Origin of the sequence: Chryseobacterium phocaeense (assembly GCF_900169075.1) — a bacterium.
Taxonomy (GTDB): domain Bacteria; phylum Bacteroidota; class Bacteroidia; order Flavobacteriales; family Weeksellaceae; genus Chryseobacterium; species Chryseobacterium phocaeense.
The window spans coordinates 1,441,789-1,557,131 of record NZ_LT827015.1 but is presented as its reverse complement, the minus strand read 5'-3'; the positions used below and the strand labels follow the sequence as shown (position 1 = coordinate 1,557,131).

Sequence of the window (115,343 nt, the reverse complement as noted above, 5' to 3'; positions counted from 1 at the left end):
GCCCAGCTCCCAGGGATAATGATTGTTCTTTAAAGTGAAAGCTACAGCATAACTGCGGTAGGGAGCATTGGTAAAATGCAGCAAATTAATGCCGGGCGGGATATGGGTGGCATAGACTGCCCATCCTGCCTGGATCTCGCCTTTTGATGTTTTTAAAATAACCTGCTGGTCCTGTTCCCGATGGCTTTCACACAGGCAGTCTTCAAGGATTACTCCACCTGCTTCCAGAAATGCTTCACAGAGGCCATTCACATATTTTACCGGATGAAAATATCCCTGATTGGGAATATGCACAGCTTCTTTAAAGGGAACCGGAAAAGGAATTTCATTAACGTACGTCATTTCATGACCAACCTTTGAGGCACCCTCTACAATATCTTTCAGGGTCTTTTCCTGCTCTTCATCAAGTGCAAACAGATAGGCCGATTTTCTGGTGAAATCGCAGTGAATTCCGAGCTCCCTGATATTATTTTCAATAATGCTGATGGCTTCTTGCCCTGCTCCGGCATACAGTCTCGCATCATCAGATCCGAAATCCCGGATGGCTTCGTTGAATGTAGTATCGAAAAAATCATTAAGATGGGCCGTAGTTCCACCCGTCGCTCCAAAAGCAATATTATTGGCTTCCAGAATAATACATTTTTTACCGGACAGCTGCAGTTTCAACGCGGTAGAAACACCCGTAATGCCACCACCAACAACGGCTACATCAAATAAGGCCTGTGGATCTTTACCGGATGGGAATTTCCTTATTTCTTCCTGCCATATACTTTTTCTTGCTCCGTCTCTGTACATGATCTGGGTATTTGGAATTAAACTTATCTGATCTGAAGCGTATCACTTTCTGAACCAGGCTGTCCGGTTCCCCTGCTTTTACTTTGTGCTGCGTTTTTGTATTTGTTTTTCGGCTCGTCTTCTTCAATATCACATTTGCATGATGTAAAAGTAAATGCACCTATAATTCCTAAAATCAATGCTGTGGCTTTCATAATTTCTATAGTTTTAGTGGTTTGATTTATCCATTAACAATCAGGCCTCCGTTCGGGTGAAGGACCTGTCCGGTAATCTGTGCTGCCCCGTTTCCGGCCAGAAAGAGAAAAGTTGACGCTATTTCTTCAGGGGTTGCATTCCTTTCAAAAGGCGGTTTATTCGGATCTTCTTTTTCTTCCCCAAATGTTGCTTCGGTAAGCGGAGTCGCAACAGGACCCGGCGCAACGGCATTGATCCGTATTCCTTTGGGTTTAGCCTGAAGGGCGAGTGATCTTGTGAATGATACAATAGCACCTTTGGTTGCAGAATAGTCCAGCAGCTCAGGATGCCCCTGGTAAGCAGTGGCCGAAGTAGTGTTGATTACGCTGCTTCCTTCTTTGAGATAAGGAAATACAACCTTTGTCAGCAGGATCATGCCGATAATATTGGAATCAAAGGTTTTGCGGATATTCTCCTCTTCCAGGTCTTCAATTTTTTCCGCCGGAAACTGTACTCCTGCATTATTGATAAGAATGTCTATTCCGCCGAATTCTTCCGTAACTTTTTCCACAGTCTCCTCACAAAAACCGTAATCATTGATATCCCCTTTGAAAATAATACATTTTCTTCCCAGGTTTTCAATTTCATTTTTGGTTTTCTGAGCATCCTCAACATCAGAATGAAAGATAATAGCTATATCAGCACCTTCCCTTGCAAAAAGCAATGCTGTTGCTTTACCTATCCCGCTATCCGCTCCGGTTATAAGAAGTGATTTGCCTGATAATATCTCCATTTTATTTACTTTAAGATCAAAAGCTGATTCATTTCACTTTTAAAGCATCCCAGAATAAATTCCGTATAGTACAACTGCGCATTTAAGGCCTGTGTTTTGGGATGAAGTTCAAGTTTTTTGGTCAGGATAATTTCACCTTTATAAGAAAATGAAAAAAAGGCAAAGATTTTATAGGACGAATTTCTGATCGGCGTGCAGTAGCCTGTAGTTGCAATAGACCAATCCGTATCAAAGACTTTGGCTACGTTCAGGGCCATTGTTTCTGCTATATTTTCGGATACACAGTCGCATTCTTCAGCTTCCTGCCGGTCTACATTCAATAATTTTATTTTTTGGGGTAAGGTATAGGCGGTGATACCTCCGTGATAAAACAGGGAGGCATTCGGCATCTGTGAAAAAGCCAGTTGCAGGCATCCTGAGGTTACACTTTCAGCTATAGAGATGGTTTCACCTGCAGTCATCAGCGACTGACTTATATATTCGAGAAGGTTCTTTTGAAAGTCCATAATATGATATTTTTGAGTGATTGGTTATATAAAAATTTCTGCGTTATATGGCGGACCTGAAATATTCAGGAACCCAAGGCCCTCTTAACAGATCCGCCATAGTTTTAAATATTTAGTGTGATGTGAAGGTGTCTTTTTTATGATCAGGTGTTACGTTCCTGTTCCAGTTCCCAAACCCTATGGCCGGCAACAACTTTTATAAATGCATTTTCAGGCTTGATATTTTCCCAGTTGATGACAGCCGGGTCCTCATGTTTTTTCATACTGACATTGCTGCTGTTGTAGACTGTTTCAGTGCCTTCTCCAAAATATAGGGCTTTACAGTGTTTATAAGTTTCATTGACAAAGTTCAGAACACGGTGTTTATTTTCTTCAGACATCAGCACTTTGGCAGATTTTTCACCTGCGCAGATGTATAAAGCATCAAAACACACACTGGCGGTACTGGTAAGTGAGTGTTTGGGGATAAGGGAAGATCCGTCACCTGTCTTTACAGCAGCCAGGCTTGGTGCAATGAGTTCTACTGTTGCGCCCTCCGTTTCAAGTTTTGTTGCTAAACCGCTAATCGCTTTTCCATCGGCCCCATTGGCTATGATAAACCCTATTTTCCGGCTTTTAATGTTATCTTTAACCGTATTTTTCATACTCAGTGCCGCGGAAGTTTTTGTATTGGGCTCTCTTTCCTCACTTTGAAGTTCTTCGATATTGCTGTCCGCAGGCAGGCTCTGATTGGGATGCTTAAGCTTTTTAACCTGAACACCTATTTTTGTGGCTACTTTTGCGGCCAGATCTTTATCTACGAAGACGAGCTGCCCAACCAGTCTTTCCCTTATTTCCGGGACAGTAACTTTCGAAAGTTCAAATATTAAAGCATTCTGAAGGTGGATCTGCTCAGGAAGTGACTGACTGTTATAAAACAGCTTAGCCTGTGAATAATGATCTACAAAGCTCTGACTTCTCTTTCTGATCTTCTCGCCGGAAACCCTTTCCTGATGGGAAGCAAATCCACCTTCTGACATCATCGCCTGGAAAGGACATCCTCCGCCCAGAGAGTTCGGTTCATAGCTTGTTTTTCCTTTTACGATCTGCTGTCTCATATGACCGTCACGCTGGTTGTTATGAACGGAATTGACCGATCTGTTGATCGGGATTTCATGGAAGTTGGGAGATCCCAGTCTTGAAAGCTGGGTATCGGTATATGAAAATAATCTTCCCTGCAAGAGCGGATCGTTGGTGAAATCAATGCCCGGAATAATATGTCCGGGGTGAAAAGCAATCTGCTCGGTTTCTGCAAAGAAATTATCCGGATTTCTATTTAAAGTTAATGTTCCTATGATCTGTACGGGAACTTCCTCTTCAGGGACAATTTTTGTAGGGTCCAGAAGGTCAAAATCAAACTTATGTTCATCTTCTTCAGGGATCAACTGCACACCGAAATCCCATTCAGGAAAAGCCCCATTTTCAATGGCTTCCCAAAGATCTCTTCTGTGGAAATCAGGATCTACCCCTGAAATTTTCTGAGCTTCGTCCCAGGCAACGGAATGTACACCGAGTTTTGGTTTAAAATGGAATTTAACAAAGTGTACCCTTCCTTCCTCATTGATGAATTTAAAGGAATGCACGCCGAAACCTTCCATCATCCTGAGGCTTCTTGGAATAGCCCGGTCACTCATCAGCCACATGATCATGTGCATGCTTTCAGGCATCAGTGAAATAAAATCCCAGAATGTGTCATGAGCTGATGCAGCCTGGGGCATTTCATGATCCGGTTCGGGTTTTACGGCATGAATAAGATCAGGAAATTTGATGGCATCCTGAATAAAGAATACAGGCATATTATTCGCCACAAGGTCATAATTTCCTTCTTCTGTATAGAATTTAACGGCAAATCCCCTGACATCCCTGGCAAGGTCTGTGCTTCCCCGGCTTCCGGCTACTGTAGAAAATCGCACAAAAACAGGAGTTTCTTTTCCCGGTTCCGTTAAAAATTTTGCTTTGGTGTATTCAGCAAGGCTTGTAGAGAGTTTAAAAACACCATGGGCACCTGAACCTCTTGCATGAACTACCCTTTCCGGAATTCTTTCATGGTCGAAATGAGTGATTTTCTCCCGTAGAATGAAGTCTTCCAATAGTGTAGGTCCCCGGTCTCCTGTTTTGAGGGAGTCCTGGTTATTATTGATCTTCAGCCCCTGATTGGTTGTCAGCTTTTCATTTTCATTGGAAATACTGTGGGTGTCCAGCTGGTCTAACTTTTTATTTTGTTTCTTATTTTTCATATCAATTTATTTTTTGGTGTGGTGCGAAGGATAAAAAAGTCAAACAGATCTTTATGAAATTATCCGGTAGTATTTCGTTCCTGCTCTAAGGTGCTTAAGAGCTTATTAAGATATTCTTCTTCTTTTAATACCTTATAATAGGCTGTTTTGGCATATAAAGTGAAAGACGAACTTTCAATTTTTATTTCGGCATCCATCCCTGCTGCAGGCAGTGTACTTTCTGTGTGGTACTGGCGGATGTGCAGAATATATTCATTAATGTAAGTATCAATTACGTTTTTCAGAATATCGCATGCGGTATTGTTTTTTATCTTTTCCAGTGATTTGATCAGAAAAGCAGTCACTCCGTAAGAATTGATAGCACTTGGAAATAAAGATTCGTTCTCTATCATATTGTTTTTATCATTCAGTGCGGAATGTCTCAAAGTGTCATTTTCAAATATCATATTCTTTACGGTTATTAGTTATCAGAAATTTTCAGGAATCTCTCAAAATAATGGAGATCATCTTTATTCTTGATTGAAAGATAGAACATGATCTGTTCCGGCTCTTTCAGTCCTATACTGCCGAAGCAGTCGAAATGAGCAATTACGGCCTTAATATTTTCAATTTCTATGTCTTTTAAAATCACAAACAAAAGAAATACATTATCCTTGATCTCTTTGGCGTAGACCGCTGCGCCGTCTTCAAACCATTCCCCTTTATTGGAAACTTTTATGAAGTCTTTATGCTTCAGGTTTTTTAGTATTTTGTGGCAATCCATATATTCGAGTGATGATGGTTTTTGTAAATCCCGTAAAATAAGCTGTGAAGCACATTTTCAGGGCTGATTTCCGGTTTCACCCAATTTCCGAACCTCTTGCTTATACAATCAGATTATCCTGTTTTGAGGGTAGAATGATGTATGATATCCTTGTTATTGGATATTAGAAGCTGGAACGGAGCTATGAAATTTAATCTTAAAAGCCGGAAGCTTTATACTGCCTTTATTCAGGTCTTAGGAATTGTAGTGAACCGATATACCAAATATACACTGAAATAATTCACTTTTTTATGACCTTAATCATATTGAAAACTGTCTAATACACAATTCTTCTGTTTTTAAAAGTAACACTTCCAGCTTTTTCCATCTTTTTCAAAACCCTGATTACCGTTTCTACCCGGAGTCCTACCAGGTTGGCCATCTGTTGTCTTGTGAGCTCTACCTCAAAACAGTTTCCGCAGCTGTCATCATAGTAGCTTTTAAGGTAATCCAGGAGTCCGGTGATCCTTGCCACGGGATTCAGAGAGGCCATATTCTGCAACATTATAGATTTAAAATAAAGTCTTTGAGAAAGGCAGGCATTCATTTCGAGAGAAAGATCCGGATAGGTCTTTATCAATTTTAAAAATTTATCTTTTGATACCCTTATGATTTCCGATGGGATAAGGCAGACTGCATTGGTAGGATAAAATTTATCCAAAAAAAGCAAAGAGTCACCAAAGCTTTGTTTTCCTCCAAAAATGTTCTGTATAAACTCTTTTCCTTCACTATCATAATTATTAAGTTTTACTTTCCCTGTCCTGACTTGAAAATAATAAAGTGCATGATCTCCTTCTCTGTATATCAGTTCACCCTTCTTATAGTGCTTGCTTTCTCCTCCCGACGAATAAAGCAGATCTTCGTCAATATTCATGCAGCTTATTGTTTTCATTATGTTGTGTTTAATTTAAAAAAGCAAATTCAGTATCTAATGTTTTTATGATAATTTGATTTCGGGTTGAGCTATTTTTTCAAATAAGGAAGCCTGAAGTATTGAAGTAAAAAAAAACATCAATACTTTGTCATTCATTTTTCGGGCCAATTGAAGCATGAAGCTGTTTTTCCTTTTCCTGATTTTATTTTTCTCAACCCGAAAGCAGGTTAATACAAAATTTTACGATCTATAATCTGGACAATATTATCCTTTTCCATATGCTTAATGGTCCTTATAGCGGTTTCTACACAAAGCCCTGTATGGTCCGCCATCTGTTGCCTGGTCAAAGGTATCGTAAAGGAAAAAGGACTTTCATCTTCCTGGGAACTTTTAAGATAATCCATTAAACCTTTCAGGCGGATGGCCGGATTTTGAGAAGAAATATTCTGCATTTTCACAATCTTATCATAAAGCAACTGAGATAAAAAACTGCTCACCTCGAGACATAACCTTGGAGAGCTGTCAAGCAAATTCATAAAAGCAGATCTTTGCAATCTCAATACAGTACATTCCGTAAGCGTTTCGGCATTTACAGGATAAAGTTTGTCAATAAAAAGTACGGATTCTCCGCAGCTTTGTCCATTAGAAAGGATTGTATGTATGAATTCCTTTCCTTCCTCATTGTAATTGTTCAACTTTACTTCACCAGACACAATCTGGTAATAATAATTCGGGCTGTCTCCCTCACAGAAAAGATAATCCATGGGTTTGTACTGCCTGAGCTCTGCCCCTGCTGATTGCAAAATGTTTTCATCGATAACCATAATAGTAGTAATTTTTTGGTGTTATTCAATCTTTGTCAATCTTTCTTAGTAAAATATATTGGTGATCGAAGTCAATAGATGCATGCAAATATCGAACCTTAACGATTGTTAAAAATGTTAAATAAAGTTAAAATATTTAATTAAAATTAAACATTTGCCCACTATGAATTCAGTTTCAAAAATAATTCATTTTAAATTTTACAATATCAATAAATTCAACGCAAAAATATCCTAACAGGTTTTCTGAAGGATATTAAAACCCGCATATTGCTAAACGGGTTTGTATCAATAATATTCGTTTAAATTATTTTTTGGAAGTCTTCGCTGTATCCATTTTTTTTGCTGTTGCAGTATCAGCAGCACGCATGGTGTCCGAAGGCATAGGATTTGCTGGTGCCGTCATCGTATCAGAGGGCATTGTATCAACAACCGTGGTGTCTGATATCGTTGTAGAATCCACTTTTGTCTCTTTTTTACAGCTTAAAACAGTAATGCCTAAAAGCATTAATACTAGGGTAAATTTCATAACTATATATTTTGTGATGTGTTCCAAAGATAAATCATTCCAGGATGATTGTTTATGATTAAAATCATAATGCATTATTTTTACTTATTTCGCAAATCTCTTGGTTCCCACCACACAGAGAATCACCCCAATCGTAATGCCTATCATTCCCAGACTTACCTGTTCGTGAAGGAAGTAGGCGGCCAGCCCAAGACCAAAGAAAGGCTGTAAAAGCTGCAGCTGTCCTACAGTGGCTATTCCGCCCTGAGCAAGACCTTTGTACCAGAATATAAAACCAATAAACATACTGAACAGTGAAATATAGCCCATTCCAAACCATCCCCGGGCACTTACATCTCCGATATCATCCGGAAGATAAATGAAAAACAGAGGAATCATAACTGGCAAAGCCAATACCAGCGCCCAGGAAATCACCTGCCACCCTCCCAGGGTTTTAGAAAGTTTTGCACCTTCTGCATAGCCCATTCCGCAGAGGATAACTGCGAGCAGCATAAGGATATCACCAACCGGCGATGCCGAAATTCCCTGAGCAACAGCATAGCCTATCACCAGAACACTGCCCGTCACAGAAAACAGCCAAAATGCAGGATGAGGCCGCTCTCCTCCCCGGAAAACACCGAATACCGCTGTAGCCAAAGGAAGCATTCCCAAAAACACAATAGAATGGGCAGAGGTGAGATATTGCAGCGCTAATGCTGAAAGAAGCGGAAAACCTATAACGCATCCTACAGAAACCAAAAGCAAAGGGACCAGCTGACTTTTAACAGGACGCTTTTCCTTACCGATCCATAAGACCAGCAAAGCCAGCAAACCTGCCACCGCAGCACGAACTATCGTTACAAAAGTAGGGCTCATTTCCATCACAGCTAGCTTAGTGGCGGGCAGTCCTCCGCTGAAGAGCACTACTCCTATAAAACCATTAATCCATCCACTTAGATTTTCGTTTTTTGATAATTGTTCAGTCATCATTTTTTTAACTATTCTTTTTAATGATTCAAAATTAAAACGCTTAAATGAATAAACACAGTCTCAGTTTTGTATATTTACATGAGCACAGTTTAAGAATATGAGCAAAGAATTCATTTATACAGAAATCGCGGAAGGGATTGCTTCACAGATAAGAAATGGCGTACTGAAGGCTGGCGATAAGCTTCCTTCCGTAAGAATGATGTGTCAGGAACATCAGGTGAGCATGAATACGGCCAAGCGGGTTTTCCTTGAGCTGGAATCATTATCCCTGATAGAATCCAAACCCCAGTCAGGCTATTTTGTCAGCAGACTGATGTCTGTAAAACTCCCTCTTCCTGAGGTAAGCCGCCCTTCCCTGATTGCGAATAATGATGAGCCGGACGAGCTGATCAGCCGTGTTTATGAAAATATGGGTAAAAAAGGACTTACTTTTTTCTCTATCGGAATTCCTTCAGGAGATCTTCTGCCACAGGCTAAATTAAAGAAGGAAATCATTAATGCCACCCGGGAATTAAGGGATGGCGGAACGGAATACGAAGAACTTCAGGGCAATCTGAAATTACGCAGAATGATTGCTGTACGATCCCTGCAATGGGGCGGAAATCTCAGTGAAAATGATCTGGTAACCACCAATGGCGGAATGAATGCACTCTCCTTTTGCCTTATGGCGTTAGGAAAACCCGGCGATACCATAGCCATTGAAAGCCCTTGTTATCCTGGAATCTTACAGCTGGCCAACGGTCTTGGCCTGAATGTTCTTGAACTTCCTACCCATCCCACAACAGGAATCGAAATTGATGCATTGAGAAAAGTAATTCCACAGATCAATCTATGCCTGCTCATTCCAAATTTTAATTCGCCTTTGGGAAGCTGTATGCCGGATGAAAATAAAAAAGAGATCGTAAAACTTCTTGCTGAACACAATATTCCCCTGATTGAGGATGATGTGTACGGTGACCTTTATTTTGGTTCCAGCCGCCCGAAGTGCTGTAAGTCTTTTGACAAGGAAGGAAATGTCCTGTACTGCAGCTCTATTTCAAAAACACTGGCACCCGGATACCGTGTAGGCTGGATTGCTCCCGGCAAGTACAAAGATAAGATCATGAAGCTTAAACTTTTGCATTCCACATCGTCTATCTCCATTGTCAATGAAGCAGTTGCCAATTTCCTGAAGTCAGGTAAATATGAGAAACACCTTCAGCAGATGCGGAAAGCGCTTCAGAGCAACTATCAGAATTACGTACAGGTTATTGCAGACTATTTTCCTGAAGGAACCAAAACCAGCCGGCCGCTGGGAGGTCTTTCCCTTTGGGTAGAATTTGATAAAAAGATCCGCACCACAGAATTATATGATCTCGCGATAAAGCAAAACATCAGTATTGCTCCCGGCAGGATGTTTACCCTGCAGGACCAGTTTGAAAACTGCATGAGGCTCTGCATCGGTCTTCCATGGACGGATGAAACGCAATTATGCCTTCAGCAGCTCGGAAATCTTGCAAAAAAGATATGATTTATCTGTCCGGAACGAAATTTTTCCTTGCGAGTTCTTTTCTTACCCTGCTTAAACTTTCAGGGGTAATGCCCAGATAAGAAGCAATCATCCACTGTGGAACACGGAGAAGCAGATCCGGGTACATTTTAATGAACTTCATATACCGTTCTTCTGCTGTTTCGCCCAAAAGAGAATTAATCCTGTTCTGCAGGCTTCTGATGTGCTTTTGTAGCAGGAAGTCACTTCTTTCAATACTGTTGGGAAACTGCTCTACCAGCTTGTTAAAGAAATCAGGGTGAAGAAACAGGACTTCCGTATCTTCCACCGCTTCTATATAGTAAATGGATTTTTCGTTAAAATAAAGACTGCTTCGGTCAGAGATCAGCCAGCTTTCAGGGGCAAACTGTATAATGTGTTCTTTTCCGTTCTTGTCAATAGAATACATCTTCAGCAATCCTTTTTCCACAAAGAATATATGCCTGCAGATTTCACCATACTGTAAAAGAAACTGGTTTTTAGGAATTTTCTTTACTTCATAGTGCAGGCTGCACATGTTCACTTTTTCTATGGGAACATTTAATACTTTAGCTAAATAAACATTTATATTCTTCATTATTTGATGTGGCTTATGGATATATCTTCATGCGAAGCGCTGTTAATGACCCTTCCATCTTCGATAATGATCAGTTGCGGGCTCTCATGCCGGATTCCAAGATCTTCAGATATTTTATTTGAAATAGGTCTATGTTCCAGCAAATCTAAGTAATATAAATCCATTTTCTCATCTAAATTATCTATCTCTTTTTCAAAATTATTCAATACTGTCTTGCTGATGAAGCATCGCGTTGAATGTTTGAAAATAGCTATTCTGTGTTGATAAGAACTTTCTATCGCTTTATTAAGATCTTCCTCGGATTCTATGTTTTTCCAGAAAGATTTACGTTCAGGGTTATTGTTTTTTCCGCCAAAAATTTTATCAAAAAAACTCATACATTAAATTGTTTTAAATGATGATCAAGATGTTTATATTCTAAAAATCCCCAGTCTTTTTCAGTCATATTACCAAATAGCCTGTGGCTTCGCGGAAGATCTTTATTTTCAGATACGGTCCGGAATTCCATCAGGGTATCCAGCAGATTGGTTTTTGATTCATCAAAATCACATTCAAAATTAGCAATTAGTTTTTGAAAAGTCGGCATATTTCGGGGAATTCCGTTGTTAAAAATCTGCATCTCTCTTTTGGTAACCTTTCCTATTGTTTTAAAAAGGATATTAATTTCGGGAAGTTCAACTTTACCCAAAGCTACCTGAAGAACAAGGTCACAGTGGGTTAGCATCTGTGAAGCATTCATTTTACCCCATCTTCCGGAAGAACCTCTGGTGAGCTGTGAAATCCTTTGAATGATCTCTTCAAAATCAGCCGGATTGTGCAGACTTTTTCTTACCACCCTTTTTCTTTCTTCAGATTTTCAATGTGAGCATAATGATGGTCACAGTGCCATACGTAAAAGGCAAGATAATGTCTGAGATTATAATCTTTGTTCTGTTCAGGATGGCGGAAAGTTCTTTCAAACTGTTTATTGGTAAGGGTATTTAGAAGGACCGTCCATCTCTGGTGTGTTCCTTTGATCATTCGCATGGCGGGTTTTACCGGCATATTAAGACTGTCTTGAAGTTCCGCCCATTTGGCTTCATCATAGGGCTTGATCACCGGATTATCTTCTGTAAGTGCCAGTTTAAAACGGATAAAACTATTGATATGGCTGTCGGCAATATGATTTACAAGCTGCCTTACCGTCCATCCGCCCTCCCGATATGGAGTATCCAGCTGGTCATCTGTAAAGCTTTCAATAAGATCTCTCAGTTTTCCGGGAAAATTTTTGATGACCTTGATATGCTTATCCAGCGTGATATCACAGATTTTTTCGGGTTCCTCGAACCGGCCGATCGGAAATCTCTTTTGCTCTAAATTATCCATTTTTAATGTCTTGATTAATTATTTTAATACATCCAGCCTCCCTATCTTCTGTTAAAAGCCTGAAGGCCGTAGTTTTCAATGTTTTTAAATTTCCCTAAAATTACTACAAGAAAAGCAACAAGTCAATAAAAAGTTTTGCGTCATTCAAATTTTATCTGCTGAGTATATTTCTTTATAAAAAAACTCCAATCCGCTAAGACTGAAGTTCTGTATTTTAAATGGTTTAATATCCATGAAGGTCAATGCCTTCGATTCTCTGCAAGGTCACCTTCTTCCCCATTTTCTTTTGAATAACCCTGAAATGCTGAAGCTCAGCATCCGTAAGAATACTGATGGCAGTACCCTTTTCATTGGCCCGGCCTGTTCTTCCGATCCTGTGAATATAATCCAGAGGTGAACGCGGTAATTCATAATTGATCACGCACGGTAAAGAATCGATGTGGATTCCACGACCAATCAAATCTGTAGCAACCAGGATCTGAGCGCCATTTACTTTAAATTCCTCCAGGTTATTCCTACGGGCACCCTGCGACTTCTGGCTGTGGATCGCAACCGCCCTTATTTTATTCTTTTTCAGTTTTTCAACTAAATTATCTGCCGATTTGGTAGACGAAACAAAAATCAACGCTTTTTCAACCTTCTTTTCTTTAATTAAATAACGCAAAAAAGGACCTTTATTTTCAGGCGCTACATGGTATGCCAGCTGTTCAATATGATCAATCTCAACTTCTTCTTTTTTGATTTCGATCATTACAGGATTAATGGATAGCCTTTCCTTCATTTCAGCAACCTTGTCATTTAAAGTCGCAGAAAACAGTATGGTCTGCTTCATCACCGGCATTAACCCGAAAAGTTTATTCATCTCCTCCTCAAAACCGAGCTGGAACATTTTGTCCGCCTCATCAATGATTAACTGCCGGATTCCTGAAATACTAACTGCGTTATGCTCAATCAGGTCCAGTAAACGGCCCGGTGTGGCAATAAGAACTTCCACCCCAAACATTCCTTTCATCTGGGGATTGATAGAAACACCACCATATACCGCCATGGTACGGATCTCACGTTTCAGATTATCCGTAAAAGCCCTGAACACTTCATCAATCTGAATGGCTAATTCACGCGTAGGAACCAAAATTAAAACCTGAACATTCCTGTCTTTTTTTACATCCGCATTTTGAAGCTTTTCTAAAACAGGCATTACAAAACAGGCTGTTTTTCCGGAACCTGTCTTTGCAATCCCCATGAGGTCCTTGCCCTCCAGAATAACAGGGACTGCCTGCTCCTGGATGGGAAACGGCTTCAGATATCCCAATTTGTTGACAGAACGAATGATATTGTGTGATAATCCTAACGATTCAAATGACATAAACTACTTATTTCCTGCAAAGATAAGCTATTGAATGCTGGTTTATGGCCATAGCTATTTTCTTTTTTCAAACACAAAGGCATAAGAGACTTTTTTATGGCTTTATCTATATTTCTAATTTAAGTTTTCATGAATATTAAGTTTGAACTTCACTTGAGAGTAAAATTATCAACCACAAAAGTCACAAAAGTCTTTAACACTTTAGTTTTATTTAAAGTTAATTCATCTTGCATAGAAGTGCATTTAAGTTTTTTAAAAATCTCCGATTTTTATTCTTTATCGTGAAAAATACGCTCTATCTGTTTGATTTGCGAGAGATAAAATTGAACTCGAAAGATTCATTTAAGTTTTTAGAATAGTAAGCTTGAACTTCATTTGAGAGTAAAATTATCAACCACAAAAGTCACAAAAGTCTTTAACACTTTAGTTTTATTTAAAGTTAATTCATCCTGCAAAGGAGTACACTTAAGTTTTTTAAAAATCTCCGATTTTTATTCTTTATCGTGAAAAATCCGCTCTATCTGTTTGATCTGCGTGAGATAAAAATTGAACTCGAAAGATTCATTTAAGTTTTTAGAATAGTAAGCTTGAACTTCACTTGAGGGTAAAATTATCAACCACAAAAGTCACAAAGTCTTTAACACTTTAGTTTTATTTAAGGTTAATTCATCCTGCATAGAAGTACACCTAAGTTTTTTAAAAATCTCCGATTTTTATTCTTTATCCTGAAAAATCCGCTCTATCTGTTTGATCTGCGAGAGATAAAAATTGAACTCGAAAGATTCATTTAAGTTTTTAGAATAGTAAGCTTGAACTTCACTTGAAGGTAAAATTATGAACCACAAAAGTCACAAAGTCTTTAACACTTTAGCTTATTTAAGGTTAATTCATCCCGCAAAGGAGTACACTTAAGTTTTTTAACAATCTCCGATTTTTATTCTTTATTCTAAAAAATCTGCTCGATCTGTTTGATCTGCGTGAGATAAAAATTGAACTCGAAAGATTCATTTAAGTTTTTAGAATATAGAGCTTGAACTTCACTTGAGGGTAAAATTATGAACCACAAAAGTCACAAAAGTTTTTATCACTTTAATTGATTTAAGGTTAATTTATCCTGCAAAGGAGTACACTTAAGTTTTTTTTAAAAATTTATTTTGCCGATTTGTCCGATAATTCAGTTTTGGACAGTTTTTTGAGTACATTTATCCAAAATTCGAGAAATCTAAATATGAAAAAAGCGTTAATCATCGTAGATGTACAGAATGATTTCTGTGAAGGCGGCGCCCTGGCAGTTCCTGAAGCCAATGAAGTAATTCCCTATATCAATCTTTTAATGGAGGAAAATGAGTACGACCAGATTGTACTTACCCAGGACTGGCACCCTGCCAATCATAAAAGCTTTGCCAGCAACAATGACAGAAAAGTTGGCGAAAGCATTATCCTGAATGGAATCCCACAGTTTATGTGGCCGGATCACTGTGTGCAGGGAACATTCGGGGCAGAATTCCATAAGGATCTGAACAGGGATAAAGTAACCCATATCATTCAAAAAGGAAAAAATACGGAAATTGACAGCTACAGCGGATTCCAGGACAATAACCATTTTATGAAAACCGGACTGGATGATTTCCTGAAATATCATGAGATCCAGCTCGTGGAAATTGTAGGCCTTGCCATGGACTATTGCGTGAAATTCACCTGCCTGGATGCCGTTGCCAACGGCTACATCACATGTCTTCACTTCAACGGAACAAAAGCGGTTAACGTAAAACCAGATAACGGCCGGGATGCTATTTATGAAATGATTCAGAAAGGAGTTACGGTTCTTGGATAGTTTTTTGAGTGATGAGTTATGAGTTATGAATTATAAGTGATGAGTTGTACAGCCTGGAAAAAGCTTTGCTCTTCAACTTACATTCCTAAAATTAATATAACAAAGGTGCTGAAATTGATTTTTCTGCACCTTTTCTTTTGAATACCCCATTATAAATGCCACTGTGTAATTCTGGACAGCAAATCCGGAACTTATTCCGAATAGCCTATACTCCATGACGATAAATACTTATATTTGAAAGAAATACCCTTCATGAAAAAAAGTATTTTTCTGGCAGCATTTTTCGCTGCTGTTTTGGGAAAGGCACAGAATACCTCAGATGCTCAGTTCAAGTATCTGGAATATGATATTGAAAAGATCCAAAGTCTTTACAAAAGCAATAAAGCGAGTGTAAAAGAAGTGGTGGAAGCCTACCTCAAACGGATCAATGATATTGACAAAAACGGGGTAAAGCTTAATTCAATCATTACTATCAATCCGGATGCTATTAAAATTGCAGATTCTCTGGACCATCTCAGTCCAAAAATGAAGAATCTACCTCTTTTTGGAATTCCTGTTCTATTGAAAGATAATATAGATACCCATGATAAAATGCCCAATACAGCCGGTTCCTTAGCCTTGAAAAATTCTTTCCCGCTACATGACAGTTATCTGGTGAAAAAATTAAGAGATGCCGGTGCCGTCATTATCGGTAAAACCAACCTCAGTGAATGGGCCAATTTCCGTGGAATGAAATCTACAAGCGGCTGGAGCGGACTGGGCGGACTCACCAAAAATCCTTACATTTTAAACAGAAATACCTGCGGTTCCAGTGCCGGTTCAGGAGCAGCAATTTCAGCTAATCTGGGAATTTTAGCCATTGGAACAGAAACCAACGGTTCCATCGTCTGCCCGTCGAGTATTAACGGAATTGTAGGACTAAAACCAACGGTGGGACTGATTTCCAGGCAGGGAATTATTCCTATTTCAAGTTCGCAGGATACGGCAGGTCCCATGGCCAAAACTGTAAAAGACATTGCGATCAGCCTCGGGACAATGGCAGGTGAAGACAGCCATGATGAAAAAACCATAGGAAATACTCCGTTTCTGCATAAGGATTACACAAAATTTCTGAATCCGGGAGGATTAAAAGGTAAAAGACTCGGCTATGTAAAAGGAGTGACAAAAGGAGTCAGTAAAAAGGTGGACGAACTGTTTTTAAAGACTTTAAAAGTCCTGGAAAGCCAGGGAGCGGTGATGGTGGAAATACCAAATGAGATACTTTCCTCAGAAGTACATGAAAAATCACTAGAACTGATGATTGATGAATTTAAAGATGGTTTAAACACTTATTTTTCATCATTAGGTACGAGCTCTCCCATAAAAAATATAGATGAACTCATTACTTTCAATAAAAATAACAAAGAAGAACTGCAGTATTTTGGCCAGGAATTTCTTGAATTAGCCGCTAAGAGCAAAGGCACAAAGGAACCGGATTATGCAAAAGCCGTAAAAATTGCCCGGGAAGGAAGCCGTGAGAAAGGAATAGATTTCGTGATGAAAAAATACAGTCTTGATGCTATTATTTCCCCTACCACAACACAAGCCTGGAAAACAGATCTCAAAAACGGGGATCAGTATTCCTTCGGAAGCGCAGATGCTGCAGCCATTGCCGGATACCCAAGCATTACCCTGACGATGGGTTATATAGACGGGCTTCCCGTCGGGATTTTATTTTCTGCAGAAAAATGGAGTGAAGGAAAACTGATCAACATGGCATACAGCTTTGAACAGGCAAATCCACAGAGAAAGATCCCTCAGTTTTTAAAGGAATAATGGAATAAAAGATACCAATTTTTAAATTTTCAGTTTAAAAATCTATCCTATAATAGTAAAAAGGCGTAGAAATACCAATTCCACGCCTTTTTAATTCCTATTACTTTCTTAAATGATTACAGTTCGGTTTAAATATGATAAGGTATAAAACTCCTCATTCATAATTGATAACCCATCACTCAATTAAAGCATTTTAAGATTATTAACTTCCAGTTCTGTAAGGATTCTCCAGTGTCCTCGTTTGATATTTTTCTTGGTAAGCCCGGAGAACATCACACGGTCTAAAGCTTCCACTTCATATCCAAGTCTTTGGAAAATTCTTCTGATCACACGGTTCCATCCGATATGAATTTCAATTCCGATTTCGTTTTTCGGTTTTCCCTCAATGAAAGAAATCTGATCTACTACGGCTACTCCCTCATCCAGACGGATTCCTTCCGCAATCAGTTTCATATCTTCATGGGTAAGCTTTTTATCCAGCGTCACATGATAGATCTTTTTGGCGTCAAAAGATGGGTGCGTCAGTTTTTTCGTCATATGCCCGTCGTTCGTAAGGAGAATAACCCCGGTGGTGGAACGGTCAAGTCTTCCAACAGGGAAAAGACGGTACGGCGATGCATTGGCTACCAGATCCATTACGGTTTTTCTGGCTTTGTCATCTTTAGTAGTAGAAATATATCCTTTTGGTTTATTTAAAAGTACATATACCGGTTTTTCAGGAGTGATTCCCTGGCCGTCAAAAACTACTTTATCGGTTTTTTGAACCTGATATCCCATTTCGGTCACTACTACTCCGTTCACTTCTACCAGCCCCTGGGTGATCAGCTCGTCAGCTTCTCTTCTGCTGCAGATTCCCGAATTGGCAATGTATTTATTAAGACGGATGGTATCTTTATGAACATCTTTATCAATCTTGTTCAACCTTCTTTTCTGTACAAAAGATTTTGCTTTGTCATCTCTTCTATCATCTCCTGCAGATGGTCTTCTTCCGTATTTCAGGCTGCCTCTTTCGTATTTGTCTCTGGTATCAAAACTCTTTCCGCCTCTCTTTGGTGCAGATTTTCCAAAAGTTTTACGCTCACGTCCTTCACTGGAATTCGTGATATAAGCTCTGCTCTCAGATTTCGAATCCTGATCTCCGTCTCTGGAACTTTCGCTGCTTCTTTTGAAAGGTTTCTGCTCAAACTTTGAATTGCTGCCTTTATGGTCAAAATTTCTTTCACCGGCTTTTGGAAAAGACTTCTTAGAAGGTCTTGATCCTGAAGAATTTCCAGATCTGGAAGCGCGAGAATCATCAGAACTTTTCTTTGTTGAAATTCTGGGTCTTTTGGGTCTGTCTGAATTATTATTATCTCTGCTCATTTCTAAAAATTTCTGCAAAGATAGTAATTTAGTTACGAGTTAAAAATTAAGAATCATAACTTTGCAGAATAGTTCTATTTCAAATTTAAAGAAAGTCCGATAATGATAACACGATTAAACGATGATTTTTCTCAATTAAACAGCTTCTTACACGAAAAATCTTTCAGCAAAATATTTATTTTAGTTGATGAAAACACTCATGAATACTGTCTTCCCATTCTTTTAGGTAATATGGAAACGGATCTGGGTTTTGAGATTTTAGAAATTGAAGCCGGTGAGGAGATGAAAAACATCCAGACGGCCAACCAGCTATGGGAGATTTTAACCGAAATGCAGGCAGACCGGAAAGCACTGGTCATCAATCTTGGCGGCGGCGTGATCACGGATATGGGCGGTTTTATCGCTTCCACTTATAAAAGAGGAATCCAGTTCGTCAATATCCCCACTACTCTTTTATCCATGTGCGACGCTTCTATCGGAGGGAAAACCGGGATAGATCTTATGCATTATAAAAACATGGTAGGAACTTTTGCATTCCCTGAACAGATCTTTATTTATCCTGAATTTTTAGCAACCCTTCCTTTCAAAGAACTGAGAAGCGGTTTTGCTGAAATGCTGAAACACGGTCTTATTGCGAGCAAAGCGCATTGGGAAGGCCTTATTCAGATTCATAAACTGGACGTAGAAGCAGTAGTTCCGCATATCCAGACTTCCATGGACATTAAGCAGGATGTAGTGGAAAAAGATTTTCACGAAAGAAATATAAGAAAAACCCTGAATTTTGGCCATACCATCGGGCATTCCGTAGAAAGTTTGTGCCTGAGCCAGGGAAATCCCATTCTTCATGGGGAAGCCGTAGCCATGGGAATGATCTGCGAAGCTCATCTTGCCCTTCTTGAAGATCTTATTAGTGAAGAAGAAGCAACTGCTATTATTGAAAATATCCAAAGATATTATCCATACCTTGATATCAGTGACTTTACAGATGAAAGCATTACTGCACTTTTAATGAATGACAAGAAAAATACAGACAGTAAAATCAACTTCTCACTCCTTACCGGAATAGGATCATGTACCTATGACCATCAGTGCAGCCAGGAAAACATTTTGAAATCTCTGAATTTTTACAGAAATCTCAATAATGCTGAATAATTTTCCGATCTTTTTCTTTCAGAATCACCAAGGTTTCTGGACAATGAATTATTTGGAATTCATCTAAACAAACGTTTAATAGGCTTGTCAAATCATTGAAAATCAATACTATAAATTTAAAACTACTTGTTAATCAGGTAGTTTTTTTATTGACTTTTATCATGTATTTTGTTTTTGGCAAGCAATTTGAAAGATACTCTGCGTTCAACTGAAAAGCTGAACAGTAGTAAAATTTAAAATTAAGAATAGTAAAATATTAAAAAATTAAAGTTATGAAAAAGTTAATTTTAGGATTAGCAGTAACTGCAAGCTCTCTGGCATTTGCCCAGCAGACACCAACATCTTCTTCTAATCCTGTAACATTCGGTGTGAAAGGTGGAATGAACGTATCTTCATTAACTAACGACAGTGGATTGGAAGATCAAGGTTCTAAGATAGGTTTCAATGCAGGTGTATTTGCCAATATACCAGTCGCTGAATCATTCAGCATCCAGCCAGAAGTACTGTACTCTCAATATGGAGATAAATATGATCGTACGATCAGTGGAAACAGATATTCTTTTGCTAGACACCATGATTATATTGCTGTACCAGTAATGTTTCAGTACAATCTGATCCCTAATCTTTATGTAGAAGCTGGTCCTGAATTTGGTTTTATGGTTAACGCTAAAAACAAATTGAAGAATGAAACTAGTAATAATGTAATTACAGAATCCGGCGATTATAAAGACGATCTAAATAAATTCAACTTTGGTATTGGTCTTGGCGCAGGATACTATTTCACTCAAAACTTTGGAATTACAGCAAGATATGTAGCTGGTTTAACAGACATTGCTAAGGACAGACCTAATGGGTCTGATGCTGTCAGAAATAATGCATTTCAAGTAGGGCTTGCTTTTAAATTTAAATAAGCAACACAACATTCAGTTAACAAATTTGATATTTAATAGAAAGCCGAATTATTGATTTAATCCGGCTTTTTTGTTTTGGTTCATCTTCTTTGGCAAGGAGTTTGTGTATATAATTAAGACTGGAGCACATGATGCAATGAATTGTATCAGCCTGCAAAAGTTTATTCATATACAAATTGATTTCAATAGAAAAGGTCAGGTTTATTCATTTAAACCTGACCTTTTCACGTTGAAATATGATATTTATCAGTTTACTCCCTTTGGCGGGAATTTTGATGCAGTGTCGGAAACAAGTATAAACTTTAAAAATCATGAAAAAACTAATTTTAGGATTAGCATTTGCAGGAAGCCTTTTGGTTAATGCACAAGAGAAAACAAAATCTTCTTCACCGGTTACTTTCGGGGTTAAGGGAGGGTTCAACGCTTCTACTTTGACAAAAAGCGATGACACTTATGATTATGACAGTGATCAGAGACTGAAGCCAGGTTTTAATGCAGGAGTATTTGTAAACATCCCTGTAGCTCAGAAATTCAGCATTCAGCCGGAGGTTCTTTTTAACCAATTAGGATCAAAAACTGAAGAAAAGGACGTGTATTATATCAACTCTGACCGATACACCAGAGAAATTGATTACAAAAAAAACCTGAATTATATTGCAGTACCTGTAATGGTTCAGTACAATATTCTTCCTCAGCTTTATGTAGAAGCAGGTCCTGAATTCGGATTTCTTATAGGTGGAAAAGATAAAGGAGACATTACCCTTTCTCAGACTTCCGGAAATACAACGAGCACTCAAAAGACCTCTTTTTCAGAAAAGATTAATAAAGATTTATACAGTACTTTCAATTTCGGAATCGGGATTGGAGCAGGATATTACTTTACTCAGAATTTTGGGGTAACCGCAAGATTTACTGCCGGAGTTACGGATATCTTTAAACACAACAATGGAGATGCAGTTAGAAATAACGCGTTCCAGGTAGGTGTAGCTTACAAGTTCAAATAATTACATGAAAAAGTTATTCTTAGGATTGGCCGTTTCTTTAGGTTCGCTGGCTTTGGCACAGGAAAAGACAGAAACCAGATCTAAATCCTCTATATCTTTTGGAGTGAAGGGAGGCATGAACGTTTCCTCTCTTACTGACGGAAGTAATAATGCTTATTGGTCAAATTATGAGCGAAAGGCAAAAATAGGTTTTAATGCTGGAGTTTTTGCGAATATTCCGATTTCGGGTCAATTCAGTGTTCAGCCGGAAATATTATATAACGGATTGGGCTCAAAAATAGAAAGTACTATTAATTTTGATATTCCTGAAGCCAGAATGGACATTAAAGAAAACTTGTCGTTAAGCTATCTGTCAGTTCCTTTAATGCTTCAGTATAATTTGTTGCCAGAATTATATGTTGAGGCAGGTCCTGAATTTGGATTCCTGCTTGGGGGAAGAGCTAAAAGTGAATTTACCCAAACCAGCAATACAGACGGAGCAAGCAGTACACAAAGCCATACCGGTAAAATTGTCATGGACCTGTTTAATAAATTCAATTTTGGAATAGGAATCGGAGCTGGATATTATTTCACTCAGAATCTTGCCGTCACCGCAAGATATACGGCCGGAATTACAGATATTTACAAGTATAATACCGGAGATGCTGTCAGAAATAATGCATTACAGGTTGGCTTAGCTTACAAATTCAAATAATATTATATATATTTTCAAAGCTGATGCCGGGTTTCTCAGAAGCCCGGCATTTTGTTACAGACAGTCTGCTTAGCACTTTTACTTTTCCGGGACCATTCCCCTTGTGTGTAGCTTCAGGCATTTTAAAATAAAGCCTCCTACTTAATGTAGAAGGCGCTAAGAATAAATTATTTCATCTCGGATATAATCTGCTTCTGTAAAATCAGCAATATTATTTCCATTATTCTTTAATCCATTTCACTGTTTTATCTATATCTTTGGTTTTAATCTTAATCAGGTAATTTCCTTTAACCAATTGGGTTAAGTTAAAGGTTCCCACCTTATCATGGTCTAATTTGTTATTCACTTTACTGAATACTAATTTTCCGCTGATATCATATACCATCACATCATATTTATCAGTTGGTCTGGAGAATTTAATGTTTACAATCCCTTTACCCGGGTTAGGATATACTGCAAACAGATCTTTATTTTCCGCTATTTCATCTACAGCCAATACGTTGTTGGTAATTGTGAAATTAATAGGATTGATATTAAAAAAGACATTGCCCTCTCCTGCCACCATAATTCTTGCCTGTGATGTGTTCACATTTGGAACGGTAATGGTTTGTGAGCCGTCATTCGGAGTAGAAGCTAAGATGGTGGTAGGATAAGTATAGCCGCCATCCGTAGAAAGTAAAATACTTACATTGGCACAGCTTACGGGAGCTGCAGTGGTACCGGCAACGTCCCATGTTATGGTTTGGGAAGTATTTCCGATCCAGCTTACTGCAGTAGCAGGAGCAGTTACTTTAAATGGTCCTGAATTTCCGTCAACAGTGATAATTGCATCATCATTGGCAACCCCTGCACACCCTGCATTATTGTCTCTTACCGTCAATCTGAATTCCATGGTCCTTGCATACGACGGTAAAATCTCTCCTTTGGTAACCGTGTTATTGATTACGTCTTTAATTTGTGGAAAATATCTGTGATTAACGGTTACGGGGACAAAGGTTCTGAATATCGCGGCATTTCCGGTAGGTGTATTCCAGTCGCCTGAAGGTCCTACGTCATTCTGTTCCCAGCAGTAGGTAAGACCTGTATTTTCAGCATCTGTTGCGGAACCTGTTAATTTAAACGGCGTGCTTTTAGGTATTGTATAGTTGTTTCCTGCATTTACTACAGGAGCAGTATTCGAAACAGGAGTAGTCACCTGGCATGATGTGGATTGGATTTTCGTAGTAATATTCTCGAATGATCTGGTATGAAAAATAGGAATACTATTTCGCGCCAGGTTATTTACATCCCCGCAGATGCCTGCATAGGCCATGATTGTAATTCCGCTTCCGGGTTCCACAGCATTAGCAGGAGCAATATTTGCACAATTAGTTGTGGTCGCATTAAAGGTATGCGGCCCGCCAAACTGATGCCCGACTTCATGACAGACATAATCAATATCAAAAGGATCACCCACGGGATGGGACCTTCCCGTAACTCCTTTGCCTTTGATAGAATTATTGCAGATTGACCCCAGAAAGGCCTTTCCTCCGGCTCCTGTACTAAAGGTATGTCCTATATCATAATTGGCGTTTCCTATTAATGCATCGATCTGGGTCTGGCTTTCATTTAATAGTGTGTTGGCATCATTATTTGCAGTAAAAGGGTCGGTAGCAGGATCTGTAAAGACCAGGCTTGCTTCATTGGCAACCAATATTAATCTTACAGCTACTTCCTGCTCATATACCCCATTTACCCTGTTTACTGATGTGACAATAGCTGATAAAGTTTGAGCAACCGTAGGTGAAGCTAGTCCTGTAGCGGCATGCGCATATTCACCGGTGCACGCTACCGCAAATCTGAATATCCTGATTTGAGTGCCTATGCTTGGTGCCACTGTTTTTTGTGTGCTTTTATTCTCTGATTCGGTATGCTCATCTTCCGACCCGCAAATTCCCGGATCCTTGTCTATTAGATCACTTTTCCTGTAAATAATATAATTGTTTATATCATCCTGTGCATAAGGGTCAATATAAATATCACCTGTTATGGCAGACTTTATCTGGGCATGAAATCCAAGTTCTGTAAAATCCAGTTTTACGGTAGCATACGGGTCATCAATTCCGTACCCTGTAAAGGTAATCAGCTGAGGAAATTGATGAGCCAGCTCCGGAGCCATTACAGAAGACTTCCAGATCCTGAACTTCGCCTTGGTTCCGTCCGGCATAGGAAGCATAATAACCGGAGCATGATCTTTACGGTCGTTATCTGTGAGTTCAGGGATTGAATGAAAATAATCTTTTATGGCGGTTACATCCAATTGACCAGTCAGAAATTTTTCTGGCTGTACCGTTCTTTTTTCGGATCTTGTTTTAATGGGAGTGTCACTTACGGTGAAGTAATCCTGTGCTTTTACCAGAGATAATGATCCAAGAAATATCCCCAGATAAAATAAATTTTTAATTTTCATTTTTTAAGTATTTTACAGTGCAAAATTATAAAACTTTAAATTATATTCAACATAAAAGCCTAAATATTTGAATTTACTATAAAAATATAACACATTTATTAAATTTAATTTATTAATAGATTTCAGGTCTAGCCATATTTTTTTTCTCTTTTGAAATGTTTTCTATGAACAGGATGAAATTCCCGGGAAAAAGATAAACTGCAGAATGAATTAGAATGTAGAAAATCCATATTTCACCTGGCTGGTTTTTCAGATGTTCCATTTTTTTAATATACTTATCCGGGTTTAATGCTATATTAAATTATTAACATAAGAGACATTTTTATTCAGAATGATTTCTAAAAACAGAAATTTCATAACATAATTTTTCATAAAAAACAATTAAAAACGGAAATCAGCCAATTAACGAAACCCCTGAAAAACGCCTTGCAGTAAGGGTTTTTAAAGTTTGGCAAGCATTTTGCAAAATAATTCAAGTCTGATTGAAAAATCGGATGAGAAGTAAATAGTAAAATTAAAAAATAAAATTATGAAGAAGTTATTTCTAGGGTTGGCAGTTACTGCCAGCATGATGACGTTTGCTCAGGAAGCACAAACTGTAAACCAGGAACCAATGAAACAAGATCCAATTAAAAAGGATAAGCAGCCTGTAAGATTTGGTATTAAAGCAGGAGGAAACTCTTCTTACTTCAGTGAGCAGAAATTAAGTCTTGATAACCAGAAACTTGGATTTCATGCGGGGGTTTTAGTTAATATTCCACTATCTCAGAAATTCAGCCTGCAGCCGGAGGTTTTATACAACCAGCTTGGAGCTAAAAGCGTAATTTCATCTACAGACGTTACCACCGGTAATACCAACGTTAAAACTAAAAGTGATTACAAAACCACCATGAACTATATTTCAGTTCCATTAATGGTACAGATGAGGCCTACGGAAAGATTTTATGTAGAGGCAGGACCAGAGTTCAGTTATTTCATTGATGGAAAAAACAAGGGTGAAAGCACCATTACTACGACTACCGGAGGCGTAACCACAACACAGTCTGTATCCAGCTCTGAAGATATCAACAAAGACAACATCAATAAGTTTAACTTAGGTCTTGGTTTAGGTCTTGGATATGATATTACCCAGAATCTGGGCATCAATGCAAGGTATATCAACAGTCTTACGGACATGAGAAACCAGAAACCTGAAGGCACTGAACCATTGAACCACAGAGCGTTTCAGTTAGGTCTGAATTATAAGTTCTAATTAAAATACCAACCAATTTTTAACCCCGCAGTGCAGATTCTGCATTGTATAAAATAGCCGGAGGATTTTTCTTCCGGCTATTTATATGTTTTCAAATTGAGTTGGAAGCGGGATGAGGGAAGCCGGAAGTTATCCTTGTCAAGGTTTTAAACCTTGACAAAGATTAATTACCAAAGCAGCCCACAGTTCAGGATACTATAATCACTTGCTTATTCAAATATCCTCGGATCATCCGTGATAACCCCGTCTATTCCTATCTCTTTTAATTCTTTCAGTCTTTCTTTGCTATTGACCGTCCATGGGATCACTCTCATCCCGGATTTGTGGCATTCCTCTATGAGTTTTGGGGTTACAAGTGTATGCTCAGGACTGTAAATAGTTGGAGTAAAGCTCAGAAACTTCAGATCTCCTGTTACGCCATTCAGATGATCGGGATACTCTCTGAATTTCGCTTCAGGTATTTTTTCAAAATGAGTTTGCTGCTGCGCGCGTTTTTTATCATCTACCTTTTCCACCAGCAAAGCAGTCATAATTTCAGGATATTCCTTATGAACGATTTCCAGAGTTCTGGGATCAAATGACTGAATAATTACCCTGTCCTGGATCCCTTTTTCCAGGATAACTTTCATCATCAGATCCACAAATTCTTTGGGTTCCGGATGAAATATGTTATCGGAAAAAGGACGTGTTTTGGTTTCAATATTATAAAAAGGCAAAGGTCTTTTCAGTTCCCGGGCATAAGTTTCACACGCATCGATTACTTCCGAGAAAAGAGGCTTTTGAGCCTTCATCTTCTTCTGATCCGGATAATTGGTTAATTTTTTTAAGCCAACATCAAATGTTTTAATCCTCGAATAAGGCATTTCATAAATTTTATAATAAAACCCGGAATCTTTCGGAATATAGGTTCCATCCGGCTTTGTGATTAATTCAGGGGAAAGAAAAGCATCATGAGAAAGAATTACTTTTTTGTCCTTCGTTACCGCCAGATCCATTTCCAATGTTGTAACGTTCATTTTCAAGGCATTCTTCATGGCCGGAATTGTATTTTCAGGGTATAAAGACTTTCCTCCGCGGTGAGCCTGCTTATCGAAAGCCTGAGCATAATACAACTGGGTCAATCCCATCAAAGCAGCCGTTAAAAGTACTTTTTTCATATCGTTACATTTTAATTTTAATGCACAAATTTAAAGTTCACTTCTGTACTGCAGGATACACGAATGTTAAGCTTTTGATACATTTACTGTAACCGGATAGGGACGGCTGTGTTTACCCGTGTCAAGGTTTAAAACCTTGACACGGGTAAACAAAAGAGCCAGGCAGTAAGCCTGGCTCTCTATTTATCTAAATCGGTAATATTAATTGAATAATTCTACCTCCTCCCCTTTTCCTACCGGATATTCTTCAGTAAAGCATCCGAAGCAGTGGTTGGAAGATCCTAAAATTTCTTTCAGGCTGTCTGTACTTAAGAACTCTAAAGAATCCACACCCAGATAGCGTCTAAGCTCTTCAGTCGTCATATTCGCAGAAATCAGATCATCTTTTGAAGGGGTATCAATACCTAAATAGCATGGCGCAATAATAGGCGGCGATACACTTCTGAAGTGAATTTCTTTTACTCCGGCGTCTTTCAGGATTTTCACAAGTCTCTTGGAGGTGGTTCCTCTTACGATGGAGTCATCAATGATCACAACTCTTTTGTCCTTGATCTCAGAAATAATCGGGTTAAGCTTAAGATTTACTACCCTCTCTCTCATTTCCTGTGTAGGAACGATGAAACTTCTTCCGATGTATCTGTTTTTAATCAGAACCGGACGGAAAGGGATGCCGGAAGCCTTGGAGAAGCCTATAGCAGCCGGAACACCGGAATCAGGAACCCCGATAACCACATCTGCTTCCACAGGAGCCTGTTCCCAGATTTTTTCACCGGATTTTTCCCTGATCTCATACACATTGATGTTTTCCATGGTAGAGTCAGGTCTTGCAAAATAGATGTATTCGAAAGAACAGATTCTCTGCTTTCCTTTTTCTTCATTCACCATGTATGAGTGAAGTTTTCCAGGCTCATTTTCATTGGTATAAATGATTTCTCCCGGAAGGATATCGCGTACATACTGAGCGCCCACAGCATCCAGTGCCACAGACTCAGAAGCTACCACGTACGTTTTCTCGTCAACAGCTCCCAAAACCAGCGGACGGATCCCGTTGAAATCCCTGAATGCAAAGAATTTATTTCTGGTCATTCCCACTACGGAATAAGCACCTTCAATTTTCTCCATGGTGGCTTTAATCGCTCCACGAAGACCAAGGTCAAGGTTTTTCTGGATCAGTCTTAAAATCACCTCAGAATCGGAAGTGGCCCTGAACACAACGCCTTCAGCTTCCAATTCGGTTTTTAATTCTTTCGCATTGGTAAGGTTACCATTGTGCGCTATAGAAAGTATAATCTGGTCGTACTCATTTTTTGCAAAGAACGGCTGGAAATTATATTTCTTTTTGTCTCCTGCAGTGGTATAACGGGTATGTCCAATTGCAGAATTTCCCATAAAAGTTTCAGGATCCTGAATGTCTTTATAAACATCCAGAACCAGTCCTTCATCCTTCATATTGGTGATTTTCCCGTCTTTTAAAACGGAAATACCACAGGCTTCCTGTCCTCTGTGTTGCAGGGCAAAAAGTCCGAACTGTGAAAGAGAGAACGTATCCAGATCATTATCCGAATACAGTCCGAAAATACCGCATTCCTCATTGGGAGCATCCAGTCTTTCCTCTTCCTGCGTTCTGAAAAGATTTCTTCCGTAGGCCTGGTTTTTAAACTGTTTTAAATATTCACTTTTATGAATGTCTAAACTTTTCATTTCTATTTTTTCTAAATTAGAAGTTAGATATTAGATGTTAGAATTTAGTCTAAGTTAACTTCAATTATAATTTTAAACTTTCTTTTAATGAGTAAATCATTTTCTGAATTTCAGCTAAAAGCTCTTTTAAAGGTAGTATTTTGGCTTCAGAAATAAAGTTTAGGTCGACCATCAACTGTAATTGGGTTTGCAGCTCATAGGTAGAACCAAATGCAATTCCAAGAAATTGATAAAATTCATTTTTATTATTTCTTCCAGCTCCTTCAGCAATATTTGACGGTATTGAAACTGCACATCTTCTGATTTGTGACAATAGACCAAATTTTTCTTCACCCGGCAATTCAGCAGAAACTAAATAAACTTCTTTTACCAAAGCCATCGATTTTTTCCAAACTTTCAAATCTTCTATCCGGTGTGATTTCATACCAACTTCTAATCTCTAACTTCTAACTTCTCAAAATTTACTTACCCAGTAAAGTTTTCAGCCTGTTATAGATCTCCACATAAGCTTCGGTAACTTCTCCAAGATCTCTTCTGAATCTGTCTTTATCCAGTTTTTTCATGGTATCTTTATCCCAAAGTCTGCATGTGTCAGGAGAAATTTCGTCAGCAAGGATGATTTCACCGTCTGCTGTTTTTCCTAATTCAATTTTGAAATCCACAAGGATGATGTTCATTTTATCAAAAAGATCGATCAGGATTTCGTTGATATCAGAAGTAAGCTCATACATTTCATCCAGCTCCTCATATGTTGCTGCTCCTAAGAATACTGCGTGGTGATCATTGATCAGCGGATCTCCCAATTCGTCTTTTTTATAGCAGATATCGAAGATGGTAACGGGAGATTTAATTCCTTCTTCCACTCCCAATCTCTGAGCCATACTTCCTGCAGAGTAATTTCTTACTACCATTTCCAATGGAATGATCGAAACTTTTTTTACCAGCTGCTCTCTTTCGTTCAATTGTTTGATGAAATGAGTTTTAACCCCTTTTTCATTTAAATATTCAAAAATAAGAGTGGTAATGGCATTGTTCATTTCTCCTTTTAAATCAACAGACCCTCTTTTCTGAGCATTAAATGCTGTAGCATCGTCTTTGAAACGTACCACTACTTCATTAGGATTATCGGTAGCAAATACCTGTTTTGCCTTACCTTCGTACAACATTTCTTTCTTTTCCATTTCTAAATTCTTGTTAGTTAGATTTATTTTATATTACTTAATTAAAATTCCTGTTAATACAGCCATTCCAAAACTCAGCAATGTACCTATCAGCACATATTCCGTAAGTTTTCTCTGTTTGGCCTGTGCCAGATCGCTGAACCTGAAGACCGATTTGGCGGCCACCATAAAACCTACGCCTTCCCAATGATTTACCATAATAAAGGTAAAAACAAGAAGACGTTCCAAAATTCCGATATATTTTCCTGCACTTGATAAGGATTCGGTTTGTAAACTGCTCTGTGTTTCCGGAACCGGAGTCCATGAAGACAATAATATTTTAATAAAAATTGAGGCCGGTGTTGTAAGGAACAATGCTGCCATCAGTATTTTTAAAAACTCAGCGTTACTCAGAAAACCAAAACTGAATTCTGTATAATAGAAGGAAATTCCCGCAATCACAAGAATATGCAGAAGCTGGTCTATGAAAAACCATCTTTTCTTATTTTTTAAAGTCTGAAAGGTCAGTTTTGAGGCGTCAATGATAAAATGAGTAGCCCCAACCATCAGTGCAACCCACCACATATCTGTATTCCATAGAAAAACAAAACTTAAAACAGTATGGATCAGTACATGCAGATACAAATACGGACTTTTCAGCTTACGGCGTTCCTTATCGGCAACCCATGAATTTGGCTGAAGAATAAAATCTCCAAGTAGATGTGCCAATATGAGTTTAGTAAAGATCATGCTTAAAGTTCTGAGATTTTCTTTCTAAAATATTGATTGGTTTCTACGATAAGCTCGTAGTTGGCGCGCTTCAGCCTCTGGCTTACCGAGGACTGTGAGATGGCAAATTTCCTGGCGAGGTCTTCCTGTGTGATGTCTTCATTCATGATCATTTCATGGATGATCTCTGCGGTGGCTACACTCCAGCTGTCGAAATCTTTTGAGGACCATTTCAGAAGGATATTCAGATCCCGGTCTACAGCATCATTGGAAGTTTTTATAGAAACGGTGTGCCCGTCGCTTTTAAGATCATTCAACAACCGTCCGGAATGTACATAAGCTGTACCGTTGGATTCCGTGATTTTCTCAGAGGAAAAATTTTCTTCACCAATGCCTATGGCAATTCTTACATCTAAATTTTCCTGACTTCTTATAAGAGACTTTATGGCTAGAAAACGCCAGAATACCTGGTCTATATTACATTTGAACTGAAACTCATCTCCTCTGTAAATTTCCCATGCGAGCGGTGAACTTCCCCAGTTTTCCAGGAGATTCTTGAGTCTGGTGATCCAAACTTCCGTGTCTGCATGCTGTGAATTTATAATATCACCGGTTATGACCGCTATCATTGTGCAAATATAAGCATAATTACTTATATATAAAAAATATAAGCAGAAACACTTATAGATATTGATTATTAGTGAATCTGCTTATATCAATGATGCTGTAATAGTGCATATTGAAGGTGATTTTTTTCGACTAAAAGCCTGTTTAAGTGTGCTAAAAGGCAAAAAAGCAAAAATGCGAAAAGGCCGTCTTAGTCATTACGAACACTCCCTTTCTCTTATTTGCAAATGTTATTTTTGAGATTGCTTCGCTGCGTTTGCAATGATGTTGCGTGTTATTTTTTAATGAACGGGTACACTTTTCCTTCCAGTTTTAACAGATAGGATCCTACTGCTAAATTCTGAACAGAAATATTTTTCTTATTTTTAAAAGGATTCTGCTCGGAATAGATCAATTTTCCGGAGAAATCTAAAATCTGAGCCGAGTGTATGTTTTCAGTTTTACCATTCACAAAAATATTTTCATGAACCGGATTAGGATAAATTTTCAGATCATTCCCTGCTAAAACCACATCCGTGGTAGATAGAGTTCCAAGGTTCTGACAGTAATCAGTTCCAAATGAGTCCCATTCTCCTATATTGAATGTTGAACTGGGTTGTGTAACCGTATTTTTCCTGTATAAGGAAACATCTCCGTATGAATTGCTTACAAACTTACTTCCTATAGCATCCACCGTTGTGGATTTATAGGCCAGCTCTACATATTGGGTTCCGGCAAAAGTGAGGGCCTCACCCGCTGTAAGAAACCGTGCATCATTATTGGTGTAGCAGGATAATGTAGATTTAGGATTCAGAACGACAAAATTTTGGTTGTTGGGGAGTTTTCCTTCAAGTTCAAAACTATTTCCATAATAATAGGAACCGCTTGTATTATTGTAGTATTGTACTCTTATCGTATAATGATTCAGATCCACTTCATGCCCTGTTCTGTTGACAATTTCCAAAGCTTTATTGTTACCCGTCCCCTCAATATATTTCACGATAAAAAGATCCTTTGAGCTGGTGTCCGCAGCTGATGTGGATACTGTGGCTGTATTACTGTCGGGAGATTGCAGATACCCCTGGTCGTAAGCCTTCACTGTAAATGAATACGAGGTGGAAGGTGTCAGATGATCAATAACTATGGATGTAGATTTTGTTGTGGTTACCAGAGTCCCATTTTGATAGACCTGATATCCGATAACATCTGAACTCGTGCTTGGCGACCACGCCAATTGTGTATAATAAGCCCCGGTCTGGGTAGCATTTAAATTCAAAGGGGCCTGTGGTGCAAGTGCGTCAGGAGTCTGCACCCAGATATCATTCACCCATTGCGGATTATCGATAAACGGATTCCTGTTATTCTGAATACTATATATGGCGTTATTCCGGTCTATTTCTCTTTGAGATACAGGATCCTGAAGGTGCCACTGAAGAAGCATGGAAATATAGGCCGGGTCAAAAGCCCTTTCTGCAGTTCCATCCAGAGCAGAGCGGTCTATCGCTGGGTTAATGTTTGTGGAATAATTAAATGAAGGCAGTTTTTCCTCATACCTTACCGCAAAATACAGCAACATTCTCGCAATATCTCCCTTAAATTCATTGATCGGCTCATACACCCTGTTCGTATACACATAATTAGGAATAGCACTGTTGGCAATTTTGGATGTATTGCTAAATGTATAATGAACCGTAGAATTTCCTACCCCATAAGGATAATTACTTCTAAGCTGATTGATTTTTGCATCTGTAGGAATCACAAAATGCAAATCAGAATACATCGGATAATTACTGTCAAAAGTACTCTGTGGCACCGCATGTTCCCTGTTGTAACCCAGACCTTCACCCCCTGAACTACTGATCAAATTAGCTGAGGTATACTCATACGCATCAGCACCGGAAGGAATTTCAGAATATATATCTAGCAGAATGGTTGTATTACCCGGACCATGGTCATAATATTTATCAAGATCCGTCTGGTTATACAGATTGGGTAAGTCTCCATAATTCCAGTTAATATTCTTTACAGAAATAATATCGCGTAGTTTAGTCTTCAGTGCATAGCCTGTAAGTCCGGTCGTTCCATCGTAATATCCTGCCGGAGCCTGGGCAGAGATCAATGCTGAAACTAATATAATAGGTAGTAGAAGTTTTTTCATTCCTTAAAAATTGGATGGCTAAAATAGTAAATTAAACAACCTAAAGTTCTGAAAATTTTATTAAAAAATCATTAATTATCAAAATATAAAAAACTGATTTTTAAATTATTGTGCAATTGCCTTCGCTAACGGAATAATTATTTTTGGCTTTCCATCAATTTAGTTATCTTTGGGAACTAACTATTTTATCTATATGAACACAGAGACTATTGACAACATTAAAATGATAGCGGAAACAGCAAGAGAGTTTGCTGAAAAAAACATCCGACCGAATATTATGGAGTGGGACGAGAGCCAGACATTTCCAAAAGACTTATTCCACCAGCTGGGTGAAATGGGTTTCATGGGGATTGTGGTTCCGGAGCAGTACGGAGGTTCCGGTTTAGGTTATCATGAATATGTTGCTATCCTGGATGAGATCTCTCAGGTAGACCCTTCTATCGGTCTTTCTGTAGCTGCACACAATTCACTTTGTACCAACCATATTTATGAGTTTGGAAATGAAGAGCAGAGAAACAAATGGCTTCCACAGCTTGCTTCAGGAAAAGTAATTGGTGCTTGGGGACTTACTGAGCACAATACAGGCTCTGATTCGGGAGGAATGTCTACTACTGCCGTAAAAGATGGTGACGAATGGGTCATCAGCGGTGCTAAAAATTTTATTACCCACGCTATTTCCGGGGACATCGCCGTAGTAATGACCAGAACAGGTGAAAAAGGGGCTAAAAACAACTCTACAGCTTTCGTTCTCGAAAAAGGGATGCCAGGCTTCACTTCAGGAAAAAAAGAAAATAAACTCGGAATGCGTGCTTCCGAAACTGCTGAACTGATCTTTGATAATGTTCGCGTACCAGATTCACACCGTTTGGGAGAAGTAGGTGAAGGATTCAAGCAGGCTATGAAAATTCTGGATGGCGGAAGAATCTCTATCGCTGCTTTAAGTTTAGGAACAGCAAGAGGAGCTTACAAGGCTGCTTTAAAATATGCCAAAGAAAGACATCAGTTCGGAAAAGCTATTTCTGAATTCCAGGCGATTAACTTTATGCTTGCAGATATGGCCACTGAAATAGATGCCGCTGAGCTTCTGATCCAGAGAGCTTCCACCCTGAAAAATGCCAAGCAGAAAATGACCAAAGAAGGGGCTATGGCAAAATTATACGCTTCAGAGGCATGTGTAAGAATTTCCAATAATGCCGTTCAGATTTTCGGAGGTTATGGATATACAAAAGACTTCCCTGCCGAGAAATTCTACAGAGATTCCAAATTATGCACCATCGGTGAAGGAACTTCTGAGATCCAGAGAATGGTAATCGGAAGAGATATCACAAAATAACTCTTCGCAGCCTACACGATCTAAGTAAGAATTATTTTACAATAAATGAATAGCATACGTATTTTGCGTATGCTATTTTCTTTTTTTGAGATAATATATTTTTAACAATATTAAATGTAATACATAATATTTTAAACATATATTCCAAATATTTCTTAAAAATTTTTGTTTTTCGTAATATAAATTTTATTACATTTGATATTCCACAATCAAATTATATTATTTATGAAAAAACAATTATCCATGATCGGGATGCTTCTGATTACAGGCATTTCGTTCGCGCAGACTGACCGTCTATGGAGTGAAGGTTCAAAAAAAGCACCTTCTGACATTTTTGAAAACAAAACCCTGATCACTAATCCCAAGATTTACAGCCTGGATTTTGAAGGATTAAAGAACGCACTTGCCAAAGCTCCCAAAAGACTCGCCGCGGGAGAAAAATCTGAAATCATCATTTCTTTTCCTAATTCCCAGGGAAAAATGGAAAATTTCAAAGTAAGGGAAAATTCAAACTTCGACCCTCAGCTTGCCGCGAAATATCCGGATATCAAATCTTATGTAGGCGAAGGCCTTGACGATCCAAATTCAACGGTTTATTTCAGCATCTCTCCACTCGGACTTTCTTTTATGGAGATTTACGGTGATAAATCCGCTGTTTTCATCGAACCTTACACCAAAGACCTTTCTTCTTACGTAGTTTATAGAAAATCTGACAAGAAAGATGATCTTAACAAATTTGAGTGTACAGTTATAGATGTAGCCCAAAAAGGTGTATCCAACGCTAATATTGCCGCCAGACCTAATGCGGATGATGCTAAATTAAGAACATTCCGACTGGCCCTTTCAACTACAGGAGAATACACTGCTTATTTTGGTGGCACGAAAGCCAATGCACTGGCAGCAATGAACAATACCATGACCCGTGTAAACGGTGTCTTTGAAAAAGATTTCGCTGCCAGAATGGTTCTTATTTCCAATAACGATGCAGTAATTTATACCAACGCTTCTACAGACCCTTATTCTGCAGCTTCAGGAATGAGCAGCTGGAATTCTCAGCTCCAAAGCACACTGACTTCAGTAATCGGAGAAGCAAATTATGACATCGGACACCTGTTCGGAGCTTCCGGAGGTGGAGGAAACGCAGGATGTATCGGTTGTGTCTGTACAAATGGATCAAAAGGAAGCGGCTATACTTCTCCGGCAGATGCCATTCCATCAGGAGACAACTTCGATATCGATTATGTAGCCCACGAAATGGGGCATCAATTCGGAGGAAATCACACTTTCTCCCATGGCAACGAAGGTACAGGGGTTAATATGGAACCAGGCTCCGGATCAACCATTATGGGCTATGCAGGAATTACCGGCCAAGACGTACAGCCGCATTCCGATGCGTTCTTCCATGCAGTAAGCATCCAGCAGATCACCAATAATATCAAAGCTAAAACATGTCCGGTCAGCACCTCAACAGGAAATGCCATTCCTACAGCTAATGCCGGTCTTGATTATACCATTCCGAAAGGCACTCCATTCATGCTGACGGGAACCGGAACCGACGCGAACGGAGATTCTCTTACCTATATCTGGGAGCAGATGGACAATGCCTCATCATCCCAGACCGGAGCAAGCTCTGCGGCAAGTGCTACCAAAGCATCCGGACCTACTTTCAGATCATGGACGCCTACGACTTCTCCAACGAGATACTTCCCGAGAATGGCCTCCATATTAACAGGAGCCACCACTACCGCCGGTTCCGAGATTACTGTAGAAGCCTTATCCAATGTAGCAAGATCATTAAATTTCAGATTTACGGTGCGTGACAACAGATCCGGAGGCTCTGGAAATAATTCGGACGATGCTCTGATCACCGTTAATGCAACCGCAGGACCATTCAGTGTTTCTTCACAAAACTCAGCAACATCTTATGTGGGTGGAAGCTCACAAACCGTTACCTGGAACGTGGCAGGAACTACAGCAAACAATGTAAATGCTGCCAATGTAGACATCTTATGGTCCACAGACAGTGGAAACACATGGACTACCCTTCTTGCAGGAACCCCGAATGACGGCTCCCAGGCAGTAACCATCCCTAATTCATCAACCACAACGGGAAGAATTATGGTGAAAGGATCCAATCATATCTTCTTTGATGTGAATAATGCCAATATCACCGTCAATGCAGGTTCCGGAACGGATACCGTTGCACCTACAGCTCCTACTCTTGCCGCTTCCGGCACTACGGCTACCACCACGAATCTTTCATGGAGCGGAGCTACAGACAACGTTGGCGTTACAGGATATGATGTATATATGAACGGATCAATCATCGGGAATACAGCATCCACTACCTACACCGTGACAAGTTTAACTCCTGCAACTACTTACAGTTTCACAGTGAAATCCAAAGATGCTGCAGGAAATGTTTCCCCTTCAAGCAACACCGTAAACGTGACTACCCTTTCCGGAGGTACTGTTACCTACTGTACTGCCGGAGCAACCAATACTGCGGATGAAAGAATCGGAAATGTAAAATTCGGAACGATCAATAATACCTCAACAGGTACGGCCGGTTATGAAAACTTCACTTCCGTTTCTACCAATGTGACAAAAGGAAGCTCATATACCATTTCTGTAACTCCTACATGGACCTCAACAGTTTACAGTGAAACTTATGCCGTATATATTGACTATAACGGAGACGGGGACTTTACAGACAGTGGAGAACTTGCATGGACTAAAGCAGCATCAACTACAAGCCCTGCTACCGGAAACATTACGATTCCTGCTACTGCAGCTACCGGTTCTACCAGAATGAGAGTGATGATGAAGTACAGCTCATTGCCTACCTCTTCATGTGGAACCTATACCTACGGCCAGGTTGAAGATTATACATTGAATATTGTATCTTCAGGAAGAGGTGAAGCCCTTGATACCAAAGACCTGATGGCAACAGATATCAAACTGTATCCAAATCCTGTAAGAGATATGCTGCATGTTTCAAATACTACATCAGAAGATTACAAGATCTTTGATATGGGTGGAAAACTAATCACTTCAGGAAAACTGGAAAGAGGCAGTGTGAATGTGAACAGTCTTATCAAAGGTGCTTACATGATCCAGATTGGAGAAACAAGCAAAAGATTTATCAAAAACTAATAACCTCCGTTAAACGATGTGAATACTGCCTCTTTCGAGGCAGTATTTTTTTTACTATCCAAGTTTCTGTTCAAAGCATTTTTTTCTCATAAAAATAAGTTTGAATTATTATTTAATGTTAAAAAAAACAAGTTAATTAACGCACCCTTAAAACCCTATAAGTCAGCGTATTTCACATTGTTTAATTCATTATATTTGGAATTACCTAATATAAATCAACACATATGAAAAAAAAATTATCAGTGACTGTGATGCTTCTGATTTCAGGTATCACCTTCGCTCAGACTGACCAACTCTGGTCAAAAGATTTATCCCAGAAAAAGATAAAAATACTTAAAAATCAGGAAGACCTTAATCATCCTAAAATCTACAAGCTGGATATAAACAGATTAAAGGAGGCGCTTTCCAAAGCTCCCAAAACACTAACCGGCAGGCAAAAATCAAAAACCATTATCTCATTTCCTAATTCCGAAGGGAAAATGGAAAATTTCCAGGTAACGGAACATTCAAACCTGTCCCCTGAACTTGAAGCAAAATATCCGGATATTAAATCCTATGTAGGACAAAATACAGCAGATCCAGGCGCAACTATCTATTTCAGTGTTTCTCCTTTAGGGCTTTCATCTATGGAAATTTATGCCGATAAATCAGCGGTTTTTATAGAGCCATATACTGAAGACTTATCTTCATATGTTGTTTATAAAACATCTGATAAAAAAAATAATCTCAGTCAATTTGAATGTAGTGTAGTTGATGTTGCAGAGAAAGAAATAAACAAAACGAATCATACAGCCAGACCTAATGCTGATGATGCACGGCTGAGAACATTCAGACTGGCTCTTTCATGCACAGGAGAATATACTGCTTATTTTGGAGGAACCAAAGCCAATGCTTTGGCTGCTATGAATAACACCATGACTCACGTGAACGGTATTTTTGAAAAAGATTTTTCTGCAAGGATGGTATTAATAGCTAATAATGACAGACTTATTTACACCAATTCCACAACGGATCCCTATTCTAATAAAAGTCAATGGAAGTCAGAATTACAAAAAAATCTTACAAGCACCATTGGCCATGCATCATATGATATCGGGCATCTGTTTGCAACCGGAAACGGCGGAGGCAATGCCGGATGTATTGGATGCGTCTGTATTGATGGTTTAAAAGGCAGTGGATTTACTTCTCCCGTTAACGGAGGACCTTCAGGATATTTTTTTAATAATATTGTCACCCATGAAATGGGACACCAGTTTGGCGCTAACCACACCTTCTCCCATGGAAATGAGGGTACAGGTGCGAATATGGAACCTGGTTCCGGATCCACCATCATGGGATACGCGGGAATTACTCCTCAGGATGTTCAGCGGCAGCATGATATATTTTTCCATGCCAAAAGCATCCAACAGGTTACTGATAATATCAAAACCAAAGCATGTCCGGTAAGCAGGACAACCGGAAATACTATTCCTACAGCCGATGCCGGCCTGGACTACACCATTCCAAAAGGCACTCCATTTATGCTAACGGGAACCGGAATTGACACCAACGGAGATTCATTAACCTATATCTGGGAACAGATGGATAGTGCTTCTTCATCCCAGACCGGAGCGAACTCTGCAGCAAGTACTACCAAAGAATCCGGTCCCAATTTCAGATCATGGACTCCAACCACTTCTCCGATCAGATATTTCCCGAGAATGGCATCTGTACTGGAAGGTGCCACCACTACTCCAGGTTCCGAGATTATGGTAGAAGCATTATCTGATGTAGCAAGATCTTTAAATTTCAGATTTACTGTACGTGATAATAGACCCGGAGGCTCAGGAAATAATTCAGATGATGCTTTAATTACAGTAAACGAAACTGCAGGACCATTCAAAATATCTTCACAATACTCAGCTGTTACCTATGCTGCGGGACATTCAAAAGTAGTTACCTGGGATGTTGCAGGAACCACTGCCAATAATGTGAACGCTGAGAAAGTAGATATTCTGTGGTCAACAGACAATGGAGATACATGGATCCCTATCCTTGAAAAAACACCCAATGACAGTACTCAGCGGATAAAAATCCCCAATACATTGACTACTAAAGGAAGAATCATGGTAAAAGGCTCAAATCACATATTCTTTGATGTCAACAATGCAGATATTACAGTGAAAGAATACTGCCAGGCCTCTGCAAACGATACAACAAAAGAAAAAATAGGAAATGTGCAGTTCGCAACCATCAATAATTCTTCAACAGGAACTTCCGGCTATGAAAACTTCACTTCGATATCCGCCACTGTAACCCAGGGAAAGACCTATACCATTTCAGTAGATCCAGTGCGGACTTCGGCTGAATATAAAGAAGCTTACGCTGTATATATAGATTATAACGGTGATGGTGATTTTGATGATACCGGAGAACTTGCATGGTCCCAAACGGCTTCTGCTACCGCACCTGTTACAGGAAGCATTATCATTCCCGCCACAGCCACTCTGGGGTCTACAAGAATGAGAGTAATTATGCAGTATGATACCAATCCCCCATCTCCATGTGGTTCATACACACGCGGACAAGTGGAAGATTACACATTAAATATTGCTTCGGAATATTGCTCAGCTTCCGCAAATGATACGACAAAAGAAAGAATTGGAAATGTAAAGTTCGGGACCATAAACAATTCATCAACAGGGACCGCAGGGTATGAAAACTTCACTTCTCTTTCTACTGACCTGACTCAGGGAAATAATTACACCATCTCGGTAACCCCTATGTGGGCCTCAACAGCTTACAACGAAGCGTATGAAGTGTATATCGATTATAATAATGATGGTAGCTTTGCAGACAAGGAGGAGCTGGTGTGGTCTAAAAATAATTCTACCGACAGCCCGGTTACCGGAAATATTACCATTCCAGCCACGGCAGCTACCGGAGCGAAAAGAATGAGAGTGATCATGCAATACGATTCTCTCCCTACATCTTCATGCGGATCCATTACACGTGGCCAGGTTGAAGATTACACCGTGAATATAATTTCCGCAAATAATATTTCTTCAGGAAGGGCAGCTCGGGAAACCAGAAAAGCACTGACAGACATTCAATTACACCCTAATCCTGTAGATACTATCCTGAATATTTCCAATACCACGTCAGAAGAATATAAAATCTTCGATATGGCCGGAAAACTTGTTAACTCGGGAAAACTTGAACGAGGTACCGTTAATGTAGCTCAGCTTCCAAAAGGCAATTATCTGATCCAGATTGGAGATACCGTTAAAAAATTCATTAAAGATTAGATAGCAAATAATCCTTAAATTTTGTGTTGGACTGTCCGCAAGGGCAGTCTTTTTTATAGTTTCCACTTGGAGTTTATTTCTGATAATTTATATCGTACAAATCGCACAAAAACACCAAACTGAAACATTAATTAACACATTATGTTTATCTATAATTATTTATTTAAAACGAATTGCTATTATTTAAGTTTTTTAATTTAATTTTATCACTCAGATTCTTTCTTGAATTGTACCGCTGAACCAGCTTTGATCCTAAATTATTCCGGGATTTGAGTTTCCATGTTTCAGTACGGCTTTACTGGGGCAAGCCGAATGCTTTAGGATGACTGTATCGTATTTTCTGAACATCATCATTTTTTATCAGTAAAAATAATATCCTAACCAATGCCGGCGCGGATCAAAAGGTAGTAAACTAAAAATCAATAACCATTAAAACTTTTATTATGAAACACTTATTCAAGTACATTTTCTTCTTATCCGTCACTCTTTTTTCAGTTGCCTGCAGCTCAGACGACGATGAGGAAATAATCTCTACCCTGCCACCCGTTACCCATGTTTTTTACAAGAATGCTGATGAACTGGCTTTAACCTACGATACATCCGGAACGGTAGGTCAGACCATAAGAAACCAGGCTTATGACCTATATAAGCAAGGAAAATGGAGCGAATTGGAAGCCCTGTTTAAAGCCAATAATCTGAATGGCGGATGGCCGCCAGCCAACGGAGGGTATAATATCGTGGATGATGTTCCTTTCCAGATGGGACAGAAATTCGACAGATACAGCGGAGCAATCGGAAACTATGACGGTACCGGGGTCCCAACCTTAGGTGGAAGCTTTACGAGCCCTATCATCAACGGATATGTATACACTTTTTCACAAAGGGCTTTAAACCAACCGGAAAATGCCTATGACTTTTATTATGAAATTGATGTTGTGAATAATTCACTACCTTTCAAGTCTCAGATTGGCGATGTTATTCCATGGTTCAATCAAGTGGGTGGCGGCAAACAGACTATGTGGAAAATTCCTATTGATATCAATACCGGATATCAGAAAACCTGGAACAAACTGGCACAGGAAGGCTATGTAAAAATCACCATCAAAAAAAGTCCGAGCGGAAAATATAATAATATCGTAGGTACCGTTATTCAGCAATAAATCAATATACATGTATCCCCTATCAAAAAAAATAAAAATCGGTAATCAGGCCACACTTGAGAAAGATCATTTCAGTAATGATGAAATTATACCATCTGCAACAGTACAATTCACCTGCTGTGACTGCGGCCATAAAAATGTTGTTGAAATTTTTCCGTATGAATCAGGATTTCCCATTATTCAAATGTATCATGAAGAACGTGTATTATCAAGAAATCAATTATTAGAGAACAAAATTGTTGCTGAAACTTCAGAAGGAAGGCGGCACTTCGGTGATTTAACAGTTAAGGACTTGCCTACTCTCTATTTCGGCACCGACTGTCAGAATTGTTATTCAAAATATTTCTGTGTATTCAGCTATGGAGAATGGCAGCCGGGATTAACACTCTTACTAGTTTCAGGTATATGGAAGTACGAGGAATTGGAATAATCTGAAATGGAGGGTTTAAGATACATTTAGGAAAGATCTGCTTGAAATTATTTTAAATCGCAAAAGGAGTTCAATCTATTCTTAGTGTGAAGCTTAAAATTCAGCACAAAAATCCACGGTTTAAGCTGTGGATTTTTTTGTAGAAACAGTTACAAATTTTACAAAATCGTTTTCTATCTTTGCTGTAAATAATAAAATTCATGGATAAAATTGATAGTCTGAACCAGGTAGCAGAATTCCACACCACTTTTAAAGCCCCTATTTTAGATACCCCACAAATTCCTTCACAGGACAGATGCAACCTCAGGGTTGAACTTTTACAGGAAGAATTAAATGAGCTGAAGCAGGCTATTGCGGATAATAATATTGTAGAAATTGCTGATGCTCTTTGTGACCTTCAGTATGTTTTGAGCGGAGCTGTCCTGGAATTCGGACTTGGCAGTAAATTTGTAGAGCTATTCAACGAAGTGCAGCGTTCCAATATGTCTAAAGCTTGTGATACAGCGGAACAGGCAGAAGAGACCGTAGCATTTTACAAGGAAAAGGAAGTAGAATCTTTTTATGAAAAATCCGGAGAGAAATTTAATGTCTACAGACAGGCAGACCATAAAGTTCTTAAAAACAAATACTACTCCCCTGCAGATTTAAAAACAATTATCGAAAAATAGTATGAAGAAATTTATTACCCATATTGTTGCCGTTTCAAGCTTTGCCCTGGCTACCCAGCAGCTCAGCGCCCAGAAAGTGGTGATGAACCGTGAAGTGGAAACTCAGAATGACGGCAAAATGCTTCTGGGAAACCAGTTCAAAGAGCAGTTTTTAAAAGCTCCGTACGCAGACTGGTATGTGAAAGAACATGATGAGTATGCCATAGACCAGAAAGCTGTGGACGAATTAAGAAAGGCTAAGATCAATACCTATTCACTGGTTGTTTTTATGGGAACCTGGTGTGAAGACAGCCACAGGGACTTTCCAAGGCTGATGAAGATCCTTGATGAATTAAAGTATCCTGACAATAAATTAACGATTATTGCGGTCAACCGTAAAAAGGAATCTCCTACCGGGGATGAAGTGCGTTATAATATCCAGAAGGTTCCGACGATTATCGTAGAAAAATACGGTAAAGAAATCGGAAGGATCATTGAAATGCCTACAACAGGATATATTGAAAGGGATCTTGTTCAGATTCTGAAAAAAGACGACAGTTCTGTAATCAAAGAAATTTTTAGCAAATAACCTTGAGAAATTCCAAAGTAATTCTATCGTTTGCAGCAGGTATCCTTGTGATGCTGGCTCTTTTTTGGGGGTTCAGATCCTGTTTGAATCCTACATCAAAGACGGAAAAATCCGATTATTATATTCTGACCAACCAGATTTCAAAAATGAATAAAATGGTGGTGATGGAACAGAATGTTTCCAGCATGCAGAAAACCAAAATGGGCTATGAAGTGTTCGGAAAAGAAGTTTCAAACAACAGCATTATCACGTATACCAAAACTAACGCCCAGGTTTCTTATGATCTCAATAAAATGAAAATGGAAGTGGACTCCATTAACAAAAAACTGGTGATCACGGAGCTTCCTGAAGCTGAGATCAGGATTACGCCAAGTGTGGAGATCCAGTCGCTGGACGATTCTTTTTTCAACAGGATTTCGGAAAAGGATATAAAAAATGTGACCCAGAAAGCTAAAGAAACTGCCATTAACTCAATTAATCAGAATCAGCTGAGAACAGAAGGCCGTAAACAATTAATGGAAAATCTTAACAATATTTTCGTTTTGGCAAAAGCTTTGAATTATACTATAGAAGACGAAACCGGCAAACTCGGTGTATTAGGACTCTAAAAATTCAAGCGTATGGATTCAAAAGACAACAAAAAGAAGGAATCTGCCAACAGTGCAGAAACCAAAAAACAGAACCAGGATTTTCAAAACATTCCTGCTTCATCAGAAAAAAGCAATCCGCCTGATATTGATAAGGAAGATGTTCAGAAATCTTCAAAAAATAAATCAGGAAAAACCGATAATACGAAAAAATAAACCAAAAGGTTCTGTTCTCCTGAGTGGAACCTGTTTTATTGAACAATAATCTCAGGGAGATTTCTAAGAAAAGAGTTTTTTTTAGAATCTATATAGATTATATTGAAAAATTTAACCACAAAAGTCACAAAAGACGGAGGTACACTAAAATTCCAAAAGATCTTTATTTCGAGAACAAAAGCCCACAAAACACGAAAATCAAAGGTTTCAGAAAACTTATGTGAACTCATAAACATAGCAATTTTAAACTTAAATAAACAATTATTAAAAGCTTTTGTAACTTTTGTTGTTATTTTTATCTCCCACAGATTGCGCAGATTTTCACAGATGATTGCGCAAATTCTTCCGATATAAAAATCTTTGATTTTTTTTAAAAAACTTATGTGAACTTCTACTCATTCTAATATTCAACTTCAAATCACTAAAGTATTAAAGCTTTTGTGACTTTTGTGGTTATTTTATCTCCCACAGATTACGCAGATTTTCACAGATGATTGCGCAAATTCTTCCGATATAAAAATCTTTGATTTTCAAAAAGCTTATGTGAGCTTATAAAAACAGTAATTTTAAACTTAAATAAACAAGTGTTAAAAGCTTTTGTGACTTTTGTGGTTATTTTTATCTCCCACAGATTGCGCAGATTCTTCCGATATAAAATCTTTGATTTTTTTTAAAAACTTATGTGAACTTCTACTCATTCTAATATTCAACTTCAAATCACTAAAGTGTTAAAGCTTTTGTGACTTTTGTGGTTATTTTATCTCCCACAGATTACGCAGATTTTCACAGATGATTGCGCAAATTCTTACTATATAAAAATCTTTGATTTTTTAAAAACTTATGTGAACTTCTACTCATTCTAATATTCAACTTCAAATCACTAAAGTGTTAAAGCTTTTGTGACTTTTGTGGTTATTTTTATCTCCCACAGATTGCGCAGATTCTTCTGATATAAAATGTTTGATTTTTTTAAAACTTATGTGAACTTCTACTCATTCTAATATTCAACTTCAAATCACTAAAGTGTTAAAGCTTTTGTGACTTTTGTGGTTTAAAATATTTTGATTTTAACTTAATCTCACACTTCCTCTCAAGAGTTAAAGTATCAGCTAATGAAATCGAAAGATTCCACCCAAATGAGCGGAACCTTTCTTACTATCTACTTATTATATGGACTACTTCCGGTTTTATACGATCGTGGATTTCCCGATCCTTACATTTTCAAAATTGTAATAGGATTTTTCAGAGTACTTAATATAATCTGCAATAAAACTTCCTACTTCAGCCGTAGAATAATGCTGCTCTGCATTAAGATCTACCGTAACATATTTGTTTTCAATGGCATGTTCCACGGCTCTTCTCAGCTTTTCTGCTGCTTCAGGAAGTTCAAGATAATCAAGCATCATCGCTGTGCTCAGGATGGAGGCTACAGGATTGGCAATTCCTTTTCCTTTAGCCTGGGGATAAGAGCCATGGATGGGTTCAAACAGGGCGTTTTCTTCACCTATTGATGCGGAAGGCAGAAGCCCGATAGAACCACCGATAACACTGGCTTCATCAGAAATAATATCCCCGAACATATTCTCCGTCAGGATGACATCAAACTGCTTTGGATTAAGAACCAGCTGCATGGCTGCATTGTCAACGAAAATATAATCCAGCTGCACATCAGGATATTGCGGGGCAATTTTCTGACAGGTTTTTCTCCACAATCTTGACGTATCGAGAACATTGGCTTTATCAATCAGTGTCAGCTTCTTCTTTCTTTTTTCAGCTTCTTTAAAAGCCATATGGGCAATTGGAATAATTTCTTCCGTGCTGTATTTACAGACATCGTAAGCATATTTCCCGTCCGGATCTGTAAATTTTTCACCAAAATAAATTCCACTCACCAGCTCCCTGAAAATCTGAATATCAGTTCCTTCAATAATTTCTCTTTTCAAAGGACTTTTATCGATCAGTGAAGCATAGGTTTTCAAAGGCCGGATGTTCGCATACAATCCCAGCTCTTTACGGAGTTTCAGCAACCCCTGTTCAGGTCTTACCTTCGCTTCCGGATTGTTGTCAAAAACAGGATCTCCAATAGCCCCGAACAGGACCGCATCAGAATCTTTACAGATCTTTAAAGTTTCTTCCGGCAGCGGATCTCCGGTTTTAAAAATGGCTTCTGCACCCATTAATCCATAAGAAAACTGGAAACTGCACTGAAAAACATCAGCCACCGCATCCAAAACTTTAATGCTTTCACTGACCACTTCCGGCCCGATCCCGTCTCCGGGAAGAACTGCTATTTTAAAATAACTGTTGCTCATACTTGTGTGTTTTTTGTTCAAATTGCTGTATCGCCTTTTTTTTGCTGATTAAAAAATCAATATCGTCATAACCATTGATCAGGCATATTTTTTTATAGGAATCAAGTTCAAAAGTCTCCGTTTTTCCATTGAAGCTAATAGTCTGCTGCTCTACATCCACATGAATTTCCAGGGCCGGATTTTCTGTAATATTCTGTAAAATATCTTTTAAAAACTCCTCGGAAACTTTTACGGGAAGCAGGCCGTTATTCAGGGCATTGCCTTTAAAAATATCTGCAAAATAGCTGGATATGATCACTTTGAAACCGTAATCTGTCAACGACCAGGCCGCATGTTCCCTGCTGCTTCCGCACCCGAAATTGTTTCCTGCCACCAGGATCTCGCCGCTGTATCTGGAATTGTTCAGTACAAAATCAGGATTGGGTTCTCCCGTATGAATATTAAACCTCCAGTCTCTGAATAGATTCTCTCCAAACCCTTTCCTGTCAATGCTTTTAAGGAACCTCGCAGGAATAATCTGATCGGTATCTATATTTTCTGCAGGCAATGGAACTGCCTTTGACTGTATGTATGTTAATTTTTGCATTCTTCTACGATCTTTTAGTTTAAACTTTCAAAAGCTGAAATTCTTCCTTCTACCGCCGCTTTGGCTGCAGTGAGTGGACTTGCCAGGATGGTTCTTGCCCCTTGTCCCTGTCTGCCCTCAAAATTCCGGTTGGATGTGGAAACACAGTATTCTCCTTCAGGAATTTTATCATCATTCATGGCAAGACACGCTGAGCATCCGGGCTGGCGGATCTGGAATCCCGCGTCGCTGAAAATTTTATCCAGACCTTCTTCATAGATCTGTTTCACGACCTGCTGGGAACCCGGAACAATAAGCGCCTTTACACTTTCCGATTTACTTTTCCCTTTGATATATTCCGCTGCGGAACGGAAATCTTCTATCCGCGCATTGGTACAGCTTCCGATGAATACATGATGAACCTCAATTGCCGTTACTTCCTGTCCTGCTTTCAAGCCCATATATTGAAGTGCTTTTTCCTCAGACTCATTCTGGGGAACGGGAATTACTTCATGAACTGAAATTCCCATCCCGGGATTGGTTCCGTACGTGATCATCGGAAATATATCAGCTGCATTAAAGGTTAATTCTTTGTCAAAAACAGCGCCTTCATCCGTTGTAAGGGTTTTCCAGTACGCCACTTTATCATTCCATTCTTCTCCTTTCGGGGCATAGGTTTTCCCTTGTACATAGCTAAAAGTAGTTTCATCCGGCGCAATCATACCGCCTCTGGCTCCCATTTCAATACTCATATTGCAGACCGTCATTCTTCCTTCCATGGACATTTCCTCAAAAACATTTCCTGCATATTCACAGAAATAGCCTGTTCCGCCGTCTGTTCCTATTTTAGAAATAATATAGAGGATCACATCTTTAGGCTGAACATGAGGATTCAGCTTACCGCTGACGGTAATCCTCATGGATTTTGGTTTATTCAAAAGCAGGCACTGACTGGCAAAAACCTGTGCTACCTGGCTTGTTCCGATCCCGAAAGCAATGGCTCCGAAAGCTCCGTGCGTAGAAGTATGGCTGTCTCCGCATACAATGCTCATTCCCGGCTGGGTGATGCCTAACTCAGGAGCAATAATATGCACAATACCCTGATAAGGATGCCCGAGCCCGAATAATTCTATGTTATTTTTTTTGCAGTTTTCAGTCAGCTGCTCTACCTGATTTCTGGATAGTTCATCGCGGATAGGTTGCTCCTGGTTCAATGTAGGAACATTGTGATCTGCCGTCGCGACAATCTGCTTCGGCCTGAATATTTCAAGATTTCTGGCTTCCAATTCTGCAAAGGCCTGCGGGCTGGTTACCTCATGAATCAGATGCTTGTCTATATAAATAATTTGCGGTCCGTCCGGAACCGTTTCTACAACGTGGGCGTCCCAGACTTTATCAAAAAGTGTTTTCTTATTGTTGTCCATATCCAATTTTCTTGATTTTACCCTATTTTTCTGCTGCATGTTTCCATGATCATGTACAGGTCATCATTTTTAACTTCCTTCTTCTGATCGGCAACCTTTAAGAACTCACGATATAAAAAATCCAGTTCATTTTTGGTAATATCATAGCCTATATGCTTAAAGCGGTAAGCCAGTGCCGAACGTCCGCTCCGGGCGGTAAGAATAATGGAGGAAGCATTGACTCCCACTTCTTCAGGATCTATAATTTCATAGGTCTCTCTGTTTTTAATGACTCCATCCTGGTGGATTCCCGAGCTGTGTGCAAAAGCATTCGCCCCTACAATGGCTTTATTAGGCTGCACCGGCATTCCCATCAGGTCAGATACCATCAGGCTCATTTCATTAAGCATTCTTGAATTAATATCCGTATGCAGATTCAGATCCCTGTGCTGTTTTAAGATCATGACGACCTCCTCCAGAGCTGTATTTCCTGCCCGTTCTCCCAATCCGTTGATGGTACATTCTATCTGACGTGCCCCATTGATCACTCCGGCAATAGAATTGGCAGTAGCAAGTCCTAAATCGTTGTGGCAATGACACGAAATGATGGCTTTTTCAATACCTTTTACGTTTTCTTTCAGGTATTTTATTTTCTCTCCATATTCTTCCGGAAGACAATAACCTGTGGTATCCGGAATATTCAGGACTGTAGCTCCAGCTTTAATCACCTCTTCACAAACCCTGGCCAGAAATGCGTTATCTGTCCTTCCTGCATCTTCAGCATAAAACTCTACATCCTCTACATAGCTTTTTGCATATTTTACAGCATCTGCAGCACGTTCCAGGATATCTTCACGGGTGGAATTGAATTTATATTGAATATGAGAATCTGAAGTTCCGATTCCGGTATGAATACGCGGCCTCTTTGCAAATTTCAGTGCTTCAGCAGCCACATCAATGTCTTTTTTATGAGCCCGTGTCAGTCCGCATACCTTGGTGTTTTTCACCAGTTTTGAAATTTCTGAAACGGATTCGAAATCTCCCGGGCTTGAAACGGGGAAACCGGCTTCTATTACGTCAATCCCTAGCTTATCAAGGCTTTCTGCGATGATCAGCTTTTGTTTTGTATTCAGTTTACATCCGGGAACCTGTTCCCCATCCCTCAGCGTCGTATCAAAAATTTCAATTTTTTCGGAATTCATAATGAAGTTTTTTACTTAATTTTGATCAAAACTACTGCTTCCGATATTTCTACGTTTTCATATCTCCTGAAAATTACAATATTCAACAGCTGAAAAAACAACCGTATCCATTTAGTAATCAACAAATTAAATTTTACAAATTTACAATGGCAGAATTGCAGAAAGATTTTTTGTTTGTATTGATCAAGTCATTAACCACTTCCGAGAAACGACAGTTTAAACTTTATGTGAACCGTCTGGGAATTAATGTGGATGCGAAATTTCTGCTCCTTTTTTCAGAGCTGGATAAGATGAGTGAATATAATGAGCAGGTCATCATTGAGAAGAAAATTTCAACAAAACAGCAGCTTTCCAACCTGAAAGCCCATCTTTATAAGCAAATTCTGGTAAGCCTGAGGATGAATCCAAGCCATCAGAATTACAGAGTTCAGCTTCGCGAGCAACTGGATTTTGCCACAATCCTCTATCAGAAAGGACTTTACAAACAGGCTCTGAAAATCCTGGATAAAACCAAGCATTCTGCCCTGGAACTGGATGAAAAAAGTATTGCTTCGGAAATCATTGATCTTGAAAAAGTCATTGAATCACAATTCATTACGAGAAGTATTAAAGGACGTGCGGATGAGCTGATCAGGCAGTCTACGGAAATCAGCAAGCAGAATCATTATGCAACGGAACTTTCTAACCTTTCTCTGAAGTTATACAGTGAAATGCTTACGCACGGCTATGTAAATAATGATGCTGACCGGGAAAAAGTCCTGGAGCTCTTCAATGATGAGATCAGGAAAATAAAACCGGAAAAACTGAATTTTACCGAGAAATTATGGTATTTCAAAGCACATGTCTGGAAAAACCAGTTACTTCAGGATTACAAGTATACCCTGAAATATGCTTATCAGTGGGTAGATCTTTTCCATAAAAACCCGGAAATGATCATCAGTCATCCGGTATGGTATATCAAAGGGAACACCTACCTGCTGAAGATTTTGTTCCTGTATGGAAATATTGATATTCTGGAAGAGCATTTTGAAAATTTCAATGCAATAGTTAATTCCCAGAATTTCACCCAGAATGAAAACCTTCAGGCTTTAATATTTCTGACCCATTACAATACTTTAATGAATATCCATTTCGTTAAAGGTGAATTTTTTTCAGGAACAAAGCTTATTCCCGAAATTGAATTGAAGATGGAAAAACTCCGGGAAAAAATTGATGAACATCACTTTATGATCCTCTATCTTAAAATGGCCTCGATGTTTTTCGGAAGTAAAATGTTTGAAAAATCAATTGAATATTCAATGAAAGTGGTTGAGTGTAAAGGAAATGTCCAGGAAGATCTTCTTTTCCATACACGGATTCTTATTTTAATGGCAAAGTACGAGTCAGGAAATGATGAAGATTACGATGAATTTATCAATTCTTCTTTAAAATTTATCCGGAAAATGAAGAAACCGGAAGCCTTTCATTTTGAAAGCATTCAGTTCTTCAAAAACATCAACAGCTTGGTTTTAAATAAAAAACAGGAATCATTTGAAGCTTTTGATCAGGTACTTGAAGATTTTTCCAAAAATGAATATTACAGGCGATCCCTGCTCTACATTGATATCCATGGCTGGGTAAAATCTAAAATCAGAAATGTGGATGTGATTGAGATCATCAAACAGAAAGTAAAGTATAAGAGGAAGAGATGAAAGACTTTTTAATGGTGGCTAGGCTCCCGAAACCACCAGGAAGTCGTCACGCAACTAACGAAATATATCGAATTAAAAAATGATCTTGTGATGTCTGGTGGCAGAGGCTCTGGAAGCCACCAGACTTTCTGTTTTATAATCTTTCTAAAAATTTCAACGCATTTTTATGGCTTATCTTTTCCATAATTTCAGCGGAAAATTCCTGTTCAATCCTGCTGTTAATCACATTAAACGCGGAAGCATCATCATATCCTTTAAAGAAAAAAGGATGACGGGATTTATCCGGGTGGTCTTTGCAGAAGAAAAAATCTGCCCCGTATGCCACAGCATCTGCCCCGCCGAGATCAAGACCATATTGGACATGTTCGTATAATTTATCCGGATTGGTTTCGTCTACGCAGTTTCTGATGAAGTTGAGACCTATTAAGCCTTTTCTTCTGATCACTTCTTTGGCCAGCTCATCGGGAAGATTTCTGTTTTTGTCATGAATCGTCCGGTAGTTGGAATGGCTGGCCAGAATAGGAATGTTATAGTTTTTCTGGTCGATATAATTAAGAATGCCGTATGCAAGCTGATCGCTTGTATGGGCCAGGTCAACCGGTATATTTTTATCAGAAATGTAATCCAGCAGGACTTTTCCGTCATCTTTCAGCCCTGCTGTAGAATAGTTTCCGCCTCCAAAGCGGTTTTCAGTATGATGGGTAATTCCGATATAAAAAATTTTCTGCGTTTTCTCAATAATGGCTTCCAGATTTTTAAACCCGGTTTCCAGCGTATCATCCTCACCACAGAAACTGGATGCATTTTCAATGGATGCGATGACCCCGGTTTTGTTTTCATTTCCGGGATGCTTATAGTTTTCGCCCTCAAATAAAAAAAAGTCTTTACCTTTCAGCAAATCTGCAAAAAGCTCACTCTGTCCGGCTCCATATACCGTACTGCCCTCGCCCGTTGAGGAATATATAGCCATAATCTGCAGCTTCACATTGCCTTCTTTTAAGTAAGGAAGCGAGCAGCCCAGTTCACGGTCGTCAATTTTTGCTTCCGGGCCTAATAAATATACTAAAAGATCACAGTGCAGATCAATAGTAAAGTTCTTCATATTTTCCATATTATCTAAAATTAACATTGGCTTTTCCAGGGATAGGCAGCCCCCATTTTTACGGTCATTTACCATAAAACATCTTATTTTTTCTTTAAAAAAATTGGAATGAGGGTGAATCCGTTCAAATCACCCATCACATTTTCAGGATCGAATCGTAATTCTTATTTCAAATATAGTTTAAATATAGCATATTAACTAAAAAATGCGTATTTTTGCGTCTTAAAATTTCTTAGTAAACAATGATAAAAATTACACTTCCAGACAATAGTGTCAAAGAATTCGAAGGAGAAGTTACTCCTCTAGATGTGGCAAAATCTATCAGTGAGGGATTGGCTAGAAATACCATTTCCGCAGTTGTAAACGGCAAACAAGTAGAAACAACCACACCTATAACCACGGATTCAACGGTACAATTGCTGACCTGGAATGATGATCTTGGAAAGAAAGCTTTCTGGCATTCTTCTGCCCACTTGCTGGCGCAGGCTATCCTTGAATTTTATCCCGATGCTAAGCTTACCATTGGACCTGCCATTGAGAGTGGATTCTATTATGATGTAGATTTCGGAAACGAAAGTTTATCTGAAAAAGATTTTGAGAAGATTGAAAAAAGAGTCCTGGAAAATGCCAAGAAAGGTTCAACATTCTCGCTATACCCTGTTTCTAAAGAAGAAGCATTAAAAACGTATGCGGATAACCCTTACAAAGTGGAGCTCATTTCTAATCTTAACGATGGGGAGATCACTTTTGTAACCCATGATAATTTCACGGATCTATGCCGTGGCGGACACATTCCTAACACCGGAATTGTGAAAGCAGTGAAAATCTTAAACGCAGCCGGAGCCTATTGGAGAGGAAACGAAAACAACCCTCAGCTGACTAGAGTATACGGTATTTCTTTCCCTAAACAGAAAGAGCTTACTGAATATCTTGAAAAACTGGAGGAAGCCAAAAGAAGAGACCACAGAAAACTGGGTAAGGAACTTGGTATTTTTGCCTTCTCTGAGAAAGTAGGTGCAGGTCTTCCATTATGGTTACCCAAAGGAACTGCCTTAAGAAGAAAACTGGAAAATTTCCTTTCTGAAGCTCAGAAAAAAGGAGGTTACGAATTCGTAATGTCTCCGCATATCGGGGCAAAAGAACTGTATGTAACTTCAGGACACTGGGATAAATACGGGGCTGACAGCTTCCAGCCGATCAAAACTCCGAATGAAGGAGAAGAATTCCTGCTGAAGCCGATGAACTGTCCTCACCACTGTGAAATCTATAAAACTTCACAATGGAGCTACAGGGATCTTCCAAAGAGATATGCAGAATTCGGAACGGTATACCGATATGAGCAGAGCGGAGAGCTTCACGGACTGACAAGAGTTCGTGGATTTACTCAGGATGATGCCCACCTTTTCTGTACTCCGGATCAGCTTTCAGAGGAATTTGAAAAAGTAATTGATTTAACGCTTTATGTATTCAAATCCTTAGGTTTTGAAGATTTTGTCACTCAGGTTTCGTTGAGAGATCCTGAAAACAGAGAAAAGTATATCGGTTCTGATGAAAATTGGGAAAAAGCCGAAAATGCCATCATCAATGCGGCAGAGAAAAAAGGGTTAACAACCATTGTAGAATACGGTGAAGCTGCATTCTACGGTCCGAAACTGGATTTTATGGTAAAAGATGCTTTAGGGAGAAAATGGCAGCTGGGAACCATCCAGGTGGATTATAATTTACCGGAACGATTCGATCTTCATTATATCGGAAACGATAATGAGAAGCACAGACCGGTAATGATTCACAGAGCACCATTCGGTTCTATGGAACGTTTCATTGCGATCCTGCTGGAAAATACGGCCGGGAACTTCCCGTTATGGTTAAGCCCTGATCAGTTTATTATTCTACCAATCAGTGAAAAATATGTAGATTATTCAAAAAAAGTTTCACAATTTTTGGAAAATCACGATATTAGCGGTCTGATTGACGACAGAAATGAGAAGACCGGGAAAAAGATCCGTGATGCGGAATTGAAGAAAATCCCTTTCATGCTGGTTGTAGGAGAGAATGAGGAAAAAGAAGGCACAATTTCTGTAAGAAGACGTGGCGAAGGAGACCTTGGAGTGATGAGTATGGAGGATTTTGTGGCTTATTTTAAAAAGGAAGCAGCCATATAAAAAGCATTGAACGATTGAAGAATTAAAAAGATTGAAAAATTACTCAACGTACATTAATCTTTTAATCATTAAATTTTTGAATCTTTTAATTTTAGAAAAATAGATAAGTAATTAACCAATAAAATTATAATACAATAGCACAAAGATTTAACAACAGGGGCCCACAGAGACGTCCTGTACAGGAGGACTTACACTTGATCAACGATAAAATTCGTGTGAGAGAGCTTCGTTTGGTGGGCGATAACGTAGAGCCGGGAGTTTACCCAATTGATAAAGCAAGACAGCTTGCCACAGAGCAGGAGCTTGATCTGGTAGTAATCTCTGATAAGGCTGAGCCTTTTATTGCAAGGATATTAGACTATAAAAAGTTTTTATACGAGCAAAAGAAAAAGCAGAAGGAACTAAAAGCAAAGCAGGTAAAAGTGGTTGTGAAAGAGATCCGTTTCGGACCTCAGACCGATGATCACGATTATGAATTTAAGAAGAAGCACGCTGAAAAGTTTCTTGAAGAAGGTTCAAAATTAAAAACCTACGTATTTTTTAAAGGACGTTCAATTATCTTTAAAGACCAGGGAGAAATCTTACTTCTAAAACTTGCTCAGGAACTTGAGCATGTTGGAAAAGTAGACCAGCTTCCGAAACTTGAAGGAAAAAGAATGATTATGATGATGAGTCCTAAAAAACCAGCTAAATAGTTTTTTAACAGACACTGTGTCTGTTTCCTATCATACAAAACCTCAAATTATTTTGAGGTTTTTTTGTTGTTAAAATTTATTAAATTATTATTAAATATTACCCTACATCAATTTCCGGTAAAAGATATAAGTATACATTTGTATTGTAAATAACAAACAACAAAATAATTTATATTATTAACAAATTAAACAGGAAAAACGATGAGCACACTTACATTAAAAGACGGAACAGAGATTTATTACAAAGATTGGGGAAAAGGACAGCCTGTATTTTTTCACCATGGATGGCCGCTATCCAGCGATGACTGGGACGCACAGATGTTGTTTTTCCTGGAGAAAGGCTACAGGGTTATTGCCCACGACAGAAGAGGGCACGGAAGATCTGAGCAGACGCCGGAAGGACATAATATGGACACGTACGCATCTGATGTTGATGAAATCGTAACGGCATTAGACCTGAAAGATGTGATCCATGTGGGACATTCCACAGGAGGAGGTGAAGTGATCAGATATGTGGCACAGCACGGTAAAGGAAGAGTTGCCAAAGCCGTTTTAATAAGCGCGGTAACCCCTATTATGGTTCAAAACGAAAACAACCCGAACGGTGTTCCGATTTCTGTTTTTGATGATATCCGCAATAATACCGCTCACCACAGACAGCAGTTCTACATTGACATCACATTCCCTTTTTACGGGTATAACAGAGAAGGCGCAAAAGTTTCCGAAGGCATCCAGAGAAACTGGTGGAGACAGGGAATGATGGGTTCTATCAAAGCACATTATGACTGTATCAAAGCTTTCTCCGAAACAGATTTCACAGAAGACCTTAAGAATACAGAAGTTCCGGTTCTTGTTTTGCATGGAGAAGATGATCAGATCGTTCCTTTTGAAACGACCGGTAAGGTGGCCGCTACCCTTCTTAAGAACGGGAAATTAATTTCCTATCCCGGATTTCCGCATGGAATGCCTACTACAGAAGCAGAAACCATCAATAAAGATTTATTAGCATTTTTTCAGTCATAATTGATTTGCACTATAATATTACAAGGCCGTCATTTGAATTAAATGGCGGTTTTTTTATTTTAATACACTAAAATGTGTTTTAAAAGCAATCACAAAACCTCATTAACAAAGGATTTAATTGCTTATATTTAATCTTACACTTGTGATTTAATTTATTAGTTAGTATCTTCGTGATGTTAAATCCTAACCAATGAAAATTAAATTACTGGCTTTATTAAGCCTTCCGATGCTTCTTGCATCATGCGCTCAGGATGATATTCTTGACCCTAATACGAATATGCAAAATGAGACGCAGGCTGTCGCAGGAGACAAGTCTGCAGCCAGAGGTCCTTTTGATCTTACCCGTTATACCCTCTTAAAGGAAAGTACCAATCACCCTCAGGTATTAGAGGCCGGTCAGTCCATCAGTATGGAATGCAATGGCAGCACGTACCGTTTTATTATGCAAACGGATAATAATCTGGTTCTGTACAGAGAAAGACCGGGATTTAATACCGTCTTATGGCATTCCAACACATACAGAAGCTCCGGGACTCCAAGACTTATTGTACAAAATGATGGAAATATGGTTATTTACAGAGATGGAAATGCGCTTTGGAGCTCCAATACTGCCGTGAATTATCATGTAGCCAATCCTCACGTAAAACTTCAGCTTTATTCAAGATCCGGGGCAGCAATTCCTTCAGGATATAGAATTAAAGTTGTTTTAGGTGGAAATAACGAAGAAAGGAATTCAATAATTGTTGAAGACTTCCTGTAAATACTAACTACTTTAAAATATAGCCGTTTCCCGAAAGAAACGGTTTTTTTGTACGGTCTGATAAAATCAAAGATTATAAAGTTTAGATTAATTTTTTTTTGTATCTTTGCAAACCGAATTCCTGCCTGGTGCGGGGATTACATGACAAGATATTGATAACAAAATAATAAAAAAGCAGAACAATGCCAAAATTAAAAACGAAATCAGGTGCTAAAAAGCGTTTTAAACTTACCGGAACTGGTAAGATTAAAAGAAAAAATGCTTTCAAAAGCCACATCTTAACTAAGAAAGAAACTAAGCAGAAGAGAAATCTTACGCAGACTTCTTATGTTGCTGCTGTGGACGAGAAAAGCGTTTTACGTCAATTAGCCATTAAGTAGTTTTTATAAATCTATATCCGGTTTATAAGAATTCAAAACAAATTCAACAATTTAACCCTGAAACGGTGCCACTAAGAGCAGTTGAGCTGCCGCCCTTTTCAAAAAAACAATTTAAATTATGCCAAGATCAGTAAATGCAGTAGCTTCAAGAGCTCGCAGAAAGAAAATTATGAAACAAGCCAAAGGTTTTTTCGGTAGAAGAAAGAACGTTTGGACTGTAGCTAAAAACGCGGTAGAAAAAGCAATGCAATATGCTTACCGTGGAAGAAAAGAGAAGAAAAGAAACTTCAGATCTCTTTGGATTACCCGTATCAATGCAGGTGCCAGAGAGCATGGAATGTCTTACTCTCAGTTTATGGGAGCTCTTAAAAAGAACAACGTAGAGCTTAACAGAAAAGTTTTAGCAGATTTAGCAATGAATCACCCTGAAGCTTTCAAAGCAGTTGTAGATCAAGTAAAATAATGTAGAATTTTTTGTTATCAATATAATCCCGGGCTTTGTCCGGGATTTTTTTTACGCATAAGACAATTGTGATTTATTTTCATTAAAACAACGTTATAATAGATTAATTTACACTGTTTTAAACTGATTAAAAAAAATAACATCCAATTCCAGAATTTTCCTTTTTGCATAAAATAAAATTGATATTTATTATCTACATTTGTTGAATTATAAAATATCTAAAAATATAGTCAAAAGTGAAAAAAATAACAACTATTGTACTTCTTTCTTTGTCATCTTACAGCCTTCAAGCTCAGAATTTTATACAGGCTTATCAAACCCGGGCCGACAAAGTTTCGCAGACTAATATCACGACGATTCTTCAGGAATTCGCAGGTCTTGGTATAAAAACCACAGGTTCTGCAGAAAATACAAATGCGCTGAACTGGCTGAAAGCAAAGTATCAATCTTACGGTTATACTGCCAGCCAGATTACAGAAGATAGTTTTAACTATTCAAATACCAGCTCAAAAAATTTAATCATTACTAAAACAGGAACCGTTTATCCCAATACCTATGTGATCATCTGCGGGCATTATGATACTGTGAACGGCCCCGGAGTGAGCGACAATGGCAGCGGTACTTCTATTCTGCTTGAAGCGGCACGGATATTAAAAGATGTCCCTACAGAATATTCCATCAAGTTTATCCATTTTTCGGGTGAGGAACAGGGGCTTCTGGGCAGCTCTCATTATGTGAACAATGTTGTTTTCCAGAATAATGTGCGCCAGCTTAATCTTAAAGTTGTGTTCAATATTGACCAGGTGGGCGGCCAACTGGGAAATACCAACAATAATATCAAGTGCGAAAGTGACCAGAGCGGACAAAGTGGAAATAACGCAGCTTCTCTTGCCATGACACAGCAGCTGGCTACCTGCACCACGCTTTACTCACCACTGCAAACAACCATGTCCAATGCATTTAATTCAGATTATATGCCGTTTGAAGGTAAAGGAGATATCATTACAGGTTTTTATGAAACCCAAAGAAGCCATAATGAACATACCCCGAATGATACTTTTGCCAACGTAGATCCCGTTTATGTATTCAATGTCGGAAAAGCAACTATAGGTGCTCTTCAACACTTTGCTGTAGCTACAGGAACCCTGGCTACTGATGATATTCAGTCCGGAAACCTGGAAACAGTAAAAATATACCCTAATCCGGCGCAAAATGTTCTTCATATTGAACTTCCGAAAAATGATAAAAATTTCAAAGTGGAGGTCACTGATATGAATGGCAGGCTGCTCCTGAATGCAGAAAACGAAAATAAACTGAACACTTCCGGCCTTGCCAACGGAGTATATATGGTAACCGTAAAGTCTGATAAGCATAATGTGACAAGAAAGATTATTATTGAGAAATAAGAGTTTTGAGGTTGAGGCTAAGATTAGGCTAAGGTTAAGGTCAATACAACTATATGATAACATACTTTACAACCCTAAGACACTCAAACACTAAAACTCTATCCCCCTCCAACACACCACACACCACACCAAATATAATACATATGAAAAAACTGACTACCTTTTTGGGCATTGTATCAGCTGTGAGCAGCCTCAGTGCCCAAAGCTTTATTCAGGAATACAAGAACAGGGCTGATCTTGTTTCCCAGGCCAATATTACCACGAATCTACAGGAGTTTTCCAATTTTGGAATTAAAACCACAGGATCTGTGAACAATACCAATACGCTCAACTGGCTTAAAAACAGATACACTGCTTTCGGGTATTCAGCAAGCCAGATCGTGGAAGATCCTTTCACTTTTGGAAATACAAGCTCAAAGAATCTGGTGATTACCAAAATCGGAACCGTTTATCCTAACAAGTATGTGATTATCTGCGGGCATTACGATACCATTACCGGTCCCGGAACCAATGATAACGGAAGCGGAACTTCTGTCATTCTGGAAGTCGCCAGGATTTTAAAAGATGTTCCTACAGAATATTCCATCAAGTTTATCCATTTCTCTGGAGAAGAGCAAGGCCTGTATGGAAGTTCCCACTATGCCAATAATATAGCTTATCAGAGCGGGGTCAAAAAACTGGATATCAAAGTGGTTTTCAATCTGGATCAGGTAGGCGGTAAACAGGGAAATACCAATACCAAAATTATCTGTGAAAGAGATACTTCCGGACAATCAGGGAATAATGCGGCTTCCAATACCATTACCCAGCAACTGGCAACCTGTACTACCCTGTACTCTCCTCTTACCACCAGTATTTCCAATGCCTACTCCTCCGATTATATGCCTTTCGAAAAAAAGGGATATACCATCACGGGGTTTTATGAATATACCAGAAGCTATACGGAACACACCGTGAATGATACATTTGCTAACGTAGACCCTGTATACGTATTTAAGGTAGGAAAAGCTGCCGTAGGCGCCATGCAGCATTTTGCAACGGCCTCTACAACGGCTAAAACTGTTTCAGCTAAAGAAAATACACTGGAATCTGTAAAAATTCACCCTAACCCGGCTAAAAATGTACTCAATATTGAGCTTCCGGATTCATCAGCAGAAAAATTCAGTGTTGAAATAACCGATGTGAAGGGATATTCGGTACTGAAAACAGAAAATCAGCATCAGGTTGATATTTCACGCCTGAACAACGGAATTTATTTATGTACCGTAAAAACAGGAGATCTGAGTACTACACGGAAAATTATCATTGAAAAGTAAGAGGTTTTTAGGCTAAGATTAAGAGGGTCAGTACACCCTATAACTCCATAACCCTCAAACTCTAAAACTCTAAAACCCAATAACTCAATAATCCTCCAACCTAATATAATTTAACATGAAAAAACTAGTTATATTTTTATACTCTGCGGCAGCTATAGGAAGTATGAATGCACAGACACTCATTCAGGCCTATAAGAACCGGGCTGATATGGTATCCCAAACCAATATTACCACTAATCTTCAGGACTTTTCCAATCTTGGAATAAAAACCACCGGATCAGTGAATAATGCCAATGCCCTGACCTGGATTAAAAACAAGTATATTTCCTACGGGTATTCTGCCAGCCAGATTGTGGAAGATCCTTTTACATTTGGAAGTACAAGTTCAAAAAACCTGGTCATCACGAAAACCGGAACTGTTTATCCTAACAAATATGTGATTATCTGCGGGCATTTCGACAGTATCAACGGTCCCGGCGTTAATGATAACGGAAGCGGGACTTCTATTATCCTGGAGGCCGCAAGAATCTTGAGGAATGTTCCTACGGAATATTCTATCAAGTTCATCCATTTTTCCGGCGAAGAACAGGGATTAAGAGGAAGCAGCCATTACGTTAACAATGTAGCTTATCAGAATGGCACACGTGTACTTGATATCAAATTAGTCTTTAATCTTGACCAGGTAGGCGGCGTTATGGGTAATAATAACAATACGGTATATTGCGACCAGGATATGGCCGGCCCTACCAGTAATAATGCGGCATCTGCAACAGTAACCCAGGAGCTTAGGAACTGTACCGCCCTTTACTCACCGCTTCAGACAGCCGTAGATCCTGCGGAAAATACAGATTATATTCCATTTGAAAGAAAAGGTGAAGTGATTACCGGTTTTTTTGAAAGAATAAGAAGCTCCTCTCCGCATACGCCAAATGATACTTTTGCCAATACAGACCCGGTTTATATTTACAAAATCGGAAAAGCAACGGTAGGAGCACTTCAGCATTTTGCTGTAGCCACTTCTACAAGTTCAATTATACTGGACACGAAGGAGACCGCTTCCAACCATTCTATTGAATCTGTATCTATTTTCCCTAATCCATCCAAAGATATCGTCAATATCGAATTCCCTGATAAAAATATAAAAGATTTCACGGTTGAAATTACCGATATTTCAGGAAAGCTTCTGATGAAAAAAAATAATGAAATGGCAGTCAATGTTTCCGGGCTGGCCGAGGGAGCATACATCGGCATCATAACATCTGATGGCCAGAAAGCGGTCAGAAAGATACTGATCGAAAGATAGTTTAAAATTCAAATATCAAATACAGCAGGAAGAGGTTTTCTTCCTGCTTTTTTTATACGGATTTTAACGTAAAGAATATTCTTGATGCTGCATCATTTAGGGAGGTAAAGATGTAAGTTTTAACCTTAACCTTGTCAAGATTCAAAATCTTGACAAGGTTAGCTGGATAATCATCAATGCATTACCGATCCCTGCTTCTGAGAACTCCTTCTATATCTTCCATGGAAAATCCTTTTGCTTTAAGCAGGATCAGGAAATGGTAGAGCAGATCGGCGGCTTCATTTTTGAAAAGGTCATCATTGCTGTCTTTAGCCTCAATAACCAGTTCTACAGCTTCCTCACCTACTTTCTGTGCCATTTTATTGATTCCCCGCTGATACAATGAGTAAGTGTAAGAATCTTCTGTTTTGCGGTCAATCCTTTCAGCAATTTTGGCTTCCAGTTCATAGAGAAACCCTTTATTTTCCTTTTCACCAAAACAGCTGAAACTTCCGGTGTGGCAAACAATATCGGTAGGAACAGCTTGTATCAGGATCGTATCTTCGTCACAGTCTATGCTTATATTTTTTACCGCCAGAAAATTACCGGACTCCTCTCCTTTCGTCCAGAGTCTGTTTTTGGAGCGGCTGAAAAATGTGACAATGCCTTCTTTTTCCGTTTTTTCAAACGCTTCTTTATTCATGTAACCCAGCATAAGAATCTGCCGGGTCCTGCTATCCTGTATGATCGCCGGAACAAGCCCGTTACTTTTATCAAAATCTATATTCATCGTATCGGTATTTTTTGAGTTTTTAATTGTTGTTTTAATTCCTGCAGGGGAACCTCGTTGAAATGGAAAATACTGGCAGCCAGCGCACCGGTTGCCTTTGTTTCATGAAATACCTGAACAAAATCGTTGACACTTCCCGCCCCTCCGGACGCAATCACCGGAACGGAAACCGCCTCTGAAACCAACCTGATAATGCGGAGGTCAAAACCGTTTTTTGTACCGTCTCCATCCATTGAGGTCAGAAGGATTTCTCCTGCTCCCAAAGCAACAGCTTCTTTAGCCCATTCGACGGTATTTAAGGTGGTTGCTAATTTTCCACCTCTCACATACACCAGGTCTGATCCGTCCGTAAAACGGGTATCAATTGCCACCACAATACACTGGCTACCAAATTCGTTGGAAAGCTCCCTGACCAGTTGGGGATTTTTAACCGCTGAAGAGTTAATGCTTATCTTATCCGCCCCCGCTTCCAGCAGTGTCCTGACATCTTCAACGGATGAAATGCCGCCGCCTACTGTAAAAGGAATGCTCAGCTGCCGGGCAATTTTTCGGACAAGATCTGCAAAGGTCTTCCTGTCTTCCAAAGTTGCTGTAATATCAAGAAAAACCAGTTCATCTGCGCCTTCCTGCTCATACTTTACGGCAAGCTCCACCGGATCTCCTGCATTCCGGAGCCCTTCAAAGTTGATTCCTTTTACCGTAGTCCCGTCTTTAATATCCAGACATGGGATAATTCTTTTTTTAAGCATGTTCAATAAATTCCTGAAGTTGTTGTAATCTTATTCTTCCTTCGTAGATCGCTTTCCCGATAATGGTTGCCGAGCATCCTATTTCCTTCATTCTGTAGACGTCTTCTATGCATGAGATACCGCCACTGGCCGTAAGCTTTACTGAAGTTTTATCCAAAATTTCCCGGTACAGATCCGTGGAAGGTCCTTCCAGCATTCCGTCCTTTGAAATATCGGTGCAGATTGTCTGAGTGATCCCCTTTTCCTGATATTCAAGAAGAAAATCAATAATATCCAGATTGCTTTCTTCCAGCCAGCCGGATGTTTTTATTTTTCTGTTTTCACAGTCGGCCCCGAGAATAATCGTATCACTGCCGTATTTTTTGATCATTTCATAGCAAAATTCCGGATTCTGTACGGCAATACTTCCCAGAGTGATCTGTTTTGCTCCTGAATTAAAAGCTGTTTCAATATCTTTTGTGGTCTTCAGCCCACCTCCGAAATCAATATGAAGCGAGGTTTCCCTGGCTATATTTTCAAGGACTTTCTGATTGACGATATGCCTGGATTTTGCACCATCCAGATCTACAAGATGGAGAAAACGGATTCCGAAGCTTTCAAATTCTTTAGCCATTTCTATAGGATCTTCACTGTATACTTTTTGGGTGGAATAATCTCCTTTGGAAAGACGGACGCATTTTCCGTCAATAATATCAATTGCTGGAATAATTTTCATCATTTACAGGTTTATAAAGTTGTTTAAAATCCGGCTCCCTGTAGATCCTGATTTTTCCGGGTGAAACTGAACGGCAAAAAAATTATCTTTCTGCAGGGAAGCACTGAACGGCAGGATATAATCACAGACAGATACCGTAGAATCAGCCAATCCGCAGTAATAGCTGTGAACAAAATACACATCGCTGTTCTCCTCAATTCCTGAGAAAAGCGGTGATTTCAGGTCTGAAATCGTGTTCCAGCCCATATGCGGAATAAGATCTTTGGGTGGAAACCATTTTACATCCACATCAAAAATCCCCATTCCCGTTGTGTTTCCTTCTTCATTGTTGCCGCACATCAGCTGCATTCCCAGGCAGATCCCCAAAACAGGCTGCTTCAGATCCGGGATAAGCGCATCAAGACCTTTTTCCTTCAATACTTTCATGGTTGAGGAAGCTTCTCCAACACCGGGAAAAATAACTTTATCCGCTTTAAGGATCAGTTCCGGATCATCGGTAATGACAGAGCTTACATTCAGCCTTTCCAGGGCATTCTGGACGGAGCTTACATTCCCTCCGTTGTATTTTATAAGTGCAATCATTTTTATAAACTTCCTTTTGTTGACGGTAAATTAAAACTACTATCCGATTGATTAACAGCCATTTTTACTGCTTTTGCAAATGCTTTGAAAACCGCTTCAATCTTGTGGTGCTCGTTACTGCCTTCCGCTTTGATGTTCAGGTTGGATTTTGAGGAATCTGCAAATGATTTAAAGAAGTGAAAAAACATTTCCGTAGGCACATCGCCGATTTTCTCTCTTTTAAAATCAACTTCCCAAACCAGCCACGGTCTTCCCCCTAAATCAATGGCGGCCTGAGCCAGACAATCATCCATCGGAAGCAGGAAACCATACCTTTCAATTCCTTTTTTATTCCCTAATGCTTTCAGGAAAGCCTCTCCCAAAGCAATTCCGGTATCTTCAATGGTGTGATGCTCATCTACATGAAGGTCCCCATTCACTTTTATCTTCAGATCTAAATTTCCGTGCTTTGAAATCTGTTCCATCATATGATCGAAAAAATGAAGCCCGGTAGAAATTTCAGAAGTTCCGTTTCCGTTAAGATCTATTTCAATATCAATCTCTGTTTCATTGGTTTTTCTGTAGACTTTAGCCTTTCTCGATTCCCGCTTCAGAAACGAATAAATTCCGGTCCAGCTGTCCGTACTGAGCGTTGCTTCTTCATTAAAGTTTCGATTGAGAAAAACAGATTTAGTTCCCATATTTTTAGCAAGTTGAACATCACTACCTCGATCACCAATTACATAAGAGTTTTCAAGATCATAGCTTCCATACATGTACTTCGAAAGCAGCCCGGTTCCGGGTTTTCTGGTGGGAAGATTTTCATGTTCAAAGCTTTTATCAATCAAAATATCGCTGAAAACAATGCCTTCATTTTCGAAAGCTTGCAGCATTTTTTCATGGGGTTTTATAAAATATTCATAAGGAAAACTTTCAGTGCCCAGCCCATCCTGATTGGTCACCATCACGAGTTCGTAATCCATTTCCCTTGCAATTTTCGAGAGGTTCTGAAAGACTCCCGGATAAAACTCCAGTTTTTCCAGTGAATCTACCTGAAAATCTTCGGGTGGTTCTATGATGAGCGTTCCGTCACGGTCTATAAACAGTACTTTTTTCATAGCTGTATTTCTTTTAAAACGTTGATTAGTTTTTCGTTCTCTTCACGGCTTCCCACATTGATCCTGATACAGTCCGGAATAGCCGGCGACCGCTGACTGGTCAGAATTTCCTGTTCCAGCATCTTTTGATAAACGGTTGGAGCATTATTCATTTTAATCAGAAAGAAATTGGCATCGGTTGGAAATACTTTTACAATACATTCTATATTTTTGAACTGTTCTCCCAGCCAGGTTCTTTCTTCTAAAATCTTTTCAACATTTTCTTTAAGTCTGTTTTTGTCATCCAGCAGGTTGATAACCAGCTCCTGGCTTAGGGAATTGACGTTATAAGGAGCTTTAACCGTATTGATCAAACGGATGATCTCTTCCGATGCATAGGCAACTCCTACCCTTGCCCCGGCCGTTCCCCAGGCTTTTGAAAACGTCTGCAACACAATTAAATTGGGATATTTATTTAGAAGTTCAATGCCGGATTTATTTTCTGAGAACTCGATATAGGCTTCGTCAATGACCACAATCCCATCAAAGTTCTGAACAAAGAATTCAATGTCGTGTATGCTGTTTCCCGTTGGATTATTCGGAGAACACAGAAAGAATATCTTGGCCTGCTGTTCTTTACTTCTCTTTAAAATATCATCTTTAACAATTTCAAAATTTTCATCCAGATCCAGTTTTAAAAGCGCATTTTCATTGACGGCTGCGTAAAAACCATACATTGCAAATGAGGGATTCATCATCAGAATTGCGTCTTTTTTGGGCTCACAGAAGATTTTAATGATCAGGTCGATAAGCTCGTCACTGCCGTTTCCTATGGCAATCTGAGAGGGAGAAACTCCTTTAATTTCCGCAAGTTTTTCCTTAAGCTTTTTCTGGGTTGAGTCAGGATAGCGGTTGAATTCCCCGAACGGACATTCATTGGCATCCAGCATGACCGGAGCATTGAATTCATTCTGATCCCTGAAACTGATGTATGGCTGTAACGCAATGATATTTTTTCTTACGAACGTATTGATGTTAAATTCTTTCATTATATTATTTTAATCGGATAGATACTGCATTTTTGTGGGCAATAAGACCTTCGGCTTCGGCCATTATTTCAATTGTTTTCCCTATTTTTTCCAGGCCTTCCTTAGAAAGATGCTGAAAGGTGATTTTTTTGACAAAACTGTCCAGAGAAACCCCGCTGTAGTTCCTTGCGTAGGTATTGGTGGGCAGGGTGTGGTTGGTTCCGCTGGCATAATCTCCGGCACTTTCACAGGAGTAATTTCCGAGGAAAACCGATCCTGCATTTTCAATCAGCGGAATATATTTTTCAAAATCCTCCAAAGCTAGGATAAGGTGTTCAGGAGCATATAAATTACTGAATTCCAGTGCTTTTTCAACAGAATCTATTAATATGAAAAGACTGTGATCCAGTGCTTTGGAAGCCATTTCATTTCTGGGAAGGATTTTAAGCTGCTTTTCTACCGCTTCAATGGTTTCTGTAAAAATTTTGAAGTCATCAGCAATAAAAACAACCTGACTGTCACTTCCGTGTTCGGCCTGGGAAAGCAGATCTGCTGCACAGAATTCGGGAATGGCCTGCTGGTCTGCTATAACAAGCACTTCACTGGGTCCGGCCGGCATATCGATAGCCACCCCATAGTTCTGTGCATATTCTTTGGCTGCCACTACATACTGGTTTCCAGGCCCGAATATTTTATAAACCTTCGGAATACTTTCCGTTCCTAAAGTCATTGCCGCAATGGCTTGCGCGCCTCCGGTTTTAAATATTCTGGTAATTCCGCAAAGCCTTGCTGTATATAAAATGGCGGGATTGATATTTCCATTGGCGTTTGGCGGCGTACAGAGGATAATTTCACGGCATCCGGCTAACTGCGCTGGTATCGCAAGCATCAGAACTGTTGAAAATAAGGGTGCAGTTCCTCCCGGAATATAAATCCCTACTTTTTCTATGGCCCGGTTTTCTCTCCAGCATGTTACCCCTTTTGCCGTTTCTATTTTTTCTGTTTCCGGTATCTGGGCGGCATGGAATTTCGAAATATTTTCCTTCGCCTGTTGAATGGCTTTTTTTAATTCTCCGGAGATTTCTTGTCCTGCCTGGTCAAGTTCTGCATCTGAAACTGTGATCTGTGGAGTTATAGCACGATCAAATTTTTCATTAAACTCAATCAGTGCGTTGTCTCCTTCTTTTTCTACTGCCTCAAATATTTCCTCCATCAGTCCGGACAATTCTTTACGTTCAATAACCGGACGTTTTACCAGCTCAGGCCATGAATTTCTTTCAGGGTATCTGTATATTTTCATAATTAAATCACCATTTTATCAATTGGAATAATGAGTATGTCCTGCGCTCCGTTTTCTTTCAGCTCATCAATAACCTCCCAGAACCGGTCTTCGTCAATCACGGAATGAATGCTGCTCCACCCTTTTTCAGCCAAAGGAATCACGGTAGGACTTTTCAATACGGGAAGCACAGATGCTATATCACTGATTTTGTGATCAGGGACGTTCATGAGGATATATTTGGAATTTTTTGCTCTTAAAACAGCCTGAATCCGGAAAAGGAATTTATTTTTTTTCAGGGTCAAGGACGGAAGTTTTTGCCAGAACGGCCTCGGATTTCAGAATGGTCACCGTTTCCCTAAGCCCGTTTTTAAACAGCGTGCTTCCTGAGCTTACAATATCACAGATGCCATCTGCAAGGCCAATATTAGGAGCGATCTCAACGGAACCGGAAATGATGTGAATGTCTGAAGTAACGCCTTTTTCGCTGAGAAAGTTGGTAAGGGTATTGGGATAAGAGGTGGCAATTTTTCTCCCTTCGAAATAAGAAAGATCATCGGTTTCCACTTCTTTCGGGACGGCTAAGGAAACTCTGCATTTTGAAAACCCAAGCTTCTCTACGATCCGGATGTTTTTCTGTTTTTCAGCTAAAAGATTTTCGCCTACGATGGCAATATCTACCACCCCGTCTTCAAGGTATTGGGGAATATCTGAATTTCTGAGATACATGATCTCCATGGGAAAGTTGTCTACGGAAACTTTGAGCTGGTCTTTCCCGTTGTTGACATAGATACCGCAGTCTTTGAGGAGCTGTAAGGATTCTTCGTAAAGCCGGCCGCTTTTCTGGATCGCAATTTTTAATTTACTCATTGTATTGTTTTAAGGAATCTGAGTAAATAAAAACTGATCTGTAGCTATTTCCGGGAAGAATTCGGGAACAAAAAAACCGTCTATTTACTCAGACGGTTTTTAATATTTTTGATTTTAACACATGTTTATATCAATCAATTCCGTCTTAGCAGAGATGATGATAGTAATGATGAAGTGTTAAAAAATTCGGTTTCATTGTTTTGAATTGTGGTACAAATGTAGGATTTATTTTTAAACTGCAAAGTTTTTTTACAGAATTTTTTTGTAGAGCTCCATTAATTCTGACGCAATGGGCTCGTCATTAAATTTCTGAACAAAGTCGAAACTCCTTTCTGCACGGCGTTTCCTTTCGGACTCATTGTCCCACAAAAATTTTATCTTTGCACTAATGTCAACATAATTTCCCGGATCTACATACACCGAGTCTTTTCCACCCGCTTCCGGAAGACAACTCACGTTACTGGTAATGGTTACCGTTTTTGAGAAAAGCGCTTCTATCACAGGGATTCCAAAGCCTTCGAAAAAGCTTGGATAGACAAAAATATCCGCCAGTTTATAGATCACCGCAAGCTCATCCATGGAAACTCCTTCCAAGAACAAGACCTGCTTTTCCATTTTGTTTTTTCTGATAAACGCTTCCACCTTTTTGTAATATTTTGTCTTTTTACCAACAACAACCAGCGGAATTTCTGTTTCATGAATTGCCCTGACAATATTGAGCAGATTTTTACGGTCCTCAATGGTTCCTACGTTCAAAATATAGCGTTCGGGAAGCGTGAATTTCTCTTTTACAGCCTGAATTACTTCTTCTGACTGCTGTTCTTTAAACGCTTTGTGGCAGCCCTGATAAATGACTTCTATCTTGCTTTCGGGAACTTTTAAATACGTAATGATATCTCTTTTGGTCTGTTCTGAAATGGCTATGATCTTATCTGCAGAAACAGCGGCTTTTTTAAATTTCCATAAATGGATTTTCCTGTCGAAAAAAGAATAATACTGCGGATATCTCATGAAGATCAGGTCATGGATGGTCACGATTTTTTTTATAGGTTCTTTCCCCCACTTCAAAGGCAGTTCACCGGAAAGGCCATGGAATATCTGTGCGCCTTCTTTTTGGGCATCTTTCCCCATTTTAAGCTGCCTCGCCAGGCTTCCTTTTGAAGTTTCCACAAACCGGACATTGTCTCTTTCCAGGATATCCTTTCCCCGTTCTGAACTGTTTTTGTTCAGAAGAAGATATTCGTTTTCAGGATAGTACTTGGAGAGAATCCTGATGAGATCTCTTGAATAATTGCCCAATCCGGACGTATTGTGAAAAAAACGTTTTGCATCGAAGGCAATTTTCATAGGAATGTTTTTAATAAACTTTTTTACGGCCTAAATTTATAAATAAAATAAACCCCAAATGACTATTCAGGGTTTATTATGTAAATTTTAAAAATAATCTTCAAAATTCAGAAATAATACAGCTTATACGGCTACATTATTATCTCTCAACGCGTCATTAAGAGAGGTTTTTTTATCTGTTGATTCTTTTCTCTGGCCAATAATCAATGCGCAAGGAACCTGGTATTCTCCAGCTGGATACTGTTTGGTATAGCTTCCCGGAATTACCACTGAACGGGCAGGAACCCTTCCTTTGATCTCAACAGGCTCGGTACCTGTAACATCAATAATTTTTGTAGAAGCGGTCAACACCACATTAGCGCCTAATACGGCTTCTCTTTCTACATGTACTCCTTCTACCACGATACATCTTGAACCGATGAAACAGTCGTCTTCAATGATCACCGGAGCAGCCTGCAACGGTTCCAGTACACCTCCGATTCCTACACCTCCACTCAGGTGAACGTTTTTACCGATCTGTGCGCAGCTTCCTACCGTAGCCCATGTATCCACCATAGTTCCAGAATCTACGTAGGCCCCGATATTTACGTAAGAAGGCATCATAATTACTCCTGAAGCCACGAAAGATCCTTCTCTTGCGATGGCATGCGGTACAACTCTTACTCCTTTTTCAGCATAGTTTTTCTTCAAAGGAATTTTATCATGAAATTCAAACGGACCTACCTCAATAGTTTCCATTTTCTGAATCGGGAAATACATTACTACGGCTTTCTTCACCCACTCATTCACCTGCCATCCGTTTTCCGTAGGCTGTGCAACACGAAGTTCTCCGGAATCCAGTAAAGAAACCACTTCTCTTATCGCCTTCTGGCTGTCTTCATTCTGTAATAAATCTCTGTTATCCCAAATGTTTTCAATAGTTTGTTGTAACGACATGTTTCTTTTTTGATTTTAATATAAATTATCCTGCAGCATTCCGCAGTTTTTCAAGCTCAAAAGTACAAAAGATTGTTTTAGTATACAAACCGGACCCTGAAGCTTTGATGAACATTATTCCTTATTTTGTTGAATGTAATGTATCATCGATTATAAATTCCATTGTCCTTTCAACATGCTTTTCCCTGATAATTCCTTGTGAATATTTAAAGTTTTGGGCTGTATTATATTTTGTTAAATAAGCTTTATTAATTTCAGCAGTCATATCTTTTATGTCCTCCGGTATGAGCGCTTTTATTGCAACAATCTCTTCTCCACATCGAATTTTTCCATTCGGATCTTCCAGAAATGTATAGTACCAACTTTTCTCGGCAAGACCCCATGAACGGGCAAATATCCTGTTATTCACGGTAACCATCCAGATTTCAAGAAAAGTGCTTCTCTGATCTCCTGCTTTAAGTTCGATAATGCTATTGGTGTTGATGTAATGAAGTAGTTCGTCTTTATTCATTGTTATTTTTTTACGAATCTAATGTGAATAAAGCGGTTAAAATAATTTATTATACGGAAGGAAGAAAATCTTATCCGGAATGCCTGTTTGCTGATGCTGATGTTAAATTGACACCTGAAAGCTACGTCAAGGTTTAAAACCTTGACACGGATTTTTCCAGCAAGTTTAGAATTTAAAAAGGAAATCTAATTACTTTCTCAGAGCATCATCTTGTTGAGTGCAGTAACCAGGCATTCTTTGTAGCTTTTAGCCACAGCAATTTTCTGGTCCTGGTATACGAGTTGGTTGTCTTCGAAGTATTCGATATTCGTTAAATTGACAATATAGGAATTGTGAACCCTCATGAATTCATCGGGAAGACCTTCAATAAGGTCTTTAAGTGCTTTGTAATAGATGTATCTTTTATTAAAAACCGTATTGATTTCTACATAATTTCCCAGACCTTTGATTACAGTAATATCTTTAAAGAAAAGTTTTACCAGTTTTTTATCTGTTTTAATAAAAGCAAAAGTCCGGTTCTCCATTAGCAAATATTTCTAATTTTTATAAAACTCTTTGTGCATGAAGATAGGCTTTATTCCAGTATTTTTCGTTTAAAGAAGAAATCATAACACCTTTTGAAGTAGAGGCATGGATGAATTTCACTTCTCCGTCTGATCCGATATCATGGACGATGCCCACGTGGGAAACCCTGCTTCCGCCGGCAGTTGCAAAGAACAGCAAATCACCGGGCTTTACTTCTTTAATATCAATTTTTTTACCGGCATCGGCCTGATCAGATGACCTGCGGGGTAACGAATAATCATTTTCCTCGAAAACTTTTACTGTGAATCCGGAGCAGTCAAAGCCGGACGAGGTATTCCCTCCAAATTTGTAAGGCGTCCCGATATATTTTTCCGCGTCTTTCAGAATATCGCTGGCGGATCTTGAAACGCTTCCGCTGAATTTAGAATCCAGTTTTCTTAAATTTTCTGCTCTTACTACCGTTTTGTTTCCTGTAGTTTTTTTTGAGGCTACATTTTTGGATGATCCGCATGAAACAGCCACAGCAGAGGCGATCAAAAGAACTGAAATGTGCTTTATCCTTAAGTTTTTTTCAAATAATCCCGGTTTCATAGTCATCTGATTTTAAATGAAGTAACTAATTATGGAACAAATATACATTTTTATATTATAACTATACTATAGCTATACTACAACTATATGATAAATTTATGTTAAAATATTGTTTTCTCTTATTTATTAGTATATTTGAATTCAATTTTGCAATATGGCCACGTATGAAAGTTTAATAAAGATCAAAGGAAGTGTAGGCGATCTGGTTTTTTACAGCCTGAACGGAAAAAATGTAGTACGGAAAAAAAGCGGATTTAATCAGAAGGCCTTTAAAAAAGATCCGTCTTATGAGAAAGTAAGACAGAACAGCTCTGAATTCGGGCACTGTTCCAAAGCCGGAAAAATGATCCGAAGCTGTATTCAAAATTATATTAAGGAAGCCGGAGATCCCCTTCTGTATCAGAAATTTGCTAAACTGATGACCCTTATCAAAGATCTTGACATGGTGTCGGAACGGGGAAAAAGAACGGTAGAAAAAGGTCTTGGAACTCAGGAAGGAGTAAAGCTCCTTAAAGGTTTCAGGTTTGAAAATATAGAAAACATCCCTCCTGAATTAACACTTTATGAAGAAAATGAAAGCAGGATTCTCAAGGTGGGAGATGAATTTTCAGGAGATGAAATCATACTTGTTACCCTACAGCCGGATTTTGAGACTTATTCCGCAGCATCATATGAAGAAAAATTACGCATGCGCAGCGACAAAGAAATCCATTTCAAAAAACATTTTGAAGACCAAGCATTACTCCTCTATTTTGTAGTCGTCAGGAAAAAGGAGAAAATTATCCGGATGGGATTTGTATAAATAAAAAAGCCTGCAGACTTGATCTGCAGGCTTCTGTTTTATTGTTTGTTTCCTGACCAGGTACCCGATCTTGCCGGCGTAGGAACATTGTTTAACCAGCTTCCGTTTCCATTCTTCTCTCTTGAAAGGGTTCCTTTGAATTCTCCGTCTGAAGGAAGCCCAACTACAGCCGTAAGATCACCGGTTTCCGTTAAATGCCCGGAAATATTATAATTTTCGTCATTTACCGTTGAATGCATGGTTCCGGTTACTTTTCCGTCGCTGGCTACCACGAGATTCCAGGTTCCGTCATCGCTTCCGGTGTATTTTCCAGACCATGTTCCGATATAATCATAGATGGTATCATCATCAGAGCTGCATCCGATAAATAAAAAAGCTGTTAAAAGAAGTAAAAAAAGTTTCTTCATAGTTTCTAATAGTTTATTAACCTAATCAAATTTATTTTTATCCGTTCACTTTCAGAAAGTGAAATTAATGTTTATTATTTTTTGGGTTGTTCCGTGCAAATCTACTAATTTTTTCATTCAGATTATCTGAATTTTAATCAGCTGTTTATATTTTTATGAATTAACCTCATATTTCGGCTAAAATACAATTATTTCCCAAATAAAAACAAGTAACATAATGATAGAAACAGTAAAATATCGGGTGATAATGATATATTATAAAATTCATGAAAATCATATGCATTTTAATAAATTTTCTCAATTTTAGTTTCTTTTGTTCATTAATAAATAATTTATCTAAAATTTATTTCTAAGATTACATTTATTTCTTAATTTAGTGAAAAATCTAAAAACCATTAAAACCAATCATAAGCATGAAAACAAGAATAATCTTTTTTGTTGCACTCTCTTTTTGCAGCAGTTTGAAATCACAGGTAGGGATTAATACCACTACCCCATCCCACACGCTGGATGTGAACGGACTTGTCCGGGTAAGAGCATTGGCCAATGCTGAGAGAAAAATTGTTTCTGCAGATCAGAATGGTGTTCTTACTCTAGTATCCCCTGAAGAAATCTTCTCTCCGAAGGCCCTGTTAAATACATCTACATCAGCTGCCGAGCAAAGGCTGACCATTTACGAAGGAAAATGTTTCCAGCCAACGGATAATGCTTCTTCCTGTACGGTGAGTGTGAATCATTACAGCTCTTGTGCAGGGTTTACCCGGGCAATTGATACGCAGATTGTTATTGGCCAGACCATTAATACCGGGAACGGGCAATTTTTAGGAACCTGGGCGGCCAGGTTCATCGATAATAAAGGGTATGTAGGAGGTGCAACTGCTGCTGAGCAGATTGCTCCTGATTATCCCAGAATCTCCTATCCTACTACCAATTCAGCCAATTATTTAGGAAGCGGGAGCTTTTCAGGACAGTGTAATACGGATCTTGTGGCGACCATTAATCAGACCACCGGTGACGTGAAGATAGAATCTGTAAAAAGAAGCATGTTTGCGCATCTGGTTTATCTTTTATCGATATCGCGTTCAAGAAGCAACTAAACCAATCTTTTTTTCCAATAAAAAACAGCTGCATCTTTTTGCAGCTGTTTTGTTGTAAGTATATTATTTAGGCTTAATCCATTGCATTTAAAAAGCTTCAGCTATTGTACCAGAAACCTGAATTTATTAATATTCTTAAGGGCAATTCCTGTTCCGCGGACTACAGCCCGCAAGGGATCTTCTGCCACACATACCGGTAAATCTGTTTTAAGGTGGATCCTTTCTGCCAGACCATTGAGCAATGCTCCTCCACCTGCCAGGAAAATACCTGTTTTATAAATATCCGATGCCAGTTCCGGCGGTGTGATGGCAAGTGTTTCCATAATAGCATCTTCAATTCTCATGATCGATTTATCAATTGCCCTGAAAACTTCTTTATAGCTTATCATGATTTCTTTTGGTTTCCCCGTAATCAGGTCTCTTCCGCGTACCGGAAGATCTTCGAGTGGGAAATTCAATTCTTCCAATGCTGATCCTACCTCAATTTTTATCTGTTCCGCAGTTCTTTCCCCGATATCCAGATTGTATTGGGTCCTGATAAAGTAAGCAATATCATTGGTAAAGACATCACCTGCAATCTTAAGAGACCGGTCGCAGACAATCCCACCCAGCGCAATAACTGCTATTTCGGTAGTTCCGCCACCTATATCCACAATCATATTTCCTTCGGGGCTTTCCACATCGATACCGGCTCCGATAGCTGCTGCCATAGGTTCGTAGATCAGCTTTACTTCTTTTGCATTTACTTTCAGTGCTGAATCTTTAACCGCTCTTTTTTCTACTTCTGTAATGCCTGAAGGAATACAGATCACGATTCTAAGGGCGGGCTGCAAAACTTTTCCTCCAAGCTCTGGAATCTGTTTTATAAATTCTTTGATCATGTGTTCAGAAGCATGAAAATCCGCAATCACCCCATCTTTTAAGGGGCGTATGGCCCGGATATTTTCGTGGGTCTTCCCCTGCATAAGCTTTGCCTGCATCCCCACAGCAATAGCTTTTCCTGTAGATCTGTCCATCGCCACAATAGAGGGCTGATCCACCACAATCTTATTGTTATATATGATTAAGGTATTAGCAGTTCCCAGATCAATCGCTATCTCCCGTGTAAACATATCAAACAATCCCATATTTCATTATTTTATTGACCGCAAAAGTACGGTATTACTTATGATATCAGCGGTTAGAGAAGTTCTAATTATCGTTAAACTTACGTTAAAGTATTGGTAAAAAAAGCAAGTAGCTTTTAGCTTGAAGTTTGTCTTTTACCGGAAATATCAGTGTTTCAGAAAAATACAGAACTTTTATCCTGTTCATGGAAAATTCCGAAAATAATTCAGCTGTATGGGAACAATTTATTTGTAATTTAAATTTATAATTCCTATAACTTTACCATTTATAAGATAATTTAAATATACAGGCTGTGAAATTAGAACTATATCAGATCGATGCGTTTACCGATGAGCTTTTCAAAGGAAATCCTGCATGTGTTGTACCTCTTAAGAACTGGCTTCCGGATGAGATGCTTTTAAAAATTGCGAGGGAAAATGCAGTGGCTGAAACTGCTTTTTTTATTGATTCCGGTCAGGAAATACATCTGAGATGGTTTACACCTGAAATTGAAATGGATTTATGCGGGCATGCTACCCTTGCCACCGCACACTGCCTGATTTCACTGCTTAACTATCCTGGTAATACCGTTATTTTCCACACAAAAAGCGGCCAACTAAAGGTTAGTTTTGAAAATGATCTTTATTATCTCGATTTTCCTTCAAGGATGCCTATACCTTCTGACCTTCCGGAACAGATATCGGAAGCGCTCAGTATACAACCCCGGGAGGTTTTTAAAGCCCGGGATTATGTCCTGGTGTATGATTCGGAAGATGACATCAGAAATATCAGGATCAACAGGGCTATCTTTGATCTGATCAACCTGGATCCCGGTGGCGTAATCGTTACTGCAAAGGGAGAAAGAAGTGATTTTGTATCCCGTTTTTTCATCCCACAAGCCGCTATTCTTGAAGATCCGGTGACCGGCTCCGCTCATTGTTCCCTGATTCCTTTCTGGGCACAAAGATTAGGAAAAAAGGATCTTTTTGCCCTACAACTTTCTGAAAGACAGGGCCAGCTTTATTGTAAAGATCAAAATGACAGGGTAATAATTGCCGGCAAAGCAAAAACTTATTCCGCAGGATTTTTTTGGACGGAGTAACACGAACTGCTGGAACTGTGTCCTCAAAAAAAGTTATATTTTTAAGAGGAAGCGCTGCTAAGTGAAAAGCCTTCTGCAAAGCAACCTGATAAGGTTAAAAAATAAAAAAGAGTTGTACTTTTAAATAGTACAACTCCCTGCTTGATTAATGTGGAGAATACGGGGATCGAACCCGTCACCTTTAGACTGCCAGTCTAACGCTCTAGCCAGATGAGCTAATTCCCCGTTTTTTAAAGCGGTACAAAAGTAAGTATTTAAACGACATCTGCAAATATTTTACCTGCTTTTTTCTTCAGGAATATTTTAAACTGTTGAAAGTGTGTTGAAAAAATATCGGAAATTAAATGATAAACCACTGCGGAAACAGTGGTTTAATTTATTTAGAAGCACGAACGATGACGTTCGCGCTAAGCCAACGTAAGATTGTCAATTTTGTTTTTTATTCTTTATTTTAATATAAACTAGAAAAATAAGCGTATATATAACAATATTTAATAAAAGACTTTTAAAATTACTTCCATTGAGTTTAATACAATCATTCGAATAAAATTCATAATAGAATCTTGGAAAACCAATAGAAAAAGAATTATTAAAAGGTTCTTCTCCAAAAAATTTTTGGTAAAAAATGGTACAAAACAAAAAAACACTAAAACCAATTAACCAATTTATTAAATTTTTCATATAATATTATTTTGATGGCACTGTTGCATTTCTATAATACTCAATAGCTTTTAAATACCTTCTACTGTCCGGTTTCACCATTATAATAGTCTTCTGCGGTCAGGAAGAACTTTAATGTTTCATTTTCATACTGGAACCCATCCAGATAATCTGTGGTTACTGTGCCAAAGAGCTTTTTCACTTTTACTCTAGCTATTGTAAATATAACGTTTCTTGTAATTAAATTATAAACCACTGCGGAAAGCAGTGGTTTATTTTATTTAGTAGCACGAGCGATGACGCTCGAGCTAGCTGGGGAATTCAGTATAAAATGCCTGCTCCTTTTATTTTTAAAATAATATATATAACAACAGTAAAATGTACTAAAAGTAATATTGTCGATATGATATAAATTATTGATCTAAACTTTTTGTAGCTATAGATGAAAAATATTATCAGTATTGTTTCGTAAACCAATAGAAAGTAAAAAACATTATGATTTTGACTATTGGCAAAGAAATGATATACAAGAGCAAATATTAATAATAAAAATACCGATGTGATGCTGTTTGTTTTTTTATCAAGTCTTAACATTTGTATTTACTTTAGCTCTATTTTTCCACTTTATAGTATATCCCATACCAATTGTAAATATAATGTTTCGTGGAGTAAATGATAAACCACTGCGGAAAACAGTGGTTTATTTTATTTGAAAGCACAATCATCTCGTGCTAGCGGTGCAGCTGGTGTGACTTGTAATTCTATACGTCTGAGTTGAGTTCTTTACCAAATCTTTATTATGCCTTTCTGTTTTCCCATTCCTTCTATCTCAATCCTAATAGTATCTTTTAAATAAGGCTGTTTTAGATATCCCCATACTATATCAGAACTATCCAACTTTTTTTTATCTTCCGGAAAAATATTTAATACAATAGAATCTTTCATATTCCTTTCGTAACTTAAGTTATAGGAGCAATGCGAATACTTATCTATTCTCGTATCTTCCATAGATTGATAACCATATCTAAACCCCTTCTCAATATAAGGCTTAAAATAAAATCCTTTTAGATTAGCAGAATCAATGATTTTATAGTTCAATTCTTTTACAAAAACTTTTCTTTGTTTTGATTCGCTAATAACATCAGTACCAACTCTATACCTCCATTTCTTATAACCATACCATCCAACAGATGAAGAAAAAATGCCAAAAGCATAGTATATTATTACGACACATGTAATAATACCCATAATAACAAAAAGTATCTTTTTCATTTGTATCATTGTTAATAATGTTCAACTCCTTTTTCATCGGTTATAGGTCCTACTTCAAGTTTTCCAACTTTGCAAATTTGTATTTCTCTATCAGATGGAAGGAATAAAAAGTTATAATTGTTAATGTTTGCTTTAATATGTTTTATAATTGAATTAGGAGCAGGGTATCTTAGTTGTGGTGTATTACAATCTTATTAAAAGAATCTAAGATTACTGTCGCACAAGATTGACCAATAACACAATACTTTTCTGAACTTGCTGCTTTAGTTGCATCTTCTTTAACCATCTACTCAAATCCGCCATGTAAAACCTCGCCCCATAATCATATATTCCCATCTCATGCAACTCCTTACCATTGTACTTATACTTATAAGCCGGATTCCCAGTCAACATATTATACCCCTCATGTTTCAACCCAAACGGATAATAATTACTCTCTTCAATGATCTCTGCTCCTGCTCCGTTTTTAAAGTAACTTAGCCTTGTATTCCCTAAATGATCGGTGTAATTGTACACATACTTCCCGGTTTCATCATTATAATAGCCTTCTGCGGTCGGGAAGAATTTCAATGTCCCGTTTTCATACTGGAAACCGTCTAAATAATCTGTGGTTACTGTGCCAAAGAGCTTTTACTTTATTCTACCTATTATAAATATAACGTTTCTTGTAATTAAATGATAAACCACTGCGGAAAACAGTGGTTTATTTTATTTAGTAGCACGAGCGGAGATACCTGTGCCGTCGGGGCTTTCTATTGTAATACATGATATAAAATAAACATTACTTAATAAAAAAAGCTGTATGCAATAAACAAAAAAACCTTGCAGTTGTGAGTTTTTCATGTTTATTGCCACGTTCTAAGTATTATTATAAAGATATGATGTAGAAATTACATACAGTAAAACATTTGTAACTAAATGAAAAACACTTAAATCTCTAAAATTTCTTTTTAATATAATTCCGGATAAAATAAAATGCAGCAAAATAGTTGTAAAATAAAGTATCCAAATTTCAAACTGATGTTTTTGACTATTACTTGCATATCCTAATAGGAAACAGGAAAAATACCAAATAACAATGAAAACAAAGAGTAGTAATATGTTGAGAAGATAATATTTTAGTAATGATTTCATCTTAATATCTATTGACTAACAGTTACGGTTATGTTATATTTCTTTTTCATTTCTTGGACAAAGTTATTTATAATTTGTTTACTTGAGCCTCCTTTTAAAAATGCTGATGTAAAGCCTTTTAAATCATTTTGAAATGATGTTATAGAATGAGCTCCAAAAAAGCCTTTATCTTTTTCACTAGAACTAAAAGCACCTTTTAATCCTTTCATATCATTTCCAGACAACTTGTCTCTGTTATGATCTATCGAATAGCTATCTACATTATTGGGGGCTTCAAGCGCATTCGATTGGTGCGGAGCTAGATAAAGTACAAAATCAACAACATTATTAGGATCCGCAAATTCATTTGCATTTTCTTTGATAAGTTCCAATAATCTTTCTGTATAACCAGTTCCAAAAGCAGCACCTCTACTGTGTGTATAAATCTGTATTTTTTCAGTTATTTTCCCCGATTTAGGATCTCTTGCCAATTTTGAAAGAATAGTCTTAAACTCACTGTCATTCATTGCCCTCTTTCCAGCTTCATATCTCCAGCCTGGTGAGTTTCCCCATATATTCCCTCCATTCTTTATACTCCAATTACCCGAAAAACTTTGTGATAAATATCTATCTCCATCAACAAAATGAACATCTCCTCCAGGATTAGGAATTCCTGAACCTCTAATTGTATTTACTATATTTTGAGTCCAGTAACTTACATTTGCTCTATCTGACTCGCTATCAAAAACTCTACCATTAATTAATATTGGTAATTCTCCATCTTTATCAATATATAGAATAGGACTATTTAAAGCATAAACGTAAGGTGAGGGACTTTCTAACAATTCACTTTTAGGATCCACCACACCCCATCTTCCCAAATCAGGCATATACATTCTCGCTCCATAATCATACATTCCACTCTCTTCAAGCTCCTTCCCATTGTACTTATAGTTTATAAAACTTATATATTATCGCTTACCAACCATCATTGTACTCTTCCTTGATCTTAGTACATTTTTTAAAAATTATTCTCTTCTGCGGATTATTATATGGAGCAGGTGGTAAAATTTTAAACTTTTCATACCTAGTCTTATTTTCAATATTTATCATACAATTATTCTCAACATTTTTAAAAAAGAAATAAATTGTATAATTACTATAGACAGAAAATCCTTTCAAGTTCTCTATATTCTTAGGTGTATTGTTAGCCAAAAGAATATCCATATGATCCTCTTTTTGATTTTTTAGATAAATAAGAATTGATTTTTTAGATCTTTTATAATATCCATTCTTTTCTAATTTTTTTATAAAATCATTTAGTTCTCTTTCTAAAGGTTCTTCAATTGTAATAAGGTTTAGTTTTACACCAGAGTCTGTTTGAGATATTTCATTATTATTTTCTAGCATTCCTTTTTTCTGAGACGATGAATCGCATGTCATACAAATAAATGAAAGAAAAATTAAAATGTATAATTTCATAATTTTTTGATTTTTTTCATTACTTGATCATTATATTGAACAGTTGATTTTACCTTTGTACCATAAATATTAAAATATTGCGGTAATCCTGCACCATTACTTTCTTTTAAATATTTATAGTATTGTCTATCTCCAGTATAATCATTTGGAGTGCCATCTGAGTTGTAACCTGATGGTTTAAATTCTTTTAGATCTGTTGCATTGGGATGAGAATGCCAGTTATCCAATATTTTTAGATCTTTTCCTTTTCCATAGAATGAATAATTAAACCAGGCTTGAGCAGTATCTACATTGGATTCGTGATTCGTGGATATTATAGAAGTTTTTCCTTCCTTAAATTGATATTCATTTAAACCAAACTCCACATTGGTGTTTCTAGCCATAAATTTAAATATTGTTTGAGCGTCTTTTTTATTTGATTCGATCAAGAATGTTGCTGTCCCACCATACATCTTATTTTCTCCTTCAACTTTTTTATCAATAAGATCCTTATTAACAACTAAAGCTTCTGATGAATCGGAATTATAAATTGTATGAGTTCCTTTTGTTTCGTCACTATTTGTTTTCCTAATCAAGCTAAGGGAACCATCTTTATTTAACCTAAAATCATCTTTAGGTGCCATACCATCTGGATCAATAAACTTTATTGGATTATTAAATGCATAATTGTATACAGAATGTCTTCTCATTTTCTCCGCCAGCGGATCCTGAACACCCCATCTACCCAGATCAGGCATATAAAATCTCGCTCCATAATCATACATACCCGTCTCTTGAAGCTCTTTGCCATTGTACTTGTACTTATACGCAGGATTTCCTCCTAAAACATTATACCCCTCATGCTTTAACCCAAACGGATAATAATTACTCTCCTCAATAATCTCTGCTCCCGCTCCGTTTTTGAAGTAACTTAACCGTGTATTTCCTAAATGATCCGTGTAATTATACACATACTTTCCGGTTTCAGCATTATAATAGCCTTCTGCGGTTGGGAAGAATTTTAATGTTCCGTTTTCATAATGGAAACCATCAAGATAATCTGTAATTACTGTGCTAAAGAGCTTTTTACTTTATTCTACCTATTGTAAATATAACGTTTCTTGTAGTTAAATGATAAACCACTGCGAAAAACAGTGGTTTATTTTTTATTAGCTTAAAGTTTTGATGCTTTGCGCAGTGGGATAGCAAATCAACACATTTGAAAGACTACTTATTTAATAAATGACAAACTATATTGGTTAAAAAAATTCAATATTTCCATGTAGGGTTTTAGTTTTATTAAATCACTATTATTTAATTCATTGGATAAAGAATTAAAATTAAGACTAAAGTACTTATTATCTTTTTTAATTAAACTCATGTAATCATAACAATCATAACAACTACCACATTTTTTTAACATTCCTTTTTCACTAAAATCTGTAAACAAATCATCCAAAATAGAATCATCTATTTTTAGCTCTTTTTTGGAAATAATATTATTATTAAAAATTTCTATGTAAATCCATTTATTTTCAATGTTTTTATATATTCTTCGTAAAGTAATATTTTTATCACCAGGTCTTATTCTATAGAAAATAATATCATACTTATTATCAATGTTTTTATAATAGTCTTCAACTTGTTCTTTTAAAATACTATCATTAACATTTAGTTTAATAGCTTTGTCCGTAACAAATAAAACACATTGTTTTGAAGGATTATTTTTTTGACCTTTAGAAGTTGTGCATTGAAAGAAAAATATTAAAAATATTAAGGTTAAAAAAATATTATTTTTTTTTCTTATAGTAATCATATCCTGGTTTTATTACATTTAATGTTGTTGTCCCTAATTCTAATCCTCCTGTAAAAGGATTTTTTGTTACAGTAGGGGCATCTTCAAAAGTTTTTCTTAAAGGGATTTTAGTACCTGTTGGATCAATTTGTGCCCTTATTATATTCTCAATATGTGATGCTTCAATTTCTTCTGTATGTCTTACTTTATAGAGGTGTTGGGTCGCTTTAAATAAATAATTTGGATCGCTTATATCTCCTTGATAGTTGTCATTTTCTGCTTTTCCTGTATCAAACCTAAAAGCATGTCCTTCTTCATGTCCAATTCCAATAATAGGAGTGCCAATATCAACTCCTTGAACTGTAGTTTTATTTAAGTTTAAATAAATATCACTTCCCCCTCCAATACCTGAGTTGTATCCATCTTTAGGCTTTGTTTCATTCATCATCATATTACCATCAGAATCTTTTTCATTTAAATGAATTGTATGAACATTTTTGGATTTTACTAATGTATTCCAATTGTTTCTTGCCTCTTCAGATTGTTTATTTAATTCTCTTTGATGTCTTTTGAACTCCCTTCTCAGTTCTCTATTTTCTTTTTTTGATTTATTAGGATCCTCAGCATATTCAACTTGTCTTCCGTCAGGATCTATAAATCTCAATGGATTATTCATTACATAATTATACGGCGACCAACGTCTGTATAATTCCGCCAATGGATCCACCACACCCCATCTTCCCAAATCAGGCATATACATTCTCGCTCCATAATCATACATTCCCGTTTCCTGAAGCTCCTTTCCGTTGTACTTATAATTAAAGAGCCTATCTCATTTTTTAGACAGCCTCTTTTCTATTACCAACATTCATAATGATCAGTCCATTTTTTATTTTCAATAATTTTGGTTTTATCAAACTTAAAATAATATTTGGTAATTGATCCACAATATTTGGGACTTCCTTGGAAAAAAGGGACGACATCAATTCTTAATTGATTATCTTGAAGTTCAGAAAATATAGCCGCATTTAATGGTCCGTTTGGAATTCCTTGATATTGTACTACGGTTTTAAATATAGTTTTAAATTGAGTATTAAGTTCCCAGTTACTATTTTTATATTTATCAGATAACTCTTTAAGATGTTTATCTTCTCTTAAAGGTTTTATTTCTTCTTTTTCAGATAAAATATTTTTATAAAAATTATTGGGATCATTTTTATCTAAAGGATAAGGATAAATTAAATCATAAATATATAGTCCAGAAACATCTTTTCCAAACTCTTTTATTGAAACTTCCTTGCTGATAAAATCCTTACTTACAACCGTATACGCTTCATTATACATTCTTTTTGATTGAGAATTACAGCTAATGAAATTAATAAAAGCTATATAATATACAAATGCTTGATAAATTTTCATTTTATATCTTATTGTTTGTTTATCTTTGAGGAGTTTTGATATATAAATCTTTTTTAGGATCGACTTTCAACGGTCCTTTAGATTGGGCTTCACTACTAAATGCGCTAAAATTAAAACCTCCTGAATTCATTGGAGAATAAGATTTTCGCTGACCAAACGGCAGTTTAAATGCTTTTGAATTATCTAATTCAGTTCTAATGACATTAATAACTTTTTTTTCATTATCTCCTTGCATGCCATATATAGAGGTCGCTGAAAGTTCCCTTCCATCATCTCCAATAATTCCATCTATTAAATTATTATATCTATGACTTACTTCATGAAGAGTAGTCATTCCATATCCCATAGTCAAAGGATTAAGTGCTTCACTAGTCCCTGAAATAAAAGCATCTATTTGTTCAGTATTAATGTTTAAATCAAAATAGCTTGTAAAGCCATATTCATTTCCAATCCATTCTCCTTTAACTGTAGGTTCACCACTAATTGATGAACCTTTACTATTATCAGAGTCAATACTATATACTGTTCTATGATTATCAATTGCCCCTTTTATCATATCACGGGCTGTTTTACTTCCACCGGCATCAGAAGGTTCCGTATAACTTAACTTCCCATTATCACCAATAGATAATTTAAGCCCTGTTTCTTGCTCTAAATCACTTACAATTTTATTTTGAGTTTCAGCAGAAATATTTTTTCCAAATGTTATATCTTGATTTTGCATTCCATCTGGATCTATAAATCTTATTGGATTGTTGTAAGCATAAGTATATATACTCCAACGTCGGGAAGTTTCAGCTAAAGGGTCGATTACTCCCCATCTTCCTACATCCGGCATATAGAACCTTGCTCCATAATCATACATTCCACTTTCCTGAAGTTCCTTTCCATTGTACTTATACTTATAAGCAGGATTTCCTCCTAAAACATTATACCCCTCATGTTTCAACCCAAAAGGATAATAATTACTCTCTTCAATGATCTCTGCTCCTGCTCCGTTTTTAAAGTAGCTTAATCTGGTATTTCCTAAATGATCCGTGTAATTATACACATATTTTCCTGTCTCAGCATTATAATAGCCTTCTGCGGTTGGGAAGAACCTTAGTGTTCCGTTTGCATACTGGAAACCATCTAAAGAATCTGTGGTTACTGTGCTAAAAAGCTTTTTCACTTTTACTCTGCCTATTGTAAATATAGCGTTTCTTGTTGTTAAATGATAAACCACTGCGGAAAACAGTGGTTTATTTTATCTAATAGCACGAGCGAGGACACTCGCGCTAGCAGGGGGTTTATTTTATTTAATAGCACGAGCGAAAACGCTCGCGCTAGCGTGGGAGAACACTTACGCTAGCAGGGATTAATTAATTAAAATTTTTTCTTAATTTCTAACATTTCTCTAATTAAATTCGCCTTATAATCCTCTATATTTATATTTAGAATTGATGGAAAATTATGTGACTTTGCGTCAAAATAATATGACACTTTCTCAGTAAAAGAACTCTCATTCTCCTCCAAATAATTACTTATCTTTTTTGAAAGATCATCATCTAAATAGTCTTCTGGTGATTTAACATAAAATTCGTAATTAATATTATCGTTTTCTAAAGCCTTTTCTAAAGCCGGGATATATATATTGTAAAAATCTTTTTCTTTCATAACTCTACCATCTTCTTTTCCCATCAGGTCCTTTTTCCCAAGGTCTATGATATTTCAAATTACTTCCTTTTCCTCTATGATAATGTGGTACTGGGATTTTTTTATCTTTTATCCATTTAGGTAAGGTTATTGTTGATGTTTTTCTACTTGGGTGTTTGAGAGGATGTATATCAAATCTTTTTTGAGCTCCATATCCCCCCTTGCTTCCTTTTGAAATGCCATTTATCTTACCCGTTCCTTTCTCCCTTAAAAATTTTGTGTTTTTCAAAGAATTCCCTCCTCCCAAAGCTAAAGTTGCTATATCAGCTCCTGTCGCAATATTTTCTGCCGTCTCTTCATCTGCTCCCAGAGCTAATGATCCTTCTTCAACACCTTGATGCAATAAAGTATCTTCATCTTCACCAGTCCACAATTGTTGGGCTCCTGTTGTAGCATTATCAATTCCATTCATTAATACTGCCCAGCCAACAACAGCACCAACTCCTGTTTCTGCAGTAAGAATTCCTCCAACACCTCCTAAAATAGCTTCGGCTGTTCCTCCAATCATTTGTAAACCTCCCAATGCCCTAGTTCCAACATTCCAGGAAGAACCTTTCAGCGTAACTTCTTCAATTTGTGTTACTTTTGAAACGGTTTTCGTATCAGATTTATAAACGTATTCATTATTTGGATCATTAATGAAAGATTTAAATTCTGATGTATTTGGACAGGTAGGGCAAGTTGCAATTTCTCCCTGCATTCCTGTAGGATCTACAAAAGTTATCGGATTATTCCAAACATAGCTGTAAGCTTCGTGGGTATATTGGCTTCTTGGATCAATCACGCCCCATCGTCCAATGTCAGGCATATAAAATCTCGCCCCATAGTCATACATTCCACTTTCCTGAAGTTCCTTACCATTGTACTTGTACTGATAAGCATTCTGAGTTGTCACTGTATAATTATGCAACATCCCAAAAGGATAATAATTACTCTCCTCAATAATCTCTGCTCCTGCTCCATTCTTAAAATAACTTAACCTTGTATTTCCTAAATGATCCGTGTAATTATAAACATACTTTCCTGTCTCAGCATTATAATAGCCTTCTGCGGTTGGGAAGAACTTTAATGTTTCACTTTCATACAGGGAAACCATCCAGATAATTGTGATTATTTTACGAAGGGCTTATCTACTTTTACTCTACCTGTTGTAAATATAACGTTTCTTGTAATAAATGATAAACCACTGCGGAAAACAGTGGTTTGTTTTATTAGTAGCACGAGCGAGGACGCTCGCGCTAGCAGGGGAGACTTTGCACAGCAGGGTTACACACTTCGTAGAGCGGGAAGCTTTTGGCTTTCCTTTTTTTTTGAAAAAAAAGGCTGCCTCACTTTTGAGACAGCCTCTTTATTCTGTTGAAAATTTGATTACAATTAGACAGAGTCTCCAATCCAATTATATCCTTCTTTCTCAAATATTATATTGCTATTTTTATTACTGTATATGTCAACTTGATTATACTTTTTTAAATACTGATTAGCAAATATCAATTCCTGTTTTACAATCAAATCTTTATTAAGAAACGATTTTACTAAATATTTTCCTTCAAAAAAATTCTCTAATAAAATTTTCAATTCATCTAAAGCTATTTCATTTATAAAAATATAGAATTCATTGTGATTATATCTCAGGTTAAAAGATTCTTCATCCAAATCAATAAAAAGAAACAACCCATTATTATCTATACAAATATTTATATATTTCTCTTCCTTTTCTAAATCAAAATCAAAATCACTCTTAAAACACCGAAATTTAGAAATTAAAAAAAATATAATATTTTGATATAATAAAGAACGGTTTGCGTAATTATATTCACTTAATAACCCTATAAAATCATTCTTTAACATACTTTCTTAATTCTTTTGCGTTTCTGAAAAACTTATGTTTCTTACCACCCACACCATAATTAATATGAGTTCTTGTCAGTTTTCTTCCAGTACCCTGTAATGCGTGTCGTTCTACTCTCAATTGTTTATTTGTGTTAGTAGCTCTTAATCCAACCTGTTTTAATCCTTTTGTGTTTTTGTACATTGGTTTAAGGTTTTTGGCACTTTTTAAACTACTTCCACCACCTAAAGCTAAAGTTGCCACATCTGCACCTGTTGCTATATTTTCAGCGGTCTCTTCATCTGCCCCTAAAGCTAAAGAACCCTCTTCAACTCCTTGATGCAATAAAGTTTCTTCATCTTCTCCTGTCCATAATTGTTTCGCTCCTGTTGTTGCGTTATCAATACCATTCATTAGTACCAACCATCCTAGTGCAGCTCCAACACCCGTTTCTGCTGTGAGAATCCCGCCAACACCACCAACAACAGCTTCAAGAGTACCGCCTACCATTTGTAAACCACCCAAAGCTCTAGTTCCTACATTCCAAGAAGAAGATCCTTGTAATTTAACTTCTTCAATTTGTATTTCTTTTTCAGCTTTTTTTGTTTCAGGATTATAAACATACGTGTTTTTTTTATCATCAATAAATGGTTTAAATTCTGGTGTGTTTGGACAAGTAGGACACGTCGCTAATTCTCCCTCCATTCCTGTTGGATCAATAAACATTATTGGATTATTATAAACATAATTGTATGGAGACCACCTTCTTGAGGTTTCTGCAAGCGGATCCACTACTCCCCATCTTCCTAGATCAGTCATATAAAATCTCGCACCATAATCATACATTCCCGTCTCTTGGAGCTCCTTTCCCTTGTACTTATATTTATAAGCAGGATTTCCTCCTAAAACATTATACCCCTCATGCTTCAACCCAAACGGATAATAATTACTCTCCTCAATAATCTCTGCTCCTGCCCCATTTTTAAAATAACTTAGTCTGGTATTCCCTAAATGATCCGTGTAATTATACACATACTTTCCGGTTTTAGCATTATAATAGCCTTCTGCGGTCGGGAAGAACTTTAGTGTTTCATTTTCATACTGGAAACCATCCAGATAATCTGTGGTTACCGTGCCAAAGAGCTTTTTACTCTATTCTATCTATTGTAAATATAGCGTATCTTGTAGTTAAATGATAAACCACTGCAAAAACAGTGGTTTATTTTATTAGTAGCACGAGCGAAGACGTTCCACTCCGCGCTAGCATGGGTTATTTTATTTACATCTACTAGTATCTATATGAAGACCACTTTTATGAAAATCCACTACGTAAGACTCTTTTGATTGACAATATCTCTTTTTATATTCTTTTTTATCCAAATTGTAAATTTTTATTATTAAAAATAGCGTATCCTTAAACAAGTCTACTTCAAGAGGTATACTGTAGTTGTAACGTTTAGCTATACTTTCTCTATCTCCATACGCGTCAAATTTCAATACCATATCTTTTGTTAAAATATCATTAGCACTAATATCAATCTCTTTTCCTGGAGAATAAATAAAATCATACTTATCCGTAGAAGTTTTATTATAAAATTCTAAACCTAAAGAACTTGTAATAATTTCATCATTTATGAAAATTATTAAATTAATTTTTTGACTGTAAGCCATAAAAGAAATAAAAAATATTAGTAAAAATACTATTTTATTAAGGCTTGATTTGACCATTTTCATAATTGGACAATATTTTATTAATTGTACTAGATTCAATTCTCATAGTTTCAGCGCCACTCCTATTGTAGAATACAGCACCTTGCTTATTATTCGGATCTACGAAAGAGCCATCTGCCTTGACTTCTACTGATTTTCGTTCCAAATTACCCGCAATAAAACTTGTATCACGCTTACCAAAATCAGCTATATCAGCAGGAGAAGGTTCTGTAGCAGTCAAAGTATAACCTCTAAAACTTCCTTCAACACCTGTACTTTCGACTGTTGTTGCTGTAGGATGAGTATGCCCCACAATATCAGATTTTATATCGTTTTTAATACCGTGCTGATTCATTATATCAAAACCATTAACTTCTGCACTCGCAACACCTCCACTTATAGAAGACTTACCTCCTGTTGTAAACGAGGTTCTGTTACCTGATAAATCAATATCCGCTCTAACTTCGTGAAGTCCTCCTTTTGAATCAGGACTGATTATATGATTTGATGGGGAGTTTGTTAGTTTTAAAGCGGTGGAAATCGCTCCTAAAGTATGTATACCTCCTACAACTTCTTGTTTACTTGCTGTTAAGAAATTACTCTTATTTCCTTGGCTGATATAAACTTTGCCATCTTTAACTCCATCGCTTCCTAAATATTTACCTGAAGTTCCAAAGAAATCTCCAAAAGGAGCTCTTCCATCAGGGTCTATATATCGTATAGGATTATCGAAAGCATAATTATATGTCGACCATCTTCTCATTTTTTCACTAAGTGGATCCACCACGCCCCATCTTCCCAAATCCGGCATATAAAACCTCGCACCATAATCATACATCCCAGTTTCCTGCAGCTCCTTCCCATTGTACTTATACTTATAAGCAGGATTTCCTCCTAAAACATTATACCCCTCATGCTTCAACCCAAAAGGATAATAATTACTCTCCTCAATAATCTCTGCTCCTGCTCCGTTTTTAAAGTAGCTTAGTCTGGTATTCCCTAAATGATCCGTGTAATTATACACATACTTCCCTGTCTCAGCATTATAATAACCTTCTGCAGTCGGGAAGAACTTTAATGCTCCGTTTTCATACTGGAAACCGTCTAAATAATCTGTGGTTACCGTGCCAAAGAGCTTTTTCACTTTTACCCCGTCTGCCCGGTACGTGTAATCCGTTACTTTAGCGTTTTGGGTAATCTTTCCCGGTAAATTTAAATAATTATATTGAATGGAAGAAATGCCTTTATCCGGTTGGGTAATCATACTTCCGTTGGCGTCATATGTTATTGTACTTCCTGTAGCTCCGGAGGCCAGCGGATAGCCGCTTAAGGCATTACCGGTCCCTTTTTCTTTAAGGTAGGACAATATATTGCTCTGCTCACCATTTTGATAATGGTATTCTAGGTCATCCATTACTTCGGGAGCGGTGTAGCCGGGAAGCTGTTTTCCTCTTCTGAGCAGGGTTTTAATGTTCCCGTTCAGATCGTAGGTAAGCTGCTCATGGTATTCGCCGCGGTCGAGATTCATTCCGTCCCAGAAGCGTCCTTCTTTAAGACGGTTAAGGGCATCATACTCATAGGAATAATTTCTCAGTACGGCATCACTTTGGGTAATCCATGACATCTGGGAAATATTTCCATTGTATTTCGCAGATCCGGAAAACTGGCTGTCGGGTTGATTATACCTCAATTCATACGCAAAGAGTTTATTCTGCAGATTGGCGGGATCGTTAAGTCTGGTCAGCCATCCTCTGATATTGTAGGCATACTTCACACTTTGCAGCGGGCTGCCGGTTGTATTTCCTACATTTTTAGTCTGCAGCTGGCCCAGATCGTTGTAAAGGTTTTCTGCAAGCAGTTCTTTAGCGCCGTTGTTTACTTCATGCCAATGCCTCACCATCCTTTCCTGATGGTCATAGTCAAAACTTTCTTTGATATTGATTTTGGTTCCGCCGGCAGTTCTTTTATGCTCGGTAAGCGTATAATCCGGTACGCCTGAAAATTTCAGGAAGCTTTCGGTTTTGGTATAACCTCCGAGGTGGTTATCGGAATGGGTAGCGATGGCCCTTCCTTTTTTATCATAAAAGGTATATGTTTTGGTCCAGCTCTCATTTTCAATATTCCGTACATAGGATGCGGTAGGCAGGCTTTTGGTGCTTACATTTGAGCTTGCCGTAGCCTGAGGCAGTACTTCCTGGCCCAGAACAGTTCCAGGAACAGCGGGAGCTCCCTGCGGATAAGTATCGTAATAGTTTACGCTAAGGATTTTATCGATACTGGTCGGATAAGAAACATTGCCGTATTCTACAGCCAGTCCGCTCAGGGTAAAGCTGCCTCCACGGGTTTCGTAGGAAGCATTCGCCGCCTGGTTATCAATATAATTCTGGATATTCTGCCTTGGCGTTCCGTCCCTTGAAATCCCGGTATACACTACTCTTCCGAACTGATCGTATTTGGTAAAAGTCCATGACTGGTCAGCCGTAAAATTGGTGATCCCGTTTTTCAGCACGGTGTCACGGTAGAGCACAATCTGGTCTTTTTTATTGTAGACCATCTGTTCCCATCCTTTTCCGGGAAGCTTCTTTTCTACGAGCCTGTTTCTTCCGTCATACTTATACTGATAGCAGAGGTGTGCCAATGCAGAATCGGATACGGAGGCAGAGGTTGATGCCAGTGGAGGAATCACAAATGCCAGCTGATCATATTCATTGTATACGTAGTAGGTATCTGCATTTTCAGTAGCACTGATCACTTTTCTTACTAACAGGGTTTGTCCCTGCCCGTTTTTGAATTCTATGGTTGTATTGCCATCCTCATCGGTAACGGTATTTTTGTATAGTTGTGCCTGGCCGTAAGTTCCGGATACACTCAATTCGGAAGAAGTGGTCCCATCAGGCCAGGTGGTTACGGTGGTATATTTTTTTACTTCTCCTGCCGTATTGGTATCATAGCCGAAGGTAACGGGCTTATTCTGCCAGCCGCTACCGGGATTCTTCTGGCTCAGGATCCTGTCCAGGGGAGAATTCTCCAGGTTTTTATGACTGAAGGGGAAAGAATCATTGATCCCGTTGGCCTGATAATAAGCATTGGTACTGCTTTCTACCCCGCTTTGGATGTTCCCGCTCTGGGAAGACATGGGAACGGGAAGCCAGCTGTCTACCTGCCTGCCATAGGCGTCGTAAGGAATATGGGTTACGAGATCTTTCCCGGTAGGGGTAGACTTAATGCTCACGGATTGTTTGGGACGCCCCAGACCGTCAAAAAACTGAACACTCTGGATCTGCTGCAGGGATCCGTTGGAAACCTCCGTAGGCACGAGGTACTGCCTGGTATAAACATAATTCTCAGTATTGGAGATACTGGAAGCGTAATCTACGGTAATGGGGGTATAGGTATTCCCGGGATTCCCAGGAGATGTGCCCCCGATATAGGCCCGGAAAGTTCCGTTAGCAGAATTGAAGCGAAAGCCCGGGAGCATGCGTATGCTCTGGGGATTGGCTACTTCGGTATTGGGCGCAGGCGGAGAGGTCAGAACCACCTGTGCATGGTGATAGATTCCACACAGCAATCCCAAACTTATATATATTTTTTTATACATAGTTTTTCAATTAATGGGTGGCAGTGGATTTCTTGTTCAGGATCTGATCTTTGAGCTCTTTAATTTCCAGGACTGCACTTTTTAAATCTGCATTCTCAGTTTGAAGTTTCTGAATTTTTTGGTGTTGGTCTTTTAACTGTTTGTTTTGTTCAATAACATACAGCGTTAATTCTTCAATTTTCTGCAGCAGCTTAATCTGAAATTCACCAACGTTTACGCCTTCTTTTTCCATTACTTTTGCAGAGGCTATTTCGGGTAAATGCTTTTTGTCTTTGATATGTTTTTCCACGTCTTCGAGCTTGGGAAGGCCATAATTTTCTTCAAAAACGAAATCGGCGGTTGGCGTCAGGGTCACTTTGAGCTCTTTGGCTTCCAGTTTACCTTGCAAAAGGGCATTGCCATTCACGGAAATTTTCATGATTTCATTCATGGCTACCGGAGAATTCATGGCAATGGTTTGTGGAGTTGAGCTTAAAAACTTAATGCCCTCATCGCCCATGGTCATGGCTACTTTGGAAAAATTTAGAGTTCCATTGGAAGACAGCCAACCGTACCCTACATTTGGATCTGCCTTAACCCCAAAACTCATATAGGAAGCCGCTGAACTCCTCAATGAGCCCCAGTTACTGAGTGATCCGTCTTCATATCGTATGGCCAGTGCATTAATCCCTTCTGTGGAACTGGCTCCGCCTGCTAAAATATTACCGGAAACATCCAGTTTTTCTTTTGGAGCAGTAGTTCCTATTCCTATATTCCCATTTCTGAGAATAGATAATCTTTCGGCTAAGCTTGTTGCACTGTTGCCGTCATTTACTAAAATAGAAAATTTTGAGCCGTAGGTATTTCCTGTTTCCTCGGTAGCTGTTATTCTTGCTTTGGGGGAGTTCTGGAATCCTGTAAACTCTAAAGCAGGGTATTTCGGGCTGGATGAAAGCGCACTTGCTCCACCTGTGGAAATTGTTATTTTACCGCCATCGGGGTTGGCTACCTCCAAATGCGAATGGGGGTTGTGAATTCCTATCCCAACGTTACCCGATGCGGGAGTTGTTGTCTGATTTAAAGCACCTCCTTGGGTATATAACTGGGCCGAAGTTAACTGAGCGGCAAAAATGCCTGCAATGAATATTGTTTTTTTCATAATCTGAGTTTTTATTGTTTGTAATTGTATTTGAATTCTTTTAAAATTTTCCCTGTTGTACTATTTTCCCTGATTTCCATTAATCTGTTGGCGGTATCATACATGTATACTTCTCTGATACCTGAAGGTGGGGTGATACTTTTTACTCCAATCAGAGGATCATAAGAGTAAGTCGTGATCTGGTAACCTGATAAGGTAGAATGAGTTCTGAACAAATCCAAAGCTGAAATGAATGACTGTTCTGAAGCATCAGTTCCCAACTGGGCATCATTGGCAGACGCGTTAACAATACTGTCTATTAATGTTTGTGAAATATCTGACAGTTTTGCGCCTTCTATCTTTGCTATTGGCTGTGTTTTGTTGTAGCCCCAAACGATGGTTGTTGAGATTCCGTTTCTGGAAGTGTATTGCTGCAGGTTTCCGTTAGAATCGTATTTGTCATAATTGGCCTCAGTGGAACTGATATTTGGATCTTGAAGATCAAATGACAATACTGATTTTGGAAGTACTAAGCCTCCACTGTTATTGGTAATTTCAGCTACAGTTTTTGGATAGATTGTTTCTGTTTTTGAAAGAGTTTTTGTATTACCCGCAATAGTCTGTGTTGATGTTGTCACCAATGGTATTTCAACCATATTTTTACTGATCATTAACTGGTTATTTTTTTCGTGAGCATAATCGTAGATGGTTTCTGTACTTTTATCATTGCTAGTATGAATAACAGTCTGCTTTAAAAGATTGATTGGTTTTTGGATATTATTAATAGAATAATTGTTAATAACTTTTGTAACAACTGTATTACCGTTGATATAATTCTTTGTTTGAACTTCATCTAATAAGAATTTTCCAGACTCTATAGGATAAGATTCTAATACTTGTGTAGAATATAAGCCACCCGATGCAGTACTTACATTTCTGTCGATCATGACAATTTTTCCATATGGAGCTATCATCAAGGGGTTTCCGTATGAATTTGATGATAAGGTATTTTTCAAATAGGTTAGAGAATAATTATAAATAATTTCCTTTAAAGGGCTTGTTCCATTCTCTGTGTAAAATTTTTCATTGATAAGGTTCTTATTCATAAGACGAAACGGATTAAACCCATTTCCTATATTGGATAAATTAAGCTCATTTTGTTCTGTTATAAACTGATAAACCTTTCTCCCTTTTCCTAAAGTATGTTCTGTTACATATTCATAGCTGACCACATCTTTTCCGAGAAGGCTGGAATTTATGGCTTGATCTGCACTCAGACCATACATGTTACAAAGCAATGATTTACCTTCAAATTCTACTTCTCTTGGTATCATATCTAAAAATTTCAAAGGTGAGGCAAAAGATCCTGAGGACTGTTCTCCAGCAATAGTAGGGTTATAATACTGGAATTGCCGCTTTGTATAGGTTGTTGTACCATCAAAATCTTCCATACTTTTTATTCTTAGTCCGCCAACAATATTATTTTGATTGCTTATTTCGTTAACATATTTTATTTTAGAGATTTTCAACGTTGTAGAACAGTTTCCCATCCTCCTTACCCTTATTCTTTTGGGTGCCTGAGGATTTAAAAAAAATTTATTACTCGCTGGTGGATTGCCATCTGTTAATGGTCCAGCAATATCAGCTCCGCTAAAAGTCGCCAGATTCTTCCATTGATTATTGACAAACTCGTCAAGGTAAGCCGTTCCCATACTGCTTCCATTTTCAGGAATTTCATTAGGTATTTGGTTGGAACATGAGTTAAGAAACTCAACCCAGAGCTTTTCATTAGGATTTATAGGATTTACATCTATATAAAAATATTCACTGGAAGGCGTTGTCATCAAAATATTATCATATTCATTCTGATCGCTTGTATATGAATTATTGATATAACCATATTCGGTTTCCTGCCGTTGAGGAATAAGCAATTGTCCCCAGACAGAATTATTTTCAAAAGTAAATGCTGATGATCCTCCTGTAGGATAAGTAATTTTCTTTAAAATATAGGCTTGCGTATACATTGCATCCACGTTTCTGTCAGCTCCCTGAGTATAATCTTTATTAATATAATGCATGTTGGGAATCAGCCCTGCTCCTCCTTTTCCATTATAGTAACCCCAGATGTCCTGCGCGTAACTACCTATAACTGGCTTGTTTTCTTCGTTATAATTAAAAGAATATTTATTGTTTTCTAGTAAATTTTCAACCCTTAAAAGCTTTAACCTGTATTTTCTGTATTCTGGAGTGGCTATACCTGAGGACATAAAATAATCGTGAACTAATTTAAAATTTCGTATTACTTTATTTGTTTGATTGTCTATTACTTTTATTTCATCTAATGCGTAGGCATTTTCAGGGGTATCAGTAAACACATCTTTTCTGCCAGTTATCCCATTAATGATATTGGTATAATTGAACTTTACTGTTTCATTATTGTAGATAATTTCTGTGGGCAACTTATCTAAATAACGGTTTGTAGTGGCAGTATGAACATCTTTTTGCCCTGCTACACAAGGGTCGGTTGCGATAGGAATAGGATAATAAATATCTGTATATCCGTGCGTAACACTTTTATAAGATATAGTCTTATCATATTTAAAAATGACCTCTTCTTTATTAGGTAAGGTGATTTTTTCCAATAAAAATGATGCTCTGTAGGCAAAGGGGGATGTACCAAGTGAAGTAAGAGAATTGCCCACTCTCAATAAATAGACAATGCCACTAGGGTCAATAATAGTAAATTTATTATCTGCATCTGAATAAGAAATTTTGATATTTTCGTAGGGTATTGTATGGAAGTTGCCATTGGTATCTCTTATAAAAGCCCCCGAAATGGTAGGAAGGCTGTAATGGTATATATCGGGCTGAGTATCTACTACATCATCCCTGAGGGCCTGTAGTTTAATAAGAACATCCGCGGGAAAAGTTTCTATATTTATAGGATCAATATATTGATAATCATATATATTGCCCGGGAACCATTGTGCAGTACTGTTTAAATCTTCTTTTCCATGCACTTCTACAGAAATATTGTTGGGAATAGATAAAGCCCATCCTAAACCTACTGAGCTTGAAGTTTCATCTACTTTTATACCACCTGTATTATATGCTAAGTTAATTGGAATAGAAATTCCATATTTAGTAGAAATTGTATGTAATGGTACAGAAACATTTAATTTCCCTGTTCTGTAATCTACTGGATAATCTCCTGCTTTAAAAAGACTATAGGTTTCTGGAGTAGAAGGTATGATTTTGTCATAATCCTTATCAGGGCTTATTTGTGCCTGTGCCGTAGTAAGTACGAGCAATATACACATTGAGATTGTTATTTTTTTCATAGATGTGTTTATTTCTTTATCAATTTAGCACTCTCCGTTTTATTATTATCCGTTTTTATGGTCACCAGATAAGCCCCCTGAACTAAATTCTGGGTATTTATTTTCGTCACCTTATTCTTAGTCTTCAAGCTCTGAAGCTGTCTTCCGCCCATATCATACAATAAAATATCAGCCTCTTTGAATTCGAAGCCGATTTCCACATAAGCATACTCTGAAACCGGATTCGGATAAATCTTGATGTCTTGTTTTTCTATAAGCTTATTAATCTGGCTGTCTCCAAGTTTCACAATCTTCCAGTTCTCTTTTCCTAATTCTTCAGCACTGGTTCCTGCAAGGATAATTGAGCCATCTCTGTTCAGTTTAATATCCGAAAGTCTTTCTTCACGTTTTCTGGATTCACCTTTCACATGTTTTCTCCACTGTTCATTACCCTCCTGATCCAGGTACAGCATCCAGAAGGTTTCATCCTCTGCCTCAATCCTTGCTTCAGCTTGAGTATAACCGCCTAAAAGAATTCCTTTAGAAGACTTATCATCTGCTGAATGAAGTACACTCGTTCCCATTAAAATGTCTCTATTCCCAAAATTGTAAGATTTCTGCCAGATTTCTTCACCTCTTTCATTTAAAGAAATCAGCCACAGATCAGTTCCTTCTTCAATTCCTACGGTTTTATTTCCTGATCTTTCCGATCTGGACTCTCCACCGACTAAATAACCCGCTGATGTTAAAGAAAGTGTTCTCAGATGGTCATCCCCTTTTCCCCCAAAGTTCTTTTCCCATTCTGTTTTTCCGGATTTATCGAGTTTTACAATCCAGTAATCACCTTCACCGAAGTTGTCTGAAGATTTTTGTACAGAGGTAAAATGTCGGGTGTCGGGTGTATTGGTGCTGCCTGTACTTTGTACATTAGACATTTTACTTTGTACAGCATTACTTCTGGAATAGACCCCTAATAAAGCACCGCCATCTCTGGTTGGAATTATTTTTTCAACTTCATCAAGTCCTTTTCCTCCAAATACGGATTCTGACACAATTTTACCATCCTTATCAAGCTTTACAATCAAAACATCTTTTGATCCGTAACCTTTTGAAGAGTTCTGTACATTTCCAGCGACAAAAAATCCAAAATCAGTAGTCTGAATAACCGACCTTGCTTCTTCATCAGATGCTGATCCTAGGGTTTTCTGCCAAAGTTCATCCCCAAATTCATTCAGTCTGATCAGCCAGATATCAGAACCTCCTTTGGAATCTTCTTTTTTATCCAGACCTTTCCCGGAATAGGAAGTTCCTGCAATCAGGAATCCTCCTTCCTGAGTTGCTACAGAAGCAGAAAGATAATCGTGGTTCAGTCCAGAGAAATATTTTTCCCATACCTGCTCACCCTGTTGATTGAGTTTTACTAAATGAAAATCGTAACCGTTATTCTGCTTTCCTGTTCCCTGAGGCTCTCGAAGGGAACCTGTCTGAATAGAACTTCCGGTTATCAGATACTGCTGATCAATAGTTGTGGTTACCTGGCTTAAAAAATCCTGGGTAGAAGATTTGATATCTTTCTGCCACAGTACTTCCTGGGCAGACAGCCCAACAAGCGTGCATAGAGTACATGCACCAGCGTAGAATTTCTTCATCGGTTTTGTATTTTTAATTTTAAAATTCTTTTTTTATAATTCTATCGCAAATTTAACATTTTTTAACGCAATCCAGGTCCCAGTACTGAGATTTAATATACTTTTTCATTTGCCTATATATTATTAATTTTTTTCAATTAATTAATGAACAAAATTAATGTCGTGACACGACAGATCATGACGCATAAAAATAAAATAGATCATTAATTTTCGGAAAGATTGCAGGGTATCTGAAATTTTGATTTAAGAAAGATCAATATTTTTCCTGCCAGCCTGGTTTGAATATAATATTCAGGGGAGTACAAATGTGTTTTTAAATACCTGAAAAATTTAAAACCCTATAACTATTAATGGTTACAGGATTTTTTATATTATGATCACAATTACATGATCTGGAACTTTAGCTTTCACTCTTCAATTGCAGCATCCGCTGATAAAAAGACTGTTTTGCTATTTTTTCTTCTGCTTCGTTGATAGCCGCAAGCAGATTATTTTCGTTATCAGCAATCTCACCCAATACTTTTGAAATAAGCTCCCAGACCGGTATCATTTTTTCTATGAGCTCATTTCCTTTTGGTGACAATATGATAAGTCTTTTACGCTCATCCTGCTTATCCTTTTTTGACTGGATCAGCTTCTGTTTTTCCAGTTCTTTCAGCAGGCTTATCGTGGAAGGATGGGTATACCCTATTTCATTGGCTATCTCCACAACGCTCAACATCTTTTTATGGTGCAATGTAAAAATGACGGGAAACCATTTAGGCTCAAAATCAATATCAAAAGATTTATAGATCAGAGCACCATCTTTTCTAAGTTGCTCGCTGAGGCGCTGCAGCCTTGTGGAAATCGCAAGAATCCCCGATTCGTCAATTATATTCATACCTTCTGATTTATAATTAAAGAGTAAAAAACATTATCCGCATTCATCAATGGAAAACGAACGGGAAGATTTTCTTTTTCCACTTGTACAAAATGATTCCGTTCATAAAAACGAATTGCTGCTTTCAATATATTAACCGTTCCCAGATATATGGCATCTATTCCATTTTCACGGCAGAATAAAATTAAAACTTCCAGAAGCTTCTGTGCAATATTTAGTTCCTTTCCTCTGAATTCTTTTTTTACAAACATTTTTCTTACTGCCCCTGCTCTTTTATCAAATTTAACCAATGCTATAGAACCTACCAATTGTCCGTCTATAAAAGCTCCCCAAAAGTTTCCACCTGCTTCTGTATAAAAGCTTTCGATCTGTTTAAGGTCCGGCTGATCTTCAATGGTAATAGGAACGTTAAATTCTTTCTGCTGGATATTCAGAATAATATCAATAAGCTGGTCTGAATAGGTATTATCCAGTGGTTGAATATCGATTTTCATACGTATGTTATTTTTTACATTACAAAACTACGTAGTTTACTACATATATGCAAATGGAAATTATTTTTTATATCAATTTTAACAATATAAAATAAACTGATATCCTAAAGATCTGCCTGATCAGGATAATCTGCTAGAGTATTAGGAACTAATCTTTTATTGTTTGGAAACGCAAGGACGCAAAGGGTTTGATCTGCATGCTGCTTTAAGGCGCAAGAAAATCAAAGATTTTCAACATAGAGTAATATGATTTGCAGGAAACTATACTCAATCAATTTTATCGAAGATATAATTTTTGCGCCTTAGGACTGAGTAAAAATAAAGAAACTTTGCGTCCTTGCGTTTTCCAGCAAAAAATAGTTAATCAGAAATAAAAAAACGTATGCCAAAAATGACATACGTTTTATACTATTTACAGGATGAAAACAATTATTTCCATCCACCGCCCAGAGCCTGATAAAGCTCTACGGCAGCTTTCATTTTATTATATTCTGCATTGGAAATATTGAGTTCTGCATTCAATGAATTCACACTTGCATTCAATACTTCCAGATAGTTGGCCATCCCGTAATTAACCAGTTCCTGGGAATAATCGACTGATTTTTTATAAGCATCCAGCTCTTTCTGCTTGAGCTCAATAAAAGAATCCTGCACAGAAAATACCCTGATTGCATCTGAAACTTCTTTCCCGGCGGTAAGCACTGTTTTTCTGAAGTTCAGGTAAGCAGTTTCCTGGTTGGCAAGGCTTACATCATAGTTCGTTTTGATCTGTCTTTTATTTAAGATCGGCTGTGCCAGACCTGCCACCACGTTTGCAAACAATGAATTTACACTGAACAGGTGATCCAGATCCACCGACTGCAGTCCACCACTACCGGTTAATTTTAAAGTAGGATAAAACTGAGCTTTCGCTGAATTGGTCAGTTCAAAAGCATTCATCAGGTTATATTCTGCCCTCATGACATCAGGACGGTTGGCCAGTAACTGTGCCGGGTATCCTAATTTCAGGTCGATCGGAAGATTCTGGGTTTCCAGAGTAGACCTTTCAATGGAATGAGAGGACTCTCCCATCAGAAGGCTCATCGTGTTCTCAAGCAGCTGGATCTGGGTATCAATATCAATCAGCAAAGATTTGGCATTGAAAACAAGCGCTTCACTTTGCTGTACCGCTACTTCTGTCAGGTTTCCTGAAGCTTTTAATGCTTTGGTGGTCTCTAAATTTCTCTCTCTTACCGCAATGGTTTCACTGATGATCCTTTTCTGGGAATCGAAAGTAAGAAGCTGGTAATACGCAGATGCGATAGACGCTACCAGGTCACTTTTAACTGCCTTATGAGCCGCAACAGTTCCTAAATAGGTCGCAAGCTGGGCTTTTTCCTGAGCTCTTAATTTCCCCCAAAGATCTGCTTCCCATCCGATACTTGCGGTAATATCAAACTGGTTGACATACCTTCTTTCCCCGATGATCTGCCCGAACTGGGTATTGATAGACTGGGTCTGGAATGTATAATTAGGTCCTACGGAAAGAGTCGGCTGATAGGCAGCTTTGCTCTGCTTCAGGTAAGCCTCGGCAGAACCAATGCTTTGTAATGCGATCCTGATATCCAGGTTATTTTCCAAAGCTTTTGAAATATGCCCCTGCAAAACCGGATCTGTGAAAATCTCTTTCCAGGAAACCGTTCCGATACTTACACTGTCTGAAGGAAGCATATCAGTACGGAAAAGCTTTTCGTCCACCACATTTTTCGGCCTTTCATATTCTTTTCTGGCCATACAGGATGTGATGGCTCCCAAAATGAAAGCTGAAAAAGTGATTCCTTTTATGATGTTTATTAAACTCTTCATTTTTTTAATTAGAAGTTAGAGGTCAGAGGTTAGAAGTTAGATTGGGTTTTAGACTAATTTCTAACCTCTAACTTCTAACTTCTCCAATTATTTTTATTCTGCTAAATTGATATCTTCTCTTTTGATAGGTTTAATTTTTTCCTGCAGTGTTTCAAAGATCACATACAATACAGGAATAACAAATAATCCTAAAATGGTTCCGATCAATAGTCCGATTGCCGCACCGGTTGCAATAGATCTGTTACCTACCGCACCGATTCCGCTTGCAAGAACCAACGGTAATAAACCGAAGATAAAGGCAAATGAAGTCATCAGGATTGGTCTTACCCTGGCTTTAGCCGCATTGATCGCTGACATGACAATTGTTTCCCCGTGATGTCTTCGCTGGACGGCAAATTCGACGATAAGGATCGCGTTTTTCGCCAATAGTCCCACGAGCATGATCAGGGCAATCTGGAAATAAATATTATTTTCCAAGCCCATAATTTTCTGCCCGAAATAGGCTCCCATTACCCCAAGAGGAAGAGAAATAACAACGATCAGCGGAAGGATATAACTTTCATACTGCGCAGAAAGGATAAAGTAAACGAAAACCAGACTTAATCCAAAAATCAGAAGGGTCTGAGATCCTGAATTTAATTCTTCTCGGGTTAGTCCCGTAAATTCCACTGCATAATTCTGATTCAGGGTTTCATTGGCTACCTGCTGTACAGCGGTAATGGCATCACCGGAACTGTACCCTTCAGAGTTGGCTCCCGTCACCTTCACTGAAGTAAACAGGTTGTAACGGCTTACGGATTGTGGTCCGTATGCTTTTTTCAAGGTGACAAACTGTGAAATCGGAGTCATAATTCCTGAACCTGTCCGTACATAAAGCTCATTCAGGTTTTCAATATTCTTTCTGTTTTCAGGAAGTGCCTGGACCATTACCCTGAACTGTTTTCCGTATTTGGTAAAATCAGCTGTATAAACACCTCCGATATACCCCTGCATAGTCGACAGAATATCATTGACAGAAACGCCAAGCTGTTTGCTCAGAGGAACATTGATTTCCATCTGGTACTGTGGATATTTTGTATTAAATGAAGTCTGTGCAAACTGAATTTCCGGTCTCTCCATCAGCTTACCAATGAATTCATTGGTCTTATTATCCAGATCGGCATACTCTCCACCTGATTTATCCAGCAATACCATTTCAAAACCGGCACTGTTACCAAATCCGGGTACACTTGGCGGTTGGAAGAATACTACCTTGGCATCAGGGACAGCACCTACAATTCCAAACAGCTTTTTCGTGATATCTTCAGAGGTCTGGCCGTCTTTTTTTCTTTCATCGAATGGCTTCAATTTCACAAAGGCAAGACCGTTATTACTTCCGTTTCCGGATAAGAATCCTCTACCGGTAGAAATCGTTACATTCTGTACTCCCGGAACTTTCAGTGCTTTGGCCTGAAGGGTTTTCAGAGCGTTGTAGGTTCTTTCCATAGAAGCTCCCGGAGGAAGCTGAACATCGGTAAAGATAATCCCTCTGTCTTCCGTAGGTACAAAACCTTTCTTCATGCTGCTGCTTGCCCAGAATAAGATACCTCCTGTAACCGCAAAAATAATCAGGGTTACCCATTTATGTCTTAAAAGGAACACAAATCCTCTTCCGTAACGCTCAGTTGTTGTTTTAAAAGCAATATTAAACTTATAGAAAAACTTCTGTAAGAGATTTAAGTTCTTATATTCTGCATGATGCTCTGCGTGAGGTTTCAGGAATAATGAACATAAAACCGGACTTAACGTTAATGCATTAATAGCAGAAATAATGATCGCAATAATCAGGGTAATCCCAAACTGCTGGTAGAAAACCCCTGTAGGACCTGTAATAAATGTCACAGGGATAAATACGGCGGCCATTACCAAAGTAATAGAAATAATAGCGCCTGTAATCTCATCCATGGCTTCTACCGTTGCCTTTTTAGCATCTGAAATACCGTGTTCCATCTTCGCATGGACGGCCTCGACGACGACAATGGCGTCATCCACCACAATACCGATGGCAAGGACCAATGCAAACAGGGTCAACAGGTTTAATGAATACCCGAAAAGATTCAGGAAGAAGAACGCTCCCACAATAGATACCGGAACCGCGATGGCCGGAATCAGGGTAGATCTGAAATCCTGAAGGAAAATATACACTACAATGAATACAAGGATGAACGCTTCAATCAGGGTATGCACTACCTTTTCAATAGAAGCTTCCAGGAATTCGTTGGTATCAAAGTTAAAGGTATACTTGATTCCCTCTGGAAAAGTTCCCTCCGCTGATTTCAGATAATCTTTGATATTCTGAATAATCTCCTGTGCATTGGATCCCGGCGTCTGGAAGATCCCCATACTGATGGAAGGATTGTTTCCGTTTTCCCCGATTCCGCTGTAGGACTGACCTGCCAGTTCTACTTTGGCAACATCTTTCAGCATCAGGTTTTGACCGTTGGCAAGAGATTTAATGATGATATTGTCATACTGTTCTTTATCATTGAATTTACCTACGTATTTGATGATATATTCAAAAGAACTTCCGCTGTTCTGGCCAATAGAACCTGCTGCAGCTTCTCTACTCTGCTCGTTGATGGCATTGGTAACATCATTGGGCGTTACACTGTAGGCCGCCATTTTAGCAGGATCCAGCCAGATTCTCATGGAGTAGTTTTTACCCCCGAAAACGTTGGCATCCCCTACACCGTTAATCCTTTTCAGATTCGGAATAATGTTGATATTCAAAAAGTTCTGAAGGTATACATCATCCAGATCCTTGTTCTCGGAATAGAAAGACATATACATCAGGGCACTGGTCTGCTGTTTCTGCGTTACAACCCCTGAACGGGTTACTTCGGACGGCAGAAGTGGTGTCGCTCTTGCCACACGGTTCTGTACGTTTACTGAAGCGATATCCGGATCAATTCCCTGTTTAAAGAAAACCTGAATCTGGGCAGAACCGTCGTTCCCGGCACTGGAAGTGATATAATCCATTCCTTCCACCCCGTTGATCTGCTCTTCCAAAGGTACTACTACACTCTTCATTACCGTCTCGGCATTGGCTCCCGTGTAGTTTGTAGAAACACTTACCGTGGGCGGCGCAATATCCGGATACTGGGTAACCGGCAGCGAGATAAGTCCTAAAACACCGAGAATAACAATCAGAATTGATATTACGGTGGATAAAACCGGTCTGTTAATAAAATTTTTAATCATTTTTTAAAATTTCGGTTTTATTGATTGAACAAGACTATCCATTTTTATAGGTTTCTTCTTAATGGCAGTTCCTGGTTTTAATCCTCCAATACCTGCTGCAACAATAACTTCTCCTTTATTTACACCAGATTTTACAAGGGCAAGATTATCTATCCTGTCGATGACATTGACCACCACATTTCGTGCTGTATCACCTTTATCAACTTTATAAACATAAACAATACCCTGCTGCTCGTAAGTAGCACTTTCAGGTACTACCAGCACATTATCATAATGCTGCGGGAATCTGATGGTTCCGCTGTTACCGTTGCTTAATAATTTCTGTGCATTGGTAAACGCCACCCTGAACTGGATGGTACCCGTTGTAGGATCGATCTGGCCTGTAATGGCTTCAATTCTTCCTTTTTCCGGATAAAGACTTCCATTGGCCAGCTGAAGTTCTACCATCGGAAGGTTTTTAATTTTTTCAGGCATAGATGAACCCTGTGATTTTTCAAGGAAATCAAAATACTCTTTTTCATTCATTGAAAAATAGGCGAAAATTTCAGAGGTATCTGAAATGGTTGTTAGTGCAGTCTGGTCAGTTGGTCCCACCAAACTTCCTACCTTCAATGGAAGTCTTCCGATTACTCCGGAAATAGGAGCACGGATGATAGAGTATTCAATATTGGCTTCTACTCCTTTGTAATTGGCAACTGCCTGTCTTTTTGCTGCATTGGCCTGCTGTAGCTGGGCCTGGGCCTGGGCTAAATTGGCCTGAGCCGTCTGAAGCTGCACATTGCTGATGATATTTTTTTGGACCAGAGGTTTCAGTTTATTCACTTCCACCTGGGCTGCATTTACAGAAGCCTGAGCCGCTGCAATGGTAGATTCTGCAGCACCGATTCCTGCTTTTGAAGCGGCGGCGTTTTCAGAAAGGATATTGGTTTCCAGACGGAACAAAGGCTGCCCTTTGGTCACATACTGTCCTTCATCTACCAATACCTGAGTGATATATCCCTGTATTTTTGCGCGGACATCATTGTTCACCCTTCCCTGTATGGTAGCCGGAAAGGTCTGATAGCCCACTATATTTTTCGACTCCACAGAAACTACAGGATATGGCTTTGCACCATCCTGCTTCGGAGCTTCTTTTTTGCAGGCTGTCAGTGAAAGCGCTGCAATAGAAAGTATAACTAGCTTATTATTCATTTTAAAGTTTATTAAGAGATTCCTGAATATTTTCTATGTTTTTGTATAAAAGTGCTTTGTAAGCTTCTACCCGCTCATCGTATTCATTGTCATGATTTTTTTTAAAGTTGTTGAGGTCATCCAGTAATTTAAGTTCATCCTTCATTTTCTGAACTATTTTTTCAAATCTGATTTTCTTATATTCGTCATTGATGAAAAAATACCGCTTCCGCTCATCCATTTTATTATGGTCTATGATCAGCTGTGCATTCAGCAGTAGTGAGATGCTTGTGGAAACAGAGCTTTTGCTCGCCGAAAGTACTTCTACAAATTCGTCAAAAGTAATTCCTGTTTTCTCATAATCGAAAAGAAGGTAGGAATAGATTTTTGAGGCTAAAGGCGGCAGGTTGAAAACGGTGCCGTAAAACTTTACAGCATCCTGAAATATTTTTTCATCAATTTCTATACTTTGGTGCATATATAAAAATTTTGACAAAAGTAAAAATTAGTTCAGAACCAAACGAACAAACATGATAGAGTTTATAAATACAGCTTCTTTTAAAAATTCAATGGAAACTGATTTAACTTTTTGATCAAATTATAATCTTCTCATAAGCTTTTCTCATTCCGTCTGCCAAAAGCACTTCACCACAATAGGAATACCCTTTGCTTTCAAGGATTTTCAGCATGGCGATATTATCATAGTTTGTATCTACTTTTATGCTTTGAATTCCGTGGGATCTTGTAAAATCCTCAATATGGTCAAATAATTTTTTCACCATGCCCTGCCCTGCAAACTTTCCTTCTACAGCAACCCTGTGAACCACTACGAATTCTCCGTTACTTAACCACGCGCCCTCAATCTGGCTGTATGCAGGCTCGTCATTTAAGATCAGTGCGGCATAGACTGCAATTTCTCCATCTACGGTCAGTACATATCCAAAACCTTTTGCAATGTCGCTTTCTACGGTTCCGATGTTTGGATAGCCGTTCTGCCATTGGGTGCTTCCGTCCTCTTTTCTTCTTTCAATGGACTGCCTGATTATTCCCCAAATGATATCCCTGTCATCAATTTCTGCTTTTCTTAGTTTTGTGTCTGAATTCATTGTTGTGCTATTTGATTTAAAGATTTAAAAATTAAAAGATTAAAAAATTAAGGGGTCAGAAAATGTCAGGTTTCTGTAAGTTTTAGCTAAAGCCGGATTGGAGGTTTGATTCATTTTTGAAGGCGGGCTAAAGCCTACCCCTATTGAATAGACCTTTAATTATGTTTAACTATTCTTATTGATTAAGAGCTAAAATATTTTTAAATTTCCCAGTATTTTCGGGTCCCTAATCCCTAAACCCTAATCCCTTACTTCTCAATCTTAATGAACTAAAAAACCGAAAACTAATTAAAATTAATTTTCGGTTCGAAGTAGTAAAATTTAAAATTATGAAATTGTTTTATTGATTTTCACTTTGTTGAAGATAAGCATCTATAATATTGAATGCATTCTTCTCGTCTTGCAAATCTACCATGATTTTTAACGATGTTGCTGTAGGCGTTGTCGTAAAGGTAAGATAGTTATTTTCGACGCTGTTTGTAATTTGTGCATCATCCAATTTAGACTTTATTAACTGGATTTCTGAAGGCTTATCACTTTCAAAAACCGATACTCTCGTACTTCTTTCCATATTCTATATCGTTTGAGTATCTAAATGTACAATGTTTTTTTTAAAATTACAAATCTTTGGTTTTAAATTTTATTAATATTGCTCTCGATTTTATCTAAAGCCAACTGAATTTCTTCCTGGGTAACATTCAGATGAGGTCTGAAACGAAGGGACTGATCTCCACACGGAAGAATAATCAATCCGTCTTTGAAAAGCTCGTTCATCAGGTGATTTCTCTGCTCTGCTGAAGGAAGATCAATGGCACACATCAACCCTCTTCCTCTTGCATTTGAAATCTTCTCAGGATATTTCTGAGCTAATTCTTTTAATCTTTCCAACAGATAATCTCCCACCACTCTTGCGTTTTCTACAAGATTTTCTTTTTCAATCACTTCCATCACCAGCTGGAAACGAAGCATATCAATAAAGTTTCCTCCGAAAGTGGAATTGATCCTTGAACTTTCTCTGAACACGTTATTCGGAATCTGGTCGAATTTTTCTTTGTTCGCTAAAACCCCGCAAACCTGAGCTTTTTTCCCGAAAGAAATAATATCCGGTTTTGCTGTGAAGTGCTGGAATGCCCACATTTTTCCTGTAATAGCGATACCGGTCTGCACTTCATCAAAGATCAGAAGGATCTCATTCTGATCACAAAGCTTTCTTAAACCTAACAGGAATTCGTCTCTGAAGTGGTTATCACCACCCTCAGCCTGAATAGGCTCAATGATGATGCATGCCACTTTATCAGGATTCATCAGGATGGCTTCTTCAATTTGTAATAAAGCAAGTCTTTCATTCTTGATGGTTTCCTCCAGATTCTCTTCCGTGATCGGGAAAGTCAATTTCGGATTCAGGATCCTTGGCCATTCAAACATCGGGAAATACTGATATTTTCTTGGGTCTGAAGTATTGGTTAAGCTTAAAGTATAGCCGCTTCTTCCGTGGAATGCCTGTCTGAAGTGAATACAGATCCCGGCTTCCGTCTGAAGTCCTTTTTCGAAGTTCTTACGGGTTTTCCAGTCGAAGCAGGCTTTCATAGCGTTTTCTACGCCTAAGCTTCCTCCTTCAATAAAGAAAGCGTACTGCAGTTCTTCAGGAATCACTACCCTTTCAAAAACTTCCAAGAAGTGAGCGTATTCCTCAGAATATACATCTGCCAGTGTAGGTTTATTAACCGCCATTCTCCCCAGCCATTCTGATCTTTCAACAAGATACGGATGGTTGTAGCCAATGGAAGCTGATGCAAACATAGAGAACATATCCAGATACTCTTTGTCTGTTAGTTTGTCATACAGCCATGATCCGTGGGATTTTTCAATATCCATCACAAAATCAAAGCCGTCTGCCAGAACGTGTCTTCCTACTGTTTCCTTTACTTTATTAGCTTTTATATCAATTGTTTGTTCCATAATTAATTGTGTTTGATTTAAAAATTGAATGAATAAAAAGATTTAAACATTCCAGGTTATTAATTTTTAAATTCTTAAATCTTTAGATAATTTAAACTGAATTTTTACAAATCAAATTTAATCCCCTGTGCCAAAGGAAGCTGAGTTGTATAGTTTATGGTATTGGTTTGTCTTCTCATGTAGTATTTCCAAACGTCTGATCCGGATTCTCTACCGCCTCCGGTTTCTTTTTCACCGCCGAAAGCACCTCCGATTTCCGCACCGGAAGTTCCGATGTTTACGTTCGCAATACCGCAGTCTGAACCTGCGTGAGAAAGGAATAATTCTGCTTCTCTTAAGTTCTGGGTCATGATAGCCGATGACAGTCCCTGAGGAACATCATTCTGGATGGCAATAGCCTCGTCTAATGTTTTATATTTGATCAGATACAGGATCGGCGCGAAAGTTTCGTGCTGAACGATCTCGTAAGAGTTTTTAACTTCTGCAATACATGGCTTCACATAGCATCCGGATTCGTAATCTTTTCCGCTTAAAACACCGCCTTCAACTGCAAATTTTCCGCCTTCTTTTTTACATTTTTTGATCGCCTCTTCATATTGGTTCACAGCATCCGTATCGATAAGTGGTCCTACATGGTTGTTCTCATCTAAAGGATTTCCGATTTTCAACTGTCCGTAAGCTTTTACCAGTCTGGTCTTCACCTCGTTGTATACGCTCTCGTGAATGATCAGTCTTCTTGTTGAAGTACATCTCTGTCCTGCTGTTCCTACCGCTCCGAAAACGGCCCCGATGATTGACATATCAATATCTGCATCTTTAGAGATAATAATGGCATTGTTTCCACCCAACTCCAGGATAGATTTTCCGAATCTTTCCGCTACTTTAGAAGAAACCATTCTTCCTACTCTGGTAGAACCTGTGAAAGAAACTAAAGAAACCCTTTTATCATCTACCAGTTTCTGCCCGATCTCATGATCAGCAACCAGTACGCTTGAAATACCTTCGGCAAGATTATTCTCCTTTAATACTTCAGACATAATGTTCTGACATGCAATAGCGCATAATGGTGTTTTTTCTGACGGTTTCCAGATGGTAACATTTCCACAGATCCAGGCTAAAGCAGTGTTCCAGGCCCATACGGCAACCGGGAAGTTGAAGGCTGTAATAATTCCCACAACGCCCAGCGGATGATATTGCTCGTACATTCTGTGACCCGGTCTTTCCGAATGCATGGTATACCCGTGAAGCTGCCTTGATACCCCTACTGCAAAATCACAGATATCAATCATTTCCTGAACTTCACCCAGACCTTCCTGAAGGGATTTACCCATTTCATAAGAAACAAGTTTTCCAAGGTCATCTTTATATGCTCTTAATTTCTGGCCAAGCTGCCTAACGATCTCCCCTCTTTTGGGAGCAGGGATCAATCTGAATTCCTGAAACGCCTTCTGAGCCGCCTCAATTACTTTGTCATAATCACTTTCTCCGGAAGTCTTAATTTTAGCAATTAGTTTGCCGTCTACGGGTGAAAAACTCTCTATGGTTTTTCCCGAAGCAAAATATTTACCGCCCACTGAAGTCCCTTTGTTTTCTTCTTTAATACCAAGGTTTTTAAGTGTTTTTTCGATTCCGAAATCCTTTACTTTTTTAGACATAAAATGTTTACTTTTCGTTTCCTCTAAAGATAGAAATATTATGCGAACCTCAAAATTTTAATTTTTAGGATGTTTTTTATTTGGACTAATTATAAACATGCTTATCTTTGCAGGGTAATCTTTTTACCATCAGACATGGAAAATTCATCAGAAAATAACAATTCAAAGTTTAAGAAGTGGTTTAAGCGTGTAGGCTGGGCTGGATTTGCTTTTTTCACCATCAAAGGTTTGATTTGGCTCGTGATATTCTACTTCGGAGCAGATACACTTCAGAGTTGTATTAAATAAAAAAGCAGAGAAAATTTCTCTGCTTTCTTTTTGTATAAGGTTACCTGAAGGTTATTAAGTTATACGCTTACGCCTCACTCTTCCTCTTTCTTTTTCCTTCCCGAATTCACCAGACTCTGGTGCAGCAGAAACTCGATCTGCCCGTTTACGCTCCTGAATTCGTCATTGGCCCACTTTTCCACAAGTTTATAAGTAGACTCATCAATCCTGATGACAAATGATTTTTTGCCTTTGTTTTCGGGAATTTTTGGAGTTTTTTCCGGTTTCATTTTCTTGATTTTTAATAATTGATTTTAACGGAAAGTGCGTCTGAACGCTCATCGTGATAAAATTTTATTATTAATTCATTCTTACATTTTCAGATTTTAGTTGTACAGTGTTCCTGCATTTAAAATCGGGGTTGCCGCTTTTTCACCGCACAAGACCACCATTAAGTTGCTGACCATCGCTGCTTTTCTTTCGTCATCAAGCTCTACAATATTTTCTTCCGACAGTTTTTTCAAGGCTAAATCTACCATTCCCACTGCCCCTTCCACAATTTTGGTTCTGGCTGCCACAATAGCTGTTGCCTGCTGCCTCTGAAGCATCGCACCAGCAATTTCCGAAGCATACGCCAAGTGGGAAATTCTCGCTTCCTGAATTACAATTCCTGCTTTTGCAAGACGGTCCGTAAGCTCCTGCTCCAGAATTGAATTGATCTTGTCACCTCCTTCCCTTAAAGTAATGGGGGCATGATCATCTTCTAAATTATCATATGGAAAGCTCATGGCCAAATGACGTACAGCCGCTTCACTCTGCATTCTTACAAAATCCGAATACCGCTCAACATCAAAAGCCGCCTTGTACGTATCTCCTACTTTCCATACCATCACCACTGCAATTTCAATGGGATTACCCATTTTGTCATTCACTTTCAATGTCTGTCCCTGAAGGTTTTCAGAACGTAATGACATTTTCTGTGATGAATACAATGGGTTGATAAAAAACAATCCGTTATCCTTTACTGTTCCTACATACCTTCCGAAAAAATTCAACACCCTTGAGTGGTTCGGCTGAATGATCATCAATCCTTTGAGAAAGAAACAGAACAGTAAAAAACAAAGCATCGAGATAATCACATACGTAATACTCTGCTCAACTCCGGAAATAAAAAAATAGATGGCACCTGCAAATAAAACCAGGCAGATCACCAGGGCAAGATAGCCCGACATGGGCTTTAATACTTTTTCCATGATTGCAATTTTTAATTTGATATTAATTTGATATCATAAAGATATAAATAAGTTTGGAATTATGAGTGATTAGTGATGAGTTTTTTTGATTTAAGAAATTAGAGGTTAGAAGTTAGATTTTAGATTGTCGCAAACCACAACCAGTACCCCGAATCTTGAATTCCAGATCATAAAAAAATCCCGGAAAAAATTCCGGGATTTTAATTATTATAGATATAAGTTTTATTTTTTATTCAATGTTTTAAACTTAAAGTATGAAACGGCTGATAAAAGAATCATAGTTCCCAATCCGATGTATACCCATGCCGGAACCGGAACCGGATCTCCTGCTGCATAAGAGTGAAGTCCACTCAGGTAGTAATTCACCCCGAAATACGTCATTACCATAGAACAGAATGCAAACATTGTTGCTACATGGAATGCCCATCTGCTTCTTAATCCCGGAACCAATCTCATGTGAAGGACGAAAGCATATACCATGATAGAAATGAAAGCCCAGGTTTCTTTTGGATCCCAGCTCCAGTATCTACCCCACGATTCATTCGCCCAGATTCCTCCTAAGAAGTTTCCAACGGTTAAAGCAAACAACCCAATGGTTAATGACATTTCAGAAACAATAGCCAATTCTTTCAAAGTGGTATCATGATGAAGCTTGTAAGCATCTTTGTTCGCAATGATAAAGAACACCAGAGAGATCACTGCAATGATCATCGAGAGGGCGAAGAATCCGTAACTGGAAGTAATAATCGCTACGTGAACAATCAGCCAGTAGGATTTCAATACCGGAACCAGCGGTG

102 protein-coding genes, 1 tRNA gene and 5 pseudogenes (2 of these 108 only partly in view) are annotated in these 115,343 nt (G+C 38.2%); 30 read left to right on the top strand and 78 right to left on the bottom strand.

Features of this window, described 5'->3' with window-relative positions; translation table 11 throughout:
- The 11 genes from B7E04_RS13685 to B7E04_RS13640 all read right to left on the bottom strand — a co-directional run.
- A protein-coding gene (locus B7E04_RS13685) for an FAD-dependent oxidoreductase (RefSeq protein WP_080779159.1) crosses the window boundary here: on the bottom strand, window positions 1–795 show its 5' portion. 741 nt of this gene lie to the left of the window's left edge; only the first 795 of its 1,536 coding nucleotides appear in the window; the start codon lies at window positions 793–795; the stop codon falls past the left edge of the window.
- Window positions 796–818: 23 nt separating this feature from the next.
- The gene (locus B7E04_RS22185; protein WP_165439442.1) at window positions 819–989 is read right to left on the bottom strand and encodes a hypothetical protein; all 171 of its coding nucleotides are present in this window, start codon (window positions 987–989) and stop codon (window positions 819–821) included.
- Window positions 990–1,015: 26 nt separating this feature from the next.
- Window positions 1,016–1,762, bottom strand: coding sequence for an SDR family oxidoreductase (locus B7E04_RS13680; RefSeq protein WP_080779158.1), 747 nt, complete (start codon window positions 1,760–1,762; stop codon window positions 1,016–1,018).
- Between the two features lie 5 nt (window positions 1,763–1,767).
- Entirely contained in the window at window positions 1,768–2,268 is a 501-nt protein-coding gene (locus B7E04_RS13675) for a CinA family protein (protein WP_080779157.1), read from the bottom strand.
- 143 nt (window positions 2,269–2,411) lie between these two features.
- A complete protein-coding gene (locus B7E04_RS13670; protein ID WP_080779156.1) occupies window positions 2,412–4,544 on the bottom strand; it encodes a catalase in 2,133 nt (710 codons plus the stop codon).
- Window positions 4,545–4,603: 59 nt separating this feature from the next.
- Complete coding sequence (locus B7E04_RS13665; RefSeq protein WP_080779155.1) at window positions 4,604–4,990, bottom strand: hypothetical protein; 387 nt, start codon at window positions 4,988–4,990, stop codon at window positions 4,604–4,606.
- A gap of 14 nt (window positions 4,991–5,004) precedes the next feature.
- Window positions 5,005–5,307: a hypothetical protein gene (locus B7E04_RS13660; protein WP_080779154.1), complete on the bottom strand. Its 303-nt coding sequence runs from the start codon at window positions 5,305–5,307 to the stop codon at window positions 5,005–5,007.
- Between the two features lie 316 nt (window positions 5,308–5,623).
- Complete coding sequence (locus tag B7E04_RS13655) at window positions 5,624–6,238, bottom strand: Crp/Fnr family transcriptional regulator (RefSeq protein WP_228439922.1); 615 nt, start codon at window positions 6,236–6,238, stop codon at window positions 5,624–5,626.
- 209 nt (window positions 6,239–6,447) lie between these two features.
- Window positions 6,448–7,044, bottom strand: coding sequence for a Crp/Fnr family transcriptional regulator (locus tag B7E04_RS13650; RefSeq protein WP_080779153.1), 597 nt, complete (start codon window positions 7,042–7,044; stop codon window positions 6,448–6,450).
- Between the two features lie 304 nt (window positions 7,045–7,348).
- The gene (locus B7E04_RS13645) at window positions 7,349–7,570 is read right to left on the bottom strand and encodes a hypothetical protein (protein ID WP_131797221.1); all 222 of its coding nucleotides are present in this window, start codon (window positions 7,568–7,570) and stop codon (window positions 7,349–7,351) included.
- Between the two features lie 84 nt (window positions 7,571–7,654).
- On the bottom strand, window positions 7,655–8,539 hold the full coding sequence (locus B7E04_RS13640; RefSeq protein ID WP_080779151.1) for a DMT family transporter: 885 nt from the start codon (window positions 8,537–8,539) through the stop codon (window positions 7,655–7,657).
- Window positions 8,540–8,636: 97 nt separating this feature from the next.
- Here B7E04_RS13640 and B7E04_RS13635 point away from each other — a divergent pair, with 97 nt between their 5' ends.
- Window positions 8,637–10,049 (top strand): aminotransferase-like domain-containing protein, encoded by a 1,413-nt coding sequence (locus tag B7E04_RS13635; RefSeq protein ID WP_080779150.1) that lies wholly within the window; start codon window positions 8,637–8,639, stop codon window positions 10,047–10,049.
- Between the two features lies 1 nt (window position 10,050).
- On the opposite strand, the gene B7E04_RS13630 is transcribed toward B7E04_RS13635, so the two are convergent.
- The 5 genes from B7E04_RS13630 to B7E04_RS13610 all read right to left on the bottom strand — a co-directional run bounded on the left by B7E04_RS13630 (window position 10,051) and on the right by B7E04_RS13610 (window position 13,375).
- Entirely contained in the window at window positions 10,051–10,644 is a 594-nt protein-coding gene (locus tag B7E04_RS13630) for a Crp/Fnr family transcriptional regulator (RefSeq protein WP_062646824.1), read from the bottom strand.
- Window positions 10,644–11,021, bottom strand: a complete 378-nt coding sequence (ytxJ, locus tag B7E04_RS13625) for a bacillithiol system redox-active protein YtxJ (RefSeq protein WP_080779149.1) — start codon at window positions 11,019–11,021, stop codon at window positions 10,644–10,646. Before ytxJ ends, B7E04_RS13630 begins: the two co-directional genes overlap by 1 nt.
- Entirely contained in the window at window positions 11,018–11,479 is a 462-nt protein-coding gene (locus tag B7E04_RS13620) for a DUF1569 domain-containing protein (protein ID WP_228439920.1), read from the bottom strand. Before B7E04_RS13620 ends, ytxJ begins: the two co-directional genes overlap by 4 nt.
- A complete protein-coding gene (locus B7E04_RS13615) occupies window positions 11,473–12,009 on the bottom strand; it encodes a YfiT family bacillithiol transferase (RefSeq protein WP_080779148.1) in 537 nt (178 codons plus the stop codon). The genes B7E04_RS13620 and B7E04_RS13615 overlap by 7 nt, the downstream gene beginning before the upstream one ends.
- A 223-nt stretch (window positions 12,010–12,232) precedes the next feature.
- Window positions 12,233–13,375 (bottom strand): DEAD/DEAH box helicase, encoded by a 1,143-nt coding sequence (locus tag B7E04_RS13610; protein ID WP_080779147.1) that lies wholly within the window; start codon window positions 13,373–13,375, stop codon window positions 12,233–12,235.
- Window positions 13,376–14,603: 1,228 nt separating this feature from the next.
- Between B7E04_RS13610 and pncA the strand changes: the two genes are divergently transcribed.
- Window positions 14,604–15,209 carry a bifunctional nicotinamidase/pyrazinamidase gene (gene pncA, locus B7E04_RS13605; RefSeq protein ID WP_080779146.1) on the top strand — a complete coding sequence of 202 codons (606 nt, stop codon included), beginning with the start codon at window positions 14,604–14,606 and terminating at the stop codon, window positions 15,207–15,209.
- Between the two features lie 252 nt (window positions 15,210–15,461).
- Window positions 15,462–17,024 (top strand): amidase, encoded by a 1,563-nt coding sequence (locus B7E04_RS13600; protein ID WP_080779145.1) that lies wholly within the window; start codon window positions 15,462–15,464, stop codon window positions 17,022–17,024.
- 183 nt (window positions 17,025–17,207) lie between these two features.
- Here the strand turns inward: B7E04_RS13600 and B7E04_RS13595 are convergent, their stop codons facing one another.
- Complete coding sequence (locus tag B7E04_RS13595) at window positions 17,208–18,128, bottom strand: pseudouridine synthase (RefSeq protein WP_080780687.1); 921 nt, start codon at window positions 18,126–18,128, stop codon at window positions 17,208–17,210.
- Window positions 18,129–18,488: 360 nt separating this feature from the next.
- Here B7E04_RS13595 and aroB point away from each other — a divergent pair, with 360 nt between their 5' ends.
- The 4 genes from aroB to B7E04_RS13570 all read left to right on the top strand — a co-directional run bounded on the left by aroB (window position 18,489) and on the right by B7E04_RS13570 (window position 22,147).
- Window positions 18,489–19,538: a 3-dehydroquinate synthase gene (aroB, locus tag B7E04_RS13590; RefSeq protein WP_080779144.1), complete on the top strand. Its 1,050-nt coding sequence runs from the start codon at window positions 18,489–18,491 to the stop codon at window positions 19,536–19,538.
- A gap of 272 nt (window positions 19,539–19,810) precedes the next feature.
- Complete coding sequence (locus B7E04_RS13585) at window positions 19,811–20,449, top strand: porin family protein (RefSeq protein ID WP_080779143.1); 639 nt, start codon at window positions 19,811–19,813, stop codon at window positions 20,447–20,449.
- A 311-nt stretch (window positions 20,450–20,760) separates the two neighbouring features.
- A complete protein-coding gene (locus B7E04_RS13575; RefSeq protein WP_080779141.1) occupies window positions 20,761–21,453 on the top strand; it encodes a porin family protein in 693 nt (230 codons plus the stop codon).
- A 4-nt stretch (window positions 21,454–21,457) separates the two neighbouring features.
- A complete protein-coding gene (locus tag B7E04_RS13570) occupies window positions 21,458–22,147 on the top strand; it encodes a porin family protein (RefSeq protein WP_080779140.1) in 690 nt (229 codons plus the stop codon).
- Window positions 22,148–22,367: 220 nt separating this feature from the next.
- Here B7E04_RS13570 and B7E04_RS13565 read toward each other — a convergent pair whose 3' ends face one another.
- A complete protein-coding gene (locus B7E04_RS13565) occupies window positions 22,368–24,596 on the bottom strand; it encodes a reprolysin-like metallopeptidase (protein WP_080779139.1) in 2,229 nt (742 codons plus the stop codon).
- Window positions 24,597–25,125: 529 nt separating this feature from the next.
- On the opposite strand from B7E04_RS13565, the gene B7E04_RS13560 reads away from it, so the two are divergent.
- Window positions 25,126–25,848: a porin family protein gene (locus B7E04_RS13560; protein ID WP_080779138.1), complete on the top strand. Its 723-nt coding sequence runs from the start codon at window positions 25,126–25,128 to the stop codon at window positions 25,846–25,848.
- A gap of 209 nt (window positions 25,849–26,057) precedes the next feature.
- Here B7E04_RS13560 and B7E04_RS13555 read toward each other — a convergent pair whose 3' ends face one another.
- The 7 genes from B7E04_RS13555 to B7E04_RS13525 form a co-directional block, all read right to left on the bottom strand.
- A complete protein-coding gene (locus B7E04_RS13555) occupies window positions 26,058–27,005 on the bottom strand; it encodes a glycerophosphodiester phosphodiesterase family protein (RefSeq protein ID WP_080779137.1) in 948 nt (315 codons plus the stop codon).
- Window positions 27,006–27,206: 201 nt separating this feature from the next.
- The gene (gene purF, locus B7E04_RS13550; RefSeq protein ID WP_080779136.1) at window positions 27,207–28,706 is read right to left on the bottom strand and encodes an amidophosphoribosyltransferase; all 1,500 of its coding nucleotides are present in this window, start codon (window positions 28,704–28,706) and stop codon (window positions 27,207–27,209) included.
- A gap of 64 nt (window positions 28,707–28,770) precedes the next feature.
- Complete coding sequence (locus tag B7E04_RS13545) at window positions 28,771–29,130, bottom strand: four helix bundle protein (protein WP_080779135.1); 360 nt, start codon at window positions 29,128–29,130, stop codon at window positions 28,771–28,773.
- Window positions 29,131–29,167: 37 nt separating this feature from the next.
- Window positions 29,168–29,887, bottom strand: a complete 720-nt coding sequence (gene purC / locus B7E04_RS13540) for a phosphoribosylaminoimidazolesuccinocarboxamide synthase (protein ID WP_080779134.1) — start codon at window positions 29,885–29,887, stop codon at window positions 29,168–29,170.
- Window positions 29,888–29,920: 33 nt separating this feature from the next.
- The gene (locus B7E04_RS13535) at window positions 29,921–30,616 is read right to left on the bottom strand and encodes a DUF3307 domain-containing protein (RefSeq protein ID WP_080779133.1); all 696 of its coding nucleotides are present in this window, start codon (window positions 30,614–30,616) and stop codon (window positions 29,921–29,923) included.
- Window positions 30,617–30,618: 2 nt separating this feature from the next.
- A complete protein-coding gene (locus B7E04_RS13530) occupies window positions 30,619–31,224 on the bottom strand; it encodes a SatD family protein (RefSeq protein ID WP_080779132.1) in 606 nt (201 codons plus the stop codon).
- A 272-nt stretch (window positions 31,225–31,496) separates the two neighbouring features.
- Entirely contained in the window at window positions 31,497–33,359 is a 1,863-nt protein-coding gene (locus B7E04_RS13525; protein ID WP_080779131.1) for an endonuclease, read from the bottom strand.
- A 193-nt stretch (window positions 33,360–33,552) separates the two neighbouring features.
- Between B7E04_RS13525 and B7E04_RS13520 the strand changes: the two genes are divergently transcribed.
- The 9 genes from B7E04_RS13520 (at window position 33,553) to B7E04_RS13480 (ending at window position 44,764) form a co-directional block, all read left to right on the top strand.
- Window positions 33,553–34,692 carry an acyl-CoA dehydrogenase family protein gene (locus B7E04_RS13520; RefSeq protein ID WP_080779130.1) on the top strand — a complete coding sequence of 380 codons (1,140 nt, stop codon included), beginning with the start codon at window positions 33,553–33,555 and terminating at the stop codon, window positions 34,690–34,692.
- Window positions 34,693–34,917: 225 nt separating this feature from the next.
- Window positions 34,918–37,848: a reprolysin-like metallopeptidase gene (locus tag B7E04_RS13515; protein WP_080779129.1), complete on the top strand. Its 2,931-nt coding sequence runs from the start codon at window positions 34,918–34,920 to the stop codon at window positions 37,846–37,848.
- 224 nt (window positions 37,849–38,072) lie between these two features.
- On the top strand, window positions 38,073–41,135 hold the full coding sequence (locus tag B7E04_RS13510) for a GEVED domain-containing protein (RefSeq protein ID WP_080779128.1): 3,063 nt from the start codon (window positions 38,073–38,075) through the stop codon (window positions 41,133–41,135).
- A 443-nt stretch (window positions 41,136–41,578) separates the two neighbouring features.
- On the top strand, window positions 41,579–42,295 hold the full coding sequence (locus tag B7E04_RS13505; protein ID WP_080779127.1) for a glycohydrolase toxin TNT-related protein: 717 nt from the start codon (window positions 41,579–41,581) through the stop codon (window positions 42,293–42,295).
- A gap of 10 nt (window positions 42,296–42,305) precedes the next feature.
- Window positions 42,306–42,725 carry a hypothetical protein gene (locus tag B7E04_RS13500; RefSeq protein WP_080779126.1) on the top strand — a complete coding sequence of 140 codons (420 nt, stop codon included), beginning with the start codon at window positions 42,306–42,308 and terminating at the stop codon, window positions 42,723–42,725.
- A 200-nt stretch (window positions 42,726–42,925) separates the two neighbouring features.
- Window positions 42,926–43,393, top strand: a complete 468-nt coding sequence (locus B7E04_RS13495; protein WP_062646761.1) for a pyrophosphohydrolase domain-containing protein — start codon at window positions 42,926–42,928, stop codon at window positions 43,391–43,393.
- Window position 43,394: 1 nt separating this feature from the next.
- Window positions 43,395–43,961, top strand: coding sequence for a TlpA family protein disulfide reductase (locus tag B7E04_RS13490; protein ID WP_062646759.1), 567 nt, complete (start codon window positions 43,395–43,397; stop codon window positions 43,959–43,961).
- 2 nt (window positions 43,962–43,963) lie between these two features.
- Entirely contained in the window at window positions 43,964–44,569 is a 606-nt protein-coding gene (locus B7E04_RS13485) for a DUF4230 domain-containing protein (protein ID WP_080779125.1), read from the top strand.
- A 12-nt stretch (window positions 44,570–44,581) separates the two neighbouring features.
- Complete coding sequence (locus B7E04_RS13480; protein WP_048504084.1) at window positions 44,582–44,764, top strand: hypothetical protein; 183 nt, start codon at window positions 44,582–44,584, stop codon at window positions 44,762–44,764.
- A gap of 1,187 nt (window positions 44,765–45,951) precedes the next feature.
- Here B7E04_RS13480 and leuB read toward each other — a convergent pair.
- Genes leuB through B7E04_RS13455 form a run of 4 tightly spaced genes read right to left on the bottom strand, consistent with a single transcriptional unit; the run spans window position 45,952 to window position 50,246 of the window.
- Window positions 45,952–47,076: a 3-isopropylmalate dehydrogenase gene (gene leuB / locus B7E04_RS13470; RefSeq protein ID WP_080779123.1), complete on the bottom strand. Its 1,125-nt coding sequence runs from the start codon at window positions 47,074–47,076 to the stop codon at window positions 45,952–45,954.
- Window positions 47,057–47,662: a 3-isopropylmalate dehydratase small subunit gene (gene leuD / locus B7E04_RS13465; protein ID WP_080779122.1), complete on the bottom strand. Its 606-nt coding sequence runs from the start codon at window positions 47,660–47,662 to the stop codon at window positions 47,057–47,059. The genes leuB and leuD overlap by 20 nt, the downstream gene beginning before the upstream one ends.
- Before the next feature lie 14 nt (window positions 47,663–47,676).
- The gene (gene leuC / locus B7E04_RS13460) at window positions 47,677–49,065 is read right to left on the bottom strand and encodes a 3-isopropylmalate dehydratase large subunit (protein ID WP_080780686.1); all 1,389 of its coding nucleotides are present in this window, start codon (window positions 49,063–49,065) and stop codon (window positions 47,677–47,679) included.
- Window positions 49,066–49,082: 17 nt separating this feature from the next.
- On the bottom strand, window positions 49,083–50,246 hold the full coding sequence (locus B7E04_RS13455) for a 2-isopropylmalate synthase (protein WP_080779121.1): 1,164 nt from the start codon (window positions 50,244–50,246) through the stop codon (window positions 49,083–49,085).
- A gap of 146 nt (window positions 50,247–50,392) precedes the next feature.
- Between B7E04_RS13455 and B7E04_RS13450 the strand changes: the two genes are divergently transcribed.
- A complete protein-coding gene (locus B7E04_RS13450; protein WP_080779120.1) occupies window positions 50,393–51,937 on the top strand; it encodes a hypothetical protein in 1,545 nt (514 codons plus the stop codon).
- A 133-nt stretch (window positions 51,938–52,070) separates the two neighbouring features.
- On the opposite strand, the gene B7E04_RS13445 is transcribed toward B7E04_RS13450, so the two are convergent.
- Window positions 52,071–53,039, bottom strand: a complete 969-nt coding sequence (locus B7E04_RS13445; RefSeq protein ID WP_080780685.1) for a dipeptidase — start codon at window positions 53,037–53,039, stop codon at window positions 52,071–52,073.
- A gap of 242 nt (window positions 53,040–53,281) precedes the next feature.
- Here B7E04_RS13445 and thrS point away from each other — a divergent pair, with 242 nt between their 5' ends.
- The 9 genes from thrS to B7E04_RS13400 all read left to right on the top strand — a co-directional run bounded on the left by thrS (window position 53,282) and on the right by B7E04_RS13400 (window position 62,547).
- Entirely contained in the window at window positions 53,282–55,201 is a 1,920-nt protein-coding gene (gene thrS / locus B7E04_RS13440; protein ID WP_080779119.1) for a threonine--tRNA ligase, read from the top strand.
- 194 nt (window positions 55,202–55,395) lie between these two features.
- Window positions 55,396–55,896, top strand: a complete 501-nt coding sequence (gene infC, locus B7E04_RS13435) for a translation initiation factor IF-3 (protein WP_172617123.1) — start codon at window positions 55,396–55,398, stop codon at window positions 55,894–55,896.
- 201 nt (window positions 55,897–56,097) lie between these two features.
- Window positions 56,098–56,919: an alpha/beta fold hydrolase gene (locus B7E04_RS13430; RefSeq protein ID WP_080779118.1), complete on the top strand. Its 822-nt coding sequence runs from the start codon at window positions 56,098–56,100 to the stop codon at window positions 56,917–56,919.
- A 190-nt stretch (window positions 56,920–57,109) separates the two neighbouring features.
- Complete coding sequence (locus B7E04_RS13425) at window positions 57,110–57,679, top strand: hypothetical protein (protein WP_080779117.1); 570 nt, start codon at window positions 57,110–57,112, stop codon at window positions 57,677–57,679.
- 182 nt (window positions 57,680–57,861) lie between these two features.
- On the top strand, window positions 57,862–58,059 hold the full coding sequence (gene rpmI, locus B7E04_RS13420) for a 50S ribosomal protein L35 (protein WP_062646738.1): 198 nt from the start codon (window positions 57,862–57,864) through the stop codon (window positions 58,057–58,059).
- Window positions 58,060–58,177: 118 nt separating this feature from the next.
- A complete protein-coding gene (gene rplT, locus B7E04_RS13415) occupies window positions 58,178–58,522 on the top strand; it encodes a 50S ribosomal protein L20 (RefSeq protein WP_040995267.1) in 345 nt (114 codons plus the stop codon).
- Window positions 58,523–58,758: 236 nt separating this feature from the next.
- Window positions 58,759–59,928: a M28 family peptidase gene (locus B7E04_RS13410; protein ID WP_080779116.1), complete on the top strand. Its 1,170-nt coding sequence runs from the start codon at window positions 58,759–58,761 to the stop codon at window positions 59,926–59,928.
- Window positions 59,929–60,071: 143 nt separating this feature from the next.
- Complete coding sequence (locus tag B7E04_RS13405; RefSeq protein WP_080779115.1) at window positions 60,072–61,244, top strand: M28 family peptidase; 1,173 nt, start codon at window positions 60,072–60,074, stop codon at window positions 61,242–61,244.
- A gap of 115 nt (window positions 61,245–61,359) precedes the next feature.
- Window positions 61,360–62,547, top strand: a complete 1,188-nt coding sequence (locus tag B7E04_RS13400) for a M28 family peptidase (protein WP_080779114.1) — start codon at window positions 61,360–61,362, stop codon at window positions 62,545–62,547.
- 181 nt (window positions 62,548–62,728) lie between these two features.
- On the opposite strand, the gene hisIE is transcribed toward B7E04_RS13400, so the two are convergent.
- The 13 genes and pseudogenes from hisIE to B7E04_RS13335 form a co-directional block, all read right to left on the bottom strand.
- Window positions 62,729–63,316, bottom strand: a complete 588-nt coding sequence (gene hisIE / locus B7E04_RS13395) for a bifunctional phosphoribosyl-AMP cyclohydrolase/phosphoribosyl-ATP diphosphatase HisIE (protein ID WP_080779113.1) — start codon at window positions 63,314–63,316, stop codon at window positions 62,729–62,731.
- Window positions 63,313–64,065, bottom strand: a complete 753-nt coding sequence (gene hisF, locus B7E04_RS13390; RefSeq protein ID WP_080779112.1) for an imidazole glycerol phosphate synthase subunit HisF — start codon at window positions 64,063–64,065, stop codon at window positions 63,313–63,315. The genes hisIE and hisF overlap by 4 nt, the downstream gene beginning before the upstream one ends.
- Entirely contained in the window at window positions 64,058–64,780 is a 723-nt protein-coding gene (gene hisA / locus B7E04_RS13385) for a 1-(5-phosphoribosyl)-5-[(5-phosphoribosylamino)methylideneamino]imidazole-4-carboxamide isomerase (protein ID WP_080780684.1), read from the bottom strand. The genes hisF and hisA overlap by 8 nt, the downstream gene beginning before the upstream one ends.
- A 3-nt stretch (window positions 64,781–64,783) precedes the next feature.
- The gene (gene hisH, locus B7E04_RS13380; protein ID WP_080779111.1) at window positions 64,784–65,362 is read right to left on the bottom strand and encodes an imidazole glycerol phosphate synthase subunit HisH; all 579 of its coding nucleotides are present in this window, start codon (window positions 65,360–65,362) and stop codon (window positions 64,784–64,786) included.
- A 2-nt stretch (window positions 65,363–65,364) separates the two neighbouring features.
- The gene (gene hisB, locus B7E04_RS13375) at window positions 65,365–66,459 is read right to left on the bottom strand and encodes a bifunctional histidinol-phosphatase/imidazoleglycerol-phosphate dehydratase HisB (RefSeq protein ID WP_080779110.1); all 1,095 of its coding nucleotides are present in this window, start codon (window positions 66,457–66,459) and stop codon (window positions 65,365–65,367) included.
- On the bottom strand, window positions 66,456–67,487 hold the full coding sequence (gene hisC / locus B7E04_RS13370) for a histidinol-phosphate transaminase (RefSeq protein ID WP_080779109.1): 1,032 nt from the start codon (window positions 67,485–67,487) through the stop codon (window positions 66,456–66,458). Before hisC ends, hisB begins: the two co-directional genes overlap by 4 nt.
- Before the next feature lie 4 nt (window positions 67,488–67,491).
- Complete coding sequence (gene hisD / locus B7E04_RS13365) at window positions 67,492–68,766, bottom strand: histidinol dehydrogenase (protein WP_080779108.1); 1,275 nt, start codon at window positions 68,764–68,766, stop codon at window positions 67,492–67,494.
- 2 nt (window positions 68,767–68,768) lie between these two features.
- Window positions 68,769–69,615, bottom strand: a pseudogene (hisG, locus tag B7E04_RS13360) (ATP phosphoribosyltransferase).
- 249 nt (window positions 69,616–69,864) lie between these two features.
- A complete protein-coding gene (locus B7E04_RS13355) occupies window positions 69,865–70,962 on the bottom strand; it encodes a glycosyltransferase family 4 protein (protein ID WP_080779107.1) in 1,098 nt (365 codons plus the stop codon).
- 123 nt (window positions 70,963–71,085) lie between these two features.
- Complete coding sequence (locus B7E04_RS13350) at window positions 71,086–71,898, bottom strand: 2,3,4,5-tetrahydropyridine-2,6-dicarboxylate N-succinyltransferase (protein WP_080779106.1); 813 nt, start codon at window positions 71,896–71,898, stop codon at window positions 71,086–71,088.
- 121 nt (window positions 71,899–72,019) lie between these two features.
- Window positions 72,020–72,409: a DUF2255 family protein gene (locus B7E04_RS13345; RefSeq protein WP_080779105.1), complete on the bottom strand. Its 390-nt coding sequence runs from the start codon at window positions 72,407–72,409 to the stop codon at window positions 72,020–72,022.
- Window positions 72,410–72,606: 197 nt separating this feature from the next.
- Window positions 72,607–72,933 carry a LytR/AlgR family response regulator transcription factor gene (locus B7E04_RS13340; RefSeq protein ID WP_080779104.1) on the bottom strand — a complete coding sequence of 109 codons (327 nt, stop codon included), beginning with the start codon at window positions 72,931–72,933 and terminating at the stop codon, window positions 72,607–72,609.
- A 19-nt stretch (window positions 72,934–72,952) separates the two neighbouring features.
- Complete coding sequence (locus B7E04_RS13335) at window positions 72,953–73,525, bottom strand: C40 family peptidase (protein ID WP_080780683.1); 573 nt, start codon at window positions 73,523–73,525, stop codon at window positions 72,953–72,955.
- Between the two features lie 154 nt (window positions 73,526–73,679).
- On the opposite strand from B7E04_RS13335, the gene B7E04_RS13330 reads away from it, so the two are divergent.
- Window positions 73,680–74,327 carry a hypothetical protein gene (locus tag B7E04_RS13330; RefSeq protein ID WP_080779103.1) on the top strand — a complete coding sequence of 216 codons (648 nt, stop codon included), beginning with the start codon at window positions 73,680–73,682 and terminating at the stop codon, window positions 74,325–74,327.
- 38 nt (window positions 74,328–74,365) lie between these two features.
- Here B7E04_RS13330 and B7E04_RS13325 read toward each other — a convergent pair whose 3' ends face one another.
- Window positions 74,366–74,734, bottom strand: a complete 369-nt coding sequence (locus tag B7E04_RS13325; protein WP_080779102.1) for a hypothetical protein — start codon at window positions 74,732–74,734, stop codon at window positions 74,366–74,368.
- Window positions 74,735–75,147: 413 nt separating this feature from the next.
- On the opposite strand from B7E04_RS13325, the gene B7E04_RS13320 reads away from it, so the two are divergent.
- Window positions 75,148–75,831: a hypothetical protein gene (locus B7E04_RS13320; protein ID WP_139785401.1), complete on the top strand. Its 684-nt coding sequence runs from the start codon at window positions 75,148–75,150 to the stop codon at window positions 75,829–75,831.
- 101 nt (window positions 75,832–75,932) lie between these two features.
- Here B7E04_RS13320 and B7E04_RS13315 read toward each other — a convergent pair whose 3' ends face one another.
- Complete coding sequence (locus tag B7E04_RS13315) at window positions 75,933–76,958, bottom strand: rod shape-determining protein (protein ID WP_080779100.1); 1,026 nt, start codon at window positions 76,956–76,958, stop codon at window positions 75,933–75,935.
- Window positions 76,959–77,251: 293 nt separating this feature from the next.
- On the opposite strand from B7E04_RS13315, the gene B7E04_RS13310 reads away from it, so the two are divergent.
- A complete protein-coding gene (locus B7E04_RS13310; RefSeq protein ID WP_080779099.1) occupies window positions 77,252–78,040 on the top strand; it encodes a PhzF family phenazine biosynthesis protein in 789 nt (262 codons plus the stop codon).
- A gap of 151 nt (window positions 78,041–78,191) precedes the next feature.
- Here the strand turns inward: B7E04_RS13310 and B7E04_RS13305 are convergent.
- From B7E04_RS13305 to ccsA, 33 genes and pseudogenes are all read right to left on the bottom strand, one after another.
- Window positions 78,192–78,265 (bottom strand) — tRNA-Ala (locus B7E04_RS13305).
- Window positions 78,266–79,483: 1,218 nt separating this feature from the next.
- Window positions 79,484–79,972, bottom strand: coding sequence for a hypothetical protein (locus B7E04_RS13295; protein WP_139785400.1), 489 nt, complete (start codon window positions 79,970–79,972; stop codon window positions 79,484–79,486).
- 282 nt (window positions 79,973–80,254) lie between these two features.
- Window positions 80,255–80,602: pseudogene (locus B7E04_RS13290) on the bottom strand (RHS repeat-associated core domain-containing protein); the annotation flags it as partial.
- A gap of 512 nt (window positions 80,603–81,114) precedes the next feature.
- The gene (locus B7E04_RS13285; RefSeq protein WP_228440039.1) at window positions 81,115–82,044 is read right to left on the bottom strand and encodes an RHS repeat domain-containing protein; all 930 of its coding nucleotides are present in this window, start codon (window positions 82,042–82,044) and stop codon (window positions 81,115–81,117) included.
- A gap of 19 nt (window positions 82,045–82,063) precedes the next feature.
- On the bottom strand, window positions 82,064–82,567 hold the full coding sequence (locus tag B7E04_RS13280) for a hypothetical protein (RefSeq protein WP_139785399.1): 504 nt from the start codon (window positions 82,565–82,567) through the stop codon (window positions 82,064–82,066).
- A complete protein-coding gene (locus B7E04_RS22440) occupies window positions 82,564–83,019 on the bottom strand; it encodes a JAB-like toxin 1 domain-containing protein (protein WP_228440037.1) in 456 nt (151 codons plus the stop codon). Before B7E04_RS22440 ends, B7E04_RS13280 begins: the two co-directional genes overlap by 4 nt.
- 168 nt (window positions 83,020–83,187) lie before the next feature.
- A pseudogene (locus tag B7E04_RS21970) lies at window positions 83,188–83,616 on the bottom strand (RHS repeat domain-containing protein); the annotation flags it as partial.
- Between the two features lie 161 nt (window positions 83,617–83,777).
- On the bottom strand, window positions 83,778–84,362 hold the full coding sequence (locus tag B7E04_RS13270; protein ID WP_062646682.1) for a hypothetical protein: 585 nt from the start codon (window positions 84,360–84,362) through the stop codon (window positions 83,778–83,780).
- A gap of 612 nt (window positions 84,363–84,974) precedes the next feature.
- A pseudogene (locus B7E04_RS22680) lies at window positions 84,975–85,164 on the bottom strand (RHS repeat-associated core domain-containing protein); the annotation flags it as partial.
- A 35-nt stretch (window positions 85,165–85,199) separates the two neighbouring features.
- Window positions 85,200–85,760, bottom strand: coding sequence for a hypothetical protein (locus tag B7E04_RS13260; RefSeq protein WP_139785398.1), 561 nt, complete (start codon window positions 85,758–85,760; stop codon window positions 85,200–85,202).
- A 19-nt stretch (window positions 85,761–85,779) separates the two neighbouring features.
- Window positions 85,780–86,931, bottom strand: coding sequence for an RHS repeat domain-containing protein (locus tag B7E04_RS22675; protein WP_394334770.1), 1,152 nt, complete (start codon window positions 86,929–86,931; stop codon window positions 85,780–85,782).
- A 194-nt stretch (window positions 86,932–87,125) separates the two neighbouring features.
- Window positions 87,126–87,440: a hypothetical protein gene (locus tag B7E04_RS13250; protein ID WP_080779089.1), complete on the bottom strand. Its 315-nt coding sequence runs from the start codon at window positions 87,438–87,440 to the stop codon at window positions 87,126–87,128.
- Window positions 87,421–88,551, bottom strand: coding sequence for an RHS repeat-associated core domain-containing protein (locus tag B7E04_RS22635; RefSeq protein ID WP_080779088.1), 1,131 nt, complete (start codon window positions 88,549–88,551; stop codon window positions 87,421–87,423). Before B7E04_RS22635 ends, B7E04_RS13250 begins: the two co-directional genes overlap by 20 nt.
- Before the next feature lie 278 nt (window positions 88,552–88,829).
- Window positions 88,830–89,303, bottom strand: coding sequence for a hypothetical protein (locus B7E04_RS13240; protein ID WP_080779087.1), 474 nt, complete (start codon window positions 89,301–89,303; stop codon window positions 88,830–88,832).
- A gap of 679 nt (window positions 89,304–89,982) precedes the next feature.
- Window positions 89,983–90,432: pseudogene (locus B7E04_RS22180) on the bottom strand (RHS repeat-associated core domain-containing protein); the annotation flags it as partial.
- Between the two features lie 126 nt (window positions 90,433–90,558).
- Window positions 90,559–91,017 carry a hypothetical protein gene (locus B7E04_RS13230; protein WP_080779085.1) on the bottom strand — a complete coding sequence of 153 codons (459 nt, stop codon included), beginning with the start codon at window positions 91,015–91,017 and terminating at the stop codon, window positions 90,559–90,561.
- Window positions 90,992–94,591, bottom strand: a complete 3,600-nt coding sequence (locus B7E04_RS13225; protein ID WP_080779084.1) for a DUF6443 domain-containing protein — start codon at window positions 94,589–94,591, stop codon at window positions 90,992–90,994. Before B7E04_RS13225 ends, B7E04_RS13230 begins: the two co-directional genes overlap by 26 nt.
- A 10-nt stretch (window positions 94,592–94,601) precedes the next feature.
- Window positions 94,602–95,729, bottom strand: coding sequence for an FtsB/FtsL family cell division protein (locus B7E04_RS22430; protein ID WP_080779083.1), 1,128 nt, complete (start codon window positions 95,727–95,729; stop codon window positions 94,602–94,604).
- An 11-nt stretch (window positions 95,730–95,740) separates the two neighbouring features.
- Window positions 95,741–99,049, bottom strand: coding sequence for a hypothetical protein (locus B7E04_RS13215; protein ID WP_080779082.1), 3,309 nt, complete (start codon window positions 99,047–99,049; stop codon window positions 95,741–95,743).
- A gap of 8 nt (window positions 99,050–99,057) precedes the next feature.
- Window positions 99,058–100,677, bottom strand: a complete 1,620-nt coding sequence (locus B7E04_RS13210; protein ID WP_080779081.1) for a T9SS type A sorting domain-containing protein — start codon at window positions 100,675–100,677, stop codon at window positions 99,058–99,060.
- A gap of 400 nt (window positions 100,678–101,077) precedes the next feature.
- Window positions 101,078–101,557: a MarR family winged helix-turn-helix transcriptional regulator gene (locus tag B7E04_RS13205; RefSeq protein ID WP_080779080.1), complete on the bottom strand. Its 480-nt coding sequence runs from the start codon at window positions 101,555–101,557 to the stop codon at window positions 101,078–101,080.
- Window positions 101,554–102,051 (bottom strand): GNAT family N-acetyltransferase, encoded by a 498-nt coding sequence (locus B7E04_RS13200; RefSeq protein ID WP_080779079.1) that lies wholly within the window; start codon window positions 102,049–102,051, stop codon window positions 101,554–101,556. The genes B7E04_RS13205 and B7E04_RS13200 overlap by 4 nt, the downstream gene beginning before the upstream one ends.
- A gap of 429 nt (window positions 102,052–102,480) precedes the next feature.
- The gene (locus tag B7E04_RS13195; protein ID WP_080779078.1) at window positions 102,481–103,896 is read right to left on the bottom strand and encodes an efflux transporter outer membrane subunit; all 1,416 of its coding nucleotides are present in this window, start codon (window positions 103,894–103,896) and stop codon (window positions 102,481–102,483) included.
- Between the two features lie 93 nt (window positions 103,897–103,989).
- Window positions 103,990–107,136, bottom strand: coding sequence for an efflux RND transporter permease subunit (locus tag B7E04_RS13190; RefSeq protein ID WP_080779077.1), 3,147 nt, complete (start codon window positions 107,134–107,136; stop codon window positions 103,990–103,992).
- A gap of 3 nt (window positions 107,137–107,139) precedes the next feature.
- The gene (locus B7E04_RS13185) at window positions 107,140–108,327 is read right to left on the bottom strand and encodes an efflux RND transporter periplasmic adaptor subunit (RefSeq protein ID WP_080779076.1); all 1,188 of its coding nucleotides are present in this window, start codon (window positions 108,325–108,327) and stop codon (window positions 107,140–107,142) included.
- 1 nt (window position 108,328) lies between these two features.
- The gene (locus B7E04_RS13180; protein WP_080779075.1) at window positions 108,329–108,784 is read right to left on the bottom strand and encodes a P-loop NTPase family protein; all 456 of its coding nucleotides are present in this window, start codon (window positions 108,782–108,784) and stop codon (window positions 108,329–108,331) included.
- A 115-nt stretch (window positions 108,785–108,899) separates the two neighbouring features.
- Window positions 108,900–109,412 (bottom strand): GNAT family N-acetyltransferase, encoded by a 513-nt coding sequence (locus tag B7E04_RS13175; protein ID WP_080779074.1) that lies wholly within the window; start codon window positions 109,410–109,412, stop codon window positions 108,900–108,902.
- Window positions 109,413–109,752: 340 nt separating this feature from the next.
- Window positions 109,753–109,983, bottom strand: coding sequence for a DUF2007 domain-containing protein (locus B7E04_RS13170; protein WP_062654156.1), 231 nt, complete (start codon window positions 109,981–109,983; stop codon window positions 109,753–109,755).
- 62 nt (window positions 109,984–110,045) lie between these two features.
- A complete protein-coding gene (gene lat, locus B7E04_RS13165) occupies window positions 110,046–111,371 on the bottom strand; it encodes an L-lysine 6-transaminase (protein WP_080779073.1) in 1,326 nt (441 codons plus the stop codon).
- Window positions 111,372–111,475: 104 nt separating this feature from the next.
- Complete coding sequence (gene amaB, locus B7E04_RS13160) at window positions 111,476–113,026, bottom strand: L-piperidine-6-carboxylate dehydrogenase (protein ID WP_080779072.1); 1,551 nt, start codon at window positions 113,024–113,026, stop codon at window positions 111,476–111,478.
- 362 nt (window positions 113,027–113,388) lie between these two features.
- Complete coding sequence (locus B7E04_RS13150; RefSeq protein ID WP_080779070.1) at window positions 113,389–113,583, bottom strand: type II toxin-antitoxin system antitoxin; 195 nt, start codon at window positions 113,581–113,583, stop codon at window positions 113,389–113,391.
- A gap of 96 nt (window positions 113,584–113,679) precedes the next feature.
- Window positions 113,680–114,546 carry an SPFH domain-containing protein gene (locus B7E04_RS13145; RefSeq protein WP_062654164.1) on the bottom strand — a complete coding sequence of 289 codons (867 nt, stop codon included), beginning with the start codon at window positions 114,544–114,546 and terminating at the stop codon, window positions 113,680–113,682.
- Between the two features lie 222 nt (window positions 114,547–114,768).
- On the bottom strand, window positions 114,769–115,343 hold the end of the coding sequence (gene ccsA / locus B7E04_RS13140; RefSeq protein WP_080779069.1) for a cytochrome c biogenesis protein CcsA. 2,737 nt of this gene lie beyond the right edge of the window; the window shows 575 of its 3,312 coding nt (coding positions 2,738–3,312); the start codon falls outside the window, past its right edge; it ends in the stop codon at window positions 114,769–114,771.

What these genes read in the sequence shown, in the direction of transcription:
- B7E04_RS13250 (WP_080779089.1), bottom strand. Translation starts at nt 87,440, where the DNA reads ATGGGAAAAGAAGATGGTAGAGTTATGAAAGAAAAAGATTTTTACAAT.
- B7E04_RS13280 (WP_139785399.1), bottom strand. Translation starts at nt 82,567, where the DNA reads ATGAAATTATACATTTTAATTTTTCTTTCATTTATTTGTATGACATGC.
- B7E04_RS13405 (WP_080779115.1), top strand. Translation starts at nt 60,072, where the DNA reads ATGAAAAAACTGACTACCTTTTTGGGCATTGTATCAGCTGTGAGCAGC.
- B7E04_RS13295 (WP_139785400.1), bottom strand. Translation starts at nt 79,972, where the DNA reads ATGAAAAAGATACTTTTTGTTATTATGGGTATTATTACATGTGTCGTA.
- leuD (WP_080779122.1), bottom strand. Translation starts at nt 47,662, where the DNA reads ATGCAAAAATTAACATACATACAGTCAAAGGCAGTTCCATTGCCTGCA.
- leuC (WP_080780686.1), bottom strand. Translation starts at nt 49,065, where the DNA reads ATGGACAACAATAAGAAAACACTTTTTGATAAAGTCTGGGACGCCCAC.
- B7E04_RS13650 (WP_080779153.1), bottom strand. Translation starts at nt 7,044, where the DNA reads ATGGTTATCGATGAAAACATTTTGCAATCAGCAGGGGCAGAGCTCAGG.
- B7E04_RS13500 (WP_080779126.1), top strand. Translation starts at nt 42,306, where the DNA reads ATGTATCCCCTATCAAAAAAAATAAAAATCGGTAATCAGGCCACACTT.
- B7E04_RS13260 (WP_139785398.1), bottom strand. Translation starts at nt 85,760, where the DNA reads ATGAAAATTTATCAAGCATTTGTATATTATATAGCTTTTATTAATTTC.
- B7E04_RS13185 (WP_080779076.1), bottom strand. Translation starts at nt 108,327, where the DNA reads ATGAATAATAAGCTAGTTATACTTTCTATTGCAGCGCTTTCACTGACA.
- B7E04_RS13630 (WP_062646824.1), bottom strand. Translation starts at nt 10,644, where the DNA reads ATGAAGAATATAAATGTTTATTTAGCTAAAGTATTAAATGTTCCCATA.
- B7E04_RS13325 (WP_080779102.1), bottom strand. Translation starts at nt 74,734, where the DNA reads ATGAAGAAACTTTTTTTACTTCTTTTAACAGCTTTTTTATTTATCGGA.
- B7E04_RS13505 (WP_080779127.1), top strand. Translation starts at nt 41,579, where the DNA reads ATGAAACACTTATTCAAGTACATTTTCTTCTTATCCGTCACTCTTTTT.
- B7E04_RS13195 (WP_080779078.1), bottom strand. Translation starts at nt 103,896, where the DNA reads ATGAAGAGTTTAATAAACATCATAAAAGGAATCACTTTTTCAGCTTTC.
- B7E04_RS13270 (WP_062646682.1), bottom strand. Translation starts at nt 84,362, where the DNA reads ATGATTACTATAAGAAAAAAAAATAATATTTTTTTAACCTTAATATTT.
- B7E04_RS13315 (WP_080779100.1), bottom strand. Translation starts at nt 76,958, where the DNA reads ATGGGATTGTTTGATATGTTTACACGGGAGATAGCGATTGATCTGGGA.
- amaB (WP_080779072.1), bottom strand. Translation starts at nt 113,026, where the DNA reads ATGTCTAAAAAAGTAAAGGATTTCGGAATCGAAAAAACACTTAAAAAC.
- rpmI (WP_062646738.1), top strand. Translation starts at nt 57,862, where the DNA reads ATGCCAAAATTAAAAACGAAATCAGGTGCTAAAAAGCGTTTTAAACTT.
- B7E04_RS13585 (WP_080779143.1), top strand. Translation starts at nt 19,811, where the DNA reads ATGAAAAAGTTAATTTTAGGATTAGCAGTAACTGCAAGCTCTCTGGCA.
- hisIE (WP_080779113.1), bottom strand. Translation starts at nt 63,316, where the DNA reads ATGAATATAGATTTTGATAAAAGTAACGGGCTTGTTCCGGCGATCATA.
- thrS (WP_080779119.1), top strand. Translation starts at nt 53,282, where the DNA reads ATGATAAAAATTACACTTCCAGACAATAGTGTCAAAGAATTCGAAGGA.
- B7E04_RS13215 (WP_080779082.1), bottom strand. Translation starts at nt 99,049, where the DNA reads ATGAAAAAAATAACAATCTCAATGTGTATATTGCTCGTACTTACTACG.
- leuB (WP_080779123.1), bottom strand. Translation starts at nt 47,076, where the DNA reads ATGAGCAACAGTTATTTTAAAATAGCAGTTCTTCCCGGAGACGGGATC.
- B7E04_RS13190 (WP_080779077.1), bottom strand. Translation starts at nt 107,136, where the DNA reads ATGATTAAAAATTTTATTAACAGACCGGTTTTATCCACCGTAATATCA.
- lat (WP_080779073.1), bottom strand. Translation starts at nt 111,371, where the DNA reads ATGGAACAAACAATTGATATAAAAGCTAATAAAGTAAAGGAAACAGTA.
- B7E04_RS13555 (WP_080779137.1), bottom strand. Translation starts at nt 27,005, where the DNA reads ATGAAAAAAGTACTTTTAACGGCTGCTTTGATGGGATTGACCCAGTTG.
- B7E04_RS22635 (WP_080779088.1), bottom strand. Translation starts at nt 88,551, where the DNA reads ATGGTTTCCCTGTATGAAAGTGAAACATTAAAGTTCTTCCCAACCGCA.
- B7E04_RS13645 (WP_131797221.1), bottom strand. Translation starts at nt 7,570, where the DNA reads ATGAAATTTACCCTAGTATTAATGCTTTTAGGCATTACTGTTTTAAGC.
- B7E04_RS13205 (WP_080779080.1), bottom strand. Translation starts at nt 101,557, where the DNA reads ATGAATATAATTGACGAATCGGGGATTCTTGCGATTTCCACAAGGCTG.
- hisD (WP_080779108.1), bottom strand. Translation starts at nt 68,766, where the DNA reads ATGAAAATATACAGATACCCTGAAAGAAATTCATGGCCTGAGCTGGTA.
- B7E04_RS13635 (WP_080779150.1), top strand. Translation starts at nt 8,637, where the DNA reads ATGAGCAAAGAATTCATTTATACAGAAATCGCGGAAGGGATTGCTTCA.
- aroB (WP_080779144.1), top strand. Translation starts at nt 18,489, where the DNA reads ATGATAACACGATTAAACGATGATTTTTCTCAATTAAACAGCTTCTTA.
- B7E04_RS13545 (WP_080779135.1), bottom strand. Translation starts at nt 29,130, where the DNA reads ATGAAATCACACCGGATAGAAGATTTGAAAGTTTGGAAAAAATCGATG.
- B7E04_RS13345 (WP_080779105.1), bottom strand. Translation starts at nt 72,409, where the DNA reads ATGAATAAAGACGAACTACTTCATTACATCAACACCAATAGCATTATC.
- B7E04_RS13575 (WP_080779141.1), top strand. Translation starts at nt 20,761, where the DNA reads ATGAAAAAACTAATTTTAGGATTAGCATTTGCAGGAAGCCTTTTGGTT.
- B7E04_RS22430 (WP_080779083.1), bottom strand. Translation starts at nt 95,729, where the DNA reads ATGAAAAAAACAATATTCATTGCAGGCATTTTTGCCGCTCAGTTAACT.
- B7E04_RS13525 (WP_080779131.1), bottom strand. Translation starts at nt 33,359, where the DNA reads ATGAAAAAACTTCTACTACCTATTATATTAGTTTCAGCATTGATCTCT.
- hisB (WP_080779110.1), bottom strand. Translation starts at nt 66,459, where the DNA reads ATGAAAAAAGTACTGTTTATAGACCGTGACGGAACGCTCATCATAGAA.
- B7E04_RS13665 (WP_080779155.1), bottom strand. Translation starts at nt 4,990, where the DNA reads ATGATATTTGAAAATGACACTTTGAGACATTCCGCACTGAATGATAAA.
- B7E04_RS13240 (WP_080779087.1), bottom strand. Translation starts at nt 89,303, where the DNA reads ATGTTAAAGAATGATTTTATAGGGTTATTAAGTGAATATAATTACGCA.
- pncA (WP_080779146.1), top strand. Translation starts at nt 14,604, where the DNA reads ATGAAAAAAGCGTTAATCATCGTAGATGTACAGAATGATTTCTGTGAA.
- B7E04_RS13600 (WP_080779145.1), top strand. Translation starts at nt 15,462, where the DNA reads ATGAAAAAAAGTATTTTTCTGGCAGCATTTTTCGCTGCTGTTTTGGGA.
- B7E04_RS13560 (WP_080779138.1), top strand. Translation starts at nt 25,126, where the DNA reads ATGAAGAAGTTATTTCTAGGGTTGGCAGTTACTGCCAGCATGATGACG.
- B7E04_RS13230 (WP_080779085.1), bottom strand. Translation starts at nt 91,017, where the DNA reads ATGAAAATGGTCAAATCAAGCCTTAATAAAATAGTATTTTTACTAATA.
- B7E04_RS13675 (WP_080779157.1), bottom strand. Translation starts at nt 2,268, where the DNA reads ATGGACTTTCAAAAGAACCTTCTCGAATATATAAGTCAGTCGCTGATG.
- B7E04_RS22185 (WP_165439442.1), bottom strand. Translation starts at nt 989, where the DNA reads ATGAAAGCCACAGCATTGATTTTAGGAATTATAGGTGCATTTACTTTT.
- B7E04_RS13175 (WP_080779074.1), bottom strand. Translation starts at nt 109,412, where the DNA reads ATGAATTCAGACACAAAACTAAGAAAAGCAGAAATTGATGACAGGGAT.
- ytxJ (WP_080779149.1), bottom strand. Translation starts at nt 11,021, where the DNA reads ATGAGTTTTTTTGATAAAATTTTTGGCGGAAAAAACAATAACCCTGAA.
- B7E04_RS13680 (WP_080779158.1), bottom strand. Translation starts at nt 1,762, where the DNA reads ATGGAGATATTATCAGGCAAATCACTTCTTATAACCGGAGCGGATAGC.
- B7E04_RS13180 (WP_080779075.1), bottom strand. Translation starts at nt 108,784, where the DNA reads ATGCACCAAAGTATAGAAATTGATGAAAAAATATTTCAGGATGCTGTA.
- B7E04_RS13450 (WP_080779120.1), top strand. Translation starts at nt 50,393, where the DNA reads ATGGCAGAATTGCAGAAAGATTTTTTGTTTGTATTGATCAAGTCATTA.
- B7E04_RS13225 (WP_080779084.1), bottom strand. Translation starts at nt 94,591, where the DNA reads ATGTATAAAAAAATATATATAAGTTTGGGATTGCTGTGTGGAATCTAT.
- purF (WP_080779136.1), bottom strand. Translation starts at nt 28,706, where the DNA reads ATGAAAAGTTTAGACATTCATAAAAGTGAATATTTAAAACAGTTTAAA.
- B7E04_RS13570 (WP_080779140.1), top strand. Translation starts at nt 21,458, where the DNA reads ATGAAAAAGTTATTCTTAGGATTGGCCGTTTCTTTAGGTTCGCTGGCT.
- B7E04_RS13200 (WP_080779079.1), bottom strand. Translation starts at nt 102,051, where the DNA reads ATGAAAATCGATATTCAACCACTGGATAATACCTATTCAGACCAGCTT.
- B7E04_RS13535 (WP_080779133.1), bottom strand. Translation starts at nt 30,616, where the DNA reads ATGATCTTTACTAAACTCATATTGGCACATCTACTTGGAGATTTTATT.
- B7E04_RS13655 (WP_228439922.1), bottom strand. Translation starts at nt 6,238, where the DNA reads ATGAAAACAATAAGCTGCATGAATATTGACGAAGATCTGCTTTATTCG.
- B7E04_RS13340 (WP_080779104.1), bottom strand. Translation starts at nt 72,933, where the DNA reads ATGGAGAACCGGACTTTTGCTTTTATTAAAACAGATAAAAAACTGGTA.
- rplT (WP_040995267.1), top strand. Translation starts at nt 58,178, where the DNA reads ATGCCAAGATCAGTAAATGCAGTAGCTTCAAGAGCTCGCAGAAAGAAA.
- B7E04_RS13445 (WP_080780685.1), bottom strand. Translation starts at nt 53,039, where the DNA reads ATGAAGAACTTTACTATTGATCTGCACTGTGATCTTTTAGTATATTTA.
- B7E04_RS13480 (WP_048504084.1), top strand. Translation starts at nt 44,582, where the DNA reads ATGGATTCAAAAGACAACAAAAAGAAGGAATCTGCCAACAGTGCAGAA.
- B7E04_RS13495 (WP_062646761.1), top strand. Translation starts at nt 42,926, where the DNA reads ATGGATAAAATTGATAGTCTGAACCAGGTAGCAGAATTCCACACCACT.
- B7E04_RS13320 (WP_139785401.1), top strand. Translation starts at nt 75,148, where the DNA reads ATGAAAACAAGAATAATCTTTTTTGTTGCACTCTCTTTTTGCAGCAGT.
- B7E04_RS13520 (WP_080779130.1), top strand. Translation starts at nt 33,553, where the DNA reads ATGAACACAGAGACTATTGACAACATTAAAATGATAGCGGAAACAGCA.
- B7E04_RS13425 (WP_080779117.1), top strand. Translation starts at nt 57,110, where the DNA reads ATGAAAATTAAATTACTGGCTTTATTAAGCCTTCCGATGCTTCTTGCA.
- B7E04_RS13335 (WP_080780683.1), bottom strand. Translation starts at nt 73,525, where the DNA reads ATGAAACCGGGATTATTTGAAAAAAACTTAAGGATAAAGCACATTTCA.
- B7E04_RS13670 (WP_080779156.1), bottom strand. Translation starts at nt 4,544, where the DNA reads ATGAAAAATAAGAAACAAAATAAAAAGTTAGACCAGCTGGACACCCAC.
- B7E04_RS13430 (WP_080779118.1), top strand. Translation starts at nt 56,098, where the DNA reads ATGAGCACACTTACATTAAAAGACGGAACAGAGATTTATTACAAAGAT.
- B7E04_RS13515 (WP_080779129.1), top strand. Translation starts at nt 34,918, where the DNA reads ATGAAAAAACAATTATCCATGATCGGGATGCTTCTGATTACAGGCATT.
- B7E04_RS13145 (WP_062654164.1), bottom strand. Translation starts at nt 114,546, where the DNA reads ATGGAAAAAGTATTAAAGCCCATGTCGGGCTATCTTGCCCTGGTGATC.
- hisF (WP_080779112.1), bottom strand. Translation starts at nt 64,065, where the DNA reads ATGCTTAAAAAAAGAATTATCCCATGTCTGGATATTAAAGACGGGACT.
- purC (WP_080779134.1), bottom strand. Translation starts at nt 29,887, where the DNA reads ATGGAAAAGAAAGAAATGTTGTACGAAGGTAAGGCAAAACAGGTATTT.
- B7E04_RS13350 (WP_080779106.1), bottom strand. Translation starts at nt 71,898, where the DNA reads ATGTCGTTACAACAAACTATTGAAAACATTTGGGATAACAGAGATTTA.
- B7E04_RS13660 (WP_080779154.1), bottom strand. Translation starts at nt 5,307, where the DNA reads ATGGATTGCCACAAAATACTAAAAAACCTGAAGCATAAAGACTTCATA.
- B7E04_RS13530 (WP_080779132.1), bottom strand. Translation starts at nt 31,224, where the DNA reads ATGATAGCGGTCATAACCGGTGATATTATAAATTCACAGCATGCAGAC.
- B7E04_RS13455 (WP_080779121.1), bottom strand. Translation starts at nt 50,246, where the DNA reads ATGAATTCCGAAAAAATTGAAATTTTTGATACGACGCTGAGGGATGGG.
- B7E04_RS13150 (WP_080779070.1), bottom strand. Translation starts at nt 113,583, where the DNA reads ATGAAACCGGAAAAAACTCCAAAAATTCCCGAAAACAAAGGCAAAAAA.
- hisA (WP_080780684.1), bottom strand. Translation starts at nt 64,780, where the DNA reads ATGAAAATTATTCCAGCAATTGATATTATTGACGGAAAATGCGTCCGT.
- B7E04_RS13640 (WP_080779151.1), bottom strand. Translation starts at nt 8,539, where the DNA reads ATGATGACTGAACAATTATCAAAAAACGAAAATCTAAGTGGATGGATT.
- B7E04_RS13170 (WP_062654156.1), bottom strand. Translation starts at nt 109,983, where the DNA reads ATGGAAAGAAGTACGAGAGTATCGGTTTTTGAAAGTGATAAGCCTTCA.
- B7E04_RS22440 (WP_228440037.1), bottom strand. Translation starts at nt 83,019, where the DNA reads ATGTATGGTGGGACAGCAACATTCTTGATCGAATCAAATAAAAAAGAC.
- B7E04_RS13565 (WP_080779139.1), bottom strand. Translation starts at nt 24,596, where the DNA reads ATGAAAATTAAAAATTTATTTTATCTGGGGATATTTCTTGGATCATTA.
- B7E04_RS13490 (WP_062646759.1), top strand. Translation starts at nt 43,395, where the DNA reads ATGAAGAAATTTATTACCCATATTGTTGCCGTTTCAAGCTTTGCCCTG.
- B7E04_RS13210 (WP_080779081.1), bottom strand. Translation starts at nt 100,677, where the DNA reads ATGAAGAAATTCTACGCTGGTGCATGTACTCTATGCACGCTTGTTGGG.
- B7E04_RS13610 (WP_080779147.1), bottom strand. Translation starts at nt 13,375, where the DNA reads ATGTCATTTGAATCGTTAGGATTATCACACAATATCATTCGTTCTGTC.
- B7E04_RS13510 (WP_080779128.1), top strand. Translation starts at nt 38,073, where the DNA reads ATGAAAAAAAAATTATCAGTGACTGTGATGCTTCTGATTTCAGGTATC.
- B7E04_RS13330 (WP_080779103.1), top strand. Translation starts at nt 73,680, where the DNA reads ATGGCCACGTATGAAAGTTTAATAAAGATCAAAGGAAGTGTAGGCGAT.
- hisH (WP_080779111.1), bottom strand. Translation starts at nt 65,362, where the DNA reads ATGATTGCACTTATAAAATACAACGGAGGGAATGTAAGCTCCGTCCAG.
- B7E04_RS13615 (WP_080779148.1), bottom strand. Translation starts at nt 12,009, where the DNA reads ATGGATAATTTAGAGCAAAAGAGATTTCCGATCGGCCGGTTCGAGGAA.
- B7E04_RS13355 (WP_080779107.1), bottom strand. Translation starts at nt 70,962, where the DNA reads ATGAAAATTGCCTTCGATGCAAAACGTTTTTTTCACAATACGTCCGGA.
- hisC (WP_080779109.1), bottom strand. Translation starts at nt 67,487, where the DNA reads ATGAAAGAATTTAACATCAATACGTTCGTAAGAAAAAATATCATTGCG.
- B7E04_RS13400 (WP_080779114.1), top strand. Translation starts at nt 61,360, where the DNA reads ATGAAAAAACTAGTTATATTTTTATACTCTGCGGCAGCTATAGGAAGT.